This is a genomic window from Micromonospora sp. NPDC049523 (assembly GCF_040676775.1).
Classification (GTDB): Bacteria; Actinomycetota; Actinomycetes; order Mycobacteriales; family Micromonosporaceae; genus Micromonospora_G.
Map to the genome: position 1 here is coordinate 167,653 of NZ_JBFAPP010000006.1, position 115,343 is coordinate 282,995.

88 protein-coding genes (1 of these 88 running past the window's edge) are annotated in these 115,343 nt (G+C 71.2%); 51 read left to right on the forward strand and 37 right to left on the reverse strand.

Going from position 1 to position 115,343, the window contains the following annotated elements; all coding sequences use genetic code 11:
- The 6 genes from AB0J90_RS11315 to AB0J90_RS11340 all read left to right on the forward strand — a co-directional run.
- The coding region (locus AB0J90_RS11315) for a hypothetical protein (protein ID WP_363594646.1) at positions 1-419 on the forward strand (419 nt) is incomplete at its 5' end.
- Complete coding sequence (locus AB0J90_RS11320) at positions 416-1,516, forward strand: hypothetical protein (protein WP_363594648.1); 1,101 nt, start codon at positions 416-418, stop codon at positions 1,514-1,516. The genes AB0J90_RS11315 and AB0J90_RS11320, both read left to right, overlap by 4 nt.
- Before the next feature lie 122 nt (positions 1,517-1,638).
- Positions 1,639-4,455, forward strand: coding sequence for a hypothetical protein (locus AB0J90_RS11325; RefSeq protein WP_363594650.1), 2,817 nt, complete (start codon positions 1,639-1,641; stop codon positions 4,453-4,455).
- On the forward strand, positions 4,452-7,745 hold the full coding sequence (locus AB0J90_RS11330) for a right-handed parallel beta-helix repeat-containing protein (protein ID WP_363594652.1): 3,294 nt from the start codon (positions 4,452-4,454) through the stop codon (positions 7,743-7,745). Before AB0J90_RS11325 ends, AB0J90_RS11330 begins: the two co-directional genes overlap by 4 nt.
- Before the next feature lie 272 nt (positions 7,746-8,017).
- Positions 8,018-8,506 (forward strand): sigma-70 family RNA polymerase sigma factor, encoded by a 489-nt coding sequence (locus tag AB0J90_RS11335; protein ID WP_363594654.1) that lies wholly within the window; start codon positions 8,018-8,020, stop codon positions 8,504-8,506.
- Between the two features lie 89 nt (positions 8,507-8,595).
- Complete coding sequence (locus tag AB0J90_RS11340) at positions 8,596-8,826, forward strand: zf-HC2 domain-containing protein (RefSeq protein WP_363594656.1); 231 nt, start codon at positions 8,596-8,598, stop codon at positions 8,824-8,826.
- A 10-nt stretch (positions 8,827-8,836) separates the two neighbouring features.
- Here the strand turns inward: AB0J90_RS11340 and AB0J90_RS11345 are convergent, their stop codons facing one another.
- The 4 genes from AB0J90_RS11345 to AB0J90_RS11360 form a co-directional block, all read right to left on the reverse strand.
- Positions 8,837-10,621, reverse strand: a complete 1,785-nt coding sequence (locus AB0J90_RS11345) for a ricin-type beta-trefoil lectin domain protein (protein ID WP_363594658.1) — start codon at positions 10,619-10,621, stop codon at positions 8,837-8,839.
- Positions 10,622-10,826: 205 nt separating this feature from the next.
- Complete coding sequence (locus AB0J90_RS11350; RefSeq protein ID WP_363594660.1) at positions 10,827-11,690, reverse strand: ABC transporter permease; 864 nt, start codon at positions 11,688-11,690, stop codon at positions 10,827-10,829.
- Positions 11,687-12,706, reverse strand: a complete 1,020-nt coding sequence (locus tag AB0J90_RS11355) for an ATP-binding cassette domain-containing protein (RefSeq protein ID WP_363594662.1) — start codon at positions 12,704-12,706, stop codon at positions 11,687-11,689. The genes AB0J90_RS11350 and AB0J90_RS11355 overlap by 4 nt, the downstream gene beginning before the upstream one ends.
- Before the next feature lie 88 nt (positions 12,707-12,794).
- On the reverse strand, positions 12,795-15,959 hold the full coding sequence (locus AB0J90_RS11360; RefSeq protein ID WP_363594664.1) for a BTAD domain-containing putative transcriptional regulator: 3,165 nt from the start codon (positions 15,957-15,959) through the stop codon (positions 12,795-12,797).
- A gap of 166 nt (positions 15,960-16,125) precedes the next feature.
- Here AB0J90_RS11360 and AB0J90_RS11365 point away from each other — a divergent pair, with 166 nt between their 5' ends.
- Together AB0J90_RS11365 and AB0J90_RS11370 are read left to right on the forward strand one after the other, a co-directional pair.
- A complete protein-coding gene (locus tag AB0J90_RS11365) occupies positions 16,126-16,944 on the forward strand; it encodes an SAM-dependent methyltransferase (RefSeq protein ID WP_363594666.1) in 819 nt (272 codons plus the stop codon).
- Between the two features lie 222 nt (positions 16,945-17,166).
- Positions 17,167-19,608: a M14 family zinc carboxypeptidase gene (locus AB0J90_RS11370; RefSeq protein WP_363594668.1), complete on the forward strand. Its 2,442-nt coding sequence runs from the start codon at positions 17,167-17,169 to the stop codon at positions 19,606-19,608.
- 67 nt (positions 19,609-19,675) lie between these two features.
- Here AB0J90_RS11370 and AB0J90_RS11375 read toward each other — a convergent pair whose 3' ends face one another.
- Positions 19,676-20,410: an HD domain-containing protein gene (locus AB0J90_RS11375; RefSeq protein WP_363594670.1), complete on the reverse strand. Its 735-nt coding sequence runs from the start codon at positions 20,408-20,410 to the stop codon at positions 19,676-19,678.
- A gap of 29 nt (positions 20,411-20,439) precedes the next feature.
- Positions 20,440-21,051, reverse strand: a complete 612-nt coding sequence (locus AB0J90_RS11380; RefSeq protein WP_363594672.1) for a phosphoribosylanthranilate isomerase — start codon at positions 21,049-21,051, stop codon at positions 20,440-20,442.
- A gap of 304 nt (positions 21,052-21,355) precedes the next feature.
- Between AB0J90_RS11380 and AB0J90_RS11385 the strand changes: the two genes are divergently transcribed.
- Entirely contained in the window at positions 21,356-22,279 is a 924-nt protein-coding gene (locus AB0J90_RS11385) for a serine hydrolase (protein ID WP_363594673.1), read from the forward strand.
- Here the strand turns inward: AB0J90_RS11385 and AB0J90_RS11390 are convergent.
- The gene (locus AB0J90_RS11390) at positions 22,266-23,612 is read right to left on the reverse strand and encodes a benzoate/H(+) symporter BenE family transporter (RefSeq protein WP_363594674.1); all 1,347 of its coding nucleotides are present in this window, start codon (positions 23,610-23,612) and stop codon (positions 22,266-22,268) included. The genes AB0J90_RS11385 and AB0J90_RS11390 overlap by 14 nt on opposite strands.
- 124 nt (positions 23,613-23,736) lie before the next feature.
- On the opposite strand from AB0J90_RS11390, the gene AB0J90_RS11395 reads away from it, so the two are divergent.
- Entirely contained in the window at positions 23,737-24,306 is a 570-nt protein-coding gene (locus AB0J90_RS11395) for an XRE family transcriptional regulator (protein WP_363594676.1), read from the forward strand.
- 77 nt (positions 24,307-24,383) lie between these two features.
- The gene (locus AB0J90_RS11400) at positions 24,384-25,850 is read left to right on the forward strand and encodes an SDR family NAD(P)-dependent oxidoreductase (protein ID WP_363594678.1); all 1,467 of its coding nucleotides are present in this window, start codon (positions 24,384-24,386) and stop codon (positions 25,848-25,850) included.
- 124 nt (positions 25,851-25,974) lie between these two features.
- Here AB0J90_RS11400 and AB0J90_RS11405 read toward each other — a convergent pair whose 3' ends face one another.
- The 8 genes from AB0J90_RS11405 to AB0J90_RS11440 all read right to left on the reverse strand — a co-directional run bounded on the left by AB0J90_RS11405 (position 25,975) and on the right by AB0J90_RS11440 (position 36,360).
- A complete protein-coding gene (locus AB0J90_RS11405) occupies positions 25,975-26,226 on the reverse strand; it encodes a hypothetical protein (protein ID WP_326557905.1) in 252 nt (83 codons plus the stop codon).
- A gap of 94 nt (positions 26,227-26,320) precedes the next feature.
- Entirely contained in the window at positions 26,321-26,719 is a 399-nt protein-coding gene (locus AB0J90_RS11410; RefSeq protein WP_363594680.1) for a hypothetical protein, read from the reverse strand.
- Between the two features lie 75 nt (positions 26,720-26,794).
- Positions 26,795-27,565 carry a DUF427 domain-containing protein gene (locus tag AB0J90_RS11415; RefSeq protein WP_363594682.1) on the reverse strand — a complete coding sequence of 257 codons (771 nt, stop codon included), beginning with the start codon at positions 27,563-27,565 and terminating at the stop codon, positions 26,795-26,797.
- A 153-nt stretch (positions 27,566-27,718) separates the two neighbouring features.
- On the reverse strand, positions 27,719-30,502 hold the full coding sequence (locus AB0J90_RS11420) for a discoidin domain-containing protein (protein ID WP_363594684.1): 2,784 nt from the start codon (positions 30,500-30,502) through the stop codon (positions 27,719-27,721).
- A 79-nt stretch (positions 30,503-30,581) separates the two neighbouring features.
- Entirely contained in the window at positions 30,582-33,272 is a 2,691-nt protein-coding gene (locus AB0J90_RS11425; protein ID WP_363594686.1) for a hypothetical protein, read from the reverse strand.
- A complete protein-coding gene (locus tag AB0J90_RS11430; RefSeq protein WP_363594688.1) occupies positions 33,269-34,105 on the reverse strand; it encodes a carbohydrate ABC transporter permease in 837 nt (278 codons plus the stop codon). The genes AB0J90_RS11425 and AB0J90_RS11430 overlap by 4 nt, the downstream gene beginning before the upstream one ends.
- Complete coding sequence (locus tag AB0J90_RS11435) at positions 34,102-35,010, reverse strand: sugar ABC transporter permease (RefSeq protein WP_363594690.1); 909 nt, start codon at positions 35,008-35,010, stop codon at positions 34,102-34,104. Before AB0J90_RS11435 ends, AB0J90_RS11430 begins: the two co-directional genes overlap by 4 nt.
- Positions 35,011-35,094: 84 nt before the next feature.
- Positions 35,095-36,360, reverse strand: a complete 1,266-nt coding sequence (locus AB0J90_RS11440; RefSeq protein WP_363594692.1) for an extracellular solute-binding protein — start codon at positions 36,358-36,360, stop codon at positions 35,095-35,097.
- Between the two features lie 206 nt (positions 36,361-36,566).
- On the opposite strand from AB0J90_RS11440, the gene AB0J90_RS11445 reads away from it, so the two are divergent.
- Together AB0J90_RS11445 and AB0J90_RS11450 are read left to right on the forward strand one after the other, a co-directional pair.
- Positions 36,567-37,595, forward strand: coding sequence for a LacI family DNA-binding transcriptional regulator (locus AB0J90_RS11445; RefSeq protein WP_363594694.1), 1,029 nt, complete (start codon positions 36,567-36,569; stop codon positions 37,593-37,595).
- 244 nt (positions 37,596-37,839) lie between these two features.
- Positions 37,840-39,522, forward strand: a complete 1,683-nt coding sequence (locus AB0J90_RS11450; protein ID WP_363594696.1) for a CocE/NonD family hydrolase — start codon at positions 37,840-37,842, stop codon at positions 39,520-39,522.
- A gap of 69 nt (positions 39,523-39,591) precedes the next feature.
- Here the strand turns inward: AB0J90_RS11450 and AB0J90_RS11455 are convergent, their stop codons facing one another.
- Both AB0J90_RS11455 and AB0J90_RS11460 read right to left on the reverse strand, forming a co-directional pair.
- Complete coding sequence (locus tag AB0J90_RS11455; protein ID WP_363594698.1) at positions 39,592-40,794, reverse strand: monooxygenase; 1,203 nt, start codon at positions 40,792-40,794, stop codon at positions 39,592-39,594.
- 202 nt (positions 40,795-40,996) lie between these two features.
- On the reverse strand, positions 40,997-42,307 hold the full coding sequence (locus AB0J90_RS11460; protein WP_363594700.1) for a D-arabinono-1,4-lactone oxidase: 1,311 nt from the start codon (positions 42,305-42,307) through the stop codon (positions 40,997-40,999).
- 249 nt (positions 42,308-42,556) lie between these two features.
- On the opposite strand from AB0J90_RS11460, the gene AB0J90_RS11465 reads away from it, so the two are divergent.
- The 3 genes from AB0J90_RS11465 to AB0J90_RS11475 all read left to right on the forward strand — a co-directional run bounded on the left by AB0J90_RS11465 (position 42,557) and on the right by AB0J90_RS11475 (position 45,481).
- A complete protein-coding gene (locus AB0J90_RS11465) occupies positions 42,557-43,120 on the forward strand; it encodes a general stress protein (RefSeq protein ID WP_363594702.1) in 564 nt (187 codons plus the stop codon).
- A 229-nt stretch (positions 43,121-43,349) separates the two neighbouring features.
- Positions 43,350-44,540 carry a glycosyltransferase gene (locus tag AB0J90_RS11470; RefSeq protein WP_363594704.1) on the forward strand — a complete coding sequence of 397 codons (1,191 nt, stop codon included), beginning with the start codon at positions 43,350-43,352 and terminating at the stop codon, positions 44,538-44,540.
- Between the two features lie 77 nt (positions 44,541-44,617).
- Entirely contained in the window at positions 44,618-45,481 is an 864-nt protein-coding gene (locus AB0J90_RS11475) for a TylF/MycF family methyltransferase (protein WP_363594706.1), read from the forward strand.
- 56 nt (positions 45,482-45,537) lie between these two features.
- Here the strand turns inward: AB0J90_RS11475 and AB0J90_RS11480 are convergent, their stop codons facing one another.
- The 3 genes from AB0J90_RS11480 to AB0J90_RS11490 are packed head-to-tail and all read right to left on the reverse strand — an operon-like array spanning position 45,538 to position 50,413.
- Positions 45,538-45,789: an acyl carrier protein gene (locus tag AB0J90_RS11480; protein ID WP_363594708.1), complete on the reverse strand. Its 252-nt coding sequence runs from the start codon at positions 45,787-45,789 to the stop codon at positions 45,538-45,540.
- The gene (locus AB0J90_RS11485) at positions 45,786-48,872 is read right to left on the reverse strand and encodes an amino acid adenylation domain-containing protein (protein ID WP_363594710.1); all 3,087 of its coding nucleotides are present in this window, start codon (positions 48,870-48,872) and stop codon (positions 45,786-45,788) included. The genes AB0J90_RS11480 and AB0J90_RS11485 overlap by 4 nt, the downstream gene beginning before the upstream one ends.
- Positions 48,869-50,413: a class I adenylate-forming enzyme family protein gene (locus AB0J90_RS11490; protein WP_363594712.1), complete on the reverse strand. Its 1,545-nt coding sequence runs from the start codon at positions 50,411-50,413 to the stop codon at positions 48,869-48,871. Before AB0J90_RS11490 ends, AB0J90_RS11485 begins: the two co-directional genes overlap by 4 nt.
- Positions 50,414-50,815: 402 nt before the next feature.
- On the opposite strand from AB0J90_RS11490, the gene AB0J90_RS11495 reads away from it, so the two are divergent.
- The 8 genes from AB0J90_RS11495 (at position 50,816) to AB0J90_RS11530 (ending at position 59,381) form a co-directional block, all read left to right on the forward strand.
- On the forward strand, positions 50,816-52,246 hold the full coding sequence (locus AB0J90_RS11495; RefSeq protein WP_363594714.1) for a condensation domain-containing protein: 1,431 nt from the start codon (positions 50,816-50,818) through the stop codon (positions 52,244-52,246).
- Positions 52,247-52,335: 89 nt separating this feature from the next.
- A complete protein-coding gene (locus AB0J90_RS11500; RefSeq protein WP_363594716.1) occupies positions 52,336-53,592 on the forward strand; it encodes an MFS transporter in 1,257 nt (418 codons plus the stop codon).
- Positions 53,593-53,681: 89 nt separating this feature from the next.
- Entirely contained in the window at positions 53,682-54,290 is a 609-nt protein-coding gene (locus AB0J90_RS11505; RefSeq protein WP_363594718.1) for a hypothetical protein, read from the forward strand.
- A 57-nt stretch (positions 54,291-54,347) separates the two neighbouring features.
- On the forward strand, positions 54,348-55,409 hold the full coding sequence (locus AB0J90_RS11510) for a zinc-dependent alcohol dehydrogenase family protein (RefSeq protein ID WP_363594720.1): 1,062 nt from the start codon (positions 54,348-54,350) through the stop codon (positions 55,407-55,409).
- A gap of 53 nt (positions 55,410-55,462) precedes the next feature.
- A complete protein-coding gene (locus tag AB0J90_RS11515; protein ID WP_363594722.1) occupies positions 55,463-55,954 on the forward strand; it encodes a GNAT family N-acetyltransferase in 492 nt (163 codons plus the stop codon).
- A 197-nt stretch (positions 55,955-56,151) separates the two neighbouring features.
- A complete protein-coding gene (locus AB0J90_RS11520) occupies positions 56,152-57,774 on the forward strand; it encodes an amidase family protein (RefSeq protein ID WP_363594724.1) in 1,623 nt (540 codons plus the stop codon).
- 103 nt (positions 57,775-57,877) lie between these two features.
- Entirely contained in the window at positions 57,878-58,090 is a 213-nt protein-coding gene (locus tag AB0J90_RS11525; RefSeq protein ID WP_363594726.1) for a DUF397 domain-containing protein, read from the forward strand.
- Between the two features lie 85 nt (positions 58,091-58,175).
- Entirely contained in the window at positions 58,176-59,381 is a 1,206-nt protein-coding gene (locus tag AB0J90_RS11530; RefSeq protein WP_363594728.1) for an MFS transporter, read from the forward strand.
- Positions 59,382-59,410: 29 nt separating this feature from the next.
- On the opposite strand, the gene AB0J90_RS11535 is transcribed toward AB0J90_RS11530, so the two are convergent.
- Positions 59,411-60,070 (reverse strand): TetR/AcrR family transcriptional regulator, encoded by a 660-nt coding sequence (locus AB0J90_RS11535; protein ID WP_363594730.1) that lies wholly within the window; start codon positions 60,068-60,070, stop codon positions 59,411-59,413.
- A gap of 129 nt (positions 60,071-60,199) precedes the next feature.
- Between AB0J90_RS11535 and AB0J90_RS11540 the strand changes: the two genes are divergently transcribed.
- On the forward strand, positions 60,200-61,051 hold the full coding sequence (locus AB0J90_RS11540) for an SDR family NAD(P)-dependent oxidoreductase (RefSeq protein ID WP_363594732.1): 852 nt from the start codon (positions 60,200-60,202) through the stop codon (positions 61,049-61,051).
- Here the strand turns inward: AB0J90_RS11540 and AB0J90_RS11545 are convergent.
- Positions 61,048-61,692: a hypothetical protein gene (locus AB0J90_RS11545; protein ID WP_363594734.1), complete on the reverse strand. Its 645-nt coding sequence runs from the start codon at positions 61,690-61,692 to the stop codon at positions 61,048-61,050. The two genes, AB0J90_RS11540 and AB0J90_RS11545, sit on opposite strands and share 4 nt — an antisense overlap.
- Before the next feature lie 261 nt (positions 61,693-61,953).
- Between AB0J90_RS11545 and AB0J90_RS11550 the strand changes: the two genes are divergently transcribed.
- Positions 61,954-63,807: a discoidin domain-containing protein gene (locus AB0J90_RS11550; protein WP_363594736.1), complete on the forward strand. Its 1,854-nt coding sequence runs from the start codon at positions 61,954-61,956 to the stop codon at positions 63,805-63,807.
- A gap of 65 nt (positions 63,808-63,872) precedes the next feature.
- Here the strand turns inward: AB0J90_RS11550 and AB0J90_RS11555 are convergent, their stop codons facing one another.
- On the reverse strand, positions 63,873-64,862 hold the full coding sequence (locus tag AB0J90_RS11555) for an acetylxylan esterase (protein ID WP_363594738.1): 990 nt from the start codon (positions 64,860-64,862) through the stop codon (positions 63,873-63,875).
- A gap of 230 nt (positions 64,863-65,092) precedes the next feature.
- On the opposite strand from AB0J90_RS11555, the gene AB0J90_RS11560 reads away from it, so the two are divergent.
- A complete protein-coding gene (locus tag AB0J90_RS11560) occupies positions 65,093-65,884 on the forward strand; it encodes a putative protein N(5)-glutamine methyltransferase (protein ID WP_363594740.1) in 792 nt (263 codons plus the stop codon).
- On the opposite strand, the gene AB0J90_RS11565 is transcribed toward AB0J90_RS11560, so the two are convergent.
- Positions 65,868-66,884 carry an FAD:protein FMN transferase gene (locus AB0J90_RS11565; protein WP_363594742.1) on the reverse strand — a complete coding sequence of 339 codons (1,017 nt, stop codon included), beginning with the start codon at positions 66,882-66,884 and terminating at the stop codon, positions 65,868-65,870. The two genes, AB0J90_RS11560 and AB0J90_RS11565, sit on opposite strands and share 17 nt — an antisense overlap.
- Positions 66,885-67,103: 219 nt before the next feature.
- On the opposite strand from AB0J90_RS11565, the gene AB0J90_RS11570 reads away from it, so the two are divergent.
- Genes AB0J90_RS11570 through AB0J90_RS11585 form a run of 4 tightly spaced genes read left to right on the forward strand, consistent with a single transcriptional unit; the run spans position 67,104 to position 72,888 of the window.
- Positions 67,104-67,850: a response regulator transcription factor gene (locus AB0J90_RS11570; protein WP_363594744.1), complete on the forward strand. Its 747-nt coding sequence runs from the start codon at positions 67,104-67,106 to the stop codon at positions 67,848-67,850.
- Positions 67,828-69,351, forward strand: a complete 1,524-nt coding sequence (locus AB0J90_RS11575) for a HAMP domain-containing sensor histidine kinase (RefSeq protein ID WP_363594746.1) — start codon at positions 67,828-67,830, stop codon at positions 69,349-69,351. The genes AB0J90_RS11570 and AB0J90_RS11575 overlap by 23 nt, the downstream gene beginning before the upstream one ends.
- A gap of 45 nt (positions 69,352-69,396) precedes the next feature.
- Positions 69,397-71,616: a glycosyltransferase family 39 protein gene (locus tag AB0J90_RS11580; RefSeq protein WP_363594748.1), complete on the forward strand. Its 2,220-nt coding sequence runs from the start codon at positions 69,397-69,399 to the stop codon at positions 71,614-71,616.
- Between the two features lie 15 nt (positions 71,617-71,631).
- On the forward strand, positions 71,632-72,888 hold the full coding sequence (locus tag AB0J90_RS11585) for a bifunctional glycosyltransferase family 2/GtrA family protein (protein ID WP_363595029.1): 1,257 nt from the start codon (positions 71,632-71,634) through the stop codon (positions 72,886-72,888).
- 144 nt (positions 72,889-73,032) lie between these two features.
- Here AB0J90_RS11585 and AB0J90_RS11590 read toward each other — a convergent pair whose 3' ends face one another.
- Both AB0J90_RS11590 and AB0J90_RS11595 read right to left on the reverse strand, forming a co-directional pair.
- Positions 73,033-74,052 carry a dipeptide ABC transporter ATP-binding protein gene (locus AB0J90_RS11590; RefSeq protein WP_363594750.1) on the reverse strand — a complete coding sequence of 340 codons (1,020 nt, stop codon included), beginning with the start codon at positions 74,050-74,052 and terminating at the stop codon, positions 73,033-73,035.
- A complete protein-coding gene (locus tag AB0J90_RS11595; protein WP_363594753.1) occupies positions 74,033-75,034 on the reverse strand; it encodes an ABC transporter ATP-binding protein in 1,002 nt (333 codons plus the stop codon). Before AB0J90_RS11595 ends, AB0J90_RS11590 begins: the two co-directional genes overlap by 20 nt.
- 247 nt (positions 75,035-75,281) lie before the next feature.
- Between AB0J90_RS11595 and AB0J90_RS11600 the strand changes: the two genes are divergently transcribed.
- From AB0J90_RS11600 to AB0J90_RS11635, 8 genes are all read left to right on the forward strand, one after another.
- The gene (locus tag AB0J90_RS11600) at positions 75,282-76,490 is read left to right on the forward strand and encodes a membrane dipeptidase (protein WP_363594755.1); all 1,209 of its coding nucleotides are present in this window, start codon (positions 75,282-75,284) and stop codon (positions 76,488-76,490) included.
- Positions 76,491-78,077 (forward strand): ABC transporter substrate-binding protein, encoded by a 1,587-nt coding sequence (locus AB0J90_RS11605; protein WP_363594757.1) that lies wholly within the window; start codon positions 76,491-76,493, stop codon positions 78,075-78,077.
- 5 nt (positions 78,078-78,082) lie between these two features.
- On the forward strand, positions 78,083-79,048 hold the full coding sequence (locus AB0J90_RS11610; protein ID WP_363594759.1) for an ABC transporter permease: 966 nt from the start codon (positions 78,083-78,085) through the stop codon (positions 79,046-79,048).
- A complete protein-coding gene (locus AB0J90_RS11615; RefSeq protein WP_363594761.1) occupies positions 79,045-79,938 on the forward strand; it encodes an ABC transporter permease in 894 nt (297 codons plus the stop codon). The genes AB0J90_RS11610 and AB0J90_RS11615 overlap by 4 nt, the downstream gene beginning before the upstream one ends.
- 5 nt (positions 79,939-79,943) lie before the next feature.
- Positions 79,944-81,110, forward strand: coding sequence for a Xaa-Pro peptidase family protein (locus AB0J90_RS11620; protein WP_363594763.1), 1,167 nt, complete (start codon positions 79,944-79,946; stop codon positions 81,108-81,110).
- A 42-nt stretch (positions 81,111-81,152) separates the two neighbouring features.
- Complete coding sequence (locus tag AB0J90_RS11625; RefSeq protein ID WP_363594765.1) at positions 81,153-81,998, forward strand: alpha/beta hydrolase; 846 nt, start codon at positions 81,153-81,155, stop codon at positions 81,996-81,998.
- Positions 81,988-82,983, forward strand: coding sequence for an Lrp/AsnC family transcriptional regulator (locus tag AB0J90_RS11630; protein ID WP_363594767.1), 996 nt, complete (start codon positions 81,988-81,990; stop codon positions 82,981-82,983). The genes AB0J90_RS11625 and AB0J90_RS11630 overlap by 11 nt, the downstream gene beginning before the upstream one ends.
- 400 nt (positions 82,984-83,383) lie before the next feature.
- Positions 83,384-85,663: a hypothetical protein gene (locus tag AB0J90_RS11635; protein WP_363594769.1), complete on the forward strand. Its 2,280-nt coding sequence runs from the start codon at positions 83,384-83,386 to the stop codon at positions 85,661-85,663.
- A gap of 52 nt (positions 85,664-85,715) precedes the next feature.
- On the opposite strand, the gene AB0J90_RS11640 is transcribed toward AB0J90_RS11635, so the two are convergent.
- Complete coding sequence (locus AB0J90_RS11640) at positions 85,716-86,117, reverse strand: ATP-binding protein (RefSeq protein WP_363594771.1); 402 nt, start codon at positions 86,115-86,117, stop codon at positions 85,716-85,718.
- 319 nt (positions 86,118-86,436) lie between these two features.
- Here AB0J90_RS11640 and AB0J90_RS11645 point away from each other — a divergent pair, with 319 nt between their 5' ends.
- From AB0J90_RS11645 to AB0J90_RS11655, 3 genes are all read left to right on the forward strand, one after another.
- Complete coding sequence (locus AB0J90_RS11645; RefSeq protein ID WP_363594774.1) at positions 86,437-87,654, forward strand: GAF domain-containing SpoIIE family protein phosphatase; 1,218 nt, start codon at positions 86,437-86,439, stop codon at positions 87,652-87,654.
- 158 nt (positions 87,655-87,812) lie between these two features.
- Positions 87,813-88,697: a 2-hydroxy-3-oxopropionate reductase gene (locus tag AB0J90_RS11650; protein ID WP_363594776.1), complete on the forward strand. Its 885-nt coding sequence runs from the start codon at positions 87,813-87,815 to the stop codon at positions 88,695-88,697.
- 11 nt (positions 88,698-88,708) lie between these two features.
- Complete coding sequence (locus AB0J90_RS11655; RefSeq protein WP_363594778.1) at positions 88,709-89,941, forward strand: pyruvate kinase; 1,233 nt, start codon at positions 88,709-88,711, stop codon at positions 89,939-89,941.
- 121 nt (positions 89,942-90,062) lie between these two features.
- Here the strand turns inward: AB0J90_RS11655 and AB0J90_RS11660 are convergent, their stop codons facing one another.
- Positions 90,063-91,385, reverse strand: a complete 1,323-nt coding sequence (locus tag AB0J90_RS11660; RefSeq protein ID WP_363594780.1) for a molybdopterin molybdotransferase MoeA — start codon at positions 91,383-91,385, stop codon at positions 90,063-90,065.
- Between the two features lie 229 nt (positions 91,386-91,614).
- Here AB0J90_RS11660 and AB0J90_RS11665 point away from each other — a divergent pair, with 229 nt between their 5' ends.
- Both AB0J90_RS11665 and fdhD read left to right on the forward strand, forming a co-directional pair.
- Positions 91,615-92,985, forward strand: coding sequence for an OFA family MFS transporter (locus AB0J90_RS11665; protein ID WP_363594782.1), 1,371 nt, complete (start codon positions 91,615-91,617; stop codon positions 92,983-92,985).
- A gap of 61 nt (positions 92,986-93,046) precedes the next feature.
- Positions 93,047-93,904: a formate dehydrogenase accessory sulfurtransferase FdhD gene (fdhD, locus tag AB0J90_RS11670; protein WP_363594784.1), complete on the forward strand. Its 858-nt coding sequence runs from the start codon at positions 93,047-93,049 to the stop codon at positions 93,902-93,904.
- 67 nt (positions 93,905-93,971) lie between these two features.
- On the opposite strand, the gene sucD is transcribed toward fdhD, so the two are convergent.
- Positions 93,972-94,859, reverse strand: a complete 888-nt coding sequence (sucD, locus tag AB0J90_RS11675) for a succinate--CoA ligase subunit alpha (protein ID WP_363595031.1) — start codon at positions 94,857-94,859, stop codon at positions 93,972-93,974.
- A gap of 5 nt (positions 94,860-94,864) precedes the next feature.
- Positions 94,865-96,043, reverse strand: a complete 1,179-nt coding sequence (gene sucC, locus AB0J90_RS11680; RefSeq protein WP_363594786.1) for an ADP-forming succinate--CoA ligase subunit beta — start codon at positions 96,041-96,043, stop codon at positions 94,865-94,867.
- A 265-nt stretch (positions 96,044-96,308) separates the two neighbouring features.
- Here sucC and frc point away from each other — a divergent pair, with 265 nt between their 5' ends.
- The 5 genes from frc (at position 96,309) to AB0J90_RS11705 (ending at position 103,071) form a co-directional block, all read left to right on the forward strand.
- Positions 96,309-97,538 (forward strand): formyl-CoA transferase, encoded by a 1,230-nt coding sequence (gene frc, locus AB0J90_RS11685; RefSeq protein WP_363594788.1) that lies wholly within the window; start codon positions 96,309-96,311, stop codon positions 97,536-97,538.
- A gap of 67 nt (positions 97,539-97,605) precedes the next feature.
- Positions 97,606-99,774, forward strand: coding sequence for an acetate--CoA ligase family protein (locus AB0J90_RS11690; RefSeq protein WP_363594790.1), 2,169 nt, complete (start codon positions 97,606-97,608; stop codon positions 99,772-99,774).
- Between the two features lie 276 nt (positions 99,775-100,050).
- A complete protein-coding gene (locus AB0J90_RS11695) occupies positions 100,051-101,457 on the forward strand; it encodes an Nramp family divalent metal transporter (protein WP_363594792.1) in 1,407 nt (468 codons plus the stop codon).
- A 1-nt stretch (position 101,458) separates the two neighbouring features.
- Entirely contained in the window at positions 101,459-102,037 is a 579-nt protein-coding gene (locus AB0J90_RS11700) for a hypothetical protein (RefSeq protein ID WP_363594794.1), read from the forward strand.
- The gene (locus AB0J90_RS11705; protein ID WP_363594796.1) at positions 102,034-103,071 is read left to right on the forward strand and encodes a TerC family protein; all 1,038 of its coding nucleotides are present in this window, start codon (positions 102,034-102,036) and stop codon (positions 103,069-103,071) included. The genes AB0J90_RS11700 and AB0J90_RS11705 overlap by 4 nt, the downstream gene beginning before the upstream one ends.
- A 7-nt stretch (positions 103,072-103,078) precedes the next feature.
- On the opposite strand, the gene AB0J90_RS11710 is transcribed toward AB0J90_RS11705, so the two are convergent.
- Positions 103,079-103,285 (reverse strand): hypothetical protein, encoded by a 207-nt coding sequence (locus AB0J90_RS11710; protein WP_363594798.1) that lies wholly within the window; start codon positions 103,283-103,285, stop codon positions 103,079-103,081.
- 1,186 nt (positions 103,286-104,471) lie between these two features.
- Between AB0J90_RS11710 and AB0J90_RS11715 the strand changes: the two genes are divergently transcribed.
- Complete coding sequence (locus tag AB0J90_RS11715) at positions 104,472-106,199, forward strand: thiamine pyrophosphate-binding protein (RefSeq protein ID WP_363594800.1); 1,728 nt, start codon at positions 104,472-104,474, stop codon at positions 106,197-106,199.
- A 183-nt stretch (positions 106,200-106,382) separates the two neighbouring features.
- Here AB0J90_RS11715 and AB0J90_RS11720 read toward each other — a convergent pair whose 3' ends face one another.
- The 5 genes from AB0J90_RS11720 to AB0J90_RS11740 all read right to left on the reverse strand — a co-directional run bounded on the left by AB0J90_RS11720 (position 106,383) and on the right by AB0J90_RS11740 (position 113,060).
- Complete coding sequence (locus AB0J90_RS11720; protein ID WP_363594802.1) at positions 106,383-107,138, reverse strand: GntR family transcriptional regulator; 756 nt, start codon at positions 107,136-107,138, stop codon at positions 106,383-106,385.
- Positions 107,139-107,472: 334 nt separating this feature from the next.
- Positions 107,473-109,197: a glyoxylate carboligase gene (gene gcl / locus AB0J90_RS11725; RefSeq protein WP_363594804.1), complete on the reverse strand. Its 1,725-nt coding sequence runs from the start codon at positions 109,195-109,197 to the stop codon at positions 107,473-107,475.
- Positions 109,198-109,256: 59 nt separating this feature from the next.
- The gene (locus AB0J90_RS11730; protein ID WP_363594806.1) at positions 109,257-110,093 is read right to left on the reverse strand and encodes a TIM barrel protein; all 837 of its coding nucleotides are present in this window, start codon (positions 110,091-110,093) and stop codon (positions 109,257-109,259) included.
- Between the two features lie 108 nt (positions 110,094-110,201).
- On the reverse strand, positions 110,202-111,737 hold the full coding sequence (locus tag AB0J90_RS11735; RefSeq protein ID WP_363595033.1) for an aldehyde dehydrogenase family protein: 1,536 nt from the start codon (positions 111,735-111,737) through the stop codon (positions 110,202-110,204).
- 327 nt (positions 111,738-112,064) lie between these two features.
- Positions 112,065-113,060 carry a 2-dehydropantoate 2-reductase gene (locus tag AB0J90_RS11740; RefSeq protein WP_363594808.1) on the reverse strand — a complete coding sequence of 332 codons (996 nt, stop codon included), beginning with the start codon at positions 113,058-113,060 and terminating at the stop codon, positions 112,065-112,067.
- 238 nt (positions 113,061-113,298) lie between these two features.
- Here AB0J90_RS11740 and AB0J90_RS11745 point away from each other — a divergent pair, with 238 nt between their 5' ends.
- Positions 113,299-114,120: a TrmH family RNA methyltransferase gene (locus tag AB0J90_RS11745; protein WP_363594810.1), complete on the forward strand. Its 822-nt coding sequence runs from the start codon at positions 113,299-113,301 to the stop codon at positions 114,118-114,120.
- A gap of 101 nt (positions 114,121-114,221) precedes the next feature.
- On the opposite strand, the gene AB0J90_RS11750 is transcribed toward AB0J90_RS11745, so the two are convergent.
- Positions 114,222-115,343 carry the 3' portion of an NAD-dependent formate dehydrogenase gene (locus AB0J90_RS11750; protein ID WP_363594812.1) on the reverse strand. The gene runs 36 nt beyond the window's last position, so 1,122 of the gene's 1,158 nt are visible here — the last part of the coding sequence; its start codon lies beyond the right edge, outside the window; its stop codon occupies positions 114,222-114,224.

Here is a 115,343-nt window from a genome sequence, read left to right on the forward strand (position 1 = left end):
ACAAGGTTCGCCCGGATTTGGATCCGGTGGAGATCGCTCGTTGGTTGGACAACGTCGCCCGCCGGTTGAGTGAGAGGTTCGGGGTCGAGGTCCATCCCGTACTCCTGAAGCATGCCGAACCGGCCGCACCGCCGGCACCCGAGCCGGTTCCCCAGGTCCCCGAGGCGGCGCCGACCCGCCACCTGCCGGCGACCGGGGGACTGGCCGTCGGGGTCGCCCGACTCACCGATGCGATCATCCGTCCGTACGCCGGACCACTTCCCGGGCGGCCGGCGCTCATGGCCGAACTGCGCGACCGGGTCACCGCCGCGCTCAACGGTGGCCTGGGCGAGGAGTACGCCGCCCAACTCGCCATCCGGATCGCGGCAGCTCACGGCGTCACCCACCAACCCACCGAACTTCACGGAGAGCAGTCATGAGTCAGAGCAGCCGGCTGGCCGCGTTCCACCACCTGTTGCTGCGGGTCGACAGCACGTTGCCCGACGAACTGGTCGCCGAGGCCCGTACCTGGTTGGCGGCGGGGATGCTGGTCGACGTCGCCCAGGCGGTGGTCTTCACCGCCATGACCGGTCGCGTCGCACTCGACCCGGCGGACATCGCCCTACTCCGGGAGACCCTCGGCGAGATCGGTGGCGACACCGACCCGCTGGCGGAAATCGAGACCGCCACCGCCGAGGTGATGCCGCTGTACGGACTCGCACCGGTCGGCCCGGAGGTGCTGGCCGACCACGGCGAGCTGATTCCGTACAACGTCGATCTGACCCGGTCGGACGGTGGCCCGGCGGGTCCTGACGGGGTCGACACGGCCCTGACCGGCGCGATCGGCGAGGAGAGCGGCTTACTGGCGCTGTGGCGCTGCTGGCGCTACCCGGCACTGGACACCCAGTGGCCGCCGGCCAAACGGATGTACCTGGTGTACGCGGCCGACCCGACCGGCGGGGAGAACCTGCCCGGCATCACCGCCCGTCTCCAGCGTGTCCTGGCCGACGCGGGTGAGGTCGATCCCCTCGTCACGGTCTTCAGCGACGCGGACACGCTGCCGATGTTCCAGCGCACCGCGCTCGGCTTCGCCGCGCTGCTCTGGACCGCCGAGCCACAGCCCGAGGTCCGGATCGCCCGGCTGTTCGACCCACTCGATTCCGGTACGGCCGACCGTGCCCCGGCGGCTGACGACCCGCTCGACGCCGACGAGCGGGACCGCGTCCTGCGTTACCTGGCGCACGGGGTGCCGCTCGTGATCACCACGACCCTGTTCGACGACGTGGTGGACCCGGCTCGGGGCGCCTCGGTGCCGATGAGCTTCCGTACCGACGGGACCTGGGTGTGGAGCGACGCTGTCGCGTACTACCTGGACCAGCACGGGCTGGCACCGGAGGCCGACTTCACCGCCCACATCCGCGGCGGCCGGTACGCCGTACCCGAGGTCGACGTGTTGAGCCTGCATCGGGCGCTGGCAGCCGTACAGGCACCGGTTGCCGCACAGGAGGCGAGCCCGGTCGGACTGGTGACCGGATGACCCCTCGATCATCGTGAACCGGATCGGCGTGGCGTGCGTAGTGCAGGCGACCGGACAGTGAACAGCGCCATCCGCCCTGAACGGCCGGTCGGACCAGGGCCATGCGGGGAAGGGGCGGTCCGGTGACCTCAGAGCGCGCCACGGCCCCGGCCGTCGGGTCGGTGATCGCCGAACTCGTCGGTGACGCGCTACTGCTGCGTACCGCTGCCGACGACCCGGCGACGCTGATCCGGCTCACCGCCGCGCTGCCGGTCGAGCCTGACCGGGTCACCGTGCTCACCGCACCGGCGGTGACCGCGCTTCCTGGTCTGTTCACCGTCCTGCCCGAGATCCTCGGCGAGCACCTCGGCGGAAGCGCCGCCGGGATCCGGCTGCTCTGCCTCGGCACGTACGCCGAGGCGGTGGCGGTGGACCATCTGGTCCGCGACCTCGCGGACCGGATCGGACAGGAGATCATCCTGCCGTTGGATCCGTGCACGGTCGACGAGGACGGGCAGCCTGCAACGCTCACCGGTGGGCGAAAGTGGCTCAGCTGCGCGCCGGGTGGGACACCCCTCCCGCAGCCGGAATGGCCGCCGGGACCACCGGCACAGCCTCCCATCGCCACAGGCTCCGGCACGGCCCCGACCGTGAGCGGGGAGGCGTTTCGTCGGGCTGCGGCGACTGCCGACGCCTCGGTGCTCCGACGTCCCGGCATCGGCCACCTGGCGGGCTCGTCCACACTGCGCTATCTGCCGTACGGCGGCAGCAGCCGGCGCCGACCCGGCCCGTCCGCGTCGCTGCCCGGCCCGTCCGCGTCGGTTCCGCCAGCCGAGGCCACCCCGGCACCCGCTGTCGACAGCCGCCCACCGGTCACGGTGGCCATTTCGGACCAGGGGATTCCCGGACGGTCCACCCCGGCGGGTTGGTCGTTCCTGGCCGAAGATGCGCCGACGGTCGCCATGCCGCTGGCGGCGGGCTTCCTGGTGGAGGTCGAGATCGGTGCGACCGGGTTCCGGGTGGCCGATCGTCCCGTACCGTCCGCCGGCCTGGCGAAGTTGATCGTGGCAGCCAAGCATGGGTCGGGCCGTCCGGTGATCCTGCTCAGCTCGGGCACCTTCCCCGGCGGTCCGGCCGCCGACCTGCTCTTCGGCGGGCTCGCGGATGCGCTCGGCGGCCCCGTGTACGTCGCCGACGCGGCCGTGTCGGTGACCGCGCACGGATTGCTCGTCACAGAGGGCCAGTTCCGTCGGTGGGCACCGAGAGGCGCCACACCAGCCGCAGGCTCACGCCACCGGGTGGTCGGACGCGTTCTCCCCGTGCCGGCCGGCATGCGGCGTCGTCCGGTCAGCTCGACGGCAGCCCTGCCGGCACCGTCGGCGACCGAGGTGTCCGGGGCGCCCGTACCCGGTGTGTCCGGGCCGGGTTCACCCGAAGTGGTCGGAGCGGCCGTGACCGAGCCGGGCGGATCCGAGACGGCTGCCGTTGCGGAGTCGGCTGCGCACGCGGTCGAGCCGGTACCGGTCGAATCGGTGGCCCTGCTGGACCTGGCCCGCTGGCGTCACACCCCGCCGGCACTGGAGGGGCAGCGGATGTCGCAGCCACCGGGGCCGATTCCGGTGGCCCCGGTGCCCGACACCGCGACGGCGTCGCAGGCTCCGCATCCGACCGTCGCGCTGGCATCGCCGGCCGGACCGGTCGCGTACACCGGGGTCGCCCGGTCGGAGACGCAGGCGGCGGCGCGCAGTCGACCCGTACCAGATCCGGTCGCTGCGCCGACACCGCCTACCGTCGGCGCGGGCTTCGGTGATCCGGGAAGCCCGGCGCTGCTCGACCCGGGAACTCCGGTGCAACTCGATGCGCCGATCGGCTACGAGCCTTCCGCACCCTACGGCGCCGACCAGCCGCAGCCGGCGGTTGCGGGGATTGCGGCGGACCCGGTCGCCGTGGCAGAAGCCGTAGGCGGGCCGTCCGCACCTGCGATGGCGGCGATCGAGCCCATCGCCGACCACGCCGGCATCGGCACCGCGCAGCCCACGGTCCCGGCGACGGCGACGCCGGTGGCACCGCCACCGCCCAGCCCCGAGATCCGACCGGCGGCGTCCACCCCGGCCCCGTTCTGGCTCGTCGAGCAGGACTGGGACCCGGCGGACCGGGGCCGTCTGCGCGACGCCCTCAACGGGCGGTACGACGCACACGTACGGGTGATCACCCGGACCCTGGCCGAGGAGCCGGGGATGCGTGCCGCCGGCGCGTCCACCGAGATGATCGCCGGGCTGGTCGCACTGCGGGCGTACCACGACGGCGAGCGGGAGGCGGTGAACCGGGAGTTGCGTACCGGCGGTCCCGTCGCGGACGACGCCGGGGCTTCCGGCAGCGGGTCGGGGGAGCGGGCCCGACTGCTGGCGCGCGGCGCCGTGCACGGGCTGCGCCGGCTGCCCACCGTGCTCGGGCCCGTCTACGCGTCGGCCCTGGTGCCGCCGCCGGCACTGGCCGGCTACCGGCCGGGGCTGGACGTCGTCGAACCGGCCTTCCTCGACGTCGACCTCGCCGCCGGCCCCGCGCCCGAGGCGACCGTCCAGTTCGTCATCTGGTCCGCCAGCGCACGTCGACTCGACCGGATCAGCCCTGGCGACACGGCCGCGGCTCTCTTCCCACCCGGGAGCCGGTTCGCGGTCCTCGCGGTCGACCGTCCGGACGACGAGCAGGAGCCGATCCGGGTGCTGCTGCGGGATCTCGCCGGCCAGGGCGTACGCGGCGACCGGGGCGTGGAACGGCTGCTCGAGCGGCTGCGCGCCGCGCACACGCCCGCCACCTCGGCCAAACCGTCCCGCCGCCTGGAGTACGCCCCGGGGCTCGACCAGTCGGGGCGCGCCTATGCCATTCCGTCGCAGCTCGTACCGTCCGGCGCTGCCGAACCGCAGTCACCGGCCGGGAACAGTGGAGGTAACCGCACGTGAGCCAGGACATGCTGTCGGTTTCCCAGCACGACCCCACCTGCCCGTCCAGGATCTCGGACGCGTTGGCGGCGGCCGCGCCGGGCGCCACCATCGTGGTGCAGCCGGGGACCTACCGGGAGCAGTTGCGGCTCACCGGCGACGTGACCCTGGTCGCCGAGGACGGCCGGGGCACCGTCACCGTCCAGGCCGACGGCGGCGTGGCGGTGTTCGTGGGGGGCGGCTCGGCCACCCTGCGCGGCCTGGCGCTCAGCGGCGGCAGCGACCGGTTCCCGGCGGTGCAACTCGGCGGCGGCACGCTACGGATGACCGGCTGCGACGTACGCGCCGACGGGATCGTGGCCGTGCACGCGGTGGCCGGGCGGCTGGAGCTGGACGACTGCGCGGTGACCAACCCGACCGGCGCCGGGTTCCTGGTCGAGCAGCAGGGCGGCGGGACGATCGGCAACACCGCGATCAGCGACATCGGCGGTGCGGCGATCGTCATCGCCGCTGGCGCCGATCCGGAGTTCCTGGGCTGCACCGTCTCCGAGGTCCGTGGCGCCGGGGTGCTCTCCACCCGAGGCGGCCGGGGCACCGTACGCGGTTGCGAGATCAGCGCGGTCGACGGCCCGGCGGTGGCGGTCGAGGAGGACGGCGCGATCCAGGTCGTGGACACCGTCGTGCGGGACACCCCCGGATCCGGGCTGGTCGCCACCGACGGCAGCCCGGTCCTGCAGGACTGCGAGTTCCGTGGCATCGGCGGACACGGACTGGTCTGGTCCGGTCGAGCCACCCCGCAACTGCACCGCTGTCGGGTGACCGGCACCGGCGGCCACGGCGCCTACCTGCTCGAGGCCGCGGCCGGTCTGCTCGACGGGTGCGAGTTCGCGGAGACGACCGCAGCCGCGGTAGCGCTCACCGGTACGGCCGCGCCTCGGATCGAGGGGGGCCGGATCGTCGGCGGCGACGGCGTCGCAATGCTGTTCGACGGATCGGTGACCGGCGAGGTGACCGGTACCACGATGGAGGGCGGCACGACCGGAGTCCTGATCCGGGCCGGCGCCGACCCGCTGCTGGCCGGTCTGACCATCAAGGGCGCCACCGGGTACGGGCTGGAGTCCGTCGACGGCGGCCGGGGCACCGTACGCCGGCTCGGGGTGACCGACTGCGCCGAGGCGGCGATCCGGGTCGGCGCCGAAGCGACGCTGGCGATCGAGGACTCGAACCTGCGCGGCGGCCGGGTCGGGCTGCTCGTCGCGTCCGGTGGCACCGCCACCCTGACCTCCTCCGACGTGGGCGAGGCGCAGGAGGCGGGGGTGACCGTCGAGGCGAGCGCCGAAGTCACCCTCCGGGACACCCGGGTGCACCACAGCGGCGGCGCCGGGATCCGGTTCGCCGCCCGGTCGCGGGGGCGGCTGGACCGCTGCGACATTTTCGACAACGCCGCCGACGGGGTGTGGTTGGACACGACCGAACCGGTGTCGATGACCGAGACGACCGTTCGTAACAACGGCGTCCAGCAGGTACGCCGGGGCGTGCCGAACGGCTCGCCGGAGCCGGCCCGCGTCGGCGAGGACGAACCGCAGCGACCGGAGTCGGCCGAGCCGGCCGGGGACCCGGTGCCGGCGGAGCGTGCCGCCGAGGACCCGGTCACGCCGTTGCTGGCCCAGCTGCACGCCCTGGTCGGGCTCGCCGGGGTCAAACAGGAGGTCGCCACCCTGGTCGGTCTGCACCGGATCAGCGCCCGCCGCAGCGCCGCCGGGCTGCCGATGCCGCCGATGTCGCGGCACCTGGTCTTCGCCGGTGCGCCCGGCACGGGCAAGACCACGGTGGCCCGACTCTACGGGCAGATCCTGGCCGCGCTGGGTGTGCTGCCCGGCGGGCAACTCGTCGAGGTCGCACGGGCCGACCTGGTGGCCGAGCACATCGGCGGGACCGCGGTGAAGACGACGCAGAAGTTCACCGAGGCGATCGGTGGGGTGCTCTTCCTCGACGAGGCGTACGCGCTCGCACCGGTGGAGGGCGGGTCGGGCCACGACTTCGGTCGGGAGGCGATCGACACGCTGGTCAAGTTGATGGAGGACCACCGGGACGAGGTGGTCGTGGTGGTGGCCGGCTACTCGCCGCAGATGCGTACGTTCCTGGCGTCGAACCCCGGCCTGGCGTCGCGGTTCTCGCGGACGGTGGAGTTCGACAGCTACACCACGGACGAGTTGGTGACGATCGTCGAGCGGCTGTGCAGCACCCACCACTACGCGTTGGAATACGACACCCGGCTGGCCCTCGCCCAGTTGTTCGACACGATGCCGCGGACCGAGTCGTTCGGCAACGCCCGGGTCGCCCGGCGGGTGTTCGAGGAGATGATCGGGCGGCAGGCGTACCGGCTGTCCGAGGCGGGGGCGTCCTCCGGCGTCGAGCTGGCCCAGCTGCTGCCGCAGGACCTCGGTGCCGCGGCCGCCTCGGCGGTGAGCGCCGGTGCGCCCCGCGCGGCCGAGGTGGACGCGCTGCTGTCCCAGCTCAACAACATGATCGGGCTGGCCGGGGTGAAGCGTGAGGTGTCGGACCTGATCGACCTGCTGGCGAACGTACGGGCCCGGGTACGGGCGGGTCTGCCGGTCCCGCCGGTTTCCCGGCACCTCGTCTTCTCCGGCCCGCCCGGAACCGGCAAGACCACCGTGGCCCGCCTCTACGGGCGGCTGCTGACCGCACTGGGTGTGCTCAGCGGCGGGCAGTTGGTCGAGGTGGCCCGCGCCGACCTGGTCGGCGAGTACGTCGGCCACACCGCGCACCGTACGCGGGAGGCGTTCGACCGGGCGCGTGGCGGGGTGCTTTTCATCGACGAGGCGTACACGCTCGCCCCGGCCGACAGTCGCAACGACTTCGGTCGGGAGGCGATCGACACGCTGGTCAAGTTGATGGAGGACCACCGGGACGAGGTGGTGGTGATCGCCGCCGGTTACGACCAGGAAATGGCCGCGTTCCTGGCGGCGAACGCCGGTCTGCAGTCGCGGTTCACCCGGCACATCCACTTTGTCCACTACCAGGCCGACGAACTGGTGGCGATCTTCGAAGGGCTGGCGCGGGCGAGCGGCTACGAGTGTCCGGGCGACACCCTGGTGGCGCTGCGGGCCCATTTCGAGCGGGTGCCGACCGGCCGCTCGTTCGGCAACGGCCGGTACGCCCGGCAACTGCTCGACGAGGCGGTGACCCGGCAGGCGGGACGGCTCCGCTCGGTGGCATCGCCCAGTGTGGACGACCTGCGAATTCTGCGCGTCTCGGACGTATCGCCAGCGGTGGGTGCCGATGTCTGATACCTGAACGGCCACGAACGACAGTCAGAAAAGCCTTGCCACACACCAACATTCATCTCCAAGACATTCATGTGTCTCCTTACCTCCACCGTCGGTCAGACCGGGCAACGCAACGTGGCGGCAGTCGCCGGGCGCTCCGCCCGACGGCGGTGGCGTTGGGAGGCAACTCGGTGGTTGCGGTGTGCAATGAGGCGGGCACGGCGGTGTCGTCCCCGACCGGTCGGGACATCGCCGAACCCTCGCGACCGGACCGACGTGTCACCGACGCCCGGATGGCGGTCCTGTACGAGACGCACGCCGATCCGCTGTTCCGATTCCTGTTGCGGCTGACGCTGGGCGCCCGGCACCTGGCCGAGGACCTGCTCCAGGAGACCATGGTGCGCGCCTGGCGGAGCATCGACGTACTCGCCGCGGATCAGGAGTCCCAGCGTCGGTGGTTGTTCACCGTGGCGCGGCGGATCGCCATCGACGCCGCTCGCGCCCGACAGGCCCGGCCGACCGAGGTGGGGGTCGTGGACATGTCACGGCTGCCGGCGACCAACGACGCGATGGAGGGGGTGGTCGCCGCGCACACCGTACGCGAGGCGCTGCCCAAGCTGAAGCCGGAGCACCGTACGGTCCTCATCGACCTGTACTTCCGTGGCCTGTCGACCGGTGAGGTCGCCGCCCGGCTCGGTATCCCGGAGGGCACGGTGAAGTCGCGCGCCCACTACGGCCTGCGGGCGCTGCGTGCCGCCGTCGGGTCGACGAACGCCGACTGACCGTGCCACGGTGGTCGGCCGGGTCGGGTCCTAACCTTGGGGTGACAGCACCGAGCGGTGCCCTCCACCCGAGCAGATCCGGCGGATCCATGACCGACCTCGACCGCGAGCACCCGGACCCGAACCACCCGGCCGGGCTCTACCTCCTCGGCGCGCTGGACGCCGACGCCGAGGCCGCCTTCGAGCGGCATCTCGCCGGCTGCGCCTCCTGCCAGGACGAGTGCGACCGGCTCGGGCCGATGGTCACCGCGCTGGGGCAGCTCGACGCCGACGAGGTCGTCGACCGGGACGAACCGAGGGGCGGTTTCCCGACCGGGTGAACCGGGCCGGTCAGCCGCGCCACCACTTCTGGTTGGCGTCACCACTGCACTGCCAGAGCTGCAACCGGGCACCGTTGGCGGTGTTCCAGTCCCGTACGTCGACACACTTGTCGGCCAGCTTGTTGACCAGGTCGTGGGCGCCGTTGAGGGTGAACCGCTGCGCTGGGCCGCCGTTGCAGACCGCGAGCTGGACGGTGGTGCCGTCGGCCGTCGAGGCCCATGCCGCGTCCATGCATTTGCCGAACGCCCGGACACTGCCGTCGCTCGCGAACGTCCACCGCTGGTTCGCCGAGCCGTTGCACGACCAGAGCCGCAGCGGTGTTCCGTCCGCCGAGCCAGGCGCGTCGATGCACTTGTCGACGTACCCGTGGATCGTGACGCCGGACGGTGCCGGCTTGGTCGTCGTCGGGTTGGCCTTGGGCGGGTCCGCCGGCGGCTTCGGCGCAGGTGGCGCTGCCGGGGGTGGCGCGGCCGCGACCGGTGGCGCCACCGGGGGTGCGGCCGGTGGTACGGCCGGTGGTACGGCCGGGGGTGCCGCGGCTCCGGCCGGCGGTAGGGCCTGCGGCGGCGCGGATCCGACCGGTGGTGGCACCGCCGGGCTGCCGGGGTGCGGCAACGGGGCTCCGGCGGGCGGGCCGCCCAGCCGTGGATCGTGGGCGTAGTGGTCAGCGTAGGCGAGCACCATCGCGGTGTGTTCCCGCAGGCCCGGTGAGTCGGGCAGGCCGCCGGCCTGCTGGACCACGGCGCTGCCCCAGTGGTACGCGGCGAGCGCCATCGGGTACGGGTCCGGCCCGATCCCGGACAACTCGCGGGTGAGCACGCACATCGCCTGACCGAGCGCCGGGATCGCCGTCTGGGGGTCCCACGGGGAGGCGGTCGGGGGCGCGTACCGGGCCCAGGTCTGCGGCAGGAACTGGGCGATCCCCTGGCCGCCACCGGCGCTGAGCAGGTTCGGGTTGAAACCGGAGGACGCCATCAGTTGGCCCGCGACCCGGGCCGGGGTGACGGTGCCGCAGACCTGACCGGCGGCCAGCACCAGCGGTAGATAGGCGTCCGGCACCGGGATCGGAGCGGTGCCCGCGGTGGGCACTGCCCCGACGGCGCGCGGGGTGGGGCTCGGGCTGCCGGAGGTGAGGTCCGGCTGCCGCTCGTACCAGGTCGCGTACGCGGCCACGGTGTCGACGTACCCGCGCGCCGCCGCCGGCACCCCGCCCGCCGTCCGTACCGCCGGCAACCCCGACCGGTACGCGGCCAGCGCCAGCCGCCACGGGTCCCCGTCGACACCGGTCCGGCGTACCTGTCCGACCAGGTCACACATGTGATGGGCGAGGGCGAAGATGTTGGCGCCGATGTCCAGCCGGGGTGCCCGCGGCCACGGCGCCCAGGACTGCCAGGCGCTGTCGGTCAGTGCCGCGATGCCGGACCCGCCCGAGGAGTTCGCACGCAGGTTCACCTCGAAGCCCGAGGCCGCCATCAACTGCGCCGCCACCTTCGCCGGGCTCAGCGCCGGGCAGGACAGGGCGGCGGCCGCGATCGTCGACACCTGCGCCACGGGAACCGGGCTGGCCGCACGACCGGCCTCCTGCGCGGTAGCGTCACCGAAACCGGAGCCGGCCGCCACCGCGCACACCCCGACCAGCCCCAGTACGGCGGTGATCGCCACCGCCCGGCGCAACCGCAGACCGAGCCGCAGGTGCCGTACGGGCAGCCGAAGCGTCCCGGTCCACCGACGGACGGCGGCCACGGCCCGGCCGCCGAGGCGTCGTACGGCTTCGCCACCAGCCGTTGCCCGCACGGGCACCTCCCTCACCTCACCCGGACCCGCCCCCCACAACGGCCCGGACCCGCCGCCGGTTCACCGTTGCCGGGCTCCGGCTCAGCCGCCGCCGTGACGCGACGGACCGATCACGACTCAGGAGCCGGTGGCGACGGACCGATCACGACTCAGGAGCCGGTGGCGACGGACCGATCACGACTCAGGAGCCGGTGGCGACGGACCGTCAGCGGCTCAGGCGCCGGTAGCGGCGGACCGCCAGCGGGGCGAAGACCGCGATGAGCAGCAGCGGCCAGGCGACGGCCAGCAGCACCGGATGCCGGGCGACGAACGAGTCCCCACCGAGGCCGGGATTGCCGAACAGCTCACGGGCCGCCGCGACCGTGGACGAGAGCGGGTTCCAGATCGAGATCGCGCCGAGCCAGTCCGGCATCAGCTCCGGTGCCACGAAGACGTTGGAGAGTGCGGTGAGCGGGAAGGCCAGCGGGAACACGATCACCGACACGGTCTCCGGGTTGGGCACCACCAGGCCGAGGTAGATACCCAGCCAGGTGAGCGCGACCCGGAGCAGCAGGATGAGCGCCACCGCGAGCAGCGCGTCGGCCCACCCGTCGCGCCACTGCCAGCCGACCAGCAGCCCGCAGACGACCAGGGTGGACATCTCCAGCAGGGCACGCAGCAGGTCGGCCACGCTCCGGCCGGTCAGCAGCGCGGACCGGCTCACCGGCATCGACCGGAACCGGTCCACCACACCCTTGTTGACGTCGGTGGCGATGCCGGTGGCGGTCGCGCCGAGGCCGTACAGCATGGTCATCACGAAGACGCCGGGCAGCAGGAACTCCCGGTAGCCACCGCCGCCCGGTACCGCCATGCCGCTGCCGAAGACGTAGCCGAAGACCAGCACGAACATGATCGGGAGGGAGAAGTAGAGGATGAGTTCCTCCGGTGCCCGGACCACGTGCGTCATGTAGCGCCCGGTCATGGCGCGGGCGTCGGAGACCGCCCAGCGCAGTCGTGTCGCCGCGGTCGGTGCTGGCTCCGCGCCGGTCGCGACCGGTGCGCCGGTACGGGAGTCCACCATGGTGTTCATCGCCGCTCAGCCTCGTTTCCGCTGGTGGAAGCCCTGGTCGAGGGGCCGGTGGAGCCGTCGGTCGCCGTGCTCCTGGAACCGCCGGTGAGGTGCAGGAACGCCTCGTCGAGCGTGGGTCGCCGTAGCCCGATGTCCTCGACCGAGATGCCCGCGTCGACCAGTGCCCGCATCACCTCGGCGAGCGCGGCGACCCGGTCGGTCACCGGGGCGCTGAGCCGGCGGGTCTCCGGGTCGCGGTCCGGGGTCGTGGCGCAGACCCGCTCGACGATGCCGGCCGCGACGTCCAGCTCGGCCACGTCGTGCAGCACCACCTCGACCCGGTCACCGCCGATCTTCGACTTCAGCTCGTTCGGGGTGCCCTCGGCGACCACCCGACCGGAGTCGACCACGGAGATCCGGTCCGCCAACTGGTCCGCCTCCTCCAGGTACTGGGTCGTCAGCAGCACCGTCGTCCCGTCCCGGACCAGGTCCCGTACGGCGTCCCAGAGGCGGTTGCGGCTGCGCGGGTCCAGACCGGTGGTCGGCTCGTCGAGGAACAGCACCTCCGGTGTCCTGATCAGGCTGGCGGCGAGGTCGAGCCGGCGGCGCATCCCACCGGAGTATTCACCCGCCGACCGGCCGGCCGCGTCGGCGAGACCGAACTGTTCCAGCAACTCGTCGGCGCGACGGCGGGCCGCGCGCGGGGCGAGGTGGTGCAGCCGGCCGAACAGGGTCAGGTTCTGCCGCCCGCTGAGGATCTCGTCGATGGCGGCGTACTGCCCGGTGAGCCCGATCCGGCCCCGTACCCGCGCTGCCTGGCGGGTGACGTCGAGCCCGGCCACCTCCGCCCGGCCGGCGTCGAAGCTGAGCAGGGTGGCGAGGATCCGTACCGCCGTGGTCTTGCCGGCGCCGTTCGGCCCGAGCAGGCCGTACACCGTCCCGGCCGGCACGGCCAGGTCGAAGCCGTCGAGCGCCCAGTTGGGTCCGTACCGTTTGCGCAGCCCCTCGGTCAGGACCGCTGGTCGTGTGGTTGTCATGACCCGAGCCTGCGGCGCCGCGCTGACCGCGCACGCACCGGCGACTGACGGGCCCGCACCGGTCACTGACGGGGCCGCCGCAGGTGCGTCAGTGGCCGGCGAGCACCCGCAGCGCCTCGTCGCGGCCGAGTGCCGTACCCCGGACGAAGGCCGGTTCGTACGCGTCGTCGCCGAGCGCGGCTCTCGTACGGTCGGCGATCCGGGTGAGTTCGGCGGCCCCGGCGACCGTGACGTCGCGCAGCACCCGGTCGACCGCGCCGAGCAGCAGCGCGGCCCGGGTCGGGTCGGTGCCGCCCAGGTCGAGCCGGACCAGGCCATCGACCGCCTCGCCCAGCGGCGGCAGGCTGTCGAGTACGAGCGTGCTGGTCAACGCCTGCGCGTAGAAATCGCGTGCCGCGCCGACACCGTCGGTCACCTCGGCTATCCGTCCGAGCATCACCAGCAGGTCCAACCGGGTGCCGGCGGCGGCGAACCAGCCCTGCGGGCACTCCGCCAGCGCGGCCTCGCACAGCTCGCGGGCCTGGTCGAGGTCACCGCGGCGACGGGCGATCTCGCCGAGACCGAGCCGGGACGCGGCGGCGAGTTCGAGCGCCCCCGCCTGCCGGGCGAGCCGCCCGGCCCGGACAAAATCGGTGTGCGCGCCCACCAGGTCGTCGGCCTGGATCCGTACGTTGCCGCGGGTGCGCAGCAGATCCGAGATGTCCACGGTCGAACCGAGTTGTTCGGCCAGCGGCAGCGCCTCGGCCAGCGACACCAGGGACGACGCGTGATCGCCGCGCGCGGCGGTCAGTTCGGCCGTCGTGGCGAGCGCCAGCACGGTGCCCCACCGGTCACCGATCGCACGCAGTCCCGCCAGCCCCCGCGCCAGTGCGGCCTCGGCCGGCTCGGCCTGTCCGCCGAACAGCCAGGTCAGGCCCAGGCCGATCGAAGTCAGCGCGCGTGCCCACGGGTCCGAGCCGAGCAGCCCGCCCTCGTCGATCATCGCGAGCATCGCCTCGGTGCTGTCCGCCGGTGGCCCGGACGCCATCGCGGACAGGAAGAGCAGGAAAGGCTGGCGCGGCGGCCGACCCAGGGTACGCAGCACCCACTCCGCCGCGTTCGTGCCGGTCGGCGGCTGTTGCCGGGTGAACCCGCCCAGCGCGGCGTTCAGCAGGCAGAGCGTGTGCTCCTCTTCGAGTCCCCGCGGTGGCTCGGGGCCGACCGTCCGGAGCACTTCCTCGGCCAGCACCGTGGCCTCGCCGCGCAGGCCCCGTACCCACCAGTAGAAGGACAGGGCCGCGACCAGCCGGAGCGCGGGGGCGGGATCGGCGGCACCGGTGGTACGGCGCAGCGCGGCGTGCAGGTTGTCCCGCTCGGCGTCCAGCCGCCGCAGCCAGTCCAACTGCTCCGACCGGCGCAGGTGCGGGTCGGCGGTTTCCGCGAGTTCCAGGAAGTAGGCCGCGTGTGCCCGGTGCAGCGGGTCGACCTCGCCGGCCTCGGCCAGCCGCTCGGCACCGTACGCGCGCACCGTGTCCAGCATCCGGTAGCGCCCGTCGTGCACCTCGACCAGGGACTTGTCGACCAGGCCGGCGAGCACCTCGACCACGTCGTGGCCGGGCAGCCCGCAGACGCCCTCGGCGGATCCGACGGTGGCGCCGCCGGTGAACACGGTCAGCCGGCGGGCCAGCACCCGTTCGGTCGGGTCGAGCAGGTCCCAGCTCCACTCGACCGCCGCGCGCAGCGTGCGGTGCCGTGGCAGGGCGGTGCGGCTGCCGCGCGACAGCAGCCGGAACCGGTCGTCGAGCCGGGCGGCGATGTCCGCCACCGGCAGGGTCCGCAGCCGGGCGGCGGCCAGCTCGATGGCCAGCGGCAGCCCGTCGAGGGTACGGCAGATGCGCAGTACGGCGTCGACGTCGGCGGTGCCGAGTTCGAAGTCGGGTGCCACGTCGACGGCCCGTTCGACGAAGAGGCGTACGGCCGGGTAGTCGCGGGCGTCGGCCGGGGTGCTCCGCTGCGGTGGCAGCGCGAGCCCGGTGACCGGGCACAGCGCTTCGCCGGTGAGCCGCAGCGGCTCCCGGCTGGTGGTGAGGATCCGCAGCCGGGGGCAGGTGTGCAGCAGCCGGGCGGCGAGCCGGGCCGCCTCGGCGACGACGTGTTCGCAGTTGTCGAGCACCAGCAGCAGTGGTCGGTCGGCGAGCGCCGCGACCAGCCGTTCGGTGGTGACCTGCCGGTGCTCGGCCGGGGCCCGCAGTCCCGCGTCCCGCAGCCCGAGCGCGGTGAGTACGGCCTGCGCCACGTTCGTGCCGGGGCTCACCACGGCCAGTTCGACGAAGCAGACCTCGCCCTCCTGCCGGCCGGCGGCCTCGATCGCCAACCGGGTCTTGCCGGCGCCGCCGGGACCGGTGAGCGTGACCAGTCGGGCCTCGCCGAGCAGCTTCCCGACCCGGCGTAGTTCCTCTTCCCGCCCGACGAAGCTGGTGAGCTGGCTGGGCAGGCCCGGCCGGGCGGTCGGTGCCGGCGTCGGGTCCCGATCCGCCCGCAGCACCGACAGGTGCACCGCGGCCAGTTCGGCGGAGGGGTCGGCGCCGAGTTCGTCGGCGAGCGTACGGCGCGCGTCCTCGTACGCGGCCAGCGCCTCGGCGGTTCGGCCGGCGGTGTACAGCGCCCGCATCAGCAGCGCGCGCAGCCGTTCCCGCAGCGGGTACGCGGTGACCAGCTCGCGCAGTTCCCCGATCGGCGGCGCCCGGTCGGGGAGTCCGAGTTCGGCGTCGATCCGGTCCTCGACGGCGTCGAGCCGGAGTTCGTCCAGGCGGGCGGCGTGCGCCCGCCCGGCCGGGGTGTCGGCGATGTCGGCCAGCGGTGCGCCGCGCCAGAGGTCGAGTGCCTCCCGGAGCAGGGCGGCGGCGGTGGGCCGGTCGCCGGTGGTGAGTGCCCGGCGGCCGGCGGTGGCGAGCCGGCCGAACCGGTGCGCGTCGACCTGTTCGGGGTCCACCGCGAGTCGGTAGCCGGTCTGGTGGAACTCGACCAGCGGGTGCGCCGGGTCCGGGCCGGGCAGGGCCTGGCGCAGCCGGGAGATCTGTGACTGGAGTGCGTTCGCGGCGCCGTGCGGCGGGGTTTCGCCGTAGAGGCCGTCGATGAGCCGTGGTACGGGCACCACCCGGCCCGCGTCCACCAGCAGCAGGGTGAGCAGCGCGCGCAGGCGGGTGCCGCCGACGGCGACCTGTTCCCCGTCGGCGCGCAGTACCCGGGTCGGGCCCAGGATGCCGTACCGCATGGCACCCATTGTCGCCCACCGGGAAGACGCGGTGGTCTGGCCGGCTCCGGCGGTGGTCGCGGCGGTGCAGGTCAGGGGCGGTCGGTTGATCGGAGTTGCCGGCAAACCCCCGCAACGTCTACTTTGCAGCGGTCTTCCGTCGGCCCCTGTGTGAGGAGTGCGGCCCGTGACCGAGACGTCTGGTTCCACCGTCGAACCACCCAAGATCGATCCGAGCGTCTCCCATTCGGCCCGGATCTGGAACTTCTGGCTGGGCGGCAAGGACAATTTCGCGGTGGACCGGCAGATCGGGGAACAGTTCCAGGATCTGTTCCCGGATATCGTGCCGATCGCCCGGGGATCGCGGGAGTTCCTGTCCCGGGCGGTGACATATCTGGCCGGGCAGGTGGGCATCCGGCAGTTCCTGGACATCGGCACCGGGTTGCCGACCGTCGACAACACGCACGAGGTCGCCCAGCGGGTGGCGCCGCAGTCGCGGATCGTCTACGTCGACAACGATCCGATGGTGCTGTCGCACGCCCGCGCGTTGCTCGCCGGCACCCCACAGGGTGTGACCGAGTACGTGGACGCCAGCCTGCACGACCCGGACCGCATCCTGGACGCGGCGCAGCGGGCGACCCTGGACTTCGACCAGCCGGTGGGGCTGATCCTGATGAACATCCTGGGCCACGTCCCGGACCTCGACGAGGCCCGGTCGATCGTGCGCCGGCTGATGGCCGCGCTGCCCGCCGGCAGCCATCTCGTGGTCGCCGACGGCACGAACGTGGTCGACGGTGCGGCATTCGAGGCCGCCATTGCGGTATGGAACGCGAGTGGCTCGTTGCCGTACCACCTGCGTACGCCGGACGAGATCGGCACGTATTTCGACGGATTGGAGTTGGTCGAACCGGGTGTGGTGTCGTGCCCGCTGTGGCGGCCCGATCCGACCGATCCGACACCCCGCCGCCCGGTCGACGAGTTCGGTGCGGTGGGTCGCAAGCCGTAGCTTGCCGGGCACGCCGCCGCAGGTGGGCGGCGGGTCGGGCCGGCGCGTACGCGATCTTGGGCAGATGCCGCTGAATCGGGGACAAGTATGTCAATATCTGACGTTCCTCGGCCGGTATTGACGAAGATCCGTAAGGGGCAAAGACTGACGCCCGCACTTACGTGTGGCGCCGGGTCGAAGCCCGTACCCGGCCCGAACACGCTCGCTTTTGGAGGACCTCAGATGAGGAGTTCCCACCCGAGCAGGGTGGGCCGGATGGCGGCCCTGCTCGCCCTACCGGTCGCCCTCGCGCTCAGCGCCGGCCCGGTCGGCGCCCAACAGTCCCAGCCGGACGGGCAGGTCGTGCCCGACCGGCAGTCCAGCACGGAGCAGAACGGCGTCGCGCTGATGCGCGTCGTCGTGCCCGGTCAGGCCGACCTCGACCGGCTCAACGACCTGGGCGTCGACCTCGCCGAATACAAGAAGCCGGTGGACGACGGCCTCGAGGTGCACGCCGTACTCAGTCCGGAGGAGACCCAGCAGCTTCGCGAGCTGGGCTTCGACGTACGCGACGCGATCTCGGACCAGACCGACTTCGCGGAGAACAAGGCCGAGCGGCAGGCTGCCATCGCCGCCGCGGCGGTCGACGCGGACGAGGTCGACAAGCTCACCCCGCTGCGCGCGGAGTGGTTCACCAGCATCGACGACCAGCGGTTCATCTCGATCGAGGTGAAGTCGAGCGCGATCGACGCCCAGACGAGCCTCACCGTCACCTGGGACAAGGGCAAGGGGACCCCGGCCGGCTCCGGCGGTACGGCGACCATGTCCCGGTTCACCGACGCCGGGCAGTACATGTACCACCGGTTCAACACCCCGATCCCGGTCACCGACGCACCGGCCACGGCGACCATCACCAGCAACCGGGGCGGCACCGTCACCGTGCCGGTGAAGAAGTGGCTGGGTGCGAAGGTCAAGGCACCGAGCAAGCACTACCTCTCGGACTTCGTCGACCACTACATGGACCCGACCGAGATCAACAACCGGATCACCACGCTGGGCCGGGAGTTCCCGAAGATCGCCGAGGTGATCGACCTCCCGAACCTGACCAACGGCTACCGCCGTGCGGCGCAGGCGCAGTTCGGCACCGATGCGGCGAGCACGCTCTACGTCAGCTCCAAGGCGTACGGCTCCGAGGGCGGCAACGGCCTGACCGTCGCGCTGGTGAAGCCGCAGGCCGCCTCGGCGCCGCTCGGTGTCGTGGTGACCGGTCGCAACGTCGTGGTCAACCTGGCCACCGACGGTTCGGCCGCGGTCAGCAGCACGGCCAAGCAGGTGGTCGACGCGCTCAACGCGGACACCGCCGTGTCCGCACTGCTCACCGCCGCCACCTACCGGGGCAACGCCGGGGCCGGGCTGGTCGCGGCCGCGCCGGCCGCGACGCTGACCGACGGCCTCAAGGCGCCGGCGTACGTCTCGCGTGACCCGTTCCAGATGAAGGCGCTGCGGATCGGCAAGAAGCGGGACGGCTCGAAGGTGGGTGTCTTCCTCTACTGCCAGGAGCACGCCCGCGAGTGGGTCACCCCGATCACCTGCGTGGAGACCGCAGAACGCCTGCTGCGCAACTACGCCACCAACGAACAGACCCGCAAGCTGGTCGACGGCCTGGACATCTTCATCCTGCCGGTGGCCAACCCGGACGGCGCGCACTACAGCTTCTACGACTTCAACTCGCAGCGCCGGAACATGACCAACCACTGCACGGAGACCAACTCCGACCCGGGCCGGCGCAACTCGTGGGGCGTCGACCTGAACCGGAACTTCTCCGTCGGTTCGGTGTTCGACGGTTACTCCGGTGCCTCGACCACCTGCACCGGCGACACGTTCGCCGGACCGGCCGAGTTGTCCGAGCCGGAGGCCCGCAACGAGGTCTGGCTGACCAACCAGTTCCCGAACATCAAGTTCGCCATGAACACCCACTCGTACGGCGGGTACTTCATGTGGCCGCCGGGGGCGTACAAGACCGCCGGCCGGGAACTGCTGCCGTCGCCGGACTTCGGCACCGAGAACTACTTCTGGGACGCCTCCACGCACGTACTCAGGGCGGTCCAGTCCTACCGGGGTACGGCGGTGTGGCCGGGTCGTACCGGCCCGGTGCCGGACGTGCTGTACTCGGCGGCCGGTAACAGCGCCGACGAGCACTGGTTCAACCGGGGCATCATCGGCTGGGACTTCGAGGTCGGTTCCGACATGTACGACCCGGCGACCGGCCGGTTCAACGCGGTCGGTTTCCAGCCGCCGTTCGCCGAGGGGCACGAGGAGGCGATGGAGTTCGCCGCCGGGCAGATCGCCATCCTGGAGGTCGCCCAGGCGTACGCCGCGGACAAGACCGACCCGGTGTCGACGCTGACCGTACGGGACAAGGGCGTCGGCTCGAAGGTGTTCAGCTTCAAGATCGACGAGCCGGCGAACATCTACTACACCCTGGACGGCAGCCGGCCGACCCTGAACTCGACCCGGCTGACCTCGGCCGGAATGCGTGAGGGCGCGCAGGAGATCACGATCAACGCGAAGACCACGGTGAACTGGTTCGCCGTCGACATCGCGGGCAACATCGAGAACAACTACCAGCCCACCGGCACCCGCAACAACTACAAGACCCAGACGCTCTACGTACCGAAGCAGTAGCCCCACCGGGTGGTACGCGGTGGCCGCCGACCCTCGGGTCGGCGGCCACGTCGCGTCGCGGCGGGCGTCAGGCGCTCGGTGCCGGTTGGTCGAGGATCGCGCTGAAGCGTTCCTCGGCCAGGTCGAGCTGTTGGAAGATGTGCTGCTTCACCCGGTGCGACAGTGGCGTGTCCGGGCGGCCGATCAGCTCCCGGAACACCGGCACCAGCGGGCGGTATTTGGTGGCCGACGAGGCCACCTTCGGTCCCACCGTGTGGATCACGCCGACGCCGTTGTCGGTGAAGTCCGACACCTTGATCACCCGTGCCCACGGCTCCCGGTCCAGGCTGGCCGCGACGTGCTCGCGGTACTGGACGTACCGGTCCCGGTCCGGGCTGAACGCGGGGTTGGTGACCGCGGCGACCAGGCAGGCCACCCGGTCACCGAACCGCCGGGCCAACTCGGCCAGGGCGGCCGCGGTCGGGTCGCCGGCCGCGTCGATGCGGGCGCCGGCCAGTTCCGCCGGGTGGTCCTCCACCGAGTCGTGCAGCAGCCCGGCGACGACCACGTCCACGTCGTCCACGTCGTAGTGGTGCAGCAGCCGGATGCTCACCCGCAGCAGGTGGTTCAGGTACGGCTCGCGGACCCGGCGGTCGTCGCGGTGCAGTTCGCTGGCGAGGTCGAGGGCGGTGGTCAGCCGATCTCGGTCGGCCGGGTCGAATCGTTGGATCTCCAGCCGGAACCTCTCCCGGAGGCCGGCCTCACCGTGGATCTCGGTGATCGCGTGCATCGGCATGCTGGCGAGGTACGCGGGAAACTCCATGCCGCTACTTATATCGGATCCCGGCAAGATCAGCTTTGCTCGACACGGGCCCGGGTGGCCGCCAGGAACTCCCGGATCAGCGCCGGGTCCTTCACGCCACGGCTCACCTCGACGCCGCTGGAGACGTCGACACCCCACGGCCGCAGCGTCTCGATCGCGGCGGCGACGTTGCCGGGGTGCAGGCCACCGGCAAGCAACCAGTGCCCGTCCGGTACGTCACGGTCGAGGGTGTCCCAGTCCCAGGCGGCACCGGAACCGGGCTGCGGCGAGTCCACGATCAGCAGGTCCTCGCCGAGCGCGCCGCAGCGCAGGCCGGCCGGACCGCCGGGGGAGGTGGCCCGGACCAGCGGCAGGCCGAGGTCCCGCAGCGCCGCGTAGTGGCTGGCCGGCTCGTCGCCGTGCAGTTGGATCGCCCGTACCCCGGACTCGGCCACCGCGGCCCGGACCGCCTCGACCGGTTCGCCCCGGAACACCCCGACGGTCAGTACGCCCGCCGGCACCGGCCGCGCCAGTTCGGCCGCCTGTGCCGGGGTCACCTGTCGGGGGCTCGCGGTGAGGACGAAGCCCACCGCGTCCGCGCCGGCCAGGACCGCGGCTTCGACGTCCCGCTCGGTGCGTAGCCCGCAGACCTTGACGAACATCCGATCCCGCCCCTCCACATCCGGCCAGTGCTGCGGCGCCATTCTCGCGGGCGGGGCCGCAGTGCCTCGCCCCGGGATCGACGTCCGGCGTGTCGTGGCGTCCCACGCGGCGGGTCGTACACCGTAGGGGTGAGGTGAAAGTCGTACATCTTCCGCTTTATCCGAAAAATGCTCAACTGTAGCTGCAAGTGCCTTCGGACTGTGTCCATCGCGACATCCGAGCCTGCCATGCAACTTCCCGCCGCCTCGGTCACGTCATCGTCCTGCGCTGACCGAGGGGTCAGCGGCGCGATAGGGGAGATCGATGGAAGCTGGAACAAACCGGGCACGGCGCGGCGGCCTGTCGCGCCGACAGGCGATCACTTCGGCCGCGCTCGCCGCCGCCGGTCTGGGAGCGCTCGGCACCGGGTTGGTCCTGCGCCTCCCGCAGGCCGCCGGTCAGGCCGGGCCGGGCGCGAACACCCCCAGCCCGACCCCGAGCCCCACCCCGGACCTGTTCGCCGAGGCGCAGACCCGGATCGAGGCGTACGTCGCCGGGTTGGGCGAACGGATCACGCTGGCCGTACGCGACCAGGTGACCGGCACCGAGCTGACCGTCGGCACCCGCGCGTTCCAGACCGCCAGCATCGTCAAGGTCGACATCCTCGCCGCGCTGCTGCTGCGCGCCCAGGCGAAGGGCGAGCAGCTCACCGCCACCGACCGGCAGCGGGCCCGTCCGATGATCGTGATCAGCGACAACGACGCCGCGTCCGCGCTCTACCAGAAGATCGGCAAGGTCGCCGGCCTCACCGCCGCCAACCAGACGCTCGGCCTGAGTGAGACCACGCCCAACGTGCACTGGGGCATGACCAAGACCACCGCAGCCGACCAGGTACGCCTGCTCACCGCGATCACCGCCGCCGACAGCCCGCTCGCACCGGCCAGCCGTGCGCTGATCCTCGACCTGATGAGCCAGGTCGACAAGACCCAGCGGTGGGGGGTTCCCGCCGCGGCCACCACGCAGACCACCGGGACCTACGTGAAGAACGGCTGGGTGCCGGACGACGCGAACGGCAACCGCTGGGAGGTAAACAGCATCGGCCGACTGGTCGAGCCCGGACACGACTGGCTGGTCGCCGTGCTCTCCGACAACCACGTGAAGCTGCAGGACGGGACCACGATGGTGGAGAAGGCGGTCAAGTACGCCCTCGGCGAACTGCGCGAACTACCGGCCGTCACGATTCCCTGACCCCCTGCCGGGGCAGCAGGCCGCCGGGGCTGGTCGCGGGGTCCGTCGTCGTCGCCGGGTCGGCCGGGTCCGTCGTCTGTGCCTTCGCCGGGTCAGCCGGGTCCTTCGCCGGGTCAGCCGGGTCCTTCGCCGGGTCAGCCGGGTCCTTCGCCGGGTTGGCCGGGTCCGTCGTCGGTGCCTTGGCCGGGCGGCGGTGCAGCAGGGCGAAGAGGCCACCGGCGAGCAGGCCCCAAAATGCGGCGCCCAGGCCGAGCACGGTGATCCCGGAGGCGGTCACCAGGAAGGTCACCACGGCGGCCGGGCGTCCGTCGGGATCGGCGACCGCCGCCGCGATCGCCGCGCCGAGCGCGCCGAGCAGGGCCAGCCCGGCGACCGCCTCGACCAGCACCGGCGGGGAGAGCAACACCAGCGCCGTGGCCAACCCGGACCCGAGCCCGAGTACGAGCTGTCCGGACCCGGCGGTGACCGAGGCGATCCACCGCCGACGCGGGTCCGGGTGTGCGTCCGGTCCCGCGGCCAGGGCGGCGGTGATCGCCGCGAGGTTGACCGCGTGCCCGCCCAGCGGTGCGGCGAGGGTGCTGGCCAGCCCGGTACCGACCAGGACCGTACGCAGGGGCGGCCGGTAACCGAAGCCGGCCAGCACCGCCATTCCGGGCACGTTCTGGCTGGCCATGGTGACCAGGAACAGCGGCAGGGCCAGGCTGACCGTCGCCGCCCAGGTCCACGTGGGTGTGGTGAACACGATGGTGGGGCGCAGGTCCGCGCCGGCCAGCCCACCGGCCGGTGCGGTCCACACGATCGCGACCACGGCCACCGCGAGTGCCGCCGGTACGGCCCACTGCCGGGCGTACCGGCTGAGTACGGCCCAGGTGACGACGACCGGCGCCGCCATCATCGGCACCTCGACCAGGGCGCGTACCGGGGCGATGCAGAGGTCGAAGAGCACCCCGGCCAGCATCGCGCTGGCCACCGGCACGGGGATGGCGGCGACCGCCCGGCCCAGCACCGGAATCAGGCCCGCCGCGGTGATGAGCAGACCGCAGAGGACGAACGCGCCGACCGCCGCGGCGAACCCGCCCGGTACGGGACCGGTGGAGACCAGCAGGGCGGCTCCCGGGGTGGACCAGGCGATGCTGATCGGGATCCGGTGCCGTACCCCGAGCCAGATCGCGACCAGGCCCATGGCGAGGCAGAGGGCGAGCAGGCCGGAGGCGGCCTGGCGTTCGTCGGCGCCGACCGCCCGGAGGGCGGCGAGGATCAGCGCGAAGGTGCTGGCGAAGCCCACCACTGCGGTCAACACACCGGCCAGGACGGGTTGGAGCAGGCGATTCATCGGTGCCTCCCACCGTCGATCTCGATGCTGCCGGTGCGCTTCGGCGTCACGTCGGCGTCGCGTCACCCACAGCCCTCACCGGCGTTCCGTAAACGGAACGCTCGGGGATCTGGAGAATAGCGCCATGGACTCAACCGTGGTGGAGCCGGGCGGTGCCAGCGTGGGACGCCGGCTGCGCGAACTCCGCGAGGCGCAGGGCCTGTCGCTGTCCGCCCTGGCCCGCCAGGCCGGCATCGGCAAGGCGACGCTCTCCGGGCTCGAGGCCGGCACCCGCAACCCGACCCTGGAGACGCTCTACGCGGTGACCGCGCAGCTCGGCGTACCCCTGGCGGCGGTGCTCGCCGACAAGGCGGGCCCCGAGGGCGGGTCACCGCCGGTCGTACGCGGGCGGGCGGTGGTCGCCACCCTGCTCGAGGTGTTCGAGGAGGCGTCGGTCACGTACGAGCTGTTCCGGTTGCGGGTCCTGCCCGGCCCGGCGCAGACCTCGCCCGCGCACCACGACGGCGTGACCGAGCACATCACCGTCTTCGCGGGCGTACTGCGCGCGGGACCGTTGGACGCGCCGCTGGTCGCCGGCCCCGGTGAACACATCTCGTGGCGGTCCGACGTGCCGCACGGCTTCGCCGCCGCCGGCCCGGACGAGGTGCAGGCCAGTCTGCTGATCCGCTATCCGCGCCGACCCGGACCGTCCTGACCGGGTCCGGGCCCGGGCCCGCGTAGAGTTCCGGGGTCATCGGTGAAAAATTCCAAGGTACGGAGCGGTAGCGCGGCATGACGGTAAGTGAGCAGAGTGGGGTCGGTGTGGCACCGGCGGGGATCGATCCGACGGATCTGGAGACCTGCCTACGTGTGCTCGCCGAGGTGGACACCCTGCCGGTGGACCATCCGGACGCGCTGCGGGTGCGGCTGGCCACCGCGCGGGTCTTCAAGAGCGTGAAGGAACGCCGCCGCAAGGAGCGCCAACTCGCGGTCACCGAGGCCGACCGGGCGGTCACGGCCGCTACCGCCACCGGGGCACCCGGACGCATCGACGACGAGACCAAGGGCCTGCCGCTGGTGTCGGCGACCACGGACGCGCCGCTGGCCGGGACCCTGCGCCGGCCCAGGGCCTGTTACATCTGCAAGGAGCGCTACCGCGAGGTGGACGCGTTCTACCACCAGCTCTGCCCGCCGTGCGCGGCGACGAACCGGAGTCGGCGCGACGCGCGTACCGACCTGACCGGGCGGCGGGCGCTGCTCACCGGCGGCCGGGCCAAGATCGGCATGTACATCGCGCTGCGGCTGCTCCGCGACGGAGCCCACACCACCATCACCACCCGGTTCCCGAACGACGCGGTCCGCCGGTTCTCCGCCATGCCGGACAGCGACCAGTGGCTGCACCGGCTCCGGATCGTCGGGATCGACCTGCGGGACCCCGCGCAGGTGGTCGCGCTGGCCGACTCTGTCACCGCCCAGGGCACGCTGGACATCCTGATCAACAACGCGGCGCAGACCGTACGCCGCTCGCCCGGCTCGTACGCGCACCTGGTCGCCGCCGAGTCGGCGCCGCTGCCGTCCGGCCCGCTGCCGGAACTGGTCACCTTCGGCCACCACGGCATCGGCACGGCAGCGCTCACCGCCGCGCTGCCGCAGCAGCGACACTCGCTCGCCCCGCACGAGCTGACCGCGCTCGCACTGACCAGCGGTTCCGCCTCGCTGGACCGGGTCGCCGCCTCGACCGCGATCGACGCGGGCGGCCTCGCCCCGGACCTGGACGCGGAGAACAGCTGGTCCCGGCGGGTGCACGAGGTCGACCCGGTCGAGCTGCTCGAGGTGCAGCTCTGCAACGTGACGGCGCCGTTCGTGCTGGTCAGCCGGCTGCGCCCGGTGATGGCCGCAGCACCCGCGCGGCGCAAGTACGTGGTGAACGTGTCGGCGATGGAGGGGCAGTTCGGTCGCGGCTACAAGGGCGCCGGCCACCCGCACACCAACATGGCCAAGGCCGCGTTGAACATGTTGACCCGTACCAGCGCGGCCGACATGCTCGCCGACGGGATCCTGATGACCAGCGTGGACACCGGCTGGATCACCGACGAACGCCCTCACCCGGTCAAGGCCCGCCTGCACGACGAGGGCTTCCACGCACCGCTCGACCTGGTCGACGGCGCCGCCCGGGTCTACGACCCGATCGTCCGCGGAGAACTGGGCGAAGACCTCCACGGCTGCTTCCTCAAGGACTACACCCCCTCACCCTGGTAACCCCCCCCCGCATCCCACCATCGCGCTGATGTAGAGAAAGAGTGGCTACCCGTCGTGGGATAGCCACTCTTTCTCTACATCAGGGTTGCTACGAGCGAGTGAGCGAGCGAGTGGGGGTGGGGAGTTAGGGGAGGGGGCGCTTGAGGTGGTAGCGGTGCACCTCGAATGTGCTCTCCTGGTTGTTGATGTCCTCGGCCGCCGAGACCAGCTCCCACCCCTGCGCGCCGACCCGGTTCAGGTGCGAGATCGCGGTGTCGCCGAAGGCGGACACGTCCTGTCTGGAGCCGTCCGGGCCGTACCAGATGTAGGTCAGATCCAACCTCCGGCCCTCGCCCACCCGACGCCGGACCAGCAACGCGTACTCCCATTTGACCATCCGTCCATTATGGCCGGTATCCGACGGGTGATCGCCAGCCCCATGCTCGCACGGTCGGGCCTCCGACATTCTATTTCCGATGTATCCGTGTTTATCAGTACGAACCAACAGCTCGATCGGGACGCAGCCAGGGACGGATGCGCGGTGCCCCGGCCACCAGGGCGAGCGCGAGTACGGTGATCACGGCTTGGCCGATCCGGCCCGGCGTGACTCCCGGAGCCGGATCGAGTACGTAGTTGGCGTACGCGTTCGCCACGGCGTCGGTCAACAGCACGGCGCCACCGAGCACCAGTCCGGCGGCCCGACGGGCGACCAACAGAGCGGCGGCCAGCGGGTCGAGCACGGTCAACGAGACGAAGTAGACGCTCAACCACACCGGCAGCCCCGGATACGGGTCGCTACCACCGGCCGCGAGCTGGAACAGGTGCGCCATCGTGCCGTACGCGAAGACCACGACGGTGGCCCCGACCGCGACCCGGATCCGACCCGGCACGCCTGACCACCGACGACCTCGCACCCCGACCAGTCTGCGCCACCGGGTCCAGAGGTCGGGTGGGCAGGTGAGCGGTCAGGAGAAGTGCGTCTTCGGGCGGGGGAGCCGCTCGCCGTCGACGACCACGTCCACCTTCTCGTTGTAGAAGGCGATCAGCCCGGCGATCGGGATCAGTTGCCGGGTCGGGAAGTCGTACGCCCAGGCCAGGTCGGGGTGGACCGTGTCGCCCACCCGCACCGACCAGTAACCGCCGGTCCTGCCCTTGTACGGGCACTGGGTGACGGTGTCCGTCGGCACCAGGTGGTCGAAGGCCACCTCGGTACGGTTGAGGTAGTAGCGGGTGGGCAGACCGGTCTCGAAGACCAGCACCGGCGACGACGACTCGGCCAGCACCAAGCCGTCGAGTTCGATCCGTACGGTGCGGGTCGAGCGCAGCGCGTCGACCCTGGTGTACGGGTTGCGCGGGTGGACGAAGATCTCCTCGTCCTCCTCGTACCAGGAGTCGAGGGCGTCCCAGTCGAAACGGACCGTACCGTCCAGCCCGGCGAGGACGTCGCCGGTGTACAGCCAGGCCGAGTCGGGACGGGAGATCGAGCCGGCGCGCAGCCCGTGCCGGTGCGCGGTGCCCCGGCGCAACCGTTCGGAACGCTGCTCGTCGACCAGCAGCCCGGCCCGCACGTCAGTTTGCGGCAGGTAGAACTGCGGGTAGTACGGCCACTCCCAGACGTACAGGGCGCGGTTGGTGTCCAGCACCACCTGGCCGCCGAGCATCGCGCGTACCCGACGGGGCACCGGCTCGATGTGGTCGACCGGGACGATCATCTGCGGGTAGTCAGGCACGGGCACGGCCAGCCGTTCTCGGGACGCCGACAAATGTCCTGCTCACGATACCCGCGCGGGCGGAGGGTCCGCGGGCGCTTGAGCGTACCGGGGATGGCTGCCCGGACCGAGCGGACCGCACCGGTACGCCCGGTCGTCGGGCGTACCGGTGCCGCCGGGTCAGGGCGCGGTGATCCGGTACGTGCCGCCCGGCTGGGTGGCGAACGTGATCACGTTGCCGCTGACCGTGTGGCTCACCGTGCCGCCACCGACCTGGTTCACCACGATGGTCTGCCCCGGCCACGGGTGTTGCAGCCGTACGGTCCGGCCGGCCTCGCTGGTGATGTCGACGTAGCTGACCCGACCGGCCTGGAACGCGCTCGACACCACCAGCGCGTCCTTCTCCCGCAGCTTCACGAAGCTGGCGTCCCGGTTGGTCGGCCAGACCGGGAACAACCGCAGCACCCCGCCGTCGCTCTGCAACAACAGGTTGTTGACCGCCTCGGTCGCGCCCGCCTTCTCCAGGCCGTGCACCCCGTCGCGGATCCGCAGGTTCGCCACCATCTTGGTGCTGATCTGGTTCCTGAGCTGGTCGATCAGGCTCTGCGCCGGGTAACCGACCCGGGCCGCCTGGGTGAAGACCTTCGGGAAGCTGTTGTCCTGGCCCCAGGAGTTCATCGCGTTCAAGGTGTTGATCGCGATCTGCCGGTCGGCGGCCGGCGAGTTGATACCCAGCACCTCGCCGGGGTGGATGAACTCCAGGTTCACCGTGTTGTCGCCGGGCCGGATGTTGCGGGTGTCCGGCCCGGTGATCGTGCCCGGGTCGGCGAGGGCGAACACGGTCTGGCCGTTGTACGTCGTCGTCGGTGTGGCCGGCAGGCGGTCCCGGATCTGGGTCCAGGTGGCCCGGTCACCGGCGTCCAGCCCGAGCGTCACGCTTGCCTCGACCAGCGCCGAGAACAGGTACTTCAGCAGGCCGATGTCCGGACTCGGGTTACGCGACCAGGTGCCCTCGTGCGGTCCGGCGTACAACCGGTACCGCTGGGTGGCCGCGTCGTACTCGAGGTAGTGGGTGAAGAAGGCGGCGACCTCCTTCAGGAACGGGTACGCCTTGCCGGACAGGAAGTTCCGGTCCTGGGTGTAGTCGTAGTAGGCGATGAACTGCGACGCCGCGAACAGCGAGTTCGCCACCTGCTGGTGGTAGTTGTCGTCGGCGGTCGCGCCGAACGGTGCGATGCCGACCGGGAAGAGCAGCCCGCTGGGCACACCCCCGCTGGGAAAGCGGCTGTCGACGTAGGTCGGGTTGACCCGCCGCAGGTCCTGCTGGGCCCGGCGCCGGGCCTCCGGCACGTACGCGAGCAGCAGGTCCGTGTACGGCAGCGCGAGATCGGCCCGGTTGCTCGAATAGGTGCCGTAGAAGTTGGCCATGAAGTTGTAGTTGAGGTGCATGTCGCCGTTGAACATCGGATAGTCCGTGGTGGCCCAGATCCCGTAGAGGCCCGGCGCGGTCTTGCCGGCCCGGCTGGACGAGCCGAGCAGGTACTGCGAGCCGTAGTAGAACCGTTCCAACACCTCGTCGTTCAGGTCGACGTACGAGCGCAGCCAGTACTGCTTCCACCAGTCCAGGTGCTGGTTGTGGAGGGTGCCGAGGCTGGCGGCGGTCTGCCCGTCGACGAGCCCGCGGGCGGCCGGGGCCGGGTCGGCCGGGTTCTGCCCGCCACCGGCGACCCCGGTCACGAGCTGGATCGTCTGGCCCGGTTGCAGGTTGAACACCTGGGTCGCGGTGGCACCGCTCACCGTGGGCGTACCGACCGGGCCGGTGCCGACCAGGCGGGTGGCCAGCGCGGCCCGGGACACCCAGCGGGAACCGCTCGGGGTGGTCCGGTTGGCCCAGGTGGTGTTGCCGGTGACCCCGGCGGTGTTGGTGAAGCCGGGCTTGGCGTCCTGCGACCCGGACCAGGTCTGTGCCCGCAACTGGGTGGCGGTCGAGCCGAGCGACTGGATCTGGGTCACCACGATGTTGTCGTTCGCGGCGGTCCAGGTTTTCATCGACACCGGCACTCCGCCGATGGTCATCGAGGTGTTGACCTCCCCGGTGAGGATGTTCTGTTCCTCCAGGAACGGCCCGGCCGGTACGGGTGGCGCCGAGCCGGGCGCGTACAGCTCGAACTGGCCGATCCGGGCACGCGGGTTGGTGGTCGAGTCGGGCGTCGTACCCTGGGTCGGTTCGCTCAGGGTGACCCGGACGTAGCGGGCGCTGACCGAGGTGATGGTCCGGTCGGTGGTACTCGCCGTGTTGTTGGTGACGGTGTCCACCGTGGTCCAGGTCGAGCCGTTGCCGACCTGGACGACGAAGTTCTTCGAGTTGTTCGCGGTCTCGTTCGGCCGGGCCGCGCCGTCGTGCCGGATCACGTAGCGGCCGATGTTCCTGGCCGAGCCGAGGTCGAGCGTGAGTGTCTGCGGTTTGCCGACGTCGGAAACCCAGCCCTCGTAGCCGGCGGCCCACTGTCCGTTCACTGCCCGGCTCGGTGGGAAGCTCGGATGGCTGGTGGTCGCCGTGGCGGTGGCGCCGAGGGCGAGATTGCCCGACGGCGTGGCGGTCACTGGCGCGATGGTCACCCCGCCCAGCGCCACCAGCGACGGGTTCGGGTTACCGGCCCAGAAGTTCCCCTTGGACAGGTAGAACGTCTTGTAGCCGTCGCCTCCACCGGAGGTGACGCCGAGGTCGCCGTTGCCGAGCAGCGCGGTGTTCGGCATGGTCCGCGACACCGACTCGCTGTACGCCTGGTTGGTCCAGCGCCCCTTGATAGCGCCCAGCAACTGCTGGATCTCGGCCCACTGCTGCTCGGGGGTGGGTGGTGCCGCCTGGGCCTGGGCGGGCGCCACCACGAGTGTGCCGATCACGGTGACGAGCAGGGCTGTGGAGAGGGCCCTGCGGTAGCGCTGTTGTCGTTTGCTGGTCACGGAATGTCCTTTCTGGGACGGGCGGGGGTCTTCCGTGTCCACCGGTGCCGAATGCGGAACAGCGCCGGACCGTGGAGGTCTAGGGCTGCGCGTCCGCGGGCGATCGGACCGGCGCGACGTTGAGGTTGGACAGGACACCGACACCCGGACGGTGGCGGGTGGTGGTATCGGTGCCGAGGTCGGCGAAGGTGGGTTCGAAGTCGAACAGGGCGGCCAGCACCGCCTCGGCGGTGGCGGCACCGGCGATCGAGTCGCGGTTGGAGACCCCACGTTCGGCCACCCGGACCCGGATGTCGGTCGGGTCCCGGTCGAGGATCTCCATCGCCTGCCCCCACAGCGCCCCGGAGGCCGACTGCGGCGTCAGCCGCAGCAGCCCGATGGCGAGGTCGGGACGGCCGAGCCGGGCGAGCCCGTGCGCGGTCACCCCGGGCCAGGCACCGAACGCCCCGCCGGCCCCGTGGTCCGGCCGGTCGGAGCTCTCCGCGATCGGGTCGTCCTTGGCCAGCGCCCGCATCCAGGTGCCGGTGAGCAGGTGGCCGGTGACGAACTCGACCATCTCCCGGCGCCGGGTCGGGCCGAGTTCGGCGTGCAGCGCCGCCGCGACCAGCCCGAAGTCGAGGCTGTGGCCGATGGTGTCGGTCCGGTCCGGGTGCCTGACCGACCAGCGGCCGCCATCGGCGTACAGGTCGAGCACGGCGGCGGCGAGCGTCTCCGCCTCGGCCTGCGCCCGTACCGCGTCGTCGGGTCGGTCGCGCAACCGAAACAGGCCGGCGAGGGAACGCATCATCATCACGTAGCCGGCGTTGAGGGAGGCGATCACGTTGATGTAGTTCGGTACGCATTCCAGCACCCGCCACGCGTCGTCGCCGAAGTCGGCGAGCACGCCGCCGGTGGCCGCGCGGCGTCGCTCCCGCCAGCCGTACGCGAGCCGCTCCAGGTGGTTCGCGACGGTTGCCGAACCCGCCCGCTCGTCCAGGAATCCCAGATCGCCGGTGACGCAGACGTAGTGTTCGACCAGCCGGAACAGGGACAGGTCGGTGGACGCGTACTCGTTGCCCAGCGGGCCGCCGCGCCGGGTGTCGAAACCGAACGAGTCCCGGTACGGGCCGCTCAGCGCCCGCAGCAGCCACGCCCTGAGCCCGACCGGTTCGAGCAGCGCGTACATCCGGCTCCACTCGCTGTGGTCCCAGTAGAACGTGGTGGTCGGGCCGAGCCGGGGCCCGCCGGTGAGGAAGACCGGTTCGGTCGGACCGGCGGTCAGGTTGCGCATGTACAGCACGAGCAGCGCGCCCATGTAGTAGGCGCGGGCGAGTTGCGGGTCCTCCGCCCGGAACGTGGGCAGGTGCCCGCTGAAGTCGCCGTTGCCGGGGGTGAACATGTTGCGCCAGTGCCGGCGCGTGCCGTACTCGGTCTCGTCCAGCGTCTCGTCGAAGGTCCGCGCGGCCCGGCGGGCGTCCTCCGCCACCTCGGCCGGGTCGGTGCCGTAGGCGCAGACCACGCCCAGGGTGCGGGTCTCACCGGGCGCGAGCGTCAGCGACCAGGTCGCCCGCGCCCCCGCGCCGGTTTCGGTGAGGTCGGTGGGCGCGGTCGAGAAGGCGTACGCCGCCCACGCGGCCGATTCGTGGTCGGCGGTTATCGCGACCCCGTCGGCAACGGTGGTACGCCAACGCCGCGACCGTGACCAGTGCCCGGTGCCGGCGACCGGAGTGCCGTCGAGCAGCAGGGTTACCCGGTGGTCGGTGAGCTGGACCGAGATCCGGTGCCACGCCCCGGCCACCAGTGGGGTGTCGGCGTGCGCGACCTCGCCGGAGATGCCGAACCAGAGCCCTCGGGCGTCGATGCCGAGTTGGAGCGAGTCCGGATGGTTGCCGTGGGTGAGGATCACACCGGGCTCGGTGAGCGTGTCCGGGCGGAAGTCGAAGCTCAGCACCAGACCGTCGCGCAGTTCGAAGCCGTCCAGGTCGACCCGGGTGGCCGGGTCCAGCTCGACCGGGTCGGCGAACTCGAAGACCGTACCGCCGTCGGCCGGGCCGCAGTGCAGGTTGCGGATGCCGCCGCGGGCCGCGTTCCGGTGCGGGTAGACGGTGTCCTCGCTGACGTGCCGGGGCAGCTCGTACTGCATGAGCATCGGCGACCGGTCCTCGTCGCGCTGGATGCCGGGCAGGCGGGGGCGGCCGAGGCGTATCCGCCGGGGGCCGGGGCCGAGCAGGTACGGCGCCCCGTCCCGGGTCGGGCGCGTGGTGTCCCGGATCCGCTCCAGCGTGATGAAGTCGTGGTAGTCGCCGTTGGTCCAGGGCACGTCGTAGAGCCAGCCCCAGCCCACCTCGGTCGCCGTGAGCAGGGCGAACAGGTCCTGGCTGACCGTGTACGTGGCCGCCGAGTCCCGCTCGTTGGTGACCTCCACCCGCCAGAGCAGCAGGTCACGCGAGAGCGCCATCCGGGTGTCGGTGCGTACGGACACCCGTTCGCCCCGGTGCTCCCGCTGCACCCCCCACGGCTTCCACCGGAAGCGCTGGGCGTCCGGCACCACACCGTCCACCCGCAGCACCCCGGTGTGGTAGCCGAACGAGTACGGCGGCGCGGCCAACCAGGACAGTGAGGTCAGGTCATGGTTGACGTGCCCCTGCCCGCGCTGGTTGCGCAGCGACGGCAGGTGGGCGAGTTCGCTCGCGTCGACCCACTCGCCGGCCACCTCGTCCAGGTCGGGTACGCCCACCGGCAGCGTGCTGTCGTCCCGTACGCGACGGGCGGGTTGCGCGGTGGTGGTCACTTGGTCGACCCCGCGGTCAGTCCGGCGATGAACTGCTTCTGCACGGCCAGGTAACCCAGTACCGGGACGATCGCGGCGAGGAACATGATGCCGAACAACTGCCCGTAGTCCACGGAATACTGTCCAATCGTCAGGTACAGGCCGGTGGTGATGGTCTGACCCTGCAGCGGGCCGAGAATGAACAGCGGGTTCAGGAAGTCGTTCCAGATCCACAGCGACGAGAAGATCGCCACCGTCGCGGTCGCCGGCCGGACCAGGGGCATCACGATCTGCCACCAGATCCGTACCCCGCCGGCCCCGTCGAGCCGGGCCGCCTGGATGACCTCTTCGGGCACCGAGCGCATGAAGCCGACGTAGACGAAGACGGCGAAGGAGAGGTAACCGCCGCCGAGGTTGGACAGGATCAGGCCGGGGTAGCTGTGGTCGAGTCCGACCCAGGTGAGGATCTTGATGGTGGGCAGCAGGATCACCTGCGGCGGCACCATCAGGCCCGCGGCGAGCGCGGTCAGCACCAGCGCCCGGGCCCTGGTCCGGCGCCGGGACAGGTAGAAGCTGAAGGCGGCGGCGAGCGGGATCAGCAGCACCACCGAGCAGACGACGGTGACCAGCGAGTTGCGCAGACCCAGCTGGATCAGGTTGTCCGGCCGCCCGAGCGCGGTGCTCAGGTTGTCGATGGTCGGCGGGATCGGTAGCGACACCGGGCTGCTCAGGATGTCCGGCTGGGCCTTGAACGCGTTGACGATCATCAGGTAGATCGGCGCGACGAAGACCAGGATGACGGCGGCGGCGACGATCACGCGTACCCGGGGTCGCAGCCGGCGGATGGCGGTCACAGGTTCACCTCTCGGCGGCGCAGCACGTTGGTCACCGACAGCGCGATCACCGCGGAGAGCAGGAGCAGCACCATCGCGACCGAGGAGGCGTAGCCGAACCGGTCGGAGGTGAAGGCGAGCTGCACGATGTAGAGCGCGGTGGACTGGGTGGAGTTGGCCGGACCGCCGCCGGTCAGTACGGCGATCACGTCGTAGAGCTTCAGCACGGTGATCAGCGAGATGGTGACGCTGATGGTGGTTCCGGGCGCGATCATCGGCCAGATGACCCGGGTGAACCGCTGCCGGCGGTTGACCCCGTCCAGGGCGGCCATGTCGTGCAGTTCCAACGGGATGTTCTGCAGTGCGGCGAGGTAGACCACGGTGGTGAAGCCGGTGAGGATCCAGGCGACGACCACCCCGATGGAGAACAGCGCGGCATTCGGGCTGCCCAGCCAGGCGAACGGTTCGTCGATCAGCCCAAGCCGTTGCAGGACGTGGTTCAGCAGCCCGTCCTGGGTCAGGATGGTCTGCCACACGAAGCCGACGATCACACCGGAGAGCACCTGCGGCAGGAACGCGACCGTACGCATCACCCGGTAGCTCAGGGTGGTCCGGTTGAGCATCATGGCGAACAGCACGCCGACGGCGTTCGCCGCGACGGTCACGCCGACGGCCAGGATGAGGGTGAAGACCAGACTGGCCCGCAGTTGGGTGTCCCCGACCGCCTCGCGGTAGTTGTCCAGGCCCACGAAGCTGCTCGTGGCCCGCAGCGGGTTCTCGTTGGTGAAACTGCTGCGCAGGCTGAGCAGGAGGGGCAGTACGAGAAAGCAGACGTACAGTCCGAACGCGACCGCGGCGATGGCGAACAGTCCGCGGTTCTCCCTGCGTACTCCGCCGCGCCTGGGTGCTCGACTCGTCCGAGTCAAGATGTCACTTCCTTAGCCCGGGTCGGGGTCCGGTGGGGACCCCGACCCGGTTGGTCCGGTTGCCGGTGAGGGATGGTCGGGCGGCTACTTGGTCGCGGTGTCCCAGGCCTTGTCGAGCTTGGCGAGCTCGCCCTTGACGTCGGAGCTGGTGAACAGCGCCTGGCTGGCGGCGTAGAAGTCGTTGTTGACCCCCGGCGGCAGGGCGTCGTCGTTGGTGGCCCAGCTGATCGAGCTGACCTTGGTGTTCTGGTCGGTGACGTACTTGTACGAGTCCTCGAACACCTGGGTCACGGTCACCCCGTAGTCGTCCAGGGTCTTGTCCTTGAGCATCGGGAAGGCGCCGTCGCCCTCGATCAGGGCCTTGAGGTTCTTCGGGTCCAGCGACCAGGCCTGGGCGAACTTGGTGGCACCGGGGATGTCCCTGCTCTTGGCGCTGATCGCCATCGAGCCGCCGACGGTGAACGGGATGACCAGTGAGCCGTCGTCGGTCGGCCACGGGAAGACGCCGAAGTTGTCCGCCGTCTCCTTCGGCACTGAGCCGAGGAACCAGCTACCCATCGGGTACATGGCGGACTTGCCGCCGGTGAACCGGGTGATCGAGTCGGCGTACTTCACGCCGAGCGCGCCCTTGTCGAAGTAACCGTTGCCGACCAGGGTGCGGTACTTGTTCACCGCGGTCACGACGTTGTCGTCGGTGAACTTCACCTTGCCCGCGTACCGCTCCTGGAGCCAGTTGGGGTTCTTGCCCAGCACGTCGGCGCTGATGATGCCGACCAGCGGCATGCCGGCCGCGAACGGGTCGCCGCCGCCGAGCTCGATCGGGTTGATGCCGGCGGCCTTGAGCTTGTCGCAGACGGTCAGGAACTCGGCCCAGGTCTTCGGCGGCTGCACCCCTGCCTTGGTGAAGAGTTCCTTGTTGTAGAAGACCTGGGGGATGACCTGGGAGTTGGTCGGTGGGATGTAGACCTTGCCCTTGAGCGCGTTGCCCTCGGGCAGCAGGAAGTTGGCGTTCACCCAGGTCTGGTCGTACGGCTGGAGCAGGCCGGCGCCGACGAAGTTCGCCGGGGTGATCGACTGCAGCAGGTCGGGGAACTGGCCGGAGGCCTGGAGCTGCTTGGCGTACGCGTCCCGGTCGGTGTTCGGCGAGGTGATCCGATTGATCTTCACGCCGGGTGCCTGCTGCTGCGCGGAGGCGATCGAGTCGTTCCAGAAGGTGGACGTGAGGCTGGGCGTCTCGAACGTCAGGTAGGTCAACGTGCTCTCGCCACCGCCGCTGTCGCTGTCGGAGCAGGCGGTGGTGAGGGCGAGCGCGCCGATGAGGCACGCCGCCAACAGGGGCTTGCGTATCAAGGAGGTCCTCCTGGCGATCAAGGTGGGGGTGCTGGAGTACCAGGCTGGCTCGCGGGGCAGACCCCCGGGAGGGTGCCAGGGTGGCGGGGTGGGATAACGTTATCCCGAGGATAGGAAGTTTCCGGGGCGTGTCAAGACTGTTGCTCTGATCGAAACTGAGCAGGTGCGGCGCCGCGGTCCGCAGGGCGAGAGGGAGAATCACGGCGATGACTGAGCGTATGGCGCAGGACACCGCCGGGCACCACCGCCGCAAGCGGCCGACCATGCGGGACGTGGCACGGGAGGCCGGGGTCGCGCTGCGTACCGTCTCGCGGGTGGTCAACGGTGACCCGACCGTCGGCCCACACCTGGTCAGCCGGATCCGCGCGGCCATCACCGCGCTCGACTACGAGCCCGACGAGCGGGCCCAGCAGTTGCGTCGCGGGGTCAGCGGGACCATCGGTGCGGCAGTGCGCAACCTGGCCGACGCCCACCCGGTGCTCAGCGCGGTCGACCAGGCGGCGCGGGCTGCCCAGCTCACCGTGCTGGCGATGTCGACCGAGGACGAGGAACAGCGCGAACGCGAGGCGGTCATGTCCATGTGTCGCCGCCGGGTGGACGGCATCATCCTCGAACCGATCAGCGTCAACCACCAGTACCTGGCCGCGGAGGTGGCGGCCGGGATGCCCCTGGTCGCGGTGGACCGGCCGACCGGCGGTCTGGCCGCCGACACCGTGCTCTCGGACAACGCCGGCGGCATCGGCCTGGCCTTCCGTCACCTGGTCCAGCACGGCCACCAGCGGATCGCCTACATCGGCGACCACGAACGGATCTTCACCGGCCGGGAACGGGCCGCCGCGTTCCGGGCCTGCGTCACGGCGCACGGCGGCCCGCTCGACGGCATGGTGCACCCCGGAGCGCTCGAACCGGCCCGGATCGCCGCCGCGCTGGAGACCGCCCTCGGCGGCCCGGCACCGGCGACCGCGCTCATCACCGGCAACGCCACCGCCACGGTGGAGGTGCTCCGGTGCCTCGGTGCCGACGCCGGCCGGCTCGCCCTCGTCGGCTTCGACGACTTCCTCTTGGCCGACCTGCTCCGCCCGGCGCTCACCGTGGTCGCGCAGGACAGCGCCGCGATCGGGCGGACCGCGATAGAGCTGCTCCTGGCCCGGTCCGCCGACCCGGCCCGGCCGGTACAGAGCGTGACCGTGCCGGTGGAGCTGATCCCGCGCGGTTCCGGCGAGCTGCGCCCGTAGCCGCAGCGGGGCCCCCGCGGAGGTGGAGAACCGGGTCGTAGGCTGGCGCCGTGCCCCGACCCGAAAACCCCGGTGACGCCCTCGTACAGGTGGTCGGAGCCGGTCGGGGACGTCGGCGGACCACAGGCGCGCGATCCGATGGCGCAGGTGTCTCGGGACGGGTTCTAGATAACGTTATTCTCGCGGTCCGGACTCGCGCGGTCGCCGCCCGCCCCGGACCCGTACCTCCGGAAGGGACGGATCCATGGAAGACGTGCGGATCGAGTTCGACGTAACCGCCGAGATGCGCGACGGCACCGTGCTGCGCGCCGACGTCTTCCGGCCGGCGCAGGGCGGTCCGTGGCCGGTGCTGCTGGTCCGGACGCCCTACAACAAGCAGGATCCGGGCATCTTCGCCGGCCTCAACCCGCTCGCCGCGGTCCGTCGCGGCTACCTGGTGGTCATCCAGGACACCCGCGGCCGGTACCGGTCCGAGGGGGAGTGGGAGCCGCTGCGACACGAGCAGGCCGACGGGTACGACTCCGTACGCTGGGCCGCGACCCTGCCCGGCGCCAACGGCCTCGTCGGCATGTACGGCCCCAGCTACCTGGGCAACGTGCAGTGGATGGCGGCGGCCGGCAAGCCACCGGAGCTAACCGCCATCGCACCCGCCTTCACCTGGTCGGAGCCGTTCGACGGGCTGTTCGGCCGGGGCGGGGCGATCGAACTCGGGCTCGGCGGCAACTGGTCGCTGCAACAGGGGGCGAACCAGCTCGGCCGCAGGTTCCAGGACGCACCCGGGGAACGTGACCGACGGCTGGTCGCGCTGGTGGCCGAACTCGACTCGCTGGCCGACGGCGGCTACTGGGAACTGCCCGCCGACGCGTTCCCGGCCTTCGCCCGGCACGAGGTCCCCGACCTCGGCTACCAGCGGGCGCTGTCCGACCCGGAGGCGGTGGCCTCCTGCCGGGTGTCCGACAAGTACGACCAGATCGACCTGCCCACGCTCAACATCGGCGGCTGGTACGACGTCTTCCTCCAGGGCACCCTGGACAACTACGCCGCGATGGCCGCCGCCGGTCGACCCGCCCGGTTGCTCGTCGGACCATGGTCGCACCGCAGCCAGGGCGGTCACCAGCAGGGCGAGGTCAACTTCGGCCTGGCCGCCAGCGAGCGCAGCCTCGACCTGCGGACCACCCTGACCGACTTGCAGCTCGACTGGCTGGACCGGTGGTTGCGGCCGGATCGCCCGGCCGCGACCGCTCAGCCGGAACAGCCGGTGCGGCTGTTCATCACGGGCGTCAACCGGTGGCGCGACGAGCCGCAGTGGCCGCTGGCCCGAGCGGTGGACACGCCGCTGTACCTCGCCCCGGGCGGAACCCTCCAGGCCGAACCACCCGCACCGGACGCCGCACCCGACACCTTCCGCTACGACCCCGCCGACCCGGTGCGTACCCACGGTGGTCAGATCCTGATGGCCGGTGAGTATCCGCCCGGCCCGTTCGACCAGGACCGGATCGAGCGGCGGGCGGATGTGCTGGTCTACACCGGCGCTCCGCTCGCCGACGACATGGAGGTGACCGGGCGGGTCCGGATGGCACTGTTCGCCGGGTCGAGCGCGCCGGGCACCGACTGGGTGGCCCGGCTCTGCGACGTCGACCCGGACGGTGTCTCCCGCAACCTCACCGACGGCATAGTCCGGGTCCGGGCCACGCCGGGAGAGGCGGTGGAGCACGAGGTCGACCTGTGGTCGATCGGGCACGTCTTCCGGCGCGGTCACCGGCTACGGGTTCAGGTCACGTCGAGCAACTTCCCCCGCTGGGACCGCAACCTGAACAATGGCGGTACCGGAACCACGATGGTGGTCGCGGAACAGGCCGTCTACCACGACGCCGTGCGACCGTCCCGGATCATCCTGCCGGTGGTACCGCCGGTGGACCCGAGCTGAGTGGCGTACCCGTGCCCGAGCCGGGTGCAGCCGACTCGGGCACGGTGACCTGCGGGGTGGACCGGGTGACTACGCGGGCATGGAGGTGACGATGATGCCGACGCACATCTCGTCGCTGGTGCCCTCGCCCCAGACCACGTAACGCGGCGGCAGCGGCTGCAACTGGGGTATCTGGCGCCGGAGGTTCGCGTCGTGCGTACAGGTCACCCGGTACCGGTCGCCCGCCTTCACCGCCACCGGGGCGAGCAGTGGCTGGATCGCCTGCGAGTCGAAGTCGTACGCGGGGATGTCGAGCAACGTACGCGCCTGCGGGGTGTCCGGGTTCAGTTCCACCTTGATCGATCGGCCGAGCAGGTGCATGTGCCCGGCGAGTGCGTACAGGGTGGCGGGCTGGTGGATCTCCTGGTCGCAGCGTTGGGTGGCCCCGGCGACCGGAGCCCGGCCGCCGTTGCAGTATTTGTTGAGTTCCTCGACCGTCGCCTTGGCCGTGTCGCCGAACCGGGCGGTGACGTCGGCTACGGCGGCCTCGCGTTCGCAGAGCGGCCCGGACTCGCCGTCGGCGCACGGCAGTTCGACCGGTGCCGAGACGACCATGGTGGTCAGCGGCACGAAGTTGGCCCCGCCGTCGGTGAGTCGTAGCCGGATCGCGGACCGGTCGGAGCCGACCGCACCGGCCTGCGCGCCGAGCAGGTTGTAGTGGACCTGCATGACGAGTTGGCTGCCGGGTGTCATCGGGTAGCCGAGGTCGGGTGCGAGCAGGGTCTCGTTCGCGCCGGGAGCCCAGTGGGCCACCCAGGCCAGGTCGTCGCCGATGCCGCTGTTGCCGAAGCAGGTCCAGCCCTCGCCGGGCGTACTGGCGTCCAGCTCGCGGGCCTGCTTGGCGCTCTCCGCGCCCACCCGGAAGAAGATCGCGTGGTGGACGAGTTCGGTGTTCTGGGGCAGGAACTGGCTGCCGGTCAGGAAGGCCTGATGGGTCAGTCCCGGGTCGACCAGGAAGCAGCGGTACTCGTCGGTGCCGCCGTTCGGTGCCGCGGGTGTGTACGGCTGAGGCATGGACAGGTTGACGAAACGCTCACCGTCGCGCAGCGGCGCCGGTGCCGGTGGGTCGAAGCGGCTGTCGTGCCCGCCGTGGCCCGCACCGCTGGGTGACGGGCTGCCGGCGCCGGCTTCGCCGGGCCCGGGGCTCAGCGAACAGGACGTGATCAGCAGGAGTACGGCACTGAGTAAGGCGGCTGTGCCGAGGGAGCGCTGGACAGGTCGGACGATTTCCATGGCTGCCTCCGGTCGGGCTGGGGAATCCGTCCGGTGAACCCAAACGGATCAGGCACCACCCGCTGTGAGCGGGCAATATCGCTCTGTGACCGGGCGCCAGCGTACCGGGCGGACATTAAGGGAATCTCCGACGACACTTTCGATGTCGTACATCAGACAAAACAGAGGATAAAAGCGAGTTTTTCCCGCGTATTGATCCGTGTTATAGGTCCGAGGGGAAGTACCGGGCCGTCAGTTCGTTGTGGAACTTCCCGCTGGGGTCGTACCGATCGCGCAGCCGGCGGAAGTCGTCGAAGCGTTCGTAGCGGTTCCGCAGCGCCTCGGGGCCGGTGCCGAAGAGCTTGCCCCAGTGCGGTCGGGCCGCGTACGGCGCCAGCGCCTGCTCGATCGCGGCCAACACCGGGGTCACCGCCGGGGTGTCCTTGACCCAGGTGAAGTGGATCGCCACGCTCTCCCGCCGGTAGCTCGGGCTCAGCCACAGGTCGTCGGCGGCGATCGTACGGATCTCCGAGATCTGCAACACCGGTGCGATCAGGTGCCGGATCGTGGCCAGGGCGTCCAGTGCGGACCGGGCCTCGGACCGGGGCACCAGGTACTCCGACTGCAACTCCTCCCCGCTACTCGGGGTGAACTCCAATCGGAAATGCGGCAGCCGCGCGTGCCACGGACCGGGTACGCCCAGTTGCTCGGTGCAGTTCACCGCGGACATGCCCGGCACCGGGTGCAGGGGTTCCTCGGCCAGGGTCGCCCCGTGCCAGACCTCCGGTACGGTCGCCGCGTCGGGCCCGTCGACCCGGAGCTTGCGCCAGACCTGGTTGATCCCGTCGCCGGTCCAGTCGGTGAACAGGCTGACGCTGTATCCGCCGCCGAGGATCTCGTCGATGTGCTCCCGTAGCTGCTCCCCGGGCAGGTCCCGGTAGACGTACTGGCGCAGGTCGTAGGTCGGCTCGACGGCCAGGGTCAGCGCGGTGACGATGCCGAGCGCGCCCAACCCCACCACCATGCCGGGAAAGTCCGCGCCGTCGGCGCTGCGGCTCACCGTGACCAGTTCACCGTCGGCCGTGACCAGTTCCATCGCGGAGACCGCGGTGGCCAGGCCGCCGTTGCGCTCGCCGGAGCCGTGGGTCCCGGTGGCGCACGCCCCGGCGACCGAGATGTGCGGCAGCGAACCGAGGTTGTGCAGGGCCCAACCCTCGGCGTACAGGCGTTCGGCCAGCTCGCCGTAGCGCATGCCGGCGCTGACCGTGACGGTGCGCCGCTCCGGATCGATCTCCACCCGCTCCGGTAAACCGGCGACCGAGACGAGGTCACCCGGGGTGTCCGCGATCCGGTTGAACGAGTGGGCGGTGCCGAGCGCGCGTACCCGTTCGCTGCCGGCGACGATCCGCCGCAGCTCGGCGATCGAGGACGGGCGGTGGAAACGCCGGGCGCCGAAGGTGATGTTGCCGGCCCAGTTGGTCCGGGGACCGCTGGCGGGGGCGGGCGTCGGTCCGGTTGTCGGTGCGGGCGTCATCGGCGGGTCCTGTCTGCGCGCGGTGGACCGGCCCCGCCGAGGTGGAGCCGGCGTGTGCCGCCAGGGGCGCGGCGGCACACCGTACCAAGATTGCCGCGCGGGTAGATGCGCGCCAAGGTGGTCGGTGACACGATCACCGGGCGGACCGGACGGCCGGGGCGAGACCGGCACGTCCGGGGGCGCCGGCCACACCCGCCGACGCCGCCGACCACGTACGACCTGATCGCCATCCCTCGAAAGAAGGCAATGATGACCACACCCTCGACCCCCGGCGCCGGCGACCTGCCAGCCGGACCCGCCGGCAAGCCGGTGCTGCCCGCGGCCGGCGGTGCCGTACCCGAGCTGGCGGCGCCCACGGTGACCGTGGCGACGTACCCCGACTACGCCTCGGCCCAGCGTGCCGTCGACTACCTGTCCGACAGCGGCTTCCCGGTCCAGCACACCGCGATCGTCGGCACCGGCCTGCGGCTGGTGGAGAACGTCATCGGCCGGCTGACCACCGGTCGTGCGGCGTCGGCCGGTGCGGCCAGCGGCGCCTGGTTCGGCCTGTTCATCGGGCTGCTGTTCGGCATCTTCAGCAGCTCGGGCTGGCTCGGCGTGCTGATCGCCTCCGTGCTCATCGGTGCGGTCTGGGGCGCGATCTTCGGCGCGAGCGCGCACGCCATGACCCGTGGCCGGCGTGACTTCACCTCGCGCAGTTCGCTGCAGGCCGAGCAGTACGGCATCGCGGTCGACGCGGAGCACGCCGAGGAGGCACGGCAGCTCATCGTCCGGCTGAACTGGCGTTCCAGTGAGTCCGGCTCGGCCAGCTAGCCCGCACCACCCGTACGCCCGACACCACCAGGGGCCGCGTGACCGTTCCGGTCGCGCGGCCCCTTCGTGTCCGACGGGGTACGCCTGCCGGGCCGCTCCCCGGCTCGGAATCCCGCGCCGCTAATTGTCGTGTTGCGTGGTTTTGTGCGTGTCAGGTGGTTCATAGTGATTTGGGAAATATCGGGAGCGCCCTGACCGCCACCTGCGAGCATTTCGAGAGGCAACCCACATGCACGTCCTGATGACGGCGGCGGGCAGACGTACCGAGCACTGGACCGAACTGTTCGCCGCGCTCTGCGACCGGCCCGAGGTCACGCTCACCGTGCTCGCGGCCGACGTCTCGGCGTCGACCCACCGCCGCCTGGACCGGTTGGCCCGGCAACGGCCGAACCTGCGTTACCACCTGGTGCCGCACCTGTTGGGCGAGGACCGGACCGGGCACCTGGCGTCGGTGCTGTTCCGACCGGGAACCGGCCGGCTGCTCGTCGGCCGACAGCCGGACGTCGTACACGTCATCGGGGAGGCCGCGTACGTCACCACCTGGCAGGCCATCCGGATGCGACAGCGACACTGGCCCACCGCACCGCTCACCCTGTACGCGGCACAGAACGTCGTACTGCGGTTCCCGGTGCCGTTCCCGCGCCTCGAACGGCAGGCGTACGACACGATCGACCACGCCTTCCCGATCACCCCGGCGGCGCTCGGGGTGCTGCGCGCCAAGGGGTACCGGGGGCCGGCGACGATCGTCCCCCTCGGGGTCGACACCGCCCTGTTCCGGCCCCGGCCAGTGACCCGACCGCAGGCGCGCCGCTTCACCGTGGGATTCGTCGGCCGGCTGGAGCCGGACAAGGGCGTGCACGACCTGCTCCGGGCGGTGGAACTGCTCGACTGCGACCTGCTGGCGGTGGGCGGCGGCAGCCTGTATCCGGAGATCGAGCGGCTCGCCGCCCGCCGACCAGGCCGGATCAGCCTCGCCGGCTGGACCGACCACGCCGACCTGCCCGAGCTGCTGTCCCGGATGGACGTGCTGGTCCTGCCCTCGATCGAGGTGATCCGACGCAGCCTGCTGCGGTGGGCCGGCGTTCCGCTGCGGGAGCAGTTCGGCCGGGTGCTGGTGGAGGCGATGGCGTGCGGCGTCCCGGTCGTCGGCAGCGAGGTGGGCGAGATCCCGTACGTGATCGGCTCCGCCGGCCTGACCTATCCCGCCGGCGACGTGGTGGCCCTGGCCGACCGGCTGGCGGCGTTGCGTGACAATCCCGACCTCGCCCGGCAGTTGGCCGTCCGGGGCGTACGCCGGGCCACCGGTGAGTTCAGTTGGGCGGGCACCGCGGACAGCATGTACCGCGTCTGGCAGGAGTTGACCGGCGCCGGCCGGCAGTTGGCCGCGGCCCGAGGACCCGACCGGCCCGCCGGGGAGTGACCGCCCCGACCGACGGCCGGTACGCAAACCGCCGCACGACTACCAGTACAGAACAAGACACCAGTTAAGGAACGATGATGACCGATTTCATGTCTCCGGCGCAGGTCGCCGAGCCGACCACCGACGATCCCCGTCAGCTCTACCTCGACCTGCTCAAGAAGACCCTGACCCGGTACGCGTTCGGGGAGACCTGGACCCCGTTCCAGCCCCGCCGCCGGTCGTTGCGGGGCGCGGTGTACCGCCGGGGCCAGCGGTTGCTGCACCGGCGTGGCATGGAGTTGGTGCTCCGCTTCCCGTTCGACGCCCAGGCCCGCGAGGTCGGCCGGGACTGCCCGCCGGACGCGGAGACCATGATCGGCCTGCACCGGCTGGACAACCTGGAACACTGCGTACGGGACGTGCTCGAACGCGGCGTACCCGGTGACCTGATCGAGACCGGGGTGTGGCGTGGCGGCGCCTGCATCTTCATGCGCGCCATGCTCAAGGCGTACGGTGACCACGACCGTACGGTCTGGGTGGCGGACTCGTTCCGTGGCCTGCCCAAGCCCGACCCGCGCCGGGTCGAGGACGTCGAGGACGCACTGTGGAGCGTGCCCGTCCTGGCGGTGTCGATGGACCAGGTCAAGGGCAACTTCAGCCGGTACGGCCTGCTCGACGACCAGGTCGGCTTCCTGCCCGGATGGTTCAAGGACACCCTGCCGACGGCACCCGTCGACCGGATCGCGGTGATGCGCCTCGACGGCGACCTCTACGAGTCCACCGAGGTGGCGTTGCGCTCGCTCTACCCGAAGCTCTCCGTCGGCGGCTACGTCATCGTCGACGACTACCACGCCGTACGCGGCTGCCGTCAGGCCGTCGACGACTTCCGCGCCGAGTTCGGCATCACCGACGAACTCCGCCAGGTCGACTGGACCTGCCGCTACTGGCAACGTACCCGCTGACCATGCACCTGGCCCCGTCCACCACTTCCGCGGAGGTGGACGGGGTCCAGGAGCGGTTACGGCTGGGCGGTGAGCTGGGCGGCGAGATCTTCGAGGGTGTTCAGGCCCCGGCCGCTGCCGGAGAGGTCCAGTTCGACGTCGTACTCGGCCTCGATGGCGTCGATGAGCCGGAGCAGGCCCAGCGAGTCCACCCCCAGTGCGACCAGGGAGGCACCGCTGACCAGTACGTCCTCCGTACCGACCGCACCGTCCGTGACCTCGTGGACCAACTCGGCCAGCCGCCGGTGCAACCCGTCGTCCCCGCTCATCGTCGCGCTCCCGAACGTCGTACGAACTCGGCGATCTCCCCGATCGTCGGGGTATCGAAGAACACGTCCAGCGGCACCTCGACGCCCAGCCGCTGGTGGATCCGGCCGCTGATCCGGGTGATCGTGAGCGAGTGGCCGCCCAGGTCGAACAGGTCCTCGTCCGGACCGATGTCGCCGATCTGGAGCACGTCCTGCCAGATGACCTGGATCTGCGCCACGACCTCGTCGGTGTCGCTCTCGCCGTCGGCGTCGATCGGCGCGGCCTGCGCGGCGGTGGCGCGTTCGCGCGCCGGCTCGGGCAGGGCGGCCCGATCCAGTTTGCCGTTCGGGGTGAGTGGCAGCCGGTCCAGGAACACCCACGCGTTGGGCAGCATGGCAGCGGGCAGCGTCCCCGCCAGGTGCGTACGCAGCGCGGCGGGTTCGGGTGGGGCGCCCCTGGGCACCACGTACCCGACCAGCCGCGCCTCGGTCCCGTCGGCGCCGTCGCCGCGCAGCAGTACGGCCGCCGCGACGACGCCCGGGTGCGCCGACAATCCCGCCTCGATCTCGCCCAGTTCGACCCGATGGCCCCGGATCTTCACCTGCTGGTCGGCCCGACCGACGAAGTCGAGCCGACCGTCCGGCAGCCGGGTGACCAGGTCACCGGTGCGGTAGAGCCTGCCCTCGCCGGCCCCGAACGGGTCGGGGAGGAAACGTTCGTCGGTGAGGTCGGGCTGGCGCAGGTAGCCGCCGGCCACGCCCCGACCACCGAGGTACAGCTCACCCGGCACGCCCACCGGCAGCGGACGCAGGTGGGCGTCGAGCACGTACCCGCGGACGTTGGGCAGCGGTCGGCCGATCGTCACCCGGTCCGGGTGCTCGGGCAATTCGGCGGCGGTGGCGTAGATCGTCGCCTCGGTCGGCCCGTACCCGTTGACCAGGCGGGCGACCCGACGTCGCAGCTCGCGGGCGAGCGGCACCGGCAGCGCCTCGCCACCGGCGAGCGCGACCGCCGGGAAACCCGGTTCCCGGCCGAGGCCCGCCTCCAGCAGGATCCGCCAGCCGGACGGCGTCGCCTGCACGTGGGTGATCTCCTGGTCGCGGATCAGGCGGCAGACGGCCGCGCCGTCGGCGGCGTGGGTGTTCGACGCGACCACCACCCGGGCGCCGGTCACCAGCGGCAGGAACACCTCGACGGCGGAGATGTCGAACGACAGCGAGGTCAGCCCGAGCCAGCGGTCGCCCGGTTGGCCGCCCAGCAGGTCGCGCAGACCGAGCAGCAGGTTCGCCAGGGCGTCGTGCCGTACCGCGACGCCCTTGGGCCGGCCGGTCGAGCCGGAGGTGTACAGCACGTAGGCGAGGTCGCCCGGACCGGGCAGGGCGCCGGTCTCGGGTACCGCCGGGTCGGCGGGGTCGAGGTCGTCGACCGTGAGCACCGGCAGGCGCGGGTCGAGGGCGGCGGCGGCCGACGCGGTGGCGACGACCAGCGCCGGCTCCGCGTCGGCGAGGATCATCGCCTGCCGAGGCGGTGGATAGCCCGGGTCCACCGGCACGTACCCGGCGCCGCAGCGCAGCACCGCGAGCAGCGCGGCGACCGCCTGCCAGGACCGGTCCAGGCAGACCGCGACCAGCGCGCCAGCGCCGATTCCCCGCTGGCGCAACACCGCGGCGAGCCGGCCGCTGGTCGCGTCGAGTTCGGCGTACGTCAGCCGCCGGTCGCCGTCGACCACCGCGACCAGGTCCGGTCGCTGCCGGACCTGGGCGGCGAACAGCGCGGGCAGGACCGCGTCGGCCGGGTAGTGGCGTTCGGTGTCGTTCCAGCCGTGCACCAGGTCGGACAGTTCGGCGGGGGGCAGCAGCGGCAGCGTCAGCATCGGCCGGTCCGGGTCGTCGACCACCGCCGCCAGTACGGTCCGCAGGTGCGCCCCGATCCGGTTGACCGACTCCCGGTCGATCGCGGTGGGGCTGTGCTGGAGGCTGACGGTGACCGCGTCCGGGCCGTCGACGATCTGCACGTGCAGCGCGTTGCGGGCCGTGCCGTTGAACATCGTCCACTCGACCGTGGTCTCCGGTCCGGCGAAATCCGGGGCGGGGCCGCGCCGCCGGTAACCGACCGACACCGGGGTCAGCGCCGGTGCCGGTCGCAGCCCGCCGACCGCCTGCGCGAGCGGTACGTGCCGGAACCGGTACAGGTCGCGGACACCGGTCCGCACCGCCCGGGTGTAGGCCCGGAAGGTGGCGGCCGGCGCGGGCGGGTGCACCGGCAGTTCGTTGACGAAGAGGCCGACCTGCCCGGCGGTCGCGGCGGTACGGGTGGACAGCGCGACGCCGACCGGCAGGTTCGGGTTGCCGTAGCGATCCAGCAGGGTGTGCACCGCGGCGAGCAGCAGTTCGAAGCGGGTCACGCCGATGTCCGTGGCAACCGCGTCGATGCGCTCGACGAGGTCCGGGTCGAGTGCGAAGTCGACACTGGCGCCCGGCTCGGCCGCGGTCGGCACCCGGTGCAGTCCGGGCAGCAGGACGTCACCGGGCGGCGACCACCGGGCGGCCCAGTGTGCGCGGGCTCCGGTGAGATCGGCGGCGACCCGGTGCTGCTCGGCGGTCGCGTGCCCCGCGTACGGCTCCGGTGCCGGACCGAGGTCCACCGGCCGGCCGGCGACGGCCGCGCGGTACGCCGACGCCAGCTCGTCCAGCAGCACGTCCTTGGACATGCCGTCGAAGACCAGGTGGTGGGCGGTGACCAGGAGGAGGTGCCGGTCCGCTGCACCGGTCAGCAGGGTGAACCGGGCCAGCGGCCCCCGGCGCAGGTCGAACGGTCGGGCGAGTTCGGTGCGGATCCGCTCGTCGGAGAGTTCGCCGGTGGTCAGCGCGAGCTTCTCCGCGGCCGGGACCAGCAGGGGAGCGCCCTCGGGGTCGGGTTCGACCGCCGTGCTCAGCACCTCGTGCCGGTTGATGACGGCGGTGCACGCCTCGGTCAGCGCGTGGCGGTCGAGCCCGGCCCCGAATCGGACGCCGAGCGCCAGGTGGTACGCCGTGCCGGCCACCCCGGCCTGTTCGGTGAACCAGACGGCGTGTTGGGCGTACGTCGTCGCAGCGGTGTTCACGGGCCCTCCGAGTGGTGGCTGTGCGCGGTGGTGCGGGTCTGTTCGAGTTGGCTGACCAGTTGGCGTTTGAGCACCTTGCCGGCCTCGTTGCGGGGTAGCTGGTCGAGCACCAGCAGCCGGGTCGGTAACTGGTAGTCGGCGAGTCGCGCGGCGAGGAAGGCGCGCAGCGCGGGCAGGGCGACGTCGGCGGCCGGCGTGTGCGGATGCGGTACGACCACGGCGGCCACGGTGCTGCCGAGCACCGGGTGTGGCACTCCGACAACGGCGGTCTCCGCGATCCCGGTGTGCTCGTACAGGGCGGCCTCGATCTCCAGGGTGGAGATCTTGAAGGCGCCGGACTTCACCACGTCCTCGTGCCGGTCGGCGAGGTAGAGGTAGCCCTCGGCGTCCATCCGTCCGACGTCGCCCATCCGTACCCACTCGCCGTGGAAGGTCGCCCGGCTGGCCTGTTCGTCCCGGTAGTAGGCGCGTGGGTGCCGACACCGCAGCCAGACCTGCCCGGTGGCGCCGTCGGGCAGGGGCCGCCCCTGCTCGTCGGCGATCATGAGGGCGCCCGCGCTGGCCCGGCCGACCGCGTCCGGCCGGGCCGGATTGAAGATCATCGTGGTCTGTGCGGGTGCCGCCTCGGTCGAGGTGTAGTAGTTGACGATCACCGCGTTCGGGAACGCGGTGGCGAGCCGGGCGGCGACCGCCGGCGCCAGCGGTGCCGCCGTCGACCCGATCAGCTGCACCCCGGACGTGTCACGCCCGCGCAGCGCACCGGAGTTGAGCAGTTCGATCGCCATCGACGGGACGACAAAAACCGTCCCGGTGCCGGCGGACTCGACCAACCGGGCGAACCGGGCCGGGGTGAACTGCGGCAGCGTCAGCGCGGTCGGCTTGGCGGTGAGCGCGTTGAACAGCATCGTCTGGGCGGCGTTGGTGCCGATCGCGAACGCGTGCAGGAACCGCTCGGAGTGACCCAGCGCCAGCCGGCGGGGGTGGGTGGGTGCGGCCACGGTCAGGTTCGCGTGGGTCGCGCCGACGCCCTTCGGCCGGCCGGTGGTACCGGAGGTGTAGAGGATCTGGGCCAGGTCGTCGGGGCGTACGCCGGGGCCGGGGTGCGGTTGCGGTGCCGGCGTACCGGCCGCGACGAGTTCGGCCACGGTCACGCCCGGCACCGGCTCGGCCGTCCTCGGATCGGCACCGGGGCCGTGGACCAGGGTGGTGGCCGCACAGTGTTCCAGCGCCTGCCGTACCTGGGTGGCGGCGAGCCGGTCGGAGAGCGGTACGGCGACCCCGCCGGCCCGCTGTACCCCGCAGTACGCGACCGCGAAGTCCACCCAGTCCGGTGCGCCGAAGAGCAGGCCGACCCGGTCGCCGGCACCCAGTCCGCGCTGGCGCAGTGCGGTGGCCACCGCGGTCGCGCCCGCCTCCCACTCGGCGAAGGTGAGCCTGGCGACCCCGTGCACCTCGATCGCCACCCGGTCCGGGTGCACACCCGCCCGCCAGCTCAACACCTCGGGTACGGTCCGGCCGGCGGGAGCGCGGTCGTTTGTCACGCGATGTGCCTCAATTCGACGAAGACGCCAGAGGGCCTCCCCGTGTCGTGGCCGCATCGTCGGTCTGGTGGTCGGTCTGCGGTTCGCCGTACCGTCGCTCAGTGTTAGGTCGGCGTTCCGATTCGCAGTGTGCCCGTTGTGGCCGGTGGCGGGGATCGGCCGAACGGGGCAGCGGATTGGAACCGAAACACTGATGCCCTCCACATAGGACGATTTCCGGCAGGAATGCGCTTTCCTCGTCCTGGTGGCCGGGAGCAGGGGATCGACACCCGGCGGCGCCATCGGCGGCTGGCGATAACATCTGGCACCGGACGATCTACCGGTGGAGCCGACTCGGCGACGATCGACGGGCCACACCGCCCCGACCGTCCGGCCGGTACGGAAATGTCCTTGGAGGAACGCATGAGGCGGGTGGCGGAACCGGTCGACTCCGAATCGGAGCACCTGGTCCACGCCGAGTTCGCGGGTGGTCGCGCCGGTACCGCGCCGCTGACCTGGGGACAGCGCTCGATGTGGTGGACCATGGACGACTTCCGCTCACGCAACAGCTTCCTCAACCTCTGCCGGGTGGTCACCGTGCCTCGGCGCTCGGCGCTGGACGTACCGGCCGTGGCCGCGGTGATCGGCACCCTGGTCGCCCGGCACGAGTCGCTGCGGACCCGGGTACGCCTGGTCGACGGCGAGCTGTGCCAGCAGGCGTACGACTCCGGGCGGCTACCGCTGCTCGTGCTCGATGCCGACGCCGGGCGTACCGATGGCCCCGACGACGACGGTGCCGGCCTCGCCGCGCGGGTGTGCGCGCGCCTGGGCGACGTGCCGTTCGACCACACCGAGGAGTGGCCGCTGCGGGTGGCCCTGGTGGTGGTGAATGGCCGGGTACGCCGGATCGTGCTGGTACTCAGTCACTCCACGGTGGACTTCCACGCCACCGAGACCGTGCTGCGTGACCTGCGCCTGCTGCTGGTACGCGGCACGATCGACACCCCGCCGGGCCTCCAGTCGATCGACATGGCCCGTCGGGAGGCCGGGGCGCAACGACGCCGCTCCGACCGGGCGATCTCCTACTGGACCGGGCAGTTCACGAGACTGCCGGCGGGTGGCTTCGCGCGGATCGGACCGGCGCACACCCCCCGGTACCGGGGCCTGACGATGGTCTCCGAGACCGTCGACCTGGCCAGCCGGATGATCGCCGCACGGCACCGGGTCAGCACCTCCACCGTGCTGCTCGCCGCGACCGCCGCGCTGACCGTCGGCGGGGACGAGGCTCTCCGCTGCGGGTTGGTCAGCATGGCGAACAACCGCTTCCAGCCCGGACACGGCGACGCGATAGCCAAGCTCAACCAGCTCGCACTCATCGCCGTCGACCTCACCGACCGGCCGACCTTCGCCGGGCTGCTGCCCCGGGTCGCGCAGGCCGCGATGGACGGCTACCGGCACGCGTACTACGACCCACCCGCGATGCGGCACGCCTTCGCCGAACTGGGGCTCGACTACCTCACCATGCTCGGTCCGTACTGCCTGGTCAACGACATCCGGTTGCCCGGCGATCCCCATGCCGCCGGGCCGGACCTCGACGAGCGGGCGCTGCGGGCGACCCGGGCCCGTACCACGCTCACCTGGTCGGAGCCGGCGAACAAGTTCGTCTGGCGCTGCCGCCTGCAGGTCGTCGACGCGCCCCGCGCGGTCGGCCTCGTCCTCACCATCGACACCTGTTACCTGCCGCCCGAGCGGGCCACGGCGCTGCTGCACGACGTCGAGGAGTTGCTGGTACGGGCGGCGGTCGGGGACGTACCGTGGCCCTGGCGGCCCTCCGGCCGCCCCGCCGTGGACTGAGCCGGTCCCGTCACCCCGTTCACCGGTCCCGCCGCTGCGTTCACAATCCCGGCCACCGGTCCGCCATGACCTGCGGATAGGTTGAGCTGATGCATGATCGTCCCGGCTCGGATCCCGGCCGGTCCGGCGGTCCGACGGTGGCGCCGCCCGAGCCGCCGTCGCCGTCGCCCCGGCCACCGGTGACGATCCGCTCCCTCGGACCGACCGTCTACCTGCCGACCGTGATCTACAGCCTCGGACAGGGCGCGGTCGCCCCGGTGGTCGTACTCTCCGGCACCGCCCTCGGCGCCTCGGCCAGCGCCGCCAGCGTCCTGGTCGGCCTGATCGGCGTCGGCCAGATCGTCGGCGCCGTACCGGCGGGGGCGTTGATCGCCCGGATCGGCGAGCGGCCGGCGATGGTCTGGTCCACCGCACTGGTGATACCGGCACTGCTCGCCTGCGTCTTCGCCACCTCGGTCTGGACGCTCGGCGTCGCGGTCGCCGGGATCGGGCTGGTCGGCGCGGTCTGGGGAGTGGCCCGGCAGGCGTACGTCACCGAGGTGGTGCCGTACGAGTTGCGCGCCCGGGCCCTGTCCACGCTCGGCGGGGCGGGCCGGATCGGCGCCTTCGTCGGTCCGTTCGTCGGTGCGGCGGCGATGACGGTGGTCGGCACCGACGGCGCGTACTGGGTGCACGTGGTCGCCGCCACCGTGGCGGTGACGGTGCTGCTCGTCCTGCCCGCCCTGCCCGTCGACCGGGCACCCGGTACGTCACCGGCGAAGGTCCGTACGCTCGCCGTCGTCCGCGACAACCTCGCGGTGCTGCGGACCCTGGGCCTCGGGGTCCTGCTGGTCGGAGCCATGCGCGCGTCGCGTCAGACGGTGATCCCGCTGTGGGGAGCGCACCTCGACCTGGACCCGGCCACGCTCAGTCTCGTCTTCGGTGCCTCCGGCGCGGTCGACATGCTGCTGTTCTATCCGGCCGGCAGGGCGATGGACCGGTGGGGGAGGCGGGTCGTCGCGATCCCGTCGATGTTCCTGCTCGGGCTGGCACACGCGCTGCTGCCGTTGGCCACGACCGTTGTCGGCCTGGCGGCGGTGGCGATGCTGATGGGACTGGGCAACGGCCTGAGCAGCGGACTGATCATGACCCTCGGCGCGGACGTGTCACCGGCGGCGGGCCGGGCGCAGTTCCTCGGCGCGTGGCGGCTCTGCGCGGACCTCGGCAACGGCGGCGGCCCGCTGCTGATCGCCGCGGTGCTGACGATCGGGCCGCTGACCGCCGCGGTGCTGACCATGGCCGGGGTGGGCGCGGCGGCGGTCGCCGTGCTGCACCGCTGGACCCCGAGAGCGGCGGCACTCGACTAGGTTGCCCCAATAGTCGTCGGCAGAACAGGCTCGCGTCGAACCGACCGACACGGGCATGCTGAGCGGACGACCGACGGGGGAGGCGTGGCGTGAAGCGGAACCATGGGGTGCTCCGGGCCCGATCAGCGGTGGCCGTACTCCTGACCACTGCCCTGGTCGGGGCCGGTTGCGCAGACCCGGACGAGCCGGGTCCGGACCGGCAGACGCGCGTCGACCAGGCGTTCCAACGGTACGCGGACGGCGTGCGCGAGAAGGAGGGCGTCTCGGCGGCGCCGACCCGGCACCTGCTCGCCGGCACCGACAAGCTCATCGGCGGCACCGAGGTCACCCTCTGGGTTACCGACCCGGCGGCCAGCCCCGAGGTCGACGCCCGCTGCTACTACCTCGACCTGGAGGAGCGGGGCGGCTGGGTCAGCGGCTTCGGCGGCTGCGGCGGCGCCGACGACCAGGTCACGCTCAACCGGAACAACGAGATCGTCTTCGGCACGGTCGGCCGGTGGCCCGCCAGCACCGTCCGGATCAGTCGGGGCACTGCGTCGACCGACATCGCCGTGACCGGCGGCTGGTTCCTGGTGCCGAACTGGCTGACCAGCGTCGGCGACAACAGCTACTCGATCGAGCTGGTCGGAGCGGACGGCCAGACGATCTGCACCGTACGCAACCTGACCCCACCGGCGAGCGTCACACCGGTGACCTGAACCATCCTGCCCAGGTCACCGGCCCGGCACCGGGGCGGCCTGTGCGAGGATGCGGCCGTGCGAGCGGTGGTGTTCGAGGAGTTCGGTGGCCGGCCCGAGGTCCGTACGGTGGCGGATCCGTCCCCGCCGGTCGACGGCGTGGTGGTGCGGGTCGAGGCGACGGGACTGTGTCGCAGCGACTGGCACGGCTGGCAGGGCCACGATCCGGACATCCGCCTGCCGCACGTGCCGGGTCACGAGTTCGCCGGTGTGGTCGCCGAGGTCGGCGCCGCGGTGTCGGGTGTACGGGTGGGTGACCGGGTAACCGCCCCGTTCGTCTACGGCTGCGGCCGGTGCGCCGAATGTATCGCCGGACAGCAGCAGGTGTGCGCGTTCCAGACCCAGCCCGGTTTCACCCAGTGGGGCTCGTACGCCGACTACGTGGTGGTGGACCACGCGGCGGTGAACCTGGTCCCGCTGCCGGACGAGGTGGACCACCGGGTCGCGGCGGCGCTCGGCTGCCGGTTCGCCACCGCTTTCCGGGCGGTGGTCAGCCAGGGCCGGGTGGCGGCAGGGGAGTGGGTGGCGGTTTTCGGCTGCGGTGGTGTGGGGCTGTCCGCTGTCATGATCGCCGCCGCCAGCGGTGCCCGGGTGGTGGCCGTGGACCTGGCGGAACCGGCGCTGGCACTGGCGCGGGAATGTGGTGCGACGGCCACCGTGAACGTCGCCGGGCTGGCCGGACCGGCGCAGGTCGCCGAGGCCGTACGTGACCTCACCGGTGGCGGCGCGCACCTGTCGGTGGACGCGCTCGGCAGCCACGACACCTGCGTGGCGGGAATCCGGAGCCTGCGCCGCCGGGGCCGGCACATCCAGGTCGGCCTGCTGCCGGCCGTGCTCGGCGCACCGCCGCTGCCGATGGACCTGGTGATCGGCGCCGAACTGGAGGTACGCGGCAGCCACGGCATGGCCGCGCACGCGTACCCGGCGCTGCTCGGCCTGATCACCGGCGGTGTGCTCGATCCGGCCCGCCTGGTCACCGGTGCGATCGGCCTGGATCGGGCGCCCGAGGCACTGACCACGATGGACCGTCCCGGCACCGCCGGCATCCGGCTGATCGAACCCGGAGCGGGCCGACCGTAACATCCAAATTCGCACGGGGAGCCTGGGATCAGGGATCGGAGAGGGTGGTGCGGATGTCCGCCGGATGGACGATCGACGCGCGGCCGTGGGACGACCCGGCCGGTGCGGCCCTGCGGGAGCGGCAGCGGGTGGAACTCGACGCCCGCTACGGCACCGACGACCATGAACCGGGCCTCGCGCCGTCCGGCGACGACATCGCCCACTTCGTCGTCGCCGTCGACCTGACAGACGGCCGCGCGATCGGCTGCGGCGCGCTGCGCCAACTGGACCACGGATCGGCGGAGATCAAACGGATGTACGTCGACCCGTCGGCGCGCGGCACCGGCGTGGCGACCGCTCTGCTGCGTGCTCTGGAGGCGGCCGCCCTGCAGCGGGGATGGCTGACGCTGCGGCTGGAGACGGGCACCGCCCAGCCGGACGCCCGACGGTTCTACGAGCGTGAGGGATACCAACGGATCGACCCGTTCGGCAGCTACGTGGGTTCGGACCTGTCGGTCTGCTACGAGCGCCGACTCGTCGCCACGGGTCGGTCCGCCGGCCGGTGACCCGGCCGTCCTCCACAATGGAGTGATTGGAAAGCCCGCACGGGTAAGCAAAATCGTTTACCGCGTGGCAATCTGTCCGACGCGAGCCCAAAACAGCGGGGCCGTGTCCTTCTTCTAGATCCACAACGTCTCGAGATCCACTCCGCGCCCGGCCTCCCCCACATGGCCGGGCGCGGCCTCATCGAAGGGTCGTACTGGTGCATCAACCCCTTGCGGTACCCCGGCCGCGACGTCTGTCCCGGCTTGCCCTGCTCACCGCGGCCCTCGCCGCCGTCGCCGCGCTCGTCGCCACCTCGGTCGGTACGCCCACCGAGGCGACCAACCGCGACCGGCCGTTCCCGATCGACCTGGAGCGCGCCAGCATCCCGCAGCTGCGCGACGCGCTGAACGCCCGCCGGGTCACCTCCGAGGAACTGGTCGAGGCGTACCTGGAGCGGATCCGGGCACTCAACACCAACGGCCCCGGCCTGAACGCGGTCCGGGTGCTCACCCGAGACTCGGTCGAGCAGGCCCGCCAGGCCGACTCCGACCGGCGCAAGGGCCGCGCCCGGGGACCGATGCACGGCATTCCGGTGCTGGTGAAGGACAACATCGACGTCAAGGGGCTGCCCACCACCGCCGGGGCGTTGGCACTGGCCGACTCGTACCCGTCGAAGGACGCCTTCCTGGTCACCCGGTTGCGTGCGGCCGGGGCGATCATCCTGGGCAAGACCAACCTGACCGAGTTCGCGAACTTCACCACCAACGGCATGCCGTCCGGTTACAGCGGACTCGGCGGCCAGGTGCTCAACCCGTACGACGTGAGCCAGACACCGAGCGGCTCCAGTTCCGGCTCGGGCTCGGCCGCCGCGGCGGCGCTCGCCGCCGTCACGATCGGCACCGAGACCTCCGGTTCCATCCTCAGCCCGTCGGCGGCGAACTCGCTGGTCGGGGTGAAGCCGACGGTCGGCCTGGTGAGCCGGACCGGGGTCGTCCCGATCGCGGCCAGCCAGGACACCGCCGGACCGATGACCCGTTCGGTGTACGACGCCGCGGCACTGCTCACCGCGCTGACCGGCATCGACCCGGAGGACCCGATCACCGCCACCAGCAGCGGCGTGGTCGGCACCGACTACACCCGCGCGCTGTCCACCACCGCGTTGCAGGGCAGGCGGATCGGTGTGGCCAGCAGCCCGACCGGCAACCAGGGCGTGCTGTTCAACGAGGCGCTGGACGTGATCCGGGCTCAGGGCGCCGAGGTCGTACCGGTCACGGTCGCCACCGGTGGCCTGCCGCCGGGCATCCTGGACTACGAGTTCAAGCGGGACCTGAACGCGTACCTGGCCCGGCTGCCGCGCAGCGCGCCGATGAACACCCTGGACGACGTGGTCCGGTACAACCTGGCGCACGCCGCCGAGGGGACGATCAAGTTCGGTCAGACCCAGCTCGTCACGTCGAACAACATCGACCTGACCGACCCGGTGGCCAAGGCGGCGTACGAGACCAACCGCGACACCGGCATCGCCGGAGCGCGGGACCGGATCGACTCGGTGCTGCGGGCGCAGACCCTCGACGCGATCGTCTTCGTCGGCAGCGGTTCGGCCGGCATCGGCGCCCGCGCCCAGTACCCGTCGGTCGCCGTGCCGATCGGGTACGACCCGGCGAACGGCCGCCCGGTCGGCCTGTCCTTCCTGGGCACCGCCTACACCGAGGCGTCCCTGCTCGCCCTCGCCTACGACTACGAGCAGGCGTCGAAGAAGTGGCTCCCGCCGTCCCAGGTGAACCCGTCGCTGTTCCGGTGCAGTTCGCTGGAGCGACGCGCCTCGAACTGCGCCCCGTGACCTGACCCACCGGTTTGCCCCATCCGGCCCCGTCGACACCCACCGGTGTCGGCGGGGCCGCCCCACCCCCGCCACACCCACAAGATCCGCACACTTTGACTGAATGAGGGCTCAACCCACGACGGACAACCACCCTTTCAGAAAATGCAGGTGGCGCAAGAGCAGCCGCAGCGGGGACAGCGGCGGGGACTGCGTCGAGGTCGCGGACAACGTCGCCGGGGTGGTCGGCGTACGGGACAGCAAGGACCGGCGCGGACCGATCCTGACCTTCGATCCGACTGCCTGGCGCGCGTTCGTCGCCACCATCAGGGACTGAACCGCGCTGCACGAGCCTGGTTGCTCGCCAGTGTCGAGGGTCCGGGCTCGTCCCGGTCGCCACCATTCTGAGTGAGAATGGCGGCGTGACAGCTCAAGCGGTGCCGCGGTCCGGAGTCATGACCCGTGGGCTGACCCTCCTGTTCGCCGTTGCCGCCGGTGCTGCAGTCGGCAACCTGTACTGGGCGCAGCCGCTGCTCGACCTCGTCGGCCGAGGTCTGCACACCTCACCGGCGACGGCGGGGTTGCTCGTCACCGTGACCCAGATCGGTTACGCGGCCGGGATTCTGCTCATCGTGCCGCTCGGTGACGTACTCGACCGGCGGCGGCTCATTCCGGTGATGATGCTCTGTGCCGCCGCCGCGCTCGCCTCATGCGCGGTGGCACCGTCGATCGGGGTCCTCTTCGTCGCGATCACCGCGCTCGGGCTGACCACCGTCGCCGGGCAGATTCTCACCCCGCTGGCCGGGGACCTTGCCGACGACTCCCAGCGTGGGCACGTGGTCGGAACCGTCGCGTCGGGCATCCTGATCGGGATCCTGGTGTCCCGTACGATCAGCGGCCTGGTCGCCGACGTCGCCGGCTGGCGTGCCATCTACGCCGTCGCGGCGATTGTCACCGTCGGGTTCGCGGCAATGCTGTACCGGGCCATCCCGCCACTCGCGCCCAAGACGCGCCTGGCCTACCCCGCGCTGATCGCCTCCGTCGCGGCACTGGTAGCGCGGCACCGGACCGTCCGGTGGACCCTGGCCCTCGGGGCGACCGGCTTCGCTACGTTCTCGATGTTCTGGACCGCCCTCACGTTCCTGCTCAGCGCACCGCCGTTCGACTACCCGGTGTCGGTCATCGGGCTGTTCGGGCTCGCCGGCCTCGCCGGTGCCCTCGCCGCCGGGCGCACCGGCCGCCTCCATGACCGTGGCTGGTCGCTGCCGGCCACCGGCGTGGCCTGGGCGGTGGTTCTGTTCAGCTTCGTCGTCGGGGTCTTCGCGGGCCGTTCCGTGCTGCTCATCCTCGTCGTGGTCGTCGTCCTCGACGTCGCCCTGCAGTCGCTGGGCATCCTCAACCAGCTACGGGTGTTCGCCGTCTCCCACGAGGCCCGCAGTCGGCTGAACACGGCCTACGTGACGAGCAACTTCATCGGCGGCGCCATCGGTTCCGCCGCCGCTGCCACGCTCTGGTCCGTCGGCGGGTGGACTGCCGTGACGATCGCCGGCATGGTGTTGAGCTGTTTCGCGCTCACCGTGTGGGCGGCCGGACGCCGCGGCGCACTCGTCGTGGCGGAGCCGGGCTGAGCGCATGCGAGATTCGCACGCTCCCCGGTCTATGCCCGACCTTCGCCGTACGCCCGCAGGAAGGTGCGGACGGCGGCCCGCGCGACCGCCCGTAGTTCCCGGTCGGGAACCGGGCGGGTGCCGAGCCGGGCACGGCTCTCCATCGGGCCGGTGAGCAGAGCGAGGAACTGTTCGGCTGCCTCGACCGGTTCGGTGGCGGCCAGGTGACCGGCGAGCGTGAGTCGGGCCACCCGGTCGGCCAGGGCCTGCGTGATCCGGTTGGCCCCGGTCGCGTGCGCGATGTCGATCAGGTCCGGGAACCTGTTGACCTCGGCGTTCAGTAACCGCCGCAGTGCCCAGGACCGGTCGTCGCAGTGGCGCTGCAGAAGCTGGTATCCGACCTCGTCCAGCGCGGCCCGTACGTCTGCGCCGTGATCGGTCAGTTGGTCGACGACGGCCAGGTTCTCGGCCATGGCGCGGTTGGCTGCCGCCTCCATCGCGTGCCGGAACAGGGTCTCCTTGTCGTGCAGGTGGTTGTAGACGGTGGGCTTGGCGACGCCGGCCTCGGTCGCGATCTCCTGCACGCAGGCCAGGGCGAAACCGTGTCGGGCGAACACGGTGAACGCCGCGTCCAGGATCGCCTGCCGCTTGTCGATGCGCCCCCGTGGGACGTGTTGCCCCGGCGCGGCCGAAGACGTCGCTGTGTTCACTCCGGCACTCTAGCCGTTCACCACGGCGGGCTGAACCAACGGGTTCAGTCTTGTTTCCAGCCGGGTTCTGCACTACCGTCCGGATCGGAAAATTGAACCGGCAAGTTCAGATTGTGGGAGGCGACATCCGTGCGCACCATCGTGATCTCCGGTGGCACCGACGGCATGGGTCGGGCGCTCGCCTCGACCTACCTGGGACGTGGTGACACCGTCGTCATCGTGGGTCGCGACCCGGCAAAGGGGGCGGACTTCCTGGCCGACGCCGACCGGGACGGCGCCCGGTCGCGGGCACACTTCATCCGGGCCGACCTGAGTCTGGTGGCGGAGAACCGGCGGGTCGTCGCGGAGATCGCAGCGACGTGCCCGGTGGTCGACGTGCTGGTGTTCTGCGCCCGGCACTACCGGTCGAACCGTACCGAGACGATCGAAGGGCTGGAGGCCACGTTCGCGTTGGACTACCTGAGCCGGTTCCTGCTCGGTCATGGTCTGGTCGCACAGTTGGAACGGGCCGCCCGACCGGTCATCGTGAACGTCTCCGGGCCGGGGATATCGAAGCCGGAGATCCGCTGGGACGACCCGGGGCTGGCTCGCGACTACGACGGATTCACCGCACAGTTCCAGGCCGGCCGGGCGAACGACCTGCTCGGCATCGCGTCCACGGCGGTATACCCGACGAACCGTACGCGATATGTCTTGGTCCATCCCGGTGGGGTTGCGACCAGCTTCTCCGGCGACTATGACGAAGCGACGGCCGCCCAGGTCGCGGCGATGCGGCTCACGGCCAGGCCGGTGGGCGAGGGCATCGTGCCGATCGTCGCCGTCATCGACGCGCCGCCGGCCGAGCCGGTGTCCGCGTTCATGCGGGAACGCCGGGTCGACCTGTCGCCGGGGTCCGCCGACGCCGATGCGGTGGCGGCGATGCGGCTGCACCGCCTCACCAACCGACTGATCTCCTCCCTGCCCGGGGACGCGACGAGCTAGCGTCCGTCGCCGCCCAGATAGGTCAGCTCGACCAGGCGGAAGCTGTGCGGCCCGGTCGCGTCGGCGGCGAACTCGTGCTGCCCGCCCGGCGCCAGGTAGTGGACGCCGTCGGTGTCCGGGTGGGAAAGGCCGATCACGACCACCGGGACGTCGCCCGCCTGCCACCGGTGGCGGGCGCCGGGCTCGACCTCGACGCCCCGGACGCGTACCTCGTCGTCGGCGAAGACCTCGGTCAGGGCGAGACCGTCGGTGGCGGCCCGCGCGGCGGGAAGAGCCGGATCGGGTACGCCGGACGCCTCCTCGCCGAGGTCCAGCAACTCGACGATCCGGTTGCGGTAGTTCGCCTCGCCGTAGTTGGTGAGCATGTGCACGGGGGACACCGGCCGGTGCACGACCCCGCCGACCTGCTCGGACAGGAACCGGGCCGGGCTGCCGTCGAGCCAGTCCATCCGACAGGGCGAGGTCTCCAGGTTCAACACCACGTACGGGTTGTGGTGCAGGTGCCAGGGCTGTGACCCGCCCGGCGGAAGTTGGACCTCCCAGACCCGTACCCGGGGGTTGACCAGCAGGACCCGCTGGCCGATCTCGCCCAGCACGACCGGTTGGCCGTCCGGGGCCGAGACGATGCTTCCTGCGCTCACGTCGACGTCCTCACTGGTGGGGTACGGGCGCGCCCATCATCGCCCACGCCCCGCACGAAGATCCAAACAGGTACGCCCCGCACCGGCTCGGATTGACGGACATCGTTTCTGGTGTAACGATTCCTGATACCGGCCGGAAATGGTCGCGTAATTCGAGTTACTCGAATTACTTAAGCGGAAATCGGATGGCGATCGGCGCGCCGTCCACAATCACCGAACCGTGTAAGCCTTTACCCGTCGAGTGAAGGGTCGTACGCAATCATGCACAGGAACATCGGCGGTCCGCGCCGCCGTACGGTCGTGGCCGCACTGACCGCGGGCGTCGTGGCGCTCACCTCGTTCGTACCCGGTGTGACCGTCGCCGCCCCGGCCGACGGTCCGGCCCCCGCTGGCGACGTCGGCGCCCAGGTGGCCTGGAACCTGCTCTACTCCGAGGACTTCTCCACCCCGGTCAACCCGGGCAACGCGCCCTGGGTGCGGGAGACCTACGCCAACCCGTTCGACACGATCATGGACGACTCCGGGCAGTGGTACCGCAACGACTACGGGCCGGACTGGAACACCGCTTTCAATTCCTTCAACACGTACCGCAAGGAGTTCCCGGTCGGGCAGAACGGCTGGTTGACCGCGTCGCTGTCGGCCCGCGACTGGGACAAGAACGGTGTCATCGAGGCGCCGCCGTCGATCACCACCCAGGCCCAGGGCGGCGGCAACGTGGCGGTGCTGAACGTGCCTGACCACACCGGTGGGGCAATCTTCCGCCCGACCAACAAGCTGCCGTCGCAGTACCGCATCGAGTACAAGCTGAAGACCATCGACTTCGGCGGCAAGCGCAACGGTTCGATCGAGTACGGCGGCCGGGTGAACGGCTACAGCACCTCGGGCTGCAAGACCCAGCACCCGTGGGGCGAGGGTTCGAACAGCCCCGGCTGGTCCGGTGACGCCTCCGCCCCCTACTGCGAGTGGCAGGACGTGCGCTCCGGCCCGTACGGCTACAACGGCTTCCATTTCCTGTCGATCGTGGACTTCGCCAACCCGGCGCCCCGGAACAACCACTTCTGGCACTACCGCCGCAAGGTGCTGATGGATTCGTTCTCCCAGCATCCCGACCGGGTCGGCAGCGGCACCGGTGGCCGGGTCTGCAACTCCAACACCAACCAGTACTACAACTACCGGGACGGCAACTTCAACACCGTCAACATGTGGATCAGTGGCCTGCCGAACTGGAACCCCGGGCCGGGTGGACTCGCCGGCAACTCGCAGTGGTTCATGACCAACTGTTCCGGTGGTGTCGCCGAGCAGCAGCTCTCCTCGGCCGCCGAGTTGCAGCCCGAGCTGATGCCGAACGAGTTCTACACCTTTGCCATCGAGCGCGACGCCACCGGATACGTCCTGGAGGCCAGCGGCAACTTCGCCCGGGTCGGGCAGAAGACGATCCGGTTCCACCGCCCGTTCATCGTCAACAACGCCCCGATCTGGCACTACAACACCGAACCCGGCGAGTACGACGGCCGCTTCAACAACAACCTGGTGCAGAACGACAACAACGGCAGCACGACCTGGGCGAACCAGTGGCCGGCCGGCTCGGCGTACCCGGACTACTTCGTCATCGGCGACCTCTACACCAACGTGTACGAGGGCAGCGCCAGCCTGACCGACATCCGCCTCTACACCCCGGCGCCGCCGACCACCACCAACCTGGCGCTGAACAAGCCGGCCACCGCCGACAGCCAGTGCGCGGCGGCCGAGGCACCGGCCAAGGCGGTCAACGGAAGCTGGACCGCCGGCAACGCCGACAAGTGGTGCTCGCTCGGCACCTCCAAGTGGCTGCGGGTGGACCTGCAGTCCAACCAGCAGGTGGGCAGGTTCGTGGTCCGGCACTCCGGTGCCGGTGGCGAGAAACCGGCCTGGAACACCCGCGACTTCGACCTCCAGACCAGCACGAACGGCACCACCTGGAGCACGGTCGCGTCCGTACGCGGCAACACCGCCAACGTCACCACGCACACCTTCACCCCGGTCACGGCCCGGTACGTCCGGGTGAACGTGCTGACGCCGACCAGCGACAGTGACCGGGCGGCTCGGATCTTCGAGCTGGAGGCGTACGCGAGCTGACCGGCCGTTGCCGCCGGGAGCGACCGTCCCCGGGTGCGGTCGAGCAGACCGCACCCGGGCCCCGCTCAGATCTCCGGTGCCGCGTCGCCGAGCAGGTCGCGCAGCCAGCGGAGCTGGACCTGCTGCTGGAAGCCGGCGCCGCCCTCGTGGCCGTTGTACGGCCACACGCTGATCTCCTTGGCCGCCCCCGCGTAGTGGTTGTACGCGGCGAAGACCGTCGACGGCGGGCAGACCGCGTCCATCAGCGCCACCGAGTAGAGCGCCGGAGCGTCCGCCCGCGCGGCGAGGTTCACCCCGTCGAAGTAGCTCAGCGTGGTGAACACCTGCTCGACCCGGTGCCGGTGCGTCTTCAGGTAGGTCACCAGTTCGGCGTACGGCTGGGCGTCGGTGATCTCGGTGGCCCGTCGGTGGTGGCAGAGGAACGGCACGTCCGGCATGACCGCGGCGAGTCCCTCGGCCAGTCCGCTGACCGCGATCGCGATGCCGCCGCCCTGGCTGATCCCGGCGACCACCACCCGCTCCGGATCGACCAGGGGGTGGGACCGGGCCGCGTCGACCGCCCGGACCGCGTCGGTGAACACCCGCCGGTAGTAGTAGGTCTGCGGGTCGGCGATGCCCCGGGTCATGAAGCCGGGAGTCTGCGGCCCGCCGGCCGGGTCGGGGTCGGGAGTGTCGCCCGCCATCGAGCCGGCGCCGCCCTGCCCCCGGGTGTCCATCACCAGGTGCGCGTAACCGGCGGCGCTCCAGCTCAGCCACTCGTGCGGCAGGCCGCGCCCCCGGCCGTAACCGAGGTATTCGACCACGCACGGGAGTGGGCCGGTGGCGTGCCGGGGGACCAGGAACCAACCGCGTACGGGCTGCCCGGCGAAACCGGGAAAGGTCACGTCGTACACCCGTACGGTGGCCAGCCCGGCGTCGTACGGCTCGAACCGGGCCGGGGTCTGCGTGGCCCTCGCCTCGGCCAGTGTGTCGGCCCAGAAGGTGTCGAAGTCCTCCGGCTCGGTACGCGTCGGCAGGTAGTCGCGCAGGCGGTCCAGGGGCCAGTCGACCAGCATGAGGGGCGCTCCTTTCGGGTACGCGCCGTAGCCGGTGACCACCCCGCCGTCGGCCGAGGAGGAACGGAGGGTAACGTTGCCGTCCTCAGTTCGCTGCTGCCCCGAGGAGGTGGGACCGATTCTCGTCACGAACGGCGGGTGCTCCCACCGGGCGGCGCCATTGGCTTTCTTGATCTAGGTCGAGCCATGGTAACCGCGGGAGCGCCCACAGGCGTCCCGAAGGGTCAGACATGTCGACTTCCCAATCCACCCCGGCGTTGAGCCGCACCGCCATCATCCGTACGCTGCGCGCCGCCGGTTGTGTGTTCGCCGAGGACGAGGCGCAACTGCTCATCGACGCCGCCCCCGAGCCGGACACCCTGCGTTCGATGGTGCAACGGCGGGTCGCCGGACTGCCACTGGAACACATCGTCGGCTGGGCCGACTTCTGCGGGCTGCGCATCGCGGTCGACGCGGGGGTTTTCGTGCCGCGTCGGCGTACCGAACTGCTCGTGCGACGGGCCGTGGCGCTCTGCCCGCGTAAGGCCACCATCGTGGACCTGGCCTGCGGTACGGGTGCGGTGGGCCGGGTCATCGCGGACCGCGTCGACGGCGTGTCGCTGCACGCGGCGGACATCGAGCCGGCCGCCGTACGGTGTGCCCGGCGCAACCTCGACCCCGTCGGTGGCCTGGTGTACGCCGGTGACCTGTACGACCCGCTGCCGGTCGCGCTGCGCGGTCGGGTCGACGTGCTGGTGGCCAACGTCCCCTACGTGCCCAGCGCGGCAGTCGACCTGCTGCCGCCGGAGGCACGGATCCACGAGCCGCTGGTGGCGCTCGACGGCGGCGCCGACGGCCTCGACGTGCTGCGCCGGGTCGCCGCCGACGCTCGCGAGTGGCTCGTGCCGGGCGGGCACCTGCTGCTGGAGACCAGCGTGGACCAGGTCGACGCGGCGCTTGCCGTGCTCGCCGGGGCCGGGCTCACGCCCGGGCTGGCCGGCGACGACGAACTGCACGCCACGGTGGTCATCGGCCGCTGCTGACCGCCTGCGCTCCGGCCGGGAGGTCGACGCCGCCGACCGTCCGCGCTTCGTGAGGTGCGTCGATGGCGCCGGCCATCTGCGTCCCGTCCGGGGCGTCGATGCCGCCGACCGCCTGCACTTCGTCCGGGGCGCCGCTGCCGGCGACCGGCGGCACACCGACGAGGGCGCCGACCGTCTCGACGGTGCCGTCCATCGCGACCAGGCGGGCGTTCGTCCCGAGCCCGGCCAGCCACGACCGGGCGCCCGCGCCGCGGACCAGCGCGGCGAGGCTCAGCGCCTTCGCCGTTACCGGGTCGGCCGCCGCCACCGTGGCGTCCCGCCACACCGGTGCCGGTGGCAGCCCGGTGCGCGGGTCGACGATCGGCCTTGCCGGGCCGCGGCCGGTGGTGCGCGTGTGCGCCAGTGCGCCACCGGCCAGCCCGAGGGTGACACCGCCGATCGGCACCCGCCAGCCGCCCGGCGGTGGTGGGCCGGCGGTCGCCACACAGCCGCCGAGGGCGACCAGTACGCCGTCACCGATACGTGCCGCGAGCAGGTTCGCGCACCGCCGCGCGGTCACCGCCCGTGCGGTCGCGGTCAGGTCGAGCAGCACCGGTGCCGGTACGGTCAGCGAACCATCACGCAGTCCCACCCGCCGCCAGCCGTCCCGTTCCGCGGTCGGGCGCAGCGATGATCCGCACACCGGTAGCCACGGGTCGCGGCCCGGCCGGGACAACCGCAGCAGGGCGGCGCCCACCGTCGGGTCCACGTCACCGTCGGTCAGCTCGGCGGCGGCCAGAGCGGCGGCGACCAGCTCGGCGAGGCGTGCGCTGATCCGTACCGGCGTGCCGGCGGCGCGGTGCACCCGGGACAGCTCGCTGCCACCCCAACGGTGGCCGTGGGTCCGGTTCAGGGCGGCGAGTTCCGCCGTGACCAGGCGACGGGCGACCCGGGACGTTTCCGTCCCGGTCACCACCACCCGCACCTCGGTGCCGCGATCCGACCAGCGTGCCTCCGCCATGGTGCCCTCCCGGTTGTCGCCCGAACCACCCCGCCACCGTCGCCGGGCCTGCTGAACTGCTCGTATGTCGCACCTGTGCGTCCGCTGTGTAAGCCGGCGTCGTCCGGGTCGTGAGCCGTTCTCGTCCGCGTCATCGGCGTGCGGTGCGGCGGCGGCTTACACAGCCGGCACACAGGTTCCGCCGAGGTGGGGCACAGCGGCCGGCGGCAGCATGGACGGATGACGACGGACGCGCGACCCTCCGGCCGGCACATCGAGCTGCGGCGCCCCGACGGCGAACCGGTCCGGGTGCTGGTCGTGGACGACGAGACCGTGCTCACCGACCTGCTCTGCATGGCGCTGCGCTACGAGGGCTGGGAGGTGCGCAGCGCGGACACCGGACTGGCCGCGGTCCGCCAGGCGAAGCGCTTCCAGCCGGACGCGGTCGTGCTCGACGTCATGCTGCCTGACCTGGACGGACTTGAGGTGCTCCGCCGGCTGCGCGGGCACGCCCCGGCCATGCCGGTGCTCTTCCTCACCGCGCGGGACTCGGTCGAGGACCGGATCGCGGGCCTCACCGCCGGCGGCGACGACTACGTGACCAAACCGTTCAGCCTGGAGGAGGTGGTGGCCCGGTTGCGGGGGCTGATGCGCCGCGCCGGAGTCGGCGTCGCCACCCAGCCCGACGCGGTACTGGTGGTCGGTGACCTGACCCTGGACGAGGAGAGCCACGAGGTACGTCGCGCCGGCCAGCTCATCGCGCTCACCACGACCGAGTACGACCTGCTGCGTTACCTGATGCGCAACCCGCGCCGGGTGCTGAGCAAGGCGCAGATCCTGGACCGGGTCTGGAACTACGACTTCGGCGGCCAGGCCAACATCGTCGAGCTGTACATCTCCTACCTGCGCAAGAAGATCGACGCCGGTCGGGAGCCGATGATCCACACCCTGCGGGGGGCGGGTTATGTCCTCAAGCCCGCCGGTTGAGTCCCCCGCGCTGCGCCGCCGGCTGACCGGCTGGTCGTTACGGGCCCGGTTGGTCGCCGCCGTGGTCGCGTTGCTCGCGGTGGTCTGTGTGCTGATCGGCGCCGCCACCACGATCGCGCTGCGCCACTCGCTGATCAAGCAACTCGACCAGCAGCTCAGTACGGTCGCCGGACGCGCGGGCGGTTCGTCGAACGGTCCGCCGAACGGCCGTCCGCCCGGCGTGCCGTCCGGCTCGGGGAACCCCTTCGGCCCGGGTGACCCGTTTCCGCGCGGGCAGCCGATCGGCACCCTGACCGCCGCCGTGGACGACGGCGAGGTCGAGTGGGCCGTGACGCTGCCCGCGGACACCACCACCGAACGGGAGGCGGTGCCGGCCGCGCAGGAGCCGACGCTCGCCGGCCTGCCGGCCGACGGCGAGCCGCGTACCCGGGCCCTCGGTGACCTGGGCGACTATCGGCTGGTCGCGCGGCAGATGCCGAACGGGGAGGTGATCGTGACCGGTTTGCCGCTGACCGAACTGGAGCAGACCGTCTGGCAGATGATCGGCATGGAGGCGGGGATCGCGGCCGGGGGACTGCTGCTCGCCGGCACCGCCGGGGCGCTGATCGTGCGGGTGTCGCTGCGTCCGCTGCGCCGGGTCGCGGCCACCGCCGGGCGGGTCGCCGAACTGCCGCTGGACCGGGGCGAGGTGGCGCTCGCCGTACGGGTCCCGGAGGGCGACACCGATCAGCGTACCGAGGTGGGCCAGGTCGGCGCGGCGCTCAACCGGATGCTCGGTCACGTCGGCGGAGCGCTCGCCGCCCGCCAGGCCAGCGAGACCCGGGTACGCCAGTTCGTCGCCGACGCCAGCCACGAACTGCGTACGCCGCTCGCCGCGATCCGCGGTTACGCCGAACTGACCCGGCGTGGCCGGGACCCGGTCCCGCCCGACATCGCGCACGCGCTGCGCCGGATCGAGTCGGAGGGGACGAGGATGACCGCGCTCGTCGACGACCTGCTGCTGCTCGCCCGGCTCGACGCGGGGCGCCCGCTGGCGGTCGAACCGGTCGACCTCAGCGCGCTCGCGGTCGACGCGGTCAGCGACGCGCACGTGGCCGGACCGGAGCACCGCTGGCGGCTCGACCTGCCCGACCGGGCGGTCTGCGTCGACGGCGACCCGGCCAGGCTGCACCAGATCCTGGCGAACCTGCTGACCAACGCCCGTACGCACACGCCGCCGGGCACCACGGTCACCACGAGCCTGACCGAGGTCGGCTCGGACGGGGTCGCGCTCACCGTGCTCGACGACGGTCCGGGCATACCGCAGGCCTTGCAGGGCGAGGTCTTCGAGCGGTTCGCACGCGGGGACAGCTCGCGTTCCCGGGCGGTCGGCAGCACCGGGCTGGGGCTGGCGATCGTCTCCGCCGTGGTCGAGGCGCACCGGGGCACGGTCACCCTGACCAGCCGTCCCGGGCACACCGCGTTGACGGTACGGCTGCCGCGACTCACAGCGGACACATAGGTCACTCACCGGATCGACCTAGCCGGCCCGTCGAATCTTGCCGGCATGACCCGATCAGAGACTCTGCCGACGAGCGCGGCGCCCGACGTACCCGAAACCGCGCCGAGTGAGGCCGACCTGCCGGTGGCCGAGACCGCCGTGCCCCGGTCGCCGGCCTGGGTGCGACCGGCGCTGGCCGCGCTGCTGCTCGCGACCGCCCTGCTCTACCTGTGGGGACTGGGGGCCTCCGGCTGGGCAAACTCGTTCTACTCGGCCGCCGCCCAGGCCGGCTCGGCGAGCTGGGAGGCACTCTTCTACGGCTCCTCGGACGCGGCCAACTCGATCACGGTGGACAAACCACCGGCGGCGATGTGGCTGATGGCCCTGTCCGTACGGATCTTCGGTCTGAACTCCTGGGCGATCCTCGTCCCGCAGGCGCTCGCCGGGGTCGCCTCGGTCGGCGTGCTCTTCGCCACCGTCCGACGCTGGTACGGTCCGGCCGCCGGCCTGCTCGCCGGTACGGTGCTCGCGCTCACCCCGGTCGCCACCCTGATGTTCCGGTTCAACAACCCCGACGCGCTGCTCGTGCTGCTGCTGGTGCTCGGCGCCTACGCCTGCGTACGGGCGGTCGAGACGGCGGCGACCCGGTGGATCGTGCTGGCCGGGGTGCTGGTCGGCTTCGGCTTCCTGACCAAGATGCTCCAGGCGTTCCTGGTGGTGCCGGTCTTCGCCGGGGTGTACCTGCTCGCCGCGCCGACCGGGGTCTGGCGTCGGATCCGGCAACTCCTGCTGGCCGGGCTCGGCCTGGTGGTTGCCGCCGGATGGTGGGTGGCGATCGTCGAACTCGTACCGGCGAGCGCCCGGCCGTACGTCGGCGGGTCGCAGGGCAACAGCATCCTCGAACTGACTCTCGGCTACAACGGGCTGGGCCGGATCACCGGGGAACAGCCGGGCAGTGTCGGCGGCGGCGGTGGTCCGGGCGGTAACGGCGGCGGCTGGGGCGCCACCGGGTGGCTGCGGCTGTTCGGCTCCGACCTGGGTGGACAGATCGGCTGGCTGCTGCCGGCCGCGCTGCTGCTGCTCGTGGTCGGGCTGGTGGTCGCCGGACGCGTGCCGCGTACGGACCGGGGCCGGGCCGGATTCCTGATCTGGGGCGGGTGGCTGCTGGTCACCGGGGTCACCTTCAGCCTGATGCAGGGCATCTTCCACGCGTACTACTCGGTTGCCCTGGCGCCGGCGGTGGCCGCGCTGGTCGGCATGGGTGCCACCGTGCTGTGGCGGCTGCGCGGGCACCGGGCCGCGCTGCCGGTGCTGGCCGGCGTGCTGGCGGTCACCGCCGGCTGGTCCTGGGTGCTGCTCGGCCGGAGCCCACAGTGGCAGTCGTGGCTGCGACCCACCGTGCTGATCGCCGGACTTGTCGCGGCGGTGCTGCTTGCCCTGCTCGGCTGGCTGACCGCGCGGGTGGCGGCAGGCCGGGCCTCCCGCTGGGCCGCCGCCGGGGTGCTGGCGATCGGCCTGCTCGCCGCCCTCGCCGGACCGCTCGGTTACTCGCTCGACACCGCGGCGACCGCGCACGCAGGTGCGATCCCGTCGGCCGGACCGGCCGTGACCGGCGGTGGCTTCGGCGGGCCGGGTGGGCGGGGTGGACCGGGCGGTGGCCGGATGCCCGGCGGCCCGTTCGCTGGCGGTGCCAACCAGGGCGCCTTCCCCGGCGGCGGTCCGGGTGGTGCCAACCAGGGTGCCGTGCCCGGCGGTGGCAACCAGGGTGCCGTGCCAGGTGGCGCCAATCAGGGCGGGTTCCCGGGCGGCGGCAACCAGGGTGGCTTCCCCGGTGGCGGCAACCAGGGCGTACCCGGTGTGCCGGGCGGGGCCGGGACACGCGGCGGCGCGCAGCGGGGTGGACCCGGTGGCGGCATGGGCGGGTTGCTCGACGCCCGTACGCCGAGTGCCGAGATGGTCGCGCTGCTGAAGCAGGACCGGGACGGGTACACCTGGGTCGCGGCGACGGTCGGCTCGAACAACGCCGCCGGTTACCAGCTCGCCACCGGTGACCCGGTGATGCCGATCGGCGGCTTCAACGGCAGCGACCCGTCACCCACGCTCGCCCGGTTCCAGGAGTACGTACGAGCGGGGGAGATCCACTACTTCCTGGGTGGCTCGGGCTTCCGGGCCGACGGCGGCAGCCAGGACGCCCAGGAGATCGCCACCTGGGTCTCGGAGAACTTCACCGCCAGCACCGTCGACGGAACCACCGTCTACGACCTGAGCACCGGCCGGGAGGACTGAGCCGTGACGACCTCCATCGCCCCGTCGTCGCTACCCGACCACCGGGCAGCCGAACGACCCGTTGCCGTACTGGACGTGGTCATCCCGGTCTACAACGAGGAAACCGACCTCGCCCCGTGCGTACGAAGGCTGCACGCGTACCTGACGGAGTCGTTCCCGTACCCGTTCCGGATCACGATCGCGGACAACGCCAGTGTGGACGGCACCCTGGTGGTAGCCCGTGAGCTGGCGGAGGTGTTGCCGGGTGTCGGCGTACTCCATCTCGACCGCAAGGGTCGCGGCCTGGCCCTGCGGTCGGCCTGGTCCGGGTCGGACGCCCCGGTCCTGGCCTACATGGACGTCGACCTCTCCACCGACCTGGCCGCGCTGCTGCCGCTGGTGGCACCGCTGATCTCGGGTCACTCGGACCTCGCCATCGGTACCCGGCTCGGACGCGGCTCCCGGGTGGTCCGGGGCGCCAAACGGGAGATCATCTCGCGGGGATACAACCTGCTGCTGCGCGGCACCCTCGCCGCCCGGTTCTCCGACGCCCAGTGCGGCTTCAAGGCCATCCGTCGCGACGTCGCCGACCGGCTGCTGCCGCTGGTACGCGACACCGGCTGGTTCTTCGACACCGAACTGCTGGTGCTGGCCCAACGGGCCGGACTGCGCATCCACGAGGTTCCGGTCGACTGGGTGGACGACCCGGACAGCCGCGTCGACATCATCCCCACCGCCCTGGCCGACCTGCGCGGCATCTGGCGCCTGGCCACCGGGGCGATACCCCTGACCGAGGTACGCGCCCAGCTCGGCCGAGCCCCGCTCACCGCCCCGAGCGGGGCGGTACCAGCCGGCCTGCCCCGGCAACTGGTCCGGTTCGCCGCCGTCGGCATCGCCAGCACCCTCGCCTACATCGCGCTGTACGCGTTGCTGCGTACCGGGATCGGCGCGCAGCCGGCGAACCTGCTGGCGCTGCTCGTCACCGCGGTGGCGAACACCGCCGCGAACCGGCGGCTCACCTTCGGCATCAGCGGCCGGCGTCACGTCGCCCGGCACCATCTCCAAGGGCTGTTGGTGTTCGCCGTCGGTATCGGGCTCACCAGCGGGGCGCTTGCGCTGCTGCCCCGCCTGGTCGCCCATCCACCCCGCTCGGTGGAGCTGCTCGTCCTGGTCGGAGCGAACCTCGTCGCTACGGTGGTGCGGTTCCTGCTGCTGCGGATCTGGCTGTTCCACCGCCGACCGACCAGCGTGAGCCCCTGGCGCAGCCCCCGCAGCCTTCCCGGAGGCATTTGATCGACGCCGATACGATGCCGCCGGGTGGCTACGGGTGAAGGCGGTCTCCCTCTTCCTCGTCGTGTTCGACCCGCGCGTGTGGTGCACCGCCGACCGGCCGCTGAGGAGGACCGGCCGGCCGGCGGCGAGTGTGGGGCGCCCCGGTCAGCCGACGGCTGTCGCGGTCGCCTGGGCCTCCTCGGCGAAGTGGCAGGCCACGGTCCGGTCCGAGGCGTCCTCGAGGCGCCGGGCGACCGGCTGCTCGGCGGCGCACCGGTCCTGGGCGAAGCGGCAGCGGGTGTGGAAGCGGCAGCCGGTGGGCGGGTTGGCCGGGCTGGGTGGGTCGCCGATCAGCATGATCCGGTCGCCGAGTTTGCGCCGGTTGCGGTCCACGACGGGAGCCGCCGACAGCAGCGCCTGGGTGTACGGGTGGGCCGGGGCGTCGTACACGGTGGTGGTGTCGCCGATTTCGGCGAGCCGACCCAGGTACATCACGGCGGTGCGGTCCGCCACGTGCCGGACCACCGACAGGTCGTGCGCGATGAACAGCAGCGCGATGTTCATCCGCCGCTGCAGGTCGCGCAGCAGGTTGACCACCTGCGCCTGGACCGACATGTCCAGCGCGGATACCGGCTCGTCGCAGACCAGCACCTCGGGGTCGAGGGCGAGCGCCCGGGCGATGCCGATGCGCTGGCGCTGTCCGCCGGAGAACTGGTGCGGGTAGCGGTGCATCAACTCGGGCGCGAGGTTGACCAGGCCGAGCAGCTCGGCGACCCGGTCGCGGCGGGCCGCGTCGCTGGTCACCTGCTTGTGTACGACCAGCGGCTCGCCGATCAGTTCGAGCACGCTCATCCTGGGGTCCAACGAGGTGTACGGGTCCTGGAAGACCATCTGCACCTGCCGGCGCAACAGCCGCCGGTCGCGTCCCCGTACCCGGGTGACGTCGCGGCCGTGGATCTCGATGCTGCCGGAGTCCGGCCGCTCCAGTCCGACCAGCATCCGGGCCAGCGTCGACTTGCCGCAGCCGGACTCGCCGACGATGCCGAGCGATTCGCCGGCGTGCAGCCGCAGGCTCACCCCGTCGACGGCACTGACCCGCGACTTGCGCATCCCGGACCGACCGGTGGCGAAGGTCTTGTGCAGGTCCCGGGCGTCGAGCACCAGGTCACCCGGAGACGGTGGCATGGAGCACCTCCTCGCTGCGGTGGCAGGCCGCGGTACGGCCGGCGGATACGACGGTGAGCGCGGGGCGCTCGGTACGGCAGCGGTCGACCACCCGCGCGCAGCGGGGGTGGAACGGGCAGCCGCCGGGCTGGTGGGCGGGGCTGGGTGGGCTGCCGGGAATGGCGTACAGCTCCTGGCCTCGGTGTTCGGCCTGGGGCACCGAGCGCAGCAGCGCCTCGGTGTAGGGGTGTGACGGTCGGCTGAGCAGGTCGTCGGCGCTGCCGGCCTCGACCACGCGGCCGGCGTACATGACCATCACCCGGTCGGCGACCTCGGAGACCACTCCCAGGTCGTGGGTGATGAGCAGGACCGCCATGTTCAGGTCGCGGCGCAGTTCGTCGAGGAGTTCGAGGATCTGCGCCTGCACGGTCACGTCGAGCGCGGTAGTCGGCTCGTCGGCGATGACGAGTTCGGGGCGGAGCGCGATCGCCATCGCGATCAGGATGCGCTGGCGCATGCCGCCGGAGAACTGGTGCGGGTAGTCGTCGACCCGGCTGGACGGGGCCGGGATGCCGACCTGGCCGAGCAGCTCGATCGCCGATGCCCGAGCCTGCTTGCGGGACACCTGCCGGTGGGTGCGGAACAGCTCGCCGAGCTGGTCTCCGATGGACAGCACCGGGTTCAGCGCGGAGAGCGCGTCCTGGAAGACCATGCTCATCCGGTTGCCCAGGACTTCCCGGCGTTGCCGCTGGGGCAGCGCGAGCAGGTCGGTGTCGCCGAGCCGGAGGCGGTCGGCGGTGACGGTGGCGTTGGGGGCGGAGAGCCCCATCATCGCGCGGGCGGCGGCGGACTTGCCGGAGCCGGATTCGCCGAGCAGGGCCACCAGTTCGCCGGGTGCCACGTCGAGGTCGACGTCGACGACAGCGGGGACGGGTCCACGGCGGGTGCCGAACGTTACCGAGAGGCCGCGTACGTGCAACGCGGCGTCGGGCGGGTGACGCATGTGTTTCCTCCCGGTAAATCAAGTGGACGCTTCTGCCCGTAGCTAGCTCAATGGCTAGCTGTTCTGCCCGTTCTTCTTTTGCATCTTGACTTCCGTGCCGGATTATTGCAAGCCTTGCATGGGTCGCCCCGGCCGCGGATTTTCCGGCCGGAGCGGCGACCGCATCGCGACATCACCAATCGGCAGTGCAACGACACGGAGTGTCACTGAAAAGCGGCATTCCGGGGTCACGAAGAAAGGGGCTTTGATGCTTGACAGCGCAAAGCGATACACCGGTTACACCGCGTATGACTACCTGGAGCCGGGCAAGGACTACAAGATCTTCAAGTACGCCGAACAGATCAGCCGCGTCCCCGCCTACCAGGGACTGGAGCTGTCGGACAGCCAGCGAGAACGGACCGTTCGGCTACTCACCGACGAAATCGTGATCTCGTTGCACGACCACGTCCAGGTCTTCCCCGAGGACATGGGCCAGCTCCGCGAACACATCCGGCAGGGCCGCGAACCCACCGGCTACCAGGGCCTGGCGCGCTCCGGCATGACCGCGGTCTTCGACAACGGCATGGACGGCACCTGTTGCATCTCCAGCGACGCCGGCTGGAAGTACCAGGACGTCCTGTTCGACCTCGGCGTACGCATGGCCGACCTGGCCCACCAGGACTACGTCATCAAGGCCGAGTCGCTGCGCGACATCCACCGGGCGCACGAGACCGGGCGGCTCGCCCACGTCTTCGCGCTCGAGGCGGCCACCCCGATCGAGAACGAGGTAGACCGCCTCGACGTGCTGTACGGCTTCGGCGTACGGCAGATCGGCATCGCCTACTCCGAGGCCAACTACCTCGGCAGCGGGCTCAAGGAGCGGGGCGACGGCGGCCTGACGTACTTCGGTGAGCGGGCCGTGGAGCGGATGAACAAGCTCGGCTTCGCCATCGACATCTCGCACTCCGGTGACCGCACCGCGCTGGACGTCATCAACTACTCCACCAAGCCGGTCCTGATCACCCACTGCGGTTCGCGCGAGGTGTGGCCGACCAACCGGATGAAGCCGGACGCCCTGATCAAGGCGTGTGCCGAGCGCGGCGGCGTGATCGGGATCGAAGCGGCCCCGCACACCACCCTGTCCGAGGCGCACCCGAACCACTCGCTCGAGTCGGTGATGGACCACTTCACCCACCTGGTCGACAAGATCGGCATCGACCACGTGACGTTCGGCCCGGACACCCTCTTCGGTGACCACGTCGGCCTGCACACGGCCTTCTCGGGCAACCTGTCCATCTCCCAGGCGCACGGCCATGTCGAGCACCCGAAGGTGGAGTACGTCGACGGCCTGGAGAACCCGGCCGAGTGTTTCTACAACATCATCGGATGGCTGGTCAGCCACGACTACTCGGACGACGAGATCCGCAAGGTCGTGGGCGGCAACACCATCCGCGTTCTCGAGGAGGTCTGGGTCTAGATGCGTGTTCGTACACCCCTCATCGCGGTCTCCGCCCTCGCGCTGGCGGCCACGGTTGCCGCCTGCGGACCGTCCGCACCGTCGAAGACGGCCGACGGCGGCAGCGACGCGACACTCACCATCGCCACCACCACAGACGTGGTCAACTTCAACCCGCTGGTCGGCAACAGCCGTACCGACAACTGGATCACCAGCCTGATGTACCCGCGGCTGCTGACCATCGACGCCAACGGCGCCAAGCAGCCGTACCTGGCCAAGTCGTTCGGTTACACCGACCCGACCACCGGCTACTACGAGCTGCGCGACGACATGAAGTGGAGCGACGGCAAGCCGGTCACCGCCAGCGACGTCGCGTACACGATCAACGCGATCCTCAAGGACAAGCCGGCCGGCAACACCACCTACGGCCAGTTGGTCAACGTCGACTCGGCCTCGGCACCGTCGCCGACCCGGGTCGAGCTGAAGCTCAAGACCCCGGACTCCACCGTGGTCAGCGAGGCCGGCTTCTGGATGAACGTGGTCCCGCAGCACGTCTTCGAGCCGGCCGGCAGCGTGGCGAACTTCCCCAACAACAGCAACTGGGTCAGCGCCGGACCGTACAAGCTGACCAGCTTCGCCAAGGGGCAGAACTACACCCTGGAGCGGGTCACCCCGTACCCGTTCGCGCCGAACGGCACCCCGACCGTGGCGAAGATCGTCTACCGGGTCTACCCGGACGTCAACACCGAGATCCTCGCGCTGAAGAACGGCGACGTGGACCTGATCGCCAACGCCCTGCCGCCGGCACAGGTGAAGAACCTCCAGAGCGCCAGCGGGATCAAGGTCGAGGAGGTGCCCGGTCTCGGCTACGCGCACATGACGTACAACATGAAGCGCAAGCCGCTGGACAACGTCAAGGTCCGCCAGGCGCTGGCACACGCCGTCGACTACAACGCGATCCGTTCGGTGGTGCTCCAGGGCCAGGCGGTCAGCACCGGCTCCAGCCCGATCCCGCCGGTACTCAAGGAGTTCGTCGACCCGTCGCTGGAGGAGTACAACTTCGACCCGAACCTGTCGAAGCAACTGCTCGCCGAGGCCGGTTACGGAGCCGGCAAGACCCTCACGCTGTCGATGATCTACTCCCTGCAGGACGCGGTCACCTCCCAGTGGGCGACCATCGTCAAGGACGACGCGGCCAAGGCCGGCATCACCATCAACCTGCAGGGCATGGACCGCAACACGTACCTGGCCAAGACGGCCGCCGGTGAGTACGACATCTACGCCGGCAACTTCGCCATCATGGACGACCCGACCACCAACATGGCGCTGACCTACCTGCCCGGCGGTGCGATCAACTACTCGCTGGTCGACGACCCGGCGCTGAACGAACTGATCACCAAGGCGCAGGCCAGCACCGACAAGGCCGAGCAGAAGTCGCTCGCCCAGCAGGCCGCGAAGATCGTCCACGCCAACGTGTACGACAACGTGATGTACATGCAGAACCTCTACTTCGCCCACAGCGACAAGTGGAGTGGTTTCGTGATCAAGCCCAGTGAGCTGCTCTCCGTAGTGGATCCGCAGTCCCTGGCCAACGTGACGAAGAGCTGACGCCGATGCCTCAGGTTGTCCGATTCGCGGTGCGCAGACTGGGTAGGGGAGTGCTGACCCTGTGGTTCGCTGCCACGGTCACCTTCCTCCTGCTCCGGCTGCTGCCGGGTGACCCCGCGCTGGCGGTGGCCAGCCCGAACATGACTCCGGAAGCGCGCCAGATCCTGCTGCACCAGTACGGTCTGGACCAGCCGCTGCTCGCCCAGTACGGCAAGTACCTGTGGCAGCTGCTGCACGGCAACCTGGGGATCTCGTTCACCCAGCAGATCTCGGTCACGGACGTGCTCCTGGAGCGCCTACCGTGGACCCTGCTGCTGACCATCTCGTCACTCGTGGTGACGGTCGCCGTCGGCATCCCCCTGGGGGTGCTGGCGGCGACCCGCCCACGCGGCCTACTGGACCGCCTGGTCCAGGTGGGCGGCGTGACCGGGCAGTCGCTGTTCGTCCCGAGCGTGGGCATCTTCCTGCTCTTCGTCTTCGGGCTGCAACTGCACTGGCTGCCCATCGGCGGCGCGTACAGCCCCGGGATCTACGGCGCCGCCTGGTACGGCGACGTCGCCCTGCACCTGGTCCTGCCCTGCTTCAGCCTGGTCCTGGTGCAACTCGGCTCGTACGTGCTCACCCTGCGCTCCACCCTGATCGAATCCCTCGGCGAGGACTACTGCGTACTCGCCCGGGCCAAGGGTCTGCCCAACCGGAAGGTGGTGTGGAAGCACGGGCTGCGCAACGCGCTGCTGCCCACCACCACGCTGGTCGGCCTGCAGCTCGGCTTCCTGGTCGGCGGGGCGGTGTTGACCGAGACGGTCTTCGCCTACCCGGGCATCGGCCGGGGTATCTACGAGGCGGTGACCCAGCTCGACTTCCCGGTCCTCCAGGGCGCGTTCGTGCTGCTGGCCGCCACCGTCGTGGTCGCCAACGTGCTGACCGACCTGGCCTACGGACTGCTCGACCCGAGAGTGAGGACGGCATGACCACCGCGGCCACCGCACCCGTCGGGCCACTGGAGACCGTCGCCACCGACCAGGTCACCGCGGCCCGAGCCACCTGGTCGGCGTTCCGCCGCAACCCGCTCGGCCTGGCCTCGGTCGCCATCCTCGCCGTACTCGTGATCGTCGGCGTCTGCGCGCCGCTGATCACCGACTCCCCGTCCGGGTACGGCGACCAGGTGCTCCAGGGTCCGTCCGGGACACACTGGTTCGGCACCGACAACCTCGGTCGGGACATCTTCGCTGAGGTGGTCTGGGGAGCCCGGCTCAGCATCGTGATCGCCGCGCTCTCCTCCGCGCTCGCCATCGTGATCGGCGTACTGGTCGCGGTGCTCGGCGCCTACTTCCCCCGGGCGGACACGATCATCGGCACCATCGTCGACCTCTGCCTGTCCCTGCCGGTGCTGCCGCTGATGATCCTGGTCGCGGCGCTGGCCGGACCGAGCCTGGTCACCCTGGTCCTGGTCATCGCGTTCTTCTCCTGGCCCGAGGTCACCCGGGTGGTCCGGTCCCAGGCACTGTCGGTGGTCCGGTTGCCGTACATGGACGCGGCCCGGCTCACCGGCGGGTCACACGTCTGGATCATCCGCAAGCACCTGCTGCCCGCGGTCGCCCCGGTGATCGTGGTGTCGGTGGTGCTGACCGCGTCGCGGGCCGTACTGTCCGCGGCGGGCCTGGCCTTCCTCGGACTCGGCGACCCGAACAGCTGGTCCTGGGGCCGGATCCTCTACGAGGCCCAGCAGTCCGGCGCGATGTCCAGCGCCTGGTGGACCACCCTCTTCCCGTCGCTGGCCATGCTCGCCCTGGTGGTCTCGGCCACCCTCATCTCCATCGCCTACAACGACGCTCGCAACCCCCGTACCCGGGAGGACTAGCAACGATGCTGGAAACCCAACGGTTGTCGCCCACCTTCTACACCGCCCTGCAGGACGACCTGCGCGCCGAACTGGCCCGGGCCGGTCTCGACGCGATGCTCGCCGACGACCCGGAGGACGTCGCCTACCTGACCGGCTTCTTCCACCACCCCGGCGAACGGCCGGTCGCGGTGCTGCTGCCGACCGACGGAACCACCCGGCTGCTCCTGCCCGAACTGGAACGCGAGCACGCGCAGGCGCAGCACAGCGCGGCCGAACTGGTGGCCTATCCGGAGTTTCCCGGACTGCGTCCCCAGTTCAGCTACCTCGCCCCGGTCACCGGCCGGATCGGGTACGCGGGCAGCATGAGCGTGGACCGGCTGGCCCAGATCACCGCCGCCTTCCCGGGTGCCACGATGGTCCGTACCGATCTGGTCACCCTGGCCCGTTACCGCAAGCGGCCGGAGGAAATCGCGCTGCACGCGGAGGCAGCCCGGATCACCGACCTGATGCTGGCCGCCGGCCGTACGCTGATCGAAGACGCCGTCGCGGGCGGCGGTGAGCTCCCCAGCGAGGCCGAGTTGGCCGACCACATCACCACCGTCGGCACCCGCACCATGTACGCCGAGCACGCCGACGTGGTGGTGGTCTCGCCGCTGGCCGGCGGGCTCGTCTACGCGGGTCCCAACAGTGCCCGCCCGCACGCGCTGCCCTCGGGTTACCGGCTGCGTCCCGGCGACACCTTCATGCTCTCCCTCGGTTGCGCGGTCGGCGGCCGGTTCGTCGAGGGGGAGCGGACGTTCATCCTCGGCGAACCCACCGCCGACCAGCGCCGCTACTACGAAGCGGTACGCCAGGCGCAGCAGACCGGCGGCGAGGCGCTGCGTCCGGGTGTGCTCTGTTCGCAGGCGAACACCGAGTGCCTGGACGTGATCCGGTCGGCCGGACTGGGCGAGTACCTGCGGCACCGGCAGGGGCACGGCATCGGGCTGGGCATGCACGAGCCGCCCTGGCTCGCCGACGGCGACGACACCCCGCTGGAGGTCGGCATGGTGGTCTCCAACGAGCCGGGCATCTACATCCCCGGCCACGCCGGCTACCGCATCTCCGACTCGATGCTGATCACGCAGGACGGCGCCCGGCCGTTCACCTCGTACCCGCGTTCCCTCGACGACGTCGTCGTCGCGCTCTGAGCCCGACGCCCCGGCGGATGCTCCAGTAGGAAAGGAAAGACTGTGCGGCTGAACATCAACGGCAATGAACTAGAGGTCGAGGTCTTCGGCGCGGACGACGCGCCGGTCCTGATCGCCCACCACGGTGCCCCCGGCCTCGGCTCGCGTTCCGAGCCGAGAGCCACCTTCAGCCCGTTCGCGGACACCTTCCGCGTGATCGTCTTCGACGCCCGCGGCTCCGGAGTCAGCGAGGGCAACGGCCCGTTCAGCCACGAGCAGTGGGTGGCCGATGTGGACGGCCTGCGCGAGTGGGCCGGCGTGGAACGGTTCGTGATGGCCGGCGGCTCGTACGGCGGCTTCATCTCGATGGAGTACGCCATCCGGCACCCGGAGCGGGTGCGCGCGCTGGTGCTGCGGGACACCTCGGCCGACCACGAGAACGACAAGGCGGCCCGGCACAACGCCGAGACCTCCACCCGGGTCACCATCGACCTGGAGAAGCTCGACCGGATCAACACCGGCCAGACCCGGGACGACGCGGACCTGCGCGACTGCTGGCGGGAGATCCTGCCGCTGTACGACCACGTGTACGACCCCGCGAAGGTGGCCGAGCGGGTCGAGGCGACGCCGTACCGCTTCGAGACGCACAACTACGCGTTCTCCGTCAACATGCCGAACTATGACATCAAGTCGCAACTGCACCGGATCACCTGCCCGACCCTGGTCACCGTCGGCCGCGACGACTGGATCACGCCGGTGGCGAGCAGTGAGGTAATTGCATCCCTGATTCCGGACGCTAGGCTCGTCGTGTTCGAAAAGTCGGGCCACTCGCCGCAGATCGAAGAGGCGCAGCGGTGGCGACAGGTGGTACGGGACTTCCTCCACGAGATTGGCGCCGATGAGCAGTAGTACCGACCATCTCGACGATCTCGACCGGCGGATCATCGCCGCGTTGCAGAGCGACGGTCGGGCCAGCTGGACGGAGATCGCGGAACTCTCCGGCAGTTCGGTCGCGACCGTCGCCCGGCGCGGCCAGCAACTGCTGCGCGAGGGAGTCGTCCGGGTCGCGGCGATCCCCGGCAACAACCACGCCGGGGCGGCGGACCTGTTCGTCCTGCGCATCACCTGCGAACCCGGTACGCAGATGGAGGTGCTCGCCGAACTGGTCCGCCACACCGACCTGCGCTTCCTCAGCCTGGTGACCGGTCCGTACGACATCCTGGCCGAGCTGAACCTGCGCCGGGAGGAGTCCTTGCAGGCCCGGATCGTCGAGCGGATCCTGGCCATCGAAGGCGTACAGCGCTGCGACACCGACCTGACCCTGCACGTCTACAAGGTGTCGCACGACTGGAGCCGGCAACTGCTCAGCGACGCCCCGCCGGAGGAGGTCGCCGAGGCACACCAGTGCGACCCGAGCCACTTCGACGCGGTCGACCGCCAGATCATCGACCTGATGCGCGAGGACGGTCGGTCCAGCTTCCGGACCGTCGCCGCCGAGGTGGGACTGAACGAGAGCACCGTACGGCGGCGCTTCGAGACGCTGCTCAGTCGCGGCTGCATCCTGGTCACGACCCTGGTCCCCGCTCCGGCGCTGGGTTTCGAGTCGGAGATCGTCCTCAACATCACCGTCGCCCCGCCGTTCCTCGACTCGGTCGCGCGGACCCTGTCCCGCTACCGCGGAGTCCGGTACGTGGCGGCGATGCTGAGCAACAACGCGCTGATGTGCGAGCTGATCCTGCCGACCACCCAGGACCTGTTCCAGTTCACCACGAACACCCTCGGCCGGATGGAGGGCGTACAGGGGTGGACCGCGAGCGTGGTGCTGCTGGTGTTGCGGCGCGGGTTCGTCGAGACGCCCTGGTGGCGCGGCAGCATCGAGACCGCGCAGCAGTGAACCCCAGCGGGTTCGGGGCCGAGTCGCGCTGAGTCGCGTGCCGGAGCCGTCCGGTAGGCGTCCGCGCCGCCCCCGAAACCACCGCCGCGTCGCCCCCGAAATTACCGCCGCAGGCCCGCTGTCTCGACCGATCGAGGTAGCGGGCCGGTTGCGTTCCGGGGTCGTTTTCGTGTTCGGGCTGGTCATGCCGGGCGGCGCCGCCGAGGCCGAGCCGGCGATGGTCACCGCCGGCCTTACCCGGTCGATCCGGGCAGGGGACGGGGTCTATGTTGTGGGGGCGTTTCGGGTGGTTCGGCGCGCTTGCGGCGCCCGACGTCGCGCCCACCGGACCGGTGCCGGCAGGACCCGACCATCGCCCGGCCGGCAGCGGTCGAGCCCCGATGAAAGGAAGCGCAACCCCATGTCTGGAGTCCAGGGCCGGCACTGGCAGGACGAGTCGGCGAACGCTTCACCGACCGGGCGGGGCGAGACCGGCCTGAGGGCGGTCGACGGGCCACCGCCGGAGGAGGACGCCGACCTGGCCGCCGCCGTACGCTCCACCACCAGGATGCGTACCGCCTTCTACGTCGTGGTGCTGCTCATCGCGCTCGGTGGTCAGGTGTCCGGTGCGATGGAGGCGCTGGCCATGCCCTGGTACGTGGCGCTGCCGGCGGTCGGAGCACTGGAACTGGGCGGCATGGTGGTGCTGGCCAACGCGGACGTACGCCGACGGCTGGGCGAGCACGCCACGCTTTCGCGGCTGCTCTCCGCCGCCATCGCCGGGGGAGCGGTGGCGTTCAACTGGCTGGCCCACGACAACCACCTCGAAGGCGGCTTCTACGGCGGCATGTCGCTGCTGGGCTACCTGGTGTGGCTGATGAACACGGAGAACAAGCGGCGCGACCGGTTGCGCGCCAAGCGCCAGCTGCCGCCGACACCGCCCGCGTACGAGGTGGTGGGGCACTGGCTGCGGCACCCGATGCTGACCCGGCGGGCCCGCTCGCTGGCGAAGGCGGCACCGGGGCTGGGCCTGTACGGCTCGCTGGACGCGGCCCGCGTACAGGTGCGGACCGAACGTCGGCAGGCGGCCCTGGCCAAGGTGCTGCGCCGCAAGATCAGGCGGGCGCTCGACGGCACCACCGCCGACATCGCGGTGGCCGTCTACGACCTCGACGAGATCGCCCGCCGGCTTGCCGAGCGCGCCGACTACGACGGGTTGACCGCGCTCATCGCGGCGGACCTCGCACCCGCCCGCGTACTCGCCGGCAACCTGCCGGCCAACCGTCGCCGCTGGCGCCGCCGCCGGGGCACGCCGGTGGACGCCGCCGCGCTCGCCTCGGCCGGCCAGCTGCTCACCGACGCCCTCGCGCCGCCGGCCCCGACCAGGACCGCCCCGGACGCCCGGTCGATTCCGGGTACGCCGCAGGCCGAGGCCGACACCCTCTCGATCACGGGTACGCCCTCCGGTGCCGCCGACACCCGTCCGATGCCGGTCATGCCGGCTGACGGCACCGACACCCCTGCGATAACAGGCACCTCGCCCGGTGACGCCGCGTCCCAATCGGCCCCGGTCGCCTCCCAGGGCGGCACCGTGTACCGACCCGGCGATCCGGAGTCGATCACGGTGACCGGGCGGACAGCCAGGCCGGGCGAGTACGCCCGACCCGTGTCCGCGCCGAGCGCTGACGTCGCCCCGGCGGTCGCCGACGTTGATCCGGCGGCGGCGCGCGTCGTCCGGGCGGCCGTGCCGGCACAGCGGTCGGCGACGCACGACGACCTGGCGGACGAGCGGCCGATGCCGGTCGCCGACCAACCCGCCCCGGCTGCTGCCGCACGTGCCGACGACGGCGTCGCCCGTTCCGATCCGGAGCGCAACGGTGCCGCCGACCAGGGTGACCGCGCGGAGTCGGGCCGCCCCCGGTGGGACGCGCTGACGGCCGAGGTGAGCGCCATCTTCTCGACCGCCCAGGCCCAGCGCCGGACCGCGCGGACGGCCAACGACCGGGAGACGGTGTCGGGTCGGACGGGAAGCGATCGGGAGACGGTGTCGGGTCGGACGGCAAGCGATCGGGAGACGGGATCCGGCCGGACAGGACCCGATCGGGAGGCGTCGGGGTCCCGTACGGTGGCCGATCGGGAAAGTGCGCCGTCCCGTACGGTCGCGGCGCGGGAGGCGTCCGGGCGGAACGGGACCGAGCGACGGTCGGTCTCGGCGCGTATCGGTGCCGACCGGGAGACGGTGTCCGCCCGCATCGTGGACGCGGGGGAACGGGTACCGGAGCCGGCGCGGCCGGTCGAGCCGGCACCCGGACCGGCGGATGGGCCGCCGGACGTACCGCTGCTGGAGCGTCCGTTGCCTGATCTCGTCGCCGCGGCGAAGACCCGAACCCTGCCCCCGTCGCAGCTCGGCTCGTTGCCGGCGGCCGGGCCGGTGCGACCGGCGCGGGGCGTGGCAGCGGTGCCGTCGGCCTCGGAAGGCTCGCTCCGGGCCAGGGTCCACGCGCTGCTGGACGCGGAGGTGACGGCGGACGACGACCGGGACAATCCCGCCCTGACCGATCTGGTGGTCAGCCAACTGCGGCTTGCCCCGGCCGAACGTGCCACCGTCGCGAGGTACGTCAGCCGCTGGCGCAGCGACATCGGCGCCGGACGTCGTACGCCGACCACCGAGCGGCGCCTGGGTGCCGCACCGGGCCAGTAACCCGCTCCGCGGTGGTCCGTTGTCGGTCGCGCCGCGAGATGTCGACCCGGGTCTAGGACGTGCGTGGCATGAGCACGGCGCCGATCCGGACCGTGGTGCCGCCCGTGGTGCTGTCGATCGACAGCGTGTCGGTCGTCTGCTGGACGATCCACAGACCCATGCCCCCGTCGGGGGAAGGTGTCGGGCGCTCGCTGCGGTTGAGGTACCTGTCCGCGGGGAAGCCGGGACCGTTGTCCCGGACCTCGCAGACCAGGTCGGCGGTCTCCCATAGGCGCAGCTCACCGCTGCCACCGCCGTGACGCACAGCGTTGATCATCACCTCGTTGACGGCCGTGACGAAATCCGCGGCCTTCTCGGCACTCAGCCGGCAGCGGCGGATCACGGCGTCGACCGCGTGGCGGACCTCGGTGAACCGCCTCGCGTCGAAAGTGGATACGAGGAGTAGTTGTCTCATGCCGTAAAGTGGTGTGTCGGGTGGGGGATGCCCGGTCACGGGAGTCCCTTTCTGAACCTGGTTCGACCGCTGGCACGTGCCCGATTCCGAGCCGTCGGGGCAGGCCGGGGATTCCCGGAGGCCGGGCGGAATGCTGAGCTGGGTGTGTCCGTGTGCGGCAACGTTCGGAGTCTGGAGCGCGGCCGACCCTGACCTCACCGGGACTTCTGCGAATCCTCCGATCGTGGGCGGTGAAGGCTGGGTAGATGGATGCTACCGCCGCCCGCGCTGCGACGTCGGGTGCGGCCGTGCCCGGGCCGGCTGGGGCTAGGCTCATCCCGTGATCGAGGCAGGTGACACCGGTAATGCCGAGCGGCTGCGTCGTATCGAGGCAGTGACCGACGCGGCCCTGTCTCGTCTCGACGTGGAGCAACTGCTCGGGGAACTGCTCAACCGGGTGCAGGATCTCCTGGGGGTCGACACCGCGGCGATCATGCTGGTCGACCCGCACGCCCGGGAACTGGTGGCGACCGCGGCCAGGGGCCTCGAGGACGAGATCCGTCAGGGCTTCCGGCTCCCGATCGGCCAGGGCTTCGCCGGACGGGTCGCGCGGGACCGGCAGCCGGTCGTGATCGAGCGGATCGAGCAGGCCGACGTGGTCAGTCCGGTGCTGCGAGAGAAGGGCGTCCGCTCGTTGCTCGGCGTGCCGATGCTCGCGGGCAAGGACCTCGTCGGGGTCCTGCACGTCGGCGCCCGTACGGTGCGCCACTTCACCCGCGACGACATCCAGCTGTTGCAACTCGTGGCCGACCGGGCCGCGCTGGCCTGTCAGGCGCGCCTAGGCAGCATCGACCGCGCCGCCGCGCTGGCCCTGCAACGCAGCCTGCTCCCGGCCCGCCTGCCGCACGTTCCCGGCGTCGACACCGCCGCCCGGTACGTGCCCGGTCACCAGGCCGGCATCGGCGGCGACTGGTACGACGTGTTCACCCTTCCGTCGGGGTGGCTCGGCATGGTCGTGGGTGACGTCTCCGGACACGGACTGGCCGCGGCCGTGGTGATGGGACGGCTGCGCAGTGCGCTGCGCGCGTACACCCTCGAGTGCGACGACCCGGCCGACGCGCTGACCCGCCTCGACCGCAAGGTCCACCATTTCGAGACCGGCAACCTCGCCACCGTGATGTACGCGATGGTCAGCCCGGAGCGGGATCGGGTCCACATCTCGCTCGCCGGCCACCTGCCACCCATCATGGTGAGCCCCGGACATCCGGCCGAGCTCGTCACCCTGCCCGTCGACCCGCCGCTGGGCATCGGGCGACCGCAGCACCGCCGTACCACCGTGGTCGACTTTCCGCCGGACGCGGTCCTCGTCTGTTACACGGACGGGTTGGTCGAGCGGCGCATCGAGACCATCGATGTCGGACTCGACCGCCTCCGCGCCGCCATCCGGCCCGGTTCCGCCGAGGACGTCTGTGTCGGGGTCATGTCGACGCTCGGTGTCGATCAACCAGCCGACGACATCGCCCTGCTGGCCATCCGCCGCCACCCGACACTGGGGTAGTCGCCCGCTCCGCCGCAGCCGGCTGTCCCGTGGGTGCCCTTGCGCTCCAACGCGTCCTTGACTGACCTCCATACTGCATACAGAATCCTATGAGGTGCCTTGTGGGGTGTCCAACGCGCCGGCAGTGAGACCTGGAGCAACGTGAGGAGATCGCTGATATGACACGCGTGGGTTTCATCGGGCTCGGCATCATGGGCGGCCCGATGGCCACCAACCTGGTCAAGGCCGGCTTCGACGTGATCGGCTACGACTTCAGCCCGGCGCGTACCGCCGCGCTCGCGGCCGGCGGCGGGCGGGCCGCCGACGGCATCGTCGAGGTGGTCCGGGAGTCCGATGTGGTGATCACGATGGTGCCGGACTCGCCGGACGTCGAGGCGGTGGCACTCGGCGACAACGGCCTGCTCGCCAACGCCCGCCCGGGCCAGCTCTGGATCGACATGAGCAGCATCTCGCCGAAGACCGCACAGGGGGTCGCCGAGGCGGCCAAGCCCTACGGCGTACGGGTGCTCGACGCGCCGGTAAGCGGTGGTGAGCAGGGGGCGATCGAAGGCACGTTGTCGATCATGGTCGGTGGCGACGCGGCCGACTTCGAGGCCGCCCGGCCGGTGCTGGAGGTGGTCGGTGCCACCATCGTGCACGTCGGGCCGCACGGCTCCGGCCAGACCGTCAAGGCGGCGAACCAGCTGATCGTCGCCGGCACGATCGAACTCGTCGCGGAGGCGATCGTCTTCCTGGAGGCGTACGGGGTGGACACGGAGGCGGCGGTCCGGGTACTCGCCGGTGGTCTGGCCGGCAACCGGATCCTGGACCGGAAGGCCGCAGGCATGCTGGCCCGGCAGTTCCAGCCCGGATTCCGGATCGACCTGCACCACAAGGACATGGGCATCGTCACCTCCGCGGCACGCGAGGCGGGGGTGGTGATCCCGCTCGGCGCGGCGGTCGCGCAGCTCATCGCCGGGCTGAAGGCACAGGGGCACGGTGGTCTGGACCACTCGGCGCTGCTGAAGGTGGTCGAGCAGCTCTCCGGTCGTACGTCGGGCTGAGGACGACCCCGATGGCCCGCCGCGCGAAGATCGTCTGCACCCTCGGGCCCGCGACCGCCGCCCCGGACCGGTTGCGGGACCTGGTCGAAGCCGGAATGGACGTGGCCCGGATCGACCTCGCCCACGGCACCCCGGCCGGGCACACCGCGGCCTACCGGCTGCTCCGCGAGACCGCCGCGCGAGCCGGCCGCACCGTCGGTGTCCTCGCGGACCTGCGCGCGCCCAGGATCCGGTTCGGGCGTGCCGCGACCGGGGACGCGTTCACCGAGCAGTTGACCTCGGACCTGCGCTTCGTCCTCGGACTCGGGGTGGACCTGGTGGCGCTCTCCGCCGTCGGCTCACCCGAGGACGTCAAGATCGTCCGCGACCTGATGGACGGGTACGGCGTGCGCCGGCCGGTGTTGGCCAAGCTCGACACCCCGTCGGCGGTACGCCACCTCGACGACATCGTGGCCGCATTCGACGGGTTGGTGGTGGCCCGCGACGACCTCGGGGTGGAACTCCCGCTGGACGAGATACCCCTGATCCAGAAGCGGGCGATCCGTCGCTGTCGGGCGCTGGCGAAGCCGGTGATCGTGGCCGGCCAGTTGCTCGACTCGATGGTGGAGCAGCCACGGCCGACCCGGGCCGAGGCGTCCGACGTAGCCAACGCCGTGCTCGACGGCGCGGACGCGCTGCTGCTCGGCGCCGAGACCGGCGTCGGGGCGTTCCCGGTGCAGGCGGTGCGGATGATGGCGCAGATCCTCGGTACGGCCGAGGCGAGCGCACCGGCTCGCCGTACCGCGTCACGGGGCGGGGCGGCCACCAACGTCGACGCGATCGCCGAGGCCTCGGTGGAGGTGGCCGAGTCGCTGGGGGTGAGGGCGATCTGCTGCTTCACCCGCAGCGGTTCCACCGCCCGGCAGTTGGCCCGCCACCACCCGGTCGTACCGTTGCTGGCGTTCACCCCGGACCCGGACGTGCCCGCGCGGCTGGCGCTGACCTGGGGTGTGGAGACGTTCAGGGTGCCGGTGGTCGTGCACACCGACGAGATGGTGCACCACGTGCAGGACGTGCTGCTGTCGCTGCCCCGCTTCGAGGTGGGCGACCTGGTGCTGATCGTCGCGGGCAGCCCACCGGGGCTGCCCGGTTCGACGAACACCATGCGCCTGCTCCGCCTCGGTGACCGGGTTCTGGCCCGGCCACCGGTTCCCGCGTCGAGACCGCTGCGGCGTCCGGCACCCCGCCCCGAACCCGTCCCCTGACGCGAACCCCGCGACCCTGGGACCCCGCGACCCTGGAACCCCCGCGACCCTGGGACCCCGCGACCCTGCCGGGCCGTCACGCCCGCGCCATCGGGGCATCACCCCCGCGTGCTCGCAGGTGTCACGCCTCCGCGCCAGCGGCGGCGGGCAGCCGCTCCTCGCTCCGGCCGATTCCGCTCGCGCCGACAGCGGTGCCGGCACCGGTGGTACCGGCTTCGGGGCCGTCCGGCGGCTGCTGCAGCGGCTGGGCCGGGTCGGCGGCGGCCACCACCACCGGTACGGTCGCTGCCGCCTCCGCACCGGGCAGGGCGAGCAGTTCCACCTCGGCGCCCTGCCAGCCCGGCGGTACGACCGCCAGCGCGTGCGCCTCGGCCGCGCCCCAGAGCAGGCCGGGGCGGTCGTGACCGACCGGGACCACCACCGAGCCGACCCGCGCGACCGGCACCAGTCGGGTGTCCCGGTCGAGCACCTTCACCGGTCCGGTCAGCCGGGCCGTCACCGGCGGCCGGTCCACGCGGCCGGCGAGCCGGCCCAGCAGCGGGGCGAGCAGGGTGAGCCCGGCGACCAGCGCCGCGTACGGGTTTCCGGGCAGTCCGATCACCGCCCGGCCGTCCGCCGTCGTGGCGAGCAGTTGCGGGTGGCCGGGCCGGCACGCCACCCCGTGCACCCGGACCAGCGCCGCCACCGCATCCAGGGCGGCGCGCAGGTGGTCGGCGGCGCCCACCGAGGTTGCCCCACACACCACCGTCACGTCGGCGCCGGGGCGCCGGATCGCGTCGACCAGGGCGGCCTGGTCGTCGGTCACCCGGACGGTCCAGGCGATCTCGCCGCCGGCCGCGTGCACCAGGCCGGGCAGCAGTGGGCCGATCGCGTCCCGGACCCGTCCCGGTGACGGCAGCCCGGCGGAGAGCAGTTCGGCGCCGGTCACCACCACGCCGACCCGGGGACGGCGGAACACCGCCAGCCGGTCGTGCCCGAGGCTCGCGGCGAGGCCGAGCAGTGCCGGGGTGACCAGGCTGCCGGCCGGCAGCACCCGTTCCCCGAGCGGACAGTCGTCGCCGCGACGCCGGATGTGCCGACCGGGTTCGATCTCGCCGTGCATCCGGTCGGCCCGGCACCGGGCCCGCTCGTACGGCAGCACCGCGTCGGCCCCGGCGGGCACCAGGGCGCCGGTGGCGATCTCCACCGCGGTGCCGGGGCGCAGCGGGGCGACCGGGGTGGGGTCGCCGGCGAGTACCCGGCCGACCACCTGCCACGGCCCGGCGCCGGACACGGCGTACCCGTCCATGGCGGCCGCGTCGTAGGCCGGCAGTGGGGAGAGAGCCACGAGCGGTGCGGCGAGGGTGGCGCCGAGCGCGTCGGACAGCGCGACGTCGATCCGGTCCAGCGGGCTGCCAACCGCTCGGGCGATCCGCCGGGCGTCGGGCCAGCCGATGGCGGTCATGACCGGGTCTCCCGGTCCTGCAACTGGCTCATCAGCGTCCCTCGCAGTCTTCCGGTCGGTTGCCGGGCCGGCCAGTCCATCGTGCCCGACCCGAGGGGCGGAAATCGATTGATCCTGGACAGCCGCGCGTCGCTGGTAGACACTAGTGCACGTAACATACAGTATACAATGGCCGACGATCGGGGGTTCCTGACGCGCGGCCGCACGGTGACAGGTGGAGGTACCAGGGATGCCGGACGCCAGGAATGCCGTTCCCACGCGAGAGGTACGCGACGTGTACGGGCGTCGCTACCGCGTCGGGGAGACCGACTTCGACCTGATGGGACGCTCACGCACCTGGATGCTCCGGCTGTGCTGGGCCTCGATGCTGGCGATCAGCCTGTTCCAGTACGGCTTCGGCGCCGCTATCCCGGCCCTCGTCCGGGCCAACGGCTGGACCCTGTGGGAGGCGTTCACCGTACTGGCGGTGTGGATCGTCTGCCAGGCGGGCACCGCGCTGCCAGCGGTCTGGCTCTACCGGCGGGTCCGGGTCCGGCTCGCCGTACCGATGCTGACCGGCGCGACGCTGGGCCTGGTCGCCCTGATCACGCTCGGGCACAGCCGGGACCTGGCGACGGTGCTGCTGGGCTACTCGGTGCTCGGCGGGATCGGCGCCGGGCTGGTCTACCTGACCTGCATCGCCACCGTCAGCGAGTGGTTCCCCGAGCGGAGCGCGACCATGGTCGGCGTGGTCAGCGGCGCCTTCGGCTACGGCGCGATCCCGTTCGTCGTGGTCGCCGCGTACGCGCTGGGGCTGGGGAATCTTCCGGTGGTCCTGGACGGCGCGGCGGTTGCCGTGTTTGCCGTGGTCGGGGTCAGCGGACTGTTGCTGCGCAAGCCGCCCCGGCACTGGTGGCCGGCGCATCTCGACCCGCAGCGGTGGGCGGTCGACCGACGGCTCAACCGCAGCATCCCGAACAACATGCCCGCCATCCGTCACTACTCGCCCCGGGCGGCGGTCCGCAGCGGAATGCTGCCGGTGATGTTCCTCCTCGTGGTGCTGACCGCCGCGATGGCCCTGTTCGACATCGCGTACCTGGTCGGCTTCGCCCACCACCGGGCCGACCAGCCGTTCCTGATCGTCGCCTCGATCGGCGTCCTGGCCGCCGCCACCGGGATCGGTCGGGCGTTCACCAGTTCGCTCTCCGACCGGCTGGGCCGCCGCCGTACGCTCGGACTCGCCCTGGCGATCGGGGGAGTGGCCCAGTTCGGCCTGCTCGCTGCCGTACACGCGGAGCAGGTGGTGGCGGTGGTGGCGTTCGCCGGACTCGCCGGCGCGGGCACCGGCGCCGGATACTCTCTGCTGGTCAGCCTGGTACGCGACTGGTTCGGCGGCGAGGCGACCCTGTTGAACTACGGCATCGTCTACACCGGCAAGGCGGTCGGCGGGCTGGTGGGCATCGGGTTCGCCGGACTGGTGATCGGTACGCCTGGCGCGATCGCGGCGTTTGTCGTGGCTGGCTGTCTGGGGCTGGTCGGCGCACTGTTGACGAGCGGGATGCGGCAACCGGGCCGGCCGACGCTGTCGGTCCTGCCCCGGCTGCGCCCGGACGAGTTCTGATCGGGCGGGCCGCCGTTGCGCACCGCCGCGGTGGATACGAAGCGATGATGGGTGGTGGCAGATGGGACGGGTGACAAGCCGACGTCGTGTGGTGCGGGTGGTCGACGGGACGGTCACCGAGCCGGTGGACACGCTGGTGGCCGAGGAGCCGCTGGAGATCCGGGTCAACGGACGGGCGCTCACCATCACCATGCGTACGCCGGGCGACGACTTCGACCTGGCCGCGGGATTTTTGGTGAGCGAGGGTGTGGTGCAGCGCTCGGACCACGTAGCCGGGATCCGCTACTGCGCCGGGGCGACCGACGACGGGGTCAACACGTACAACGTGGTCGACGTGGTGCTCGGCGCCGGGGTGCCGGCGCCGGACCCGTCCCTGGAACGCAACTTCTACACCACGTCGTCCTGCGGCCTCTGCGGCAAGGCCAGCCTGGATGCCGTACGCACCACCGCGGCCTGGTCGGTCGCGGAGGACCCGCTGCGCGTCACCCCGGAGCTGGTGGCGGAGCTGCCCGACCGGCTGCGCGCCGCGCAGCGGGTGTTCGACCGTACCGGTGGCCTGCACGCCGCCGGGCTGTTCGACGCCGCCGGCCAGCTCCTCTGCCTGCGCGAGGACGTCGGGCGGCACAACGCCGTCGACAAGGTGGTGGGTTGGGCGCTGCGCTCCGGACGGGTGCCGCTGCGCGGCACGGTGCTGCTGGTCAGTGGCCGGGCTTCGTTCGAACTGGTGCAGAAGGCGGTGATGGCCGGCGTACCGGCGCTCGCCGCGGTGTCGGCGCCGTCCTCGCTCGCGGTCGACCTCGCGGACGACTCGGGACTAACCCTGGTCGGTTTCCTGCGCGGTTCGTCGATGAACGTCTACACCGGCGCGCACCGGCTGGGGCTCGTCGACCGGGCTCCGGCCGCCGGCGCACTGTCCTGACCACGGGTACGACCACAGCCTCCCGGCCTCCCCCGCCAGTCGACGGGGAAGGCCGGGAGTTTCGGTGCTACCGGGTGGCCATCCGGGACAGCAGCGTCTCGCGCATCAGTTGGGCGGTCTCCGACGGCGTCCTGCCCACCTGTACCCCGACCGCCTCGAGCGCCTCCTGCTTCGCCGCCGCGGTGCCGGAGGAGCCGGAGACGATGGCGCCGGCGTGCCCCATGGTCTTGCCCTCCGGCGCGGTGAAGCCGGCCACGTAACCCACCACCGGCTTGGTGATGTGGGCCGCGATGTACTCCGCGGCCCGTTCCTCGGCGTCGCCGCCGATCTCCCCGATCATCACGATCGCGTCGGTCTCCGGGTCGTCCTCGAACGCCTGCAGGCAGTCGATGTGGGTGGTCCCGACGATCGGGTCGCCGCCGATGCCGACGCAGGTGGAGAAGCCGAAGTCGCGCAGTTCGTGCATGAGCTGGTAGGTCAGCGTGCCGCTCTTGCTGACCAGCCCGATCCGCCCGCGCTCGGTGATGTCGGGCGGGATGATGCCGGCGTTGGACTGTCCGGGACTGATCAGGCCGGGACAGTTCGGGCCGATGATCCGGGTACGGTTGCCGGTCGCGCACGCGTGCGCCCAGAAGGTGGCGGTGTCGTGCACCGGGATGCCCTCGGTGAGCACGACGACCAGGGCCAGTCGGGCGTCGATCGCCTCGATCACCGCGGCCTTGGCGAACCGGGGCGGTACGAAGACGACCGAGGTGTCGGCCCCGGTGGCCGCGACCGCCTCGGCGGTGCTGTCGAACACCGGTATGCCGTCGACCTGCTGGCCGCCCTTGCCGGGGGTGACCCCGGCGACGATGTTGGTGCCGGCGGCGACCATCCGACGGGTGTGCTTCGTGCCCTCGGTGCCGGTGATGCCCTGGACCAGTACGCGGCTGGATTCGGTCAGGAAGATTGCCATCGCTGTCATGCCCCCTTGGCGGCGAGTTGGGCGGCGAGGCGAGCCGCACCGTCCATCGTGTCCACGGTCCGTACGCACTCCAGTGCGGCTGCGGTGAGGATCCGTCGACCCTCCTCGGCGTTGTTGCCGTCCAGCCGTACCACCAGCGGCTTGGTGATCTGAGCACCGTCGCGGGTGAGTAGTTCGATCGCCTGCACGATGCCGTTGGCGACCGCGTCGCAGGCGGTGATGCCGCCGAAGACGTTGACGAAGACGCTGCGCACCGCCGGGTCGCCGAGGATGATCTCCAGCCCGTTCGCCATCACCTCGGCCGAGGCGCCGCCGCCGATGTCGAGGAAGTTGGCCGGCTTGACCCCGCCGAACTCCTCACCCGCGTACGCGACCACGTCGAGGGTGCTCATCACCAGGCCGGCTCCGTTGCCGATGACCCCGACCTCGCCGTCGAGCTTGACGTAGTTGAGGTGCTTCTCGGCGGCGAGGGCCTCCAGCGGGTCGGCCGCGGCGGTGTCGACGAACTCGGCGTGCGCGGGGTGGCGGAAGCGGGCGTTGTCGTCGACGGTGACCTTGCCGTCGAGGGCGCGTACGGAGCCGTCGGCCAGTTTCGCCAGTGGATTGATCTCCACCAGCGTCGCGTCCTCCGCCTGGAACACCGTCCAGAGCCGCACGAGCACGTCCCGTACGCCGTCGTGCACGTCGGACGGGAGGTCGGCGTCGACGCAGAGTCGGGTCGCGGTCTCGGCGCTGACGCCCTCGGCAGGGTCGATCGGCAGCCGGATCAACGCGTCCGGCTGCTCCACCGCCACCTGCTCGATCTCCATGCCGCCCTGGCGGGACACCATGGCGAGAAACGATCGGTTGGACCGGTCGAGCAGCAGCGAGACGTAGTACTCGTCGGCGATGTCGCTGGCCTCGGTGACCAGCACCCGGTCGACGGTGTGTCCCTTGATGTCCATGCCGAGGATCGCGCTCGCCGTGTCGTACGCCGAGTCCGGGCCGTCGGCCAGCTTGACGCCGCCGGCCTTGCCCCGGCCCCCGGTCTTCACCTGGGCCTTCACCACGACCCGGCCGCCGATCTCGGCGGCGGCCTCGCGGGCCTGTTCGGCGGTGTCGGCCACGCGGTACCTACCCACAGGTACGCCGTGTTTGGCGAACAGGTCCTGTGCCTGGTGCTCCAACAGATCCACAGAGGGCCTCCCTCTCCTTGACCTTCGTGGTGGTGGCGTCCGAGTCGAGGTCCGCGGAGGGTCAACCGGAATTCGTTTTGCTACCCCCTAGACACCCCGCTGTTACATGCGCCACGATATTGCCTACCCCATACGGTATGCAATCCCCGAGGGCGTGGAGGGTGTCGATGATCCGATGGTCGTCGGCGGACCCACGCGACGCACACCTCGGGTGTGAATCCCCTGATCAGCAACACGTGGCGTGTCACGTACAGGAGGTTGGCTCATGGGTAAGGCACTGGAGGGCATCCGCGTCCTCGACATGACACACGTGCAGTCCGGTCCCTCGTCCACACAGATCCTGGCGTGGCTGGGCGCCGACGTCATCAAGCTGGAGGCCCCGGGCACGGGCGACATCACCCGCGCCCAGCTGCGCGACCTGCCCGGTGTGGACAGCCTCTACTTCACGATGCTCAACGCCAACAAGCGCAGCATCACGCTGAACATGAAGAGCGAGCAGGGCAAGGAGATCTTCACCTCGCTGGTGTCCGGTGTGGACATCCTGGTGGAGAACTTCGGGCCCGGTGTGGTGGAGCGCTTCGGCTTCCCCTGGGAACGACTGCAGGAAATCAACCCCGGCCTGGTCTACGCCTCCATCAAGGGCTTCGGGCCGGGCCGCTACGCCAACTTCAAGGCGTACGAGGTGATCGCCCAGGCGATGGCCGGCTCGATGAGCACCACCGGCTTCGAGGGTGGCCCGCCGACCGCCACCGGCGCCCAGATCGGCGACTCCGGCACCGGCATCCACCTGGTCGCCGGCATCCTCGCCGCGCTGTACCAGCGCACCAACACCGGCCGGGGCCAGCGGGTCCAGGTCGCCATGCAGGACGCCGTGCTCAACCTGTGTCGGGTGAAGCTGCGCGACCAGCAGCGGCTGGCGCACGGGCCGCTGGGGGAGTACCCCAACGAGAACTTCGGCGACGAGGTGCCGCGCTCGGGCAACGCCTCCGGCGGCGGCCAGCCGGGCTGGGCCGTGCGCTGCGCACCGGGCGGACCGAACGACTACATCTATGTGATCATCCAGCCGGTCGGCTGGAAGCCGATCACCGAGCTGATCGGCAAGCCGGAGCTGGCCGACGACCCGGCCTGGAACACCCCGGCGGTACGGCTCGCCAAGCTCGACAAGGCGTTCGCGCTGATCGAGGAGTGGACCGAGAAGCACACCAAGTGGGAGGTCATGGAGAAGCTCAACGCGCACAACATTCCGTGCGGGCCGATCCTGTCGACCAAGGAGCTGATCGAGGACACCACCCTCGCCGAACTGGGCTCGGTGGTCGAGGTCGAACACCCCGAGCGGGGCGTCTACAAGACCGTCGGCAACCCGATCAAGCTGTCCGACTCGACCGTCGAGATCGAGCGGTCGCCCCTGCTCGGTGAGCACACCGTGCAGGTCCTCGGCGAACTCGGCTACGACGAGAGCCAGGTCGCCGACCTGCGCGCCGCCGGTGTGATCTGACCATCCCGCTGTTCACAGTCGTCCGCCGCGACCGGCGGGGCGTTCGGTCCGAAGGAGAGACGAGGAAATGTCAGATAACGCAACCAGCTACGACCGCGAGGCGGTACGCCGGGTTCTCGACCAGGTCCGGGCCGAGGGCCGTGACTCGCTGACCGCGCCCGAGGGCCGGCTGGTCGTCGAGGCGTACGGCATCAGCACGCCGCAGGAAGGGCTGGCCACCAGCGCCGACGAGGCGGTGACCCTGGCCGGGCAGATCGGCCTGCCGGTGGTGCTGAAGATCGTCTCGCCGGACATCCTGCACAAGACCGAGGCCGGCGGTGTGCTGGTCGGACTGAAGACGCCGGCCGAGGTGGCCGACGGATTCCAGACCATCGTGGACAACGCAAAGGCGTACCGGACCGATGCCCGGATCGTCGGGGTGCAGGTGCAGCAACTGCTCACCTCCGGCCACGAGGTGATCGTCGGCACCGTGACCGACGAAACCTTCGGCAAGGTGGTCGCGTTCGGGCTCGGCGGCGTGCTGGTCGAGGTGCTCAAGGACGTGACCTTCCGGCTCGCCCCGGCCGACCACGAGACCGCGCTGTCGATGATCGACGGGATCGCCGCCGCCGAGATCCTGCGCGGCGTACGCGGCGCCGAGCCGGCCAACCGCGAGGTGCTGGCCGGCCTCATCCGACGGCTGTCCGACCTGGTCACCGACTTCCCCGAGCTGGCCGAGGTCGACCTCAACCCGGTGCTGGCGACCGCGTCCGGCGCGACCGCGGTCGACGTGCGGATCCTGGTCGACGACGAAGCGGCCAGGACACCGGAACGGTTCTCCGAGGAGGAGATCCTGGCCAGCATGAACCGGATCATGCGACCCGCCGCGGTCGCCGTGATCGGTGCGTCCGCCGAAACCGGCAAGATCGGCAATTCGGTGATGAAGAACCTGGTGAACGGCGGCTACCAGGGCGAGATCTACCCGATCAACCCGAAGGCCGACGAGATCCTGGACCGCAAGGCGTTCAAGAGCATCGCCGACGTACCGGGACCGGTGGACGTCGCGGTCTTCGCCATCCCGGCGAAGTTCGTGCCGCAGGCACTCGAAGAGGTCGGCGCCAAGGGCGTGGCCGGGGCGATCCTGATCCCCTCCGGCTTCGGCGAGACCGGCAACCACGAGCTGCAGGACGAGGTCGTGGCCATCGCCCGCCGGCACGGCGTACGCATCCTCGGGCCGAACATCTACGGCTACTACTACACGCCGGAGAACCTCTCCGCGACCTTCTGCACGCCGTACGACGTCAAGGGCGGTGTCGCCCTCTCCTCGCAGAGCGGCGGCATCGGCATGGCGATCCTCGGGTTCAGCCGGTCGGCGAAGATGGGCGTCTCCTCGATCGTCGGCGTCGGCAACAAGGCCGACATCGACGAGGACGACCTGCTGACCTTCTTCGAGACCGACCCCAACACCCAGTTGATCGCGATGCACCTGGAGGACCTCAAGGACGGCCGGGCCTTCGCCGAAACCGCCAAGCGGGTCTCGAAGACCAAGCCGGTGCTGGTGCTCAAGGCCGGCCGGACCGACCAGGGCGCCAAGGCCGCCAGCTCGCACACCGGCGCGCTCGCCGGCAACGACAAGGTGTACGACGACATCCTGCGGCAGAGCGGCGTGATCCGCGCCCCCGGCCTCAACGACCTGCTCGAGTACGCCCGCGGTATCCCGCTGCTGCCGACCCCGCAGGGCGAGAACGTCGTCATCATCACCGGCGCGGGCGGCTCCGGCGTACTGCTCTCCGACGCCTGCGTCGACAACAGCCTGCGCCTGATGGAGATCCCGCCGGACCTCGACGAGGCGTTCCGCAAGTTCATCCCGCCCTTCGGCGCGGCCGGCAACCCGGTGGACATCACCGGTGGCGAACCACCGTCGACCTACCGGAACACCATCGCGCTCGGCCTGTCCGACCCCCGGATCCACTCGCTGATCCTCGGTTACTGGCACACCATCGTCACCCCGCCGATGGTCTTCGCCGAGCTGGTGGTCGACGTGGTGGAGGAGTTCCGGGCCAAGGGCATCCACAAGCCCGTCGTCGCCTCGCTCGCCGGCGACGTGGAGGTCGAGCAGGCAAGCGAGCACCTGTACCGGCACGGGATCGTGGCCTATCCGTACACCACGGAGAAGCCGGTCGCCGTGCTCGGTGCGAAGTACCGCTGGGCCCGGGCCGCAGGCCTCATCGGGGCCGACCCGAGCACCGGCGGCTGATCCGACAGACCCGCGGCACCGGTCTTGCCGAGGGGAAACCTGCGACAGCGACCGCTGCGCGGCCAGGAGGCGAACAGGACATGACGTCGGGGTCTGGTTCCGTCCCCCAGACCCCCCAGCCACTAGGTCCCGAGGAGGTCCAACGTGGACGCATCAAACGATCCTGCCCCCCGTCCCCAGGGGGGAAGTGCCACGGCCCCACCCAGCACCACCACGTCCATCCCTACACCCCGGTCCGGCGAGCAGCGTGTCTGGCGGGCCGGCAAGCTCGAGCCGATGCCGATCCGGGAACTGCCGGACGCACCCCCCTCCGTCCACCTGCTCGGCCCCACCGTGTTCCTCGTCGCGCTCGGCGTGGGCATGGGCGAGGCGTACATGTGGCCCCGACTGGTCCTGGTGTTCGGCCCGGAGATCCGGTGGCTGTTCCTCATCGGTGTGACCCTCCAGGCCTTCGTGATGCTCGAGATGGCCCGGTACGCCATGGCCACCGGCGAGAGCATCTTCTTCGGCGCTGCCCGGGTGTTCAAACCACTGATGTGGTTCTTCTTCGGGGTGGCGATCCTGGTCTATATCTGGCCGGGCCATCTGTCCACCGGCGCCGCCGCCTTCGAGGAGGTGAGCGGCGTACCCTGGGTCGTCACCGCGTGTATCGGCCTGATCCTGGTCGGCATCCTGTTCAGCCTCGCCTCGGTGATCTACCCCCTGCTGGAGAGCCTGCTCGGGATCCTGATCGGCGTGCTGGTGGTCGGCACCTCGGTGGCGGCCTCGCTGGTCGGTCAGTGGAGCGACGTCACCGCCACCCTCGGCGGTATGTTCCGGTTCGGCTACCTGCCGGACGAGGCGATGTCGGCAGCCTGGTTCCCGGTGCTGGTCGGCGCGATCGCGTTCGCCGGTCCGTCCGGCATGCAGCAGATGTGGTACACGCTGCACCTGCGTGACTCGGGTGCCGGCATGGGCGCGCACATTCCGAAGATCCGTGGACTGCGGTCGGCGGGTGCGGAGGACGAGATGCCCTCGCGCGGGTTCATGTTCGACACCGACAACCCGGCCGAGATGCGCAAGTGGAAGGGCTGGCGCAAGTGGGTGACCTTCGACGCCGTACTGCTCTTCTGGGGCATCACGATGCTGGTCACCATCTCGTTCACCGTGTTGGCCCAGACCGCGGCGCGGGAGAGCCCCAACGTCGCCGGGCTGATCCGTGACGGTGACCGGGAGGTCGCGCTGACCGCGATGGCGGACGCCTTCGCCTCGGCCGGAGCGCCGGTGCTGCGCGGCATCTTCCTCGGCTTCATCGCCCTGATCGGCCTGAACGCCACGCTGGGTCTGTTCGACTCGTTCTCGCGCGGCCAGGCGGACATGAGCTACCACTTCATCCGTGGGGCGAAGAAGTTCGGCATGTCGAAGCTCTACGCCGGTTTCCTCTGGGGCGTGATCACGTTCGGGATCCTGATCCTGCTGTTCGGCCCCGCCGACGGTCCGGGCGCGATCCTCGACGTACTGGCCTTCCTGTCCACGTTCGCCATGGGCACCTACTGCGTGGTGCTGCTCCTGGTGAACAACCGGATGCTGCCCAAACCGATCCGCCCGGGGATCGTGCAGAACCTGGTCATCGGGTTCGGCGCGGTGTTCTACCTGGGCATGCTGATCTACAGCCTGGTCCGATTCGGCGTGGTGGTGGGTTGAGATGACCACCAAGCGGATGAGAGATCTCGGTCAGATCGCGATCCCCGGTGCCGGTATCGGTGCGAGCGCCGGACTGGCGGCCCTGGGACTCGCCCTGATCGTGGGCCAGCCGATCGGCTGGGCGGTGGCCACCGGTGTCGCCCTCGGCCTGCCGCTGGCGTTGATCGGTGGCGGGTTCGGCGCACTGCTCGGGGCGGGGATCATCACGCCCGGGGTGTTCGCGCCGGCCGGGCTCTACTGGTTCGTCGGGTTCCCGGTGGCCAGACTCGTCCACGAGGTGCTGGCCGGTCTGCTGATCGCGGGCCGGCCGGCGCTGCCGCCGGACGTCCTCGGTTTCCTCGCGTACCAGGCGATGATCAGTCTCGGGTTCGCCATCGGGTTCAGTTGGTTGCACGAGCGGTTCGCGCCGGGCTGGCTGCGCCGGATCCAGCCGGACAACCCGCCCGCCGAGCGGCTGTACGGCTTCTACGTCCAACACGCGCAGGCGCAGTGGCAGGCGCGGGAGAACCGGCGGCGGAACCGCGGCGCCGGGCAGGGATTGGGTCGGCTGATCCGGCCCCGGACCGGAGGTAGGGCATGAATCTGCCCGGCTGGGTGTGGGCGGTAACGATCATCGCCTTCATCGTGATGATCGCGATCGACTTCTACCTGGTGGCCCGCAATCCACGCGACCCGTCCTTCCGGGAGTGCGTGGCGTGGGTGAGCTTCTACATCCTGGCGGCGGTCGCCTTCGGCCTGGTCCTGACGGGGACGGCCGGCGCCACGTACGGCGGGCAGTTCTTCGCGGGTTGGCTCACCGAGTACTCGCTCAGTGTCGACAACCTGTTCGTGTTCGTCATCATCATGAGCCGGTTCGCGGTGCCGGTGGAGTACCGGCAGAAGGTGCTGCTCATCGGCATCGTGATCGCGCTGCTGCTGCGGGGCGTCTTCATCGCCGCGGGCGCCCAGGCGATCACCCGGTTCGACTGGCTCTTCTACCTGTTCGGCGCGTTCCTGATCTACACCGCGATCAAGCTGGTCGGGCCGCAACAGGAGGACGAGTTCTCGGAGAACGTCGCGCTGCGTACGGTCCGCCGGGTGCTGCCGACGACCGAGTCGTACCACGGCGCGTCGGTGTTCGCCCGGATCGACGGTCGGCGGATGGTGACCCCGATGCTGATCGTCATGGTCGCCATCGGTACCACCGACCTGCTGTTCGCGCTGGACTCGATTCCGGCGATCTTCGGCCTGACCCAGGAGCCGTACCTGGTCTTCACCGCGAACACGTTCGCGTTGATGGGCCTGCGGCAGCTCTACTTCCTGATCGGTGCCCTACTGGACCGGCTGGTGTACCTCAGCAAGGGGCTGGCGCTCATCCTCGCCTTCATCGGCGTGAAGCTGGTCCTGGAGGCACTGCACCACGACGGTGTGGAGTGGGCGCCGGAGGTGCCGATCCTCGTCTCGCTCGGCGTCATCCTCGGTACGCTGCTGGTCACCACCGTTGCCAGCCTGTTGAAGACCCGGCGGGACGGACGACGGGCGGCAGAGCCCGCCGCCGTCCCGACCGGTGGTGCTACGGACGACGGTCAGCCACGGGCCTCGGAAGTCGCCATGGCGGAACGTGATGCGTCCTGATCGGTTGTCACAGCTTCACGAGGTCGTCCTCGGTGTGCTCGTCCAGCAGCCGCGCGATCTCCTCGTCGCTCGGCCGGGTGGCTCGGCGCTGGGATTCCAGGGCGAGCGCCAGGCCGAGCCCGAGGGTGCGACCGTCGGCGTTGAATCCACGCGGGAGGTTGAGCCCGCGCTGGATTCGGTTGAGGAAACGTACGAACTCTCCTTGGGTTGCCATGACCTCTTCACCTCGTCGGTTATAGGCGTTCCCGCGGGACGACGCCCCGCGGGAGGGTGCGTACCGGCTGCGCGTCCAGGGCTGGGTGCGGCGTTGCTCCCAGCGGGACGGGCGCGTGTGCTCGATGTGGTCGCCGAGGGTCCGAGCTGGCAGGCTCGGGCCCTCGGGCGTCCCGGGTGACGATCTGGGTGTGCTCCCCGGGGCCGGATCCGGCCCGTGGGCTGTGCACGGTCACCTCGGAGGTGGGGGCTCCGCGGTGCGGCTCGGGGCGCGACGCCCCGGACCGGGGTTGGCCCGTACTCGGCGTTGATTCACCGGTGCGGGCGGCCCGTTGTGGTGCGGGGGTTCGAGGACGGTACGCGACCGTCGGCTGGTACGGCTCCCCGTGTCGGCGCCGGGTGGTGGTGTCCCGGCCCCTCGTGGGGGAGGTGCTTCCGTTCACCGCAGACCTGCTTCGTTGGCTCGATCCCCGTGGGCCTGGCTCCAGCATACAGGCTTTTGTATGCAAAATTTGATCCAGTGACCAAGGCCACGGCCCCGACGACCGCGCCCGGCCGCTGTTCCGGAGTGGACCGGCGACACCCGTGCGGTCCCTCCTGGCGGCCGGTGGTGACCGGCCCGCTCGGCTACTCGCGGTGAGCTCCAGGTCGGACGTGTAACGGCCCTATCGGCATTGATCCAGCTCAGAGGCTGTACCTCGGCGCTTTCGGATCGAGGGGAGGAGGGAGTGTGCGAGCTGAGCGTGACCCGTACGTCGCGCCTGCCATCAAGGCGTACGCGAAGAGGACGGTGGCGCTCCTGCGGAAAACCTGCCGCTACCCCCTAGACACCCCGCTGTTACATGGGCCACGATATTGCCTACCCCATACGGTATGCAATCCTCAGGGTGGCGGAGGAAGCCCATGACTCGTCAGCGACATCGAGCGCGTGCCGCGACCACCGCCGGCGCCGCACTTCACCCGCGATCCGTGCCGCCCGGCCCGTCCCGGCCCTCGGTGCGCGATCGTGCCCAGCCGTGGACAGGGGAGGTTGCCCTGGTCGAGCAGCCGATGTGCGGCCGTGCGCCGAGCGCGCCCGCCGCGCCGCGCCCGCCTGCGTCCCGGAGCAGTTTTCCAGCCCAACACCGCCGGACCCGCCGCATCCGTGCACGCAGGTCTCCGGTGGCGACTCAAGGGAGTTGAGAAACATGGTTCAGACCGCGAGGGAATCCGTCGTGGACCCGATCCTGGCCGAGCCGAGTCGCGACCCGGAGCGGATCTCCGGTGGACACCTGGTGGCGAAGGCGCTCAAGGCAGAGGGCGTCGACGTCATCTTCACGCTCTGCGGTGGCCACATCATCGACATCTACGACGGTTGCGTCGACGAGGGCATCGCGGTGGTCGACGTACGGCACGAGCAGGTCGCCGCGCACGCGGCCGACGGTTACGCGCGGGCCACCGGCAAGCCGGGGTGCGCGGTCGTCACCGCCGGGCCCGGCACCACCGACGCCGTCACCGGCGTGGCGAACGCGTTCCGGGCGGAGAGCCCGATGCTCCTGATCGGCGGCCAGGGCGCGCTCAACCAGCACAAGATGGGGTCACTGCAGGACCTTCCGCACGTGGACATGATGACGCCGATCACCAAGTTTGCCGCCACGGTGCCGCACACCGCCCGCGCGGCCGACATGGTCTCGATGGCGTTCCGCGAGGCGTACAACGGAGCTCCAGGACCGTCCTTCCTGGAGATCCCGCGCGACGTGCTCGACGCCGAGGTGCGCCTGTCCGACTGCACCATCCCGGAACCCGGCCGCTACCGGGCCTCGACCAAGAGCATCGGCGACCCGGCGGCCATCCAGCAGCTCGCCGACATCCTGGTCAAGGCCAAGAAGCCGACCGTGCTGCTGGGCACCCAGGTCTGGACCGCGCGGGGCAGCGACGCCGCGATCGACTTCGTCCGGACGCTCAACATCCCCGCGTACATGAACGGCTCGGCGCGCGGCACGCTGCCGCCCGGCGATCCGCACCATTTCCACCTGTCGCGACGGTACGCGTTCAACAACGCCGACGTCATCGTCATCGTCGGCACCCCGTTCGACTTCCGGATGGGTTACGGCCGCCGGCTGCCGAAGAACGCCACGGTGGTGCAGATCGACCTCGACTACCGCACCGTCGGCAAGAACCGCGACATCGACCTCGGTCTGGTCGGCGACCCGGGCGCGATCCTCGCCGCGGTGGCGCAGGCCGCGTCCGGCCGGATCGACAACGGCGCCGCGGGCCGCAAGCCCTGGTTCGCCGAGCTGCGGGCCGAGGAGACCGCGGCGTACGAGAAGCGGCTGCCGCGCCAGCTCTCCGACGCCAGTCCCATCCACCCGCTGCGGCTGGCGCACGAGATCAACGAGTTCCTCACCGAGGACTCCATCTACATCGGCGACGGTGGCGACATCGTGACCTTCTCCGGTGGCGTGGTGCAGCCGAAGTCGCCGGGACACTGGATGGACCCCGGTCCGCTGGGCACGCTCGGCGTCGGCATCCCGTTCGTGCTCGCCGCGAAGTACGGCCGGCCGGACAAGGAGGTCGTCGCGCTCTTCGGCGACGGCGCCTTCAGCCTCACCGGCTGGGACTTCGAGACCCTGGTCCGGTTCAACCTGCCGTTCGTCGGCGTGGTCGGCAACAACTCGTCGATGAACCAGATCCGCTACGGCCAGGCGCAGAAGTACGGGGCCGCCCGCGCCCGCGTCGGCAACACCCTGGGCGACGTCCGCTACGACGAGTTCGCCCGGATGCTCGGCGGGTACGGCGAGGAGGTGCGCAACCCCGAGGACATCGGCCCGGCCATGCAGCGGGCCCGGGAGTCCGGACTGCCCTCGCTGATCAACGTCTGGGTCGACCCCGACGCGTACGCCCCCGGCACCATGAACCAGACGATGTACAAGTAGGGGCCTTCGGCCCCGCACTGCCGGCCAGTGGGGATTGGCCGGACCGGCGTCGACCGGCGCGGCGGGAGCCGTACCGGTCGACGCCGGCGTGTGTGGGGGATGGACGCAGGTCGTCCGCGTTCTGCGACGCAGATACCCGCCACCACCCGGCGAGGGGTGGTGACGGGTACCGGGTGTTGCCGATCAGGCCAGAGCCTCCCGCTCAGCGGCCTCCTTGCGCCGCTTGTGGTAGCTCTCCCGGGTCCGTTCGGTGTGCCGGCGCATCATGTCGCCCGCGCGCTTGCCGTTGCGGCTGGCGATGACCTCGATCAGGGCCGCGTGCTCGTCCCAGGCCTCCCGGCCGCGCGACCGCGCGATCGGCAGGTAGTACCAGCGCACCCGGCGGTCGACCAGCGCGATCAGCTCGGCCAGTACGTTGTTGCCCGACATCGACACCACGTACGCGTGCAGGGCGGCGTTGGCGGCGACCATGCCCTCCTGGTCGTCGTCGCTGAGCGCCTTCTCACCGGCGCGCTGAAGGCTCCAGAGATGCTCGATGTGCTCCGGCGTCGCCCCCCGCGCGGCCAACCGGGCCGACTCGGTTTCGAGCAGCGTACGGGCGGCCAGGAGCTGGTCCGCCTCGGCCTCGGTCGGTACGTGGACGAACGCGCCGAGGGCGGGACGCAGGTCGACCCAACCCTCGCTGTGCAGCCGTTGCAGCGCCTCGCGGACGGGTTGCCGGCTCACTCCGAGCTGCGCGGCCAGCTCGTTCTCGACCAGGTGCTCACCCGGTTGCAGCTCCCGGTTGATGATCATTTCGGCGATCACGTCGTAGACCGCCTGGCGCAGGGGTGCGGGACGCTCCAACGGCTGGCGTACGGCCCGAGCCTCGGCTCGTGCGGCGGCGAGCCGTCGTCCACCGCTGGCGGCGGCTGGCGGGCTCGAGTCCCAGTCCGTCATGGAAACCTCCGGCTCTGTTGGATCGATCGGACGCACGCCGCCCGAATGTGTTCATAGCATACAGTCGCCGAGATGCAATGGTTCTTCGCGCTTGCGGCGAGCCTGGGCTGCGTCGATGCGCTGGCGACGTCGACCGCTGTGCCCGTACGTGTCGGGGTAGCCACCGGCGCACGTCCACCGGGGTGGACGTGCGCCGGGGTGCCGGCGGCGACCGGGGCGGGTCGACGGTCCGGCGGGCGGCGCGGTCCCCGCTCGGGTACCGCGGGCCGCGACGCCCGCGGATGCCGGGACCGGCCGCCGAATGGAAGTCGGGCAACCGGTGGGACCGGACCGGTCAGTGGACGCTCGCCTGTGCCGGCACGCTCTCGGGCACCGGCTCGTACTCGTTGACCTTCGCGATGGAGGCGCCGTGCGCGGTGTTCGCCTCGCGTTCGACCATCACCTCGACCAGCACCGGCCGGCTGGTGCGCTTGGCCTCCTTGCTGGCCCAGGCGAGCGCGTCGCCGATCTCGCCGGGCTCGGTGACCCGACGGCCGGAGCAGCCGTACGCTTCCATGATCTTGACGTTGTCGGTGCCGTACTCGTCGTAGTGGATGTCCACCTCGAAGTTCATGTCGTAGCCGATCTCGGCCTGCCGGATCAGGCCGAGATACTCGTTGTTGAGCATCACCAGCACGAACGGCACGTTGTACTGGGCGGCGACCGCCAGCTCCTCGACCAGGAACTGGAACGAGTAGTCGCCCACCACGCCGACCACCTCGGCGTCCGGCCTGGCCGACTTCACCCCGATCGCGGCCGGGATCTCCCAGCCGAGCGGCCCGGCCTGGCCGCAGACCTGGTAGTGCCGGGGCTTGAACACGTTCTGGAACTGCCCGGACCAGATCTGGTACAGGCCGATCGCGGTGACGAAGTACGTCTCCGGGCCGAAGAACTCGTTGATCTCCCGGAAGACCCGGGGTGCCTTGATCGGCACCGAGTCGAAGTCGTCCCGGCGGGTCAGCGTCCGGCGCAGCGTACGCACCCGCGACACCCACTGCTCGCGGTCGACCTCGGCGCCGCGGCGGCGGACCGCGTCGAGCAGTGCCGCCAGGAACGCGCCGGTGTCGGACACGACACCGAGGTCCGGCCCGAACACCTTGCCGATCTGGGTGGGCTCGATGTCGACGTGGATGAACTTCCGCTCGCCGCGGTAGGTCTCCAGGTCACCGGTGTGCCGGTCACCGAACCGGGCGCCGAGCGCGAGCACCAGGTCGGACTCCAGGAAGGACGCGTTGCCGTAGCGCTGGGTGGTCTGGATCCCGGTCATCCCGGCGAACAGGTCGTGGTCCTCCGGCAGTGAACCCTTGCCCATCAGGGTGACCTGGACCGGGATGTCCAGCGTCTCGGCAAGCTCGCGCAGCAGGTCGGTCGCCTCGCCGAGGATCACCCCGCCGCCGGCCAGGATGAGCGGTCGTTCGGCGGCCAGCAGCAGGTCCAGGGCGCGCTCCACCCGCGGCGGATGCGGCTCGACCCGGGTGACCGGCAGCGGGGCGTCGATCGTGGCGTCCCACTCGATCTCCTGGCGTTGCACGTCCAGCGGCAGGTCGATCAGGACCGGGCCGGGGCGGCCGGACCGGGCGATCCGGAACGCCTCCCGGAAGATCCACGGCGCCTGCGCGGCCTCCTTCACCTGCACCGCCCACTTGGTCACCGGCTTGGCGATCTCGACGATGTCGACCGCCTGGAACGCCTCCTGGTGCAGTTTCGTGGTGGGCGCCTGCCCGGTGATGCAGATCATCGGGATGGAGTCCGCCTGTGCGGTGTATAGCCCGGTGATCATGTTGGTGCCGGCCGGTCCGGAGGTGCCGATGGCGACACCGACCCGACCGTTGGTACGCGCCCAGCCGTCCGCCATGTGGGTGGCGCCCTCCTCGTGCCGGACGATGAGGTGCCTGATGTCGCTGTTCTTCAGCGCGGCGTACAGCGGCAGGATGGCGGCGCCGGGACAGCCGAACGCGATGTCCACGCCCTCCGACCTGAGCACGGCGACCACCGCTTCCATGCAGGGGATCTTGGCCATAGTTTCCATACCTCTCGAATGGGCGGGGAATCGTTCGGTAGTGGACGGACGGCGGCCGGTCAGAGCCGGGTGGACGGGCGGCGTTCGCGGGGGAGCCATCCGAAGCTGTCCGCGCTGGGGCCGAGCGGCTTGTACTCACAGCCCACGTAGCCGCGGTAGCCGGCTCGTTCGAGCTGGGCGAGCAACCCGTCGAGGTCGAGTTCGCCGGTGCCGGGCTGGTTGCGTCCCGGCGCGTCGGCGATCTGGACGTGACCGATGTGGCCGGTGTGCGTGGTGATCACCTTCTCCAGGTCCTCGCCGTTGCTCGCCAGGTGGTACAGATCGCAGAGCAGCCGTACGTTGTGCTGCCCGGAGCCGACCCGTACCCGGTCGATCACCGCGCGTACGTCCGCGGCGGTCGCCAGCGGGTAGGCCGGGTTCTGCGCGCTGTTCAGCGGCTCGAGCAGCACGATCGCGCCGGCACCGGCGGCCGCCTCGGCAGCCAGCGCCAGGTTCTCCGCCGCCAGGTCGTCCTGCTCGGCCGGATCGACCCCGTCCACCCGGTTGCCGTACAGCGCGTTCAGGGCCCGGCAGCCGGTCGCCTCCGCGATCCCGACCGCCGCGTCGATGTTGGCCCGGAAGCGGACCGAGTTCGCCGGCTGGGAGAGCAGACCTCGGTCGCCCGCGGCCATGTCACCGGCGTCGAAGTTCAGCCCGACGAGCCGTACCCCGGCGTGGTCGAGCGCGTTCAGGAAGGCCGTGACGTCGCGGTCGGCCGGAACCGGTTCGGCGAACGGCCACCAGAACTCGACCGCGTCGAAGCCGGCGGCCGCGGCCGCCGCCGGCCGTTGGAGCAGCGGGAGTTCGGTGAACAGGATGGAGAGGTTCACGTCGAACCGGAGGTCGTGTGCCGTCATGCGCGGGAACTCCTTGCGGACCGGGCCGGTGGACCGGCAGATGGGGGTGGACCGGTGCCGCCGCCCGCGCCGGTCGCGACGGCACGGGCGGCGGCTGGCGGTGGGACCTCACACCGCCGGATACCGGGCATGGGAAGGGAAGTTGCCGTACAGCCGTTCGTCGGCGGGCCCCTCGGTGACCGCGTGCACCAGCAGCGCGCCGCCGACGAAGGCGCCGCGCCAGGACGCGCCCTTGCCGCCGAAGACCTCCTGCCGGTCCCCACGCGAGCGGGGCCGGTTCACGCCGACCTTGAACGCCTGCAACTCGGCGCCGAGCCGGTACGCGGTCGCCTCGTCGTCACACGCGATCGAGGCAACCAGCGCGCCGTTGCTGGCGTTCATCGCGGCCAGCAGTTCGGCCTCGGTGTCGACCAGGACGATGGTGTCGACCGGACCGAACGGCTCGGCGTGGAACAGCGGCGAGGACGGCGGCGGGGCCAGGATCGCGGTCGGCGGCAGGTACGCCGACGTGTCCTGACCCGGCAGGAAGCTACCGCCGTCCAACGAACCCCGGTAGATCGGTACGCCGCCCTTGTCGATCGCCTCGTTCACCGCGTCGGTGAGCTCCTTGACCTTCGCGTCCTTGATCAGGGGGCCGAAGTCGAGTTCCGGGAAGTCCTCCTGTCCGGGTTCGACCGCCAGCGGATGCCCGAACCGCACCCCGCGCACGGCGGGCAGGTACGCGGCGAGGAACTCGTCGAACAGCGACCGCTGCACCACGTACCGGGGGTAGGCGGTGCAGCGCTGTTTGGCGTACTCGAAGGACTTGCGCACGTTGGTGGTGAGCAGGTCCCAGTCGCTGAACTCCCACACCCCCCAGCAGTTGAGCCCCTCCTGTTCGAGCACGTGCCGCTTGTCCGAGTCGACCAGTCCGGCGGCCACCTGGCCACCGACGTCGCGACCGCCGACGAAGAAGACGCAGCCGATCTCCGGAGCGGCGACCAGGACCGAGGAGAGTTCGGCGCCGCCGCCGCTGATCAGGGTGAACGGCAGGTCGTGGCGGGCGGCGATGGCCACGGCCAGGGTCAGGCAGCTCACCCCGCCGTCGGAGGGCGCCTTGGCGATCACCGCGTTGCCGGCGAGCGCCTGGACCAGCATCGCGTGCATGATGACGCTCATCGGGTAGTTCCAACTGGCGATGTTGCTGATCGGACCGGCCAGCGGGGCCCGACCGTCGAGCATGTCGTCGATCTCGTCGACGTACCAGCGGACCCCTTCGATGCACCGGTCGACGTCGGCCCGGGCCAGCCGCCAGGGCTTGCCGATCTCCCAGACCAGGAGCAGCGCGAGCAGGTCACGGTGTTCCGTCAGGGCGTCCAGTGCGGCGCCGACCCGTGCCTTGCGTTCGGCCAGCGGCAGGGCGGACCAGGTCCGGTGGGTGTCGAGTGAGGCGCGGACCGCGGCGGTCGCGGTTTCCCCGGTCACCCTGGGTGGGCCGGCGATGGGCGTCCCGTCCACGGGTGAGGTGGCCAGGGCGGGCACGCCGTCGGGCTGCCACCGGCCGTCCCAGTAGTTGCAGAGGCGGCCGTCGAGGAATGCCTCGGGTGCCACCGTCCGGCAGCGGGCATAGACGTCTGGCCAGGCAGTGCCAGGCTTGAGGATCAGGGGCACGGGAGCCTCCAGGGCGTCGGGTGTCCTGCGGATGTGCTGGCGGGCCGGGTCGCGTCAGGCGTCTGGTACGCCGAGGACGCCGGCGTCGCGCCGTTGGCTGGCCGGCACCGGATCCCGGTGTTCACGGTTGGAGCCAATCGGCGTACTGCATACAGTATGCTGTCCGTAGATCCAGTGCAAGGCTCGGTTGGCGGACAACAGCTTCTGGCGTGCGGTTTCGCGGCGGTTCCGGTGGCGGATCGACCGCATCGGTCGGAGGTGGAGCGACTGCGCGGGGGTCACCGGGGGCGAGGCCGGGTCCCGCGACCAGCGGCCGGCGGATCAGGCGGCGGTGGGTATCGCCGCCCGACGGGCCACGGACCGGGCCAGCAGGTCGGTGGCGGCGTACACGGTACGCAGGGTCGGTGCGGGGGCGCTGGTGATGTCGGCCATCTCCACCACGGCCGCGACGATGGCGTCCAGTTCCAGTTCCTTGCCCGCCTCCAGGTCCTGCAACATGGAGGTCTTGTGGTGGCCGACCCGCTGCGCGCCGTCGATCCGCTTGGCGATGGAGATCTCCGGGTTGCTGCCCACGCGGGCGGCGATGTCCAGCGTCTCCTCCATCATCTGCGCGACCACCCGGCGGGTGCCGGGGTTCTCGCAGATCTCGATCATCGTGGCCCGGGTCAGGGCGCTGATCGGGTTCAGGGAGACGTTGCCCATCAACTTGATCCAGATGTCGTCCCGCAGCCGAGGTTCGACCGGGCACTTCAGGCCGCCGGCGATCATCGCGGCGCTGAACTCCGTACAGCGACGGGAGATCGTGCCGTCCGGTTCGCCGATCGAGAACCGGGTGCCTTCGAGATGGCGGATCACCCCGGGTGACTCGATCACGGTGGCCGGGTAGACCACGCAGCCGATCGCCCGCTCCGGTTCCATCACCGCCGAGGTCTGACCGTCGGGATCCACCGCCTGGATGCGCTGGTTCTCGTACGGGCCGTCGAGCTTGTGGAAGTACCACCACGGGATGCCGTTCTGGGCGGCGATGAGCGCGGTCTGCGGCCCGAGCAGGGGAGCGAGCAGCGGCCCTGCCGAGGCGTAGGAGTGTGCCTTGAGCCCCAGGAACACGTAGTCCACCGGCCCGACCGCGGCGGGATCGTCGGTGGCGTGCGGATGTGCCGAGAAGTCCCCACGGGGACTGAGGATCCGGACTCCGTTCTGTTGCAGCGCGGCCAGGTGCGCACCGCGGGCGATCAGGTGAACGTCCACTCCGGCGCGGCAGAGGGCCGCGCCAACGTAGGCGCCGATGGCGCCTGCTCCGAGCACTGCGACTCGCACGGGCTGCTCCCTTCGAGCGCACACAAAAAGACCAGGCTTCTGTATGCGTTATGGGGAGTACAGTATGCAATAGGGGTTCGTCACTGACAAGCCTCGGCGACCAGCGCCCGGAACGGGCGCCGGTGACGCCTTGCCGCGTACGGCCCGCTGTAGGGTCAGCTCCGACGGCATGCCGGACACCGGGCACGCAGCAAGGACGCGGCCGGCGGTCGACGGCGAGGAGGGGTTAGTCCACAGCGTGGCGAAGACGTTGAAGATCACCACCCGGAACGCGAGCTTCCAGCAGTGGCAGGCGTTGCTGACCAACCGCACCAAGCGGCAACGGGCGGGCGAGTTCCTGGTCCAGGGCGTACGACCGATCACCCTCGCGGTGCAGCACGGCTGGACCATCCGTGCCCTGCTGCACCCGTACGGCCAGGGGTTGTCGCGGTGGGGGCGGGACCTGCTCGACCAGGTCGACACCACCCGCGTGGTGCTCGCCCCGGAGCTGATGCGCGAACTCGGCGGCAAGGAAGAGGAGTCACCCGAACTGCTCGCCGTGGTGGAGCTGCCCGAGGACCGGCTCGACCGGCTGCCCGAACGGGCCGACCTGCTGGTGGTGGTCTTCGACCGGCCGACCACGCCCGGCAACATCGGCACCCTGGTCCGCTCGGCGGACGCGTTCGGCGCCACCGGAGTGGTGATCACCGGGCACGCGGCCGACCCCTACGACCCCAAGGCGGTCCGGGCCAGCACCGGGTCGCTGTTCGCCACCCCGGTCGTCCGGGTCGCGACCCACCGCGAGGTCGTCGACTGGGTGACCGAGCTGCGCGGCCGGAACCTGCCGGTCGAGATCGTCGGCACCGACGAGCACGGTGAGGTCGACGTCGCCGACTACGACCTCACCGGGCCGAGGGTCGTGCTGGTCGGCAACGAGACGCACGGGCTCAGCGCCGCCTGGCGGGACGCGGCCGACCGGACCGTCCGGATCCCGATCACCGGCGCCGCCAGCTCCCTGAACGCGGCCGCGGCCGGAACCGTCGTCCTCTACGAGGCCGCCCGGCAGCGGGCACGGAGGTAAGTTGTCGTGCGGTGCGGTTGATGCGGTGAACGCCCTCGACGGCGCAGGCCGGCGGGGGACCACCGGTCTACGCCGTCACGGGGCGGCACAGCGCGCGGGACCTACGCCGCGCTGTACGAGTGCTGGCCCGTCCCGGCCAGACTCCCGCCGTCGACGATCAGGTACTCGTCCCGGATCGGTCGACCCTGGAAATAGGACTCCAGGATCTCGCGGGTGCCGGCGGCGTAACGCGCCTGCGCCGACAGGGTGGTGCCGGAGGTGTGCGGGGTCATGCCGTGGTGCGGCATCGTCCGCCACGGGTGGTCGGCCGGCGCCGGCTGCGGGTACCACACGTCGCCCGCGTAGCCGGCGAGCTGGCCGGACTCCAGCGCCCGTACCACCGCGTCCCGGTCGACTATCTTCCCGCGGGCGGTGTTGATCAGGTACGACCCGCGCTTCATCTTGCCCAGCAGCGCCTCGTCGAACATGTTCTCGGTCTCCGGGTGCAGCGGGCAGTTGATCGTCACCACGTCGCAGACCCGGACCATCGACTCCGCGTCCGGGTGCCAGGTGAGGTTCAGTTCCGCCTCGATCTCCGGGGCGAGCCGGTGCCGGTCGGTGTAGTGCAGTGCCACGTCGAACGGCTTGAGCCGGCGCAGCACCGCCAGGCCGATCCGGCCGGCGGCGACCGTACCGACCGACATCGCCTCCAGGTCGTAGGCACGGGCCGAACAGTCGGCGATGTTCCAGCCGCCGTCGCGTACCCACTGGTGCGAGGGGAGGTAGTTGCGGACCAGCGCCAGCGTCATCATCACCACGTGCTCGGCCACGCTGATGCTGTTGGAGTAGGTCACCTCGGCGACCGTGATGCCACGGTTGATCGCGGCGGTCAGGTCGACGTGGTCCGAGCCGATGCCGGCGGTGACGGCCAACTTCAGCTTCGGCGCCTTGGCGATCCGCTCCGCGGTCAGGTACGCCGGCCAGAACGGCTGGGAGATGACGACCTCGGCGTCGGCGAGCTCCCGTTCGAAGGCCGAGTCGGGTCCCTCCTTGTCCGAGGTGACGACGAGGGTGTGGCCCTGCGATTCGAGATAGGCACGCAGGCCGAGTTCACCGGAGACACTGCCGAGCAGCTCGCCCGGCGTGAAATCGATCTTTTCCGGACTCGGTACGGTCTGCCCGCCGGGATAGTGGTTGATCTGCGGCACGCTGTCCCGTGCGTAGGAACTCGGGTATCCGGTTAC

Coding starts and splice junctions, on each gene's coding strand:
- AB0J90_RS11320 (WP_363594648.1), top strand. CDS start 416: ATGAGTCAGAGCAGCCGGCTGGCCGCGTTCCACCACCTGTTGCTGCGG.
- AB0J90_RS11335 (WP_363594654.1), top strand. CDS start 8,018: ATGGCGGTCCTGTACGAGACGCACGCCGATCCGCTGTTCCGATTCCTG.
- AB0J90_RS11340 (WP_363594656.1), top strand. CDS start 8,596: ATGACCGACCTCGACCGCGAGCACCCGGACCCGAACCACCCGGCCGGG.
- AB0J90_RS11350 (WP_363594660.1), bottom strand. CDS start 11,690: ATGAACACCATGGTGGACTCCCGTACCGGCGCACCGGTCGCGACCGGC.
- AB0J90_RS11355 (WP_363594662.1), bottom strand. CDS start 12,706: ATGACAACCACACGACCAGCGGTCCTGACCGAGGGGCTGCGCAAACGG.
- AB0J90_RS11360 (WP_363594664.1), bottom strand. CDS start 15,959: ATGCGGTACGGCATCCTGGGCCCGACCCGGGTACTGCGCGCCGACGGG.
- AB0J90_RS11370 (WP_363594668.1), top strand. CDS start 17,167: ATGAGGAGTTCCCACCCGAGCAGGGTGGGCCGGATGGCGGCCCTGCTC.
- AB0J90_RS11375 (WP_363594670.1), bottom strand. CDS start 20,410: ATGGAGTTTCCCGCGTACCTCGCCAGCATGCCGATGCACGCGATCACC.
- AB0J90_RS11380 (WP_363594672.1), bottom strand. CDS start 21,051: ATGTTCGTCAAGGTCTGCGGGCTACGCACCGAGCGGGACGTCGAAGCC.
- AB0J90_RS11385 (WP_363594673.1), top strand. CDS start 21,356: ATGGAAGCTGGAACAAACCGGGCACGGCGCGGCGGCCTGTCGCGCCGA.
- AB0J90_RS11390 (WP_363594674.1), bottom strand. CDS start 23,612: ATGAATCGCCTGCTCCAACCCGTCCTGGCCGGTGTGTTGACCGCAGTG.
- AB0J90_RS11395 (WP_363594676.1), top strand. CDS start 23,737: ATGGACTCAACCGTGGTGGAGCCGGGCGGTGCCAGCGTGGGACGCCGG.
- AB0J90_RS11400 (WP_363594678.1), top strand. CDS start 24,384: ATGACGGTAAGTGAGCAGAGTGGGGTCGGTGTGGCACCGGCGGGGATC.
- AB0J90_RS11405 (WP_326557905.1), bottom strand. CDS start 26,226: ATGGTCAAATGGGAGTACGCGTTGCTGGTCCGGCGTCGGGTGGGCGAG.
- AB0J90_RS11445 (WP_363594694.1), top strand. CDS start 36,567: ATGACTGAGCGTATGGCGCAGGACACCGCCGGGCACCACCGCCGCAAG.
- AB0J90_RS11450 (WP_363594696.1), top strand. CDS start 37,840: ATGGAAGACGTGCGGATCGAGTTCGACGTAACCGCCGAGATGCGCGAC.
- AB0J90_RS11455 (WP_363594698.1), bottom strand. CDS start 40,794: ATGGAAATCGTCCGACCTGTCCAGCGCTCCCTCGGCACAGCCGCCTTA.
- AB0J90_RS11460 (WP_363594700.1), bottom strand. CDS start 42,307: ATGACGCCCGCACCGACAACCGGACCGACGCCCGCCCCCGCCAGCGGT.
- AB0J90_RS11465 (WP_363594702.1), top strand. CDS start 42,557: ATGACCACACCCTCGACCCCCGGCGCCGGCGACCTGCCAGCCGGACCC.
- AB0J90_RS11470 (WP_363594704.1), top strand. CDS start 43,350: ATGCACGTCCTGATGACGGCGGCGGGCAGACGTACCGAGCACTGGACC.
- AB0J90_RS11475 (WP_363594706.1), top strand. CDS start 44,618: ATGACCGATTTCATGTCTCCGGCGCAGGTCGCCGAGCCGACCACCGAC.
- AB0J90_RS11480 (WP_363594708.1), bottom strand. CDS start 45,789: ATGAGCGGGGACGACGGGTTGCACCGGCGGCTGGCCGAGTTGGTCCAC.
- AB0J90_RS11495 (WP_363594714.1), top strand. CDS start 50,816: ATGAGGCGGGTGGCGGAACCGGTCGACTCCGAATCGGAGCACCTGGTC.
- AB0J90_RS11500 (WP_363594716.1), top strand. CDS start 52,336: ATGCATGATCGTCCCGGCTCGGATCCCGGCCGGTCCGGCGGTCCGACG.
- AB0J90_RS11515 (WP_363594722.1), top strand. CDS start 55,463: ATGTCCGCCGGATGGACGATCGACGCGCGGCCGTGGGACGACCCGGCC.
- AB0J90_RS11525 (WP_363594726.1), top strand. CDS start 57,878: ATGAGGGCTCAACCCACGACGGACAACCACCCTTTCAGAAAATGCAGG.
- AB0J90_RS11550 (WP_363594736.1), top strand. CDS start 61,954: ATGCACAGGAACATCGGCGGTCCGCGCCGCCGTACGGTCGTGGCCGCA.
- AB0J90_RS11555 (WP_363594738.1), bottom strand. CDS start 64,862: ATGCTGGTCGACTGGCCCCTGGACCGCCTGCGCGACTACCTGCCGACG.
- AB0J90_RS11560 (WP_363594740.1), top strand. CDS start 65,093: ATGTCGACTTCCCAATCCACCCCGGCGTTGAGCCGCACCGCCATCATC.
- AB0J90_RS11565 (WP_363594742.1), bottom strand. CDS start 66,884: ATGGCGGAGGCACGCTGGTCGGATCGCGGCACCGAGGTGCGGGTGGTG.
- AB0J90_RS11570 (WP_363594744.1), top strand. CDS start 67,104: ATGACGACGGACGCGCGACCCTCCGGCCGGCACATCGAGCTGCGGCGC.
- AB0J90_RS11575 (WP_363594746.1), top strand. CDS start 67,828: ATGTCCTCAAGCCCGCCGGTTGAGTCCCCCGCGCTGCGCCGCCGGCTG.
- AB0J90_RS11580 (WP_363594748.1), top strand. CDS start 69,397: ATGACCCGATCAGAGACTCTGCCGACGAGCGCGGCGCCCGACGTACCC.
- AB0J90_RS11590 (WP_363594750.1), bottom strand. CDS start 74,052: ATGCCACCGTCTCCGGGTGACCTGGTGCTCGACGCCCGGGACCTGCAC.
- AB0J90_RS11595 (WP_363594753.1), bottom strand. CDS start 75,034: ATGCGTCACCCGCCCGACGCCGCGTTGCACGTACGCGGCCTCTCGGTA.
- AB0J90_RS11600 (WP_363594755.1), top strand. CDS start 75,282: ATGCTTGACAGCGCAAAGCGATACACCGGTTACACCGCGTATGACTAC.
- AB0J90_RS11605 (WP_363594757.1), top strand. CDS start 76,491: ATGCGTGTTCGTACACCCCTCATCGCGGTCTCCGCCCTCGCGCTGGCG.
- AB0J90_RS11610 (WP_363594759.1), top strand. CDS start 78,083: ATGCCTCAGGTTGTCCGATTCGCGGTGCGCAGACTGGGTAGGGGAGTG.
- AB0J90_RS11615 (WP_363594761.1), top strand. CDS start 79,045: ATGACCACCGCGGCCACCGCACCCGTCGGGCCACTGGAGACCGTCGCC.
- AB0J90_RS11620 (WP_363594763.1), top strand. CDS start 79,944: ATGCTGGAAACCCAACGGTTGTCGCCCACCTTCTACACCGCCCTGCAG.
- AB0J90_RS11630 (WP_363594767.1), top strand. CDS start 81,988: ATGAGCAGTAGTACCGACCATCTCGACGATCTCGACCGGCGGATCATC.
- AB0J90_RS11635 (WP_363594769.1), top strand. CDS start 83,384: ATGTCTGGAGTCCAGGGCCGGCACTGGCAGGACGAGTCGGCGAACGCT.
- AB0J90_RS11640 (WP_363594771.1), bottom strand. CDS start 86,117: ATGAGACAACTACTCCTCGTATCCACTTTCGACGCGAGGCGGTTCACC.
- AB0J90_RS11650 (WP_363594776.1), top strand. CDS start 87,813: ATGACACGCGTGGGTTTCATCGGGCTCGGCATCATGGGCGGCCCGATG.
- AB0J90_RS11655 (WP_363594778.1), top strand. CDS start 88,709: ATGGCCCGCCGCGCGAAGATCGTCTGCACCCTCGGGCCCGCGACCGCC.
- AB0J90_RS11660 (WP_363594780.1), bottom strand. CDS start 91,385: ATGACCGCCATCGGCTGGCCCGACGCCCGGCGGATCGCCCGAGCGGTT.
- AB0J90_RS11665 (WP_363594782.1), top strand. CDS start 91,615: ATGCCGGACGCCAGGAATGCCGTTCCCACGCGAGAGGTACGCGACGTG.
- fdhD (WP_363594784.1), top strand. CDS start 93,047: ATGGGACGGGTGACAAGCCGACGTCGTGTGGTGCGGGTGGTCGACGGG.
- sucD (WP_363595031.1), bottom strand. CDS start 94,859: ATGGCAATCTTCCTGACCGAATCCAGCCGCGTACTGGTCCAGGGCATC.
- frc (WP_363594788.1), top strand. CDS start 96,309: ATGGGTAAGGCACTGGAGGGCATCCGCGTCCTCGACATGACACACGTG.
- AB0J90_RS11690 (WP_363594790.1), top strand. CDS start 97,606: ATGTCAGATAACGCAACCAGCTACGACCGCGAGGCGGTACGCCGGGTT.
- AB0J90_RS11695 (WP_363594792.1), top strand. CDS start 100,051: ATGCCGATCCGGGAACTGCCGGACGCACCCCCCTCCGTCCACCTGCTC.
- AB0J90_RS11700 (WP_363594794.1), top strand. CDS start 101,459: ATGACCACCAAGCGGATGAGAGATCTCGGTCAGATCGCGATCCCCGGT.
- AB0J90_RS11705 (WP_363594796.1), top strand. CDS start 102,034: ATGAATCTGCCCGGCTGGGTGTGGGCGGTAACGATCATCGCCTTCATC.
- AB0J90_RS11710 (WP_363594798.1), bottom strand. CDS start 103,285: ATGGCAACCCAAGGAGAGTTCGTACGTTTCCTCAACCGAATCCAGCGC.
- AB0J90_RS11715 (WP_363594800.1), top strand. CDS start 104,472: ATGGTTCAGACCGCGAGGGAATCCGTCGTGGACCCGATCCTGGCCGAG.
- AB0J90_RS11720 (WP_363594802.1), bottom strand. CDS start 107,138: ATGACGGACTGGGACTCGAGCCCGCCAGCCGCCGCCAGCGGTGGACGA.
- gcl (WP_363594804.1), bottom strand. CDS start 109,197: ATGGCCAAGATCCCCTGCATGGAAGCGGTGGTCGCCGTGCTCAGGTCG.
- AB0J90_RS11730 (WP_363594806.1), bottom strand. CDS start 110,093: ATGACGGCACACGACCTCCGGTTCGACGTGAACCTCTCCATCCTGTTC.